71 protein-coding genes, 2 tRNA genes, 1 pseudogene and 1 riboswitch are annotated in these 83,361 nt (G+C 60.9%); of the genes and pseudogenes, 21 read left to right on the forward strand and 53 right to left on the reverse strand.

All coding sequences use genetic code 11. From position 1 onward, the window contains the following. The 3 genes from rpsF to rnr all read right to left on the reverse strand — a co-directional run. The coding region (gene rpsF / locus ACIO0C_RS23940) for a 30S ribosomal protein S6 (protein ID WP_401250169.1) at positions 1-126 on the reverse strand (126 nt) is incomplete at its 3' end. A 307-nt stretch (positions 127-433) separates the two neighbouring features. Next, entirely contained in the window at positions 434-1,201 is a 768-nt protein-coding gene (rlmB, locus tag ACIO0C_RS23945) for a 23S rRNA (guanosine(2251)-2'-O)-methyltransferase RlmB (protein ID WP_401315698.1), read from the reverse strand. Further along, the gene (rnr, locus tag ACIO0C_RS23950) at positions 1,198-3,834 is read right to left on the reverse strand and encodes a ribonuclease R (protein WP_401315700.1); all 2,637 of its coding nucleotides are present in this window, start codon (positions 3,832-3,834) and stop codon (positions 1,198-1,200) included. The genes rlmB and rnr overlap by 4 nt, the downstream gene beginning before the upstream one ends. 225 nt (positions 3,835-4,059) lie before the next feature. Here rnr and ACIO0C_RS23955 point away from each other — a divergent pair. The 4 genes from ACIO0C_RS23955 to ACIO0C_RS23970 all read left to right on the forward strand — a co-directional run bounded on the left by ACIO0C_RS23955 (position 4,060) and on the right by ACIO0C_RS23970 (position 7,175). Further along, positions 4,060-4,146: transfer RNA gene (locus tag ACIO0C_RS23955), tRNA-Leu, on the forward strand. Positions 4,147-4,334: 188 nt separating this feature from the next. Then, positions 4,335-4,421 (forward strand) — tRNA-Leu (locus tag ACIO0C_RS23960). Positions 4,422-4,599: 178 nt separating this feature from the next. Further along, entirely contained in the window at positions 4,600-5,610 is a 1,011-nt protein-coding gene (locus ACIO0C_RS23965; protein ID WP_401315702.1) for an extracellular solute-binding protein, read from the forward strand. After that, positions 5,610-7,175, forward strand: coding sequence for an ABC transporter permease (locus ACIO0C_RS23970; protein ID WP_401315704.1), 1,566 nt, complete (start codon positions 5,610-5,612; stop codon positions 7,173-7,175). The genes ACIO0C_RS23965 and ACIO0C_RS23970 overlap by 1 nt, the downstream gene beginning before the upstream one ends. Positions 7,176-7,292: 117 nt before the next feature. On the opposite strand, the gene ACIO0C_RS23975 is transcribed toward ACIO0C_RS23970, so the two are convergent. From ACIO0C_RS23975 to ACIO0C_RS24030, 12 genes are all read right to left on the reverse strand, one after another. After that, a complete protein-coding gene (locus tag ACIO0C_RS23975) occupies positions 7,293-9,227 on the reverse strand; it encodes a methyl-accepting chemotaxis protein (protein ID WP_401315706.1) in 1,935 nt (644 codons plus the stop codon). 151 nt (positions 9,228-9,378) lie between these two features. Continuing rightward, a complete protein-coding gene (locus tag ACIO0C_RS23980; protein ID WP_401315708.1) occupies positions 9,379-10,671 on the reverse strand; it encodes an adenylosuccinate synthase in 1,293 nt (430 codons plus the stop codon). A gap of 54 nt (positions 10,672-10,725) precedes the next feature. Continuing rightward, positions 10,726-11,913 (reverse strand): ATP phosphoribosyltransferase regulatory subunit, encoded by a 1,188-nt coding sequence (locus tag ACIO0C_RS23985; protein ID WP_008064107.1) that lies wholly within the window; start codon positions 11,911-11,913, stop codon positions 10,726-10,728. A 311-nt stretch (positions 11,914-12,224) separates the two neighbouring features. Next, positions 12,225-13,094, reverse strand: coding sequence for a protease modulator HflC (gene hflC / locus ACIO0C_RS23990; protein ID WP_008064109.1), 870 nt, complete (start codon positions 13,092-13,094; stop codon positions 12,225-12,227). Continuing rightward, positions 13,094-14,266 (reverse strand): FtsH protease activity modulator HflK, encoded by a 1,173-nt coding sequence (gene hflK / locus ACIO0C_RS23995; RefSeq protein ID WP_401315711.1) that lies wholly within the window; start codon positions 14,264-14,266, stop codon positions 13,094-13,096. Before hflK ends, hflC begins: the two co-directional genes overlap by 1 nt. Before the next feature lie 96 nt (positions 14,267-14,362). Next, a complete protein-coding gene (gene hflX / locus ACIO0C_RS24000) occupies positions 14,363-15,664 on the reverse strand; it encodes a ribosome rescue GTPase HflX (protein WP_008064113.1) in 1,302 nt (433 codons plus the stop codon). A 12-nt stretch (positions 15,665-15,676) separates the two neighbouring features. Further along, positions 15,677-15,937 carry an RNA chaperone Hfq gene (gene hfq / locus ACIO0C_RS24005; protein WP_007902656.1) on the reverse strand — a complete coding sequence of 87 codons (261 nt, stop codon included), beginning with the start codon at positions 15,935-15,937 and terminating at the stop codon, positions 15,677-15,679. A gap of 94 nt (positions 15,938-16,031) precedes the next feature. After that, positions 16,032-17,003, reverse strand: coding sequence for a tRNA (adenosine(37)-N6)-dimethylallyltransferase MiaA (gene miaA, locus ACIO0C_RS24010; RefSeq protein ID WP_401315712.1), 972 nt, complete (start codon positions 17,001-17,003; stop codon positions 16,032-16,034). Beyond that, positions 17,003-18,913, reverse strand: a complete 1,911-nt coding sequence (mutL, locus tag ACIO0C_RS24015) for a DNA mismatch repair endonuclease MutL (protein WP_401315714.1) — start codon at positions 18,911-18,913, stop codon at positions 17,003-17,005. The genes miaA and mutL overlap by 1 nt, the downstream gene beginning before the upstream one ends. Further along, on the reverse strand, positions 18,910-20,340 hold the full coding sequence (locus ACIO0C_RS24020) for an N-acetylmuramoyl-L-alanine amidase (RefSeq protein ID WP_401315716.1): 1,431 nt from the start codon (positions 20,338-20,340) through the stop codon (positions 18,910-18,912). Before ACIO0C_RS24020 ends, mutL begins: the two co-directional genes overlap by 4 nt. After that, the gene (gene tsaE / locus ACIO0C_RS24025) at positions 20,341-20,811 is read right to left on the reverse strand and encodes a tRNA (adenosine(37)-N6)-threonylcarbamoyltransferase complex ATPase subunit type 1 TsaE (protein WP_401315718.1); all 471 of its coding nucleotides are present in this window, start codon (positions 20,809-20,811) and stop codon (positions 20,341-20,343) included. After that, on the reverse strand, positions 20,799-22,298 hold the full coding sequence (locus tag ACIO0C_RS24030; RefSeq protein ID WP_401315720.1) for an NAD(P)H-hydrate dehydratase: 1,500 nt from the start codon (positions 22,296-22,298) through the stop codon (positions 20,799-20,801). The genes tsaE and ACIO0C_RS24030 overlap by 13 nt, the downstream gene beginning before the upstream one ends. Before the next feature lie 63 nt (positions 22,299-22,361). On the opposite strand from ACIO0C_RS24030, the gene queG reads away from it, so the two are divergent. After that, entirely contained in the window at positions 22,362-23,441 is a 1,080-nt protein-coding gene (gene queG / locus ACIO0C_RS24035) for a tRNA epoxyqueuosine(34) reductase QueG (RefSeq protein ID WP_401315722.1), read from the forward strand. Here queG and ACIO0C_RS24040 read toward each other — a convergent pair. Beyond that, the gene (locus ACIO0C_RS24040) at positions 23,423-24,034 is read right to left on the reverse strand and encodes a trimeric intracellular cation channel family protein (protein ID WP_008064122.1); all 612 of its coding nucleotides are present in this window, start codon (positions 24,032-24,034) and stop codon (positions 23,423-23,425) included. The genes queG and ACIO0C_RS24040 overlap by 19 nt on opposite strands. Before the next feature lie 89 nt (positions 24,035-24,123). Further along, positions 24,124-24,666 carry an oligoribonuclease gene (gene orn / locus ACIO0C_RS24045; protein ID WP_008064123.1) on the reverse strand — a complete coding sequence of 181 codons (543 nt, stop codon included), beginning with the start codon at positions 24,664-24,666 and terminating at the stop codon, positions 24,124-24,126. Positions 24,667-24,773: 107 nt separating this feature from the next. Here orn and rsgA point away from each other — a divergent pair, with 107 nt between their 5' ends. The 4 genes from rsgA to ACIO0C_RS24065 all read left to right on the forward strand — a co-directional run bounded on the left by rsgA (position 24,774) and on the right by ACIO0C_RS24065 (position 27,865). Beyond that, complete coding sequence (gene rsgA, locus ACIO0C_RS24050; RefSeq protein ID WP_401315724.1) at positions 24,774-25,805, forward strand: small ribosomal subunit biogenesis GTPase RsgA; 1,032 nt, start codon at positions 24,774-24,776, stop codon at positions 25,803-25,805. 199 nt (positions 25,806-26,004) lie between these two features. Next, positions 26,005-26,412: a TIR domain-containing protein gene (locus tag ACIO0C_RS24055; protein WP_401315725.1), complete on the forward strand. Its 408-nt coding sequence runs from the start codon at positions 26,005-26,007 to the stop codon at positions 26,410-26,412. 2 nt (positions 26,413-26,414) lie between these two features. Next, on the forward strand, positions 26,415-27,374 hold the full coding sequence (locus ACIO0C_RS24060) for a caspase domain-containing protein (RefSeq protein WP_401315726.1): 960 nt from the start codon (positions 26,415-26,417) through the stop codon (positions 27,372-27,374). Beyond that, positions 27,374-27,865: a toll/interleukin-1 receptor domain-containing protein gene (locus ACIO0C_RS24065; protein WP_401315728.1), complete on the forward strand. Its 492-nt coding sequence runs from the start codon at positions 27,374-27,376 to the stop codon at positions 27,863-27,865. The genes ACIO0C_RS24060 and ACIO0C_RS24065 overlap by 1 nt, the downstream gene beginning before the upstream one ends. Before the next feature lie 51 nt (positions 27,866-27,916). Here the strand turns inward: ACIO0C_RS24065 and motB are convergent, their stop codons facing one another. Together motB and motA are read right to left on the reverse strand one after the other, a co-directional pair. Then, a complete protein-coding gene (gene motB, locus ACIO0C_RS24070; protein WP_401315730.1) occupies positions 27,917-28,945 on the reverse strand; it encodes a flagellar motor protein MotB in 1,029 nt (342 codons plus the stop codon). Positions 28,946-28,948: 3 nt separating this feature from the next. After that, positions 28,949-29,800 (reverse strand): flagellar motor stator protein MotA, encoded by an 852-nt coding sequence (gene motA, locus ACIO0C_RS24075; protein ID WP_008063575.1) that lies wholly within the window; start codon positions 29,798-29,800, stop codon positions 28,949-28,951. A 166-nt stretch (positions 29,801-29,966) separates the two neighbouring features. On the opposite strand from motA, the gene ACIO0C_RS24080 reads away from it, so the two are divergent. Genes ACIO0C_RS24080 through asd form a run of 3 tightly spaced genes read left to right on the forward strand, consistent with a single transcriptional unit; the run spans position 29,967 to position 33,241 of the window. Continuing rightward, positions 29,967-31,505, forward strand: coding sequence for an HDOD domain-containing protein (locus ACIO0C_RS24080; protein ID WP_401315731.1), 1,539 nt, complete (start codon positions 29,967-29,969; stop codon positions 31,503-31,505). 42 nt (positions 31,506-31,547) lie between these two features. After that, the gene (locus tag ACIO0C_RS24085) at positions 31,548-32,363 is read left to right on the forward strand and encodes a rhodanese-like domain-containing protein (protein WP_401315733.1); all 816 of its coding nucleotides are present in this window, start codon (positions 31,548-31,550) and stop codon (positions 32,361-32,363) included. A 17-nt stretch (positions 32,364-32,380) separates the two neighbouring features. Continuing rightward, complete coding sequence (asd, locus tag ACIO0C_RS24090; protein WP_401315735.1) at positions 32,381-33,241, forward strand: archaetidylserine decarboxylase; 861 nt, start codon at positions 32,381-32,383, stop codon at positions 33,239-33,241. A 98-nt stretch (positions 33,242-33,339) separates the two neighbouring features. Here asd and serB read toward each other — a convergent pair whose 3' ends face one another. Next, a complete protein-coding gene (gene serB / locus ACIO0C_RS24095) occupies positions 33,340-34,554 on the reverse strand; it encodes a phosphoserine phosphatase SerB (RefSeq protein WP_401315737.1) in 1,215 nt (404 codons plus the stop codon). A gap of 135 nt (positions 34,555-34,689) precedes the next feature. On the opposite strand from serB, the gene ACIO0C_RS24100 reads away from it, so the two are divergent. Continuing rightward, positions 34,690-36,210: an AhpA/YtjB family protein gene (locus tag ACIO0C_RS24100; protein WP_401315739.1), complete on the forward strand. Its 1,521-nt coding sequence runs from the start codon at positions 34,690-34,692 to the stop codon at positions 36,208-36,210. A 364-nt stretch (positions 36,211-36,574) separates the two neighbouring features. Here ACIO0C_RS24100 and ACIO0C_RS24105 read toward each other — a convergent pair whose 3' ends face one another. From ACIO0C_RS24105 to ACIO0C_RS24145, 9 genes are all read right to left on the reverse strand, one after another. Next, on the reverse strand, positions 36,575-37,288 hold the full coding sequence (locus ACIO0C_RS24105; protein ID WP_401315741.1) for a membrane integrity-associated transporter subunit PqiC: 714 nt from the start codon (positions 37,286-37,288) through the stop codon (positions 36,575-36,577). A gap of 176 nt (positions 37,289-37,464) precedes the next feature. After that, entirely contained in the window at positions 37,465-39,732 is a 2,268-nt protein-coding gene (gene parC / locus ACIO0C_RS24110) for a DNA topoisomerase IV subunit A (protein WP_401315743.1), read from the reverse strand. 7 nt (positions 39,733-39,739) lie between these two features. Continuing rightward, a complete protein-coding gene (locus tag ACIO0C_RS24115; RefSeq protein WP_401315744.1) occupies positions 39,740-40,264 on the reverse strand; it encodes a TIGR02281 family clan AA aspartic protease in 525 nt (174 codons plus the stop codon). Next, positions 40,261-41,250: an esterase-like activity of phytase family protein gene (locus ACIO0C_RS24120; protein ID WP_401315745.1), complete on the reverse strand. Its 990-nt coding sequence runs from the start codon at positions 41,248-41,250 to the stop codon at positions 40,261-40,263. Before ACIO0C_RS24120 ends, ACIO0C_RS24115 begins: the two co-directional genes overlap by 4 nt. Continuing rightward, positions 41,250-43,157 (reverse strand): DNA topoisomerase IV subunit B, encoded by a 1,908-nt coding sequence (gene parE, locus ACIO0C_RS24125; protein WP_008063544.1) that lies wholly within the window; start codon positions 43,155-43,157, stop codon positions 41,250-41,252. Before parE ends, ACIO0C_RS24120 begins: the two co-directional genes overlap by 1 nt. Before the next feature lie 43 nt (positions 43,158-43,200). Beyond that, positions 43,201-43,809 carry a YqiA/YcfP family alpha/beta fold hydrolase gene (locus ACIO0C_RS24130; protein WP_401315747.1) on the reverse strand — a complete coding sequence of 203 codons (609 nt, stop codon included), beginning with the start codon at positions 43,807-43,809 and terminating at the stop codon, positions 43,201-43,203. A gap of 171 nt (positions 43,810-43,980) precedes the next feature. Further along, positions 43,981-44,796, reverse strand: a complete 816-nt coding sequence (cpdA, locus tag ACIO0C_RS24135; RefSeq protein WP_401315748.1) for a 3',5'-cyclic-AMP phosphodiesterase — start codon at positions 44,794-44,796, stop codon at positions 43,981-43,983. Between the two features lie 98 nt (positions 44,797-44,894). Continuing rightward, positions 44,895-45,347: a DUF1249 domain-containing protein gene (locus ACIO0C_RS24140; RefSeq protein ID WP_008063540.1), complete on the reverse strand. Its 453-nt coding sequence runs from the start codon at positions 45,345-45,347 to the stop codon at positions 44,895-44,897. Beyond that, positions 45,338-45,955 carry an NUDIX domain-containing protein gene (locus tag ACIO0C_RS24145; RefSeq protein ID WP_401315750.1) on the reverse strand — a complete coding sequence of 206 codons (618 nt, stop codon included), beginning with the start codon at positions 45,953-45,955 and terminating at the stop codon, positions 45,338-45,340. The genes ACIO0C_RS24140 and ACIO0C_RS24145 overlap by 10 nt, the downstream gene beginning before the upstream one ends. A gap of 207 nt (positions 45,956-46,162) precedes the next feature. Between ACIO0C_RS24145 and ACIO0C_RS24150 the strand changes: the two genes are divergently transcribed. Then, complete coding sequence (locus tag ACIO0C_RS24150; protein WP_401315751.1) at positions 46,163-46,909, forward strand: RsiV family protein; 747 nt, start codon at positions 46,163-46,165, stop codon at positions 46,907-46,909. Here the strand turns inward: ACIO0C_RS24150 and cytX are convergent. After that, positions 46,878-48,170 (reverse strand): putative hydroxymethylpyrimidine transporter CytX, encoded by a 1,293-nt coding sequence (gene cytX, locus ACIO0C_RS24155; protein ID WP_401315753.1) that lies wholly within the window; start codon positions 48,168-48,170, stop codon positions 46,878-46,880. The two genes, ACIO0C_RS24150 and cytX, sit on opposite strands and share 32 nt — an antisense overlap. 77 nt (positions 48,171-48,247) lie before the next feature. After that, a complete protein-coding gene (gene thiC / locus ACIO0C_RS24160) occupies positions 48,248-50,137 on the reverse strand; it encodes a phosphomethylpyrimidine synthase ThiC (protein WP_401315755.1) in 1,890 nt (629 codons plus the stop codon). A 163-nt stretch (positions 50,138-50,300) separates the two neighbouring features. Continuing rightward, positions 50,301-50,406: riboswitch (TPP riboswitch) on the reverse strand. 205 nt (positions 50,407-50,611) lie between these two features. On the opposite strand from thiC, the gene ACIO0C_RS24165 reads away from it, so the two are divergent. After that, positions 50,612-52,045, forward strand: a complete 1,434-nt coding sequence (locus tag ACIO0C_RS24165; RefSeq protein ID WP_401315756.1) for a TolC family outer membrane protein — start codon at positions 50,612-50,614, stop codon at positions 52,043-52,045. Between the two features lie 133 nt (positions 52,046-52,178). On the opposite strand, the gene waaA is transcribed toward ACIO0C_RS24165, so the two are convergent. Further along, the gene (gene waaA / locus ACIO0C_RS24170; protein ID WP_401315757.1) at positions 52,179-53,456 is read right to left on the reverse strand and encodes a lipid IV(A) 3-deoxy-D-manno-octulosonic acid transferase; all 1,278 of its coding nucleotides are present in this window, start codon (positions 53,454-53,456) and stop codon (positions 52,179-52,181) included. Next, entirely contained in the window at positions 53,449-54,363 is a 915-nt protein-coding gene (locus tag ACIO0C_RS24175) for a LysR family transcriptional regulator (RefSeq protein WP_180203994.1), read from the reverse strand. Before ACIO0C_RS24175 ends, waaA begins: the two co-directional genes overlap by 8 nt. Before the next feature lie 103 nt (positions 54,364-54,466). Here ACIO0C_RS24175 and ACIO0C_RS24180 point away from each other — a divergent pair, with 103 nt between their 5' ends. The 4 genes from ACIO0C_RS24180 (at position 54,467) to ACIO0C_RS24195 (ending at position 57,902) form a co-directional block, all read left to right on the forward strand. Next, positions 54,467-54,799: a multidrug efflux SMR transporter gene (locus tag ACIO0C_RS24180; protein ID WP_008055699.1), complete on the forward strand. Its 333-nt coding sequence runs from the start codon at positions 54,467-54,469 to the stop codon at positions 54,797-54,799. A 116-nt stretch (positions 54,800-54,915) separates the two neighbouring features. Then, positions 54,916-56,091 (forward strand): NAD(P)/FAD-dependent oxidoreductase, encoded by a 1,176-nt coding sequence (locus tag ACIO0C_RS24185; RefSeq protein WP_401315760.1) that lies wholly within the window; start codon positions 54,916-54,918, stop codon positions 56,089-56,091. Next, positions 56,088-56,900 carry an aldo/keto reductase gene (locus tag ACIO0C_RS24190; protein WP_008055695.1) on the forward strand — a complete coding sequence of 271 codons (813 nt, stop codon included), beginning with the start codon at positions 56,088-56,090 and terminating at the stop codon, positions 56,898-56,900. The genes ACIO0C_RS24185 and ACIO0C_RS24190 overlap by 4 nt, the downstream gene beginning before the upstream one ends. A gap of 33 nt (positions 56,901-56,933) precedes the next feature. Then, the gene (locus ACIO0C_RS24195) at positions 56,934-57,902 is read left to right on the forward strand and encodes a metal ABC transporter ATPase (RefSeq protein ID WP_401315762.1); all 969 of its coding nucleotides are present in this window, start codon (positions 56,934-56,936) and stop codon (positions 57,900-57,902) included. 111 nt (positions 57,903-58,013) lie between these two features. Here ACIO0C_RS24195 and hldE read toward each other — a convergent pair whose 3' ends face one another. The 3 genes from hldE to ACIO0C_RS24210 all read right to left on the reverse strand — a co-directional run bounded on the left by hldE (position 58,014) and on the right by ACIO0C_RS24210 (position 62,630). Further along, positions 58,014-59,438: a bifunctional D-glycero-beta-D-manno-heptose-7-phosphate kinase/D-glycero-beta-D-manno-heptose 1-phosphate adenylyltransferase HldE gene (hldE, locus tag ACIO0C_RS24200; RefSeq protein WP_401315763.1), complete on the reverse strand. Its 1,425-nt coding sequence runs from the start codon at positions 59,436-59,438 to the stop codon at positions 58,014-58,016. Between the two features lie 198 nt (positions 59,439-59,636). Next, positions 59,637-61,442 (reverse strand): lipid A export permease/ATP-binding protein MsbA, encoded by a 1,806-nt coding sequence (msbA, locus tag ACIO0C_RS24205; protein ID WP_401315765.1) that lies wholly within the window; start codon positions 61,440-61,442, stop codon positions 59,637-59,639. Between the two features lie 15 nt (positions 61,443-61,457). Continuing rightward, positions 61,458-62,630 (reverse strand): O-antigen ligase family protein, encoded by a 1,173-nt coding sequence (locus tag ACIO0C_RS24210; RefSeq protein WP_401315766.1) that lies wholly within the window; start codon positions 62,628-62,630, stop codon positions 61,458-61,460. 110 nt (positions 62,631-62,740) lie between these two features. On the opposite strand from ACIO0C_RS24210, the gene ACIO0C_RS24215 reads away from it, so the two are divergent. After that, positions 62,741-63,346: a toluene tolerance protein gene (locus tag ACIO0C_RS24215; RefSeq protein WP_401315799.1), complete on the forward strand. Its 606-nt coding sequence runs from the start codon at positions 62,741-62,743 to the stop codon at positions 63,344-63,346. On the opposite strand, the gene ACIO0C_RS24220 is transcribed toward ACIO0C_RS24215, so the two are convergent. The 17 genes from ACIO0C_RS24220 to ACIO0C_RS24300 form a co-directional block, all read right to left on the reverse strand. Beyond that, positions 63,341-64,435 (reverse strand): glycosyltransferase, encoded by a 1,095-nt coding sequence (locus ACIO0C_RS24220; RefSeq protein ID WP_401315768.1) that lies wholly within the window; start codon positions 64,433-64,435, stop codon positions 63,341-63,343. The genes ACIO0C_RS24215 and ACIO0C_RS24220 overlap by 6 nt on opposite strands. Positions 64,436-64,483: 48 nt before the next feature. After that, positions 64,484-65,245, reverse strand: a complete 762-nt coding sequence (locus ACIO0C_RS24225) for a glycosyltransferase family 2 protein (RefSeq protein WP_401315770.1) — start codon at positions 65,243-65,245, stop codon at positions 64,484-64,486. Positions 65,246-65,300: 55 nt separating this feature from the next. Continuing rightward, a complete protein-coding gene (locus ACIO0C_RS24230; protein WP_401315772.1) occupies positions 65,301-66,257 on the reverse strand; it encodes a glycosyltransferase in 957 nt (318 codons plus the stop codon). 85 nt (positions 66,258-66,342) lie between these two features. Further along, positions 66,343-67,743: a PIG-L deacetylase family protein gene (locus ACIO0C_RS24235; RefSeq protein WP_401315774.1), complete on the reverse strand. Its 1,401-nt coding sequence runs from the start codon at positions 67,741-67,743 to the stop codon at positions 66,343-66,345. Positions 67,744-67,751: 8 nt separating this feature from the next. After that, positions 67,752-68,648, reverse strand: coding sequence for an antimicrobial resistance protein Mig-14 (locus ACIO0C_RS24240; RefSeq protein ID WP_401315776.1), 897 nt, complete (start codon positions 68,646-68,648; stop codon positions 67,752-67,754). Beyond that, the gene (locus tag ACIO0C_RS24245; protein ID WP_401315778.1) at positions 68,648-69,778 is read right to left on the reverse strand and encodes a glycosyltransferase; all 1,131 of its coding nucleotides are present in this window, start codon (positions 69,776-69,778) and stop codon (positions 68,648-68,650) included. Before ACIO0C_RS24245 ends, ACIO0C_RS24240 begins: the two co-directional genes overlap by 1 nt. Then, the gene (locus ACIO0C_RS24250; RefSeq protein ID WP_401315780.1) at positions 69,762-71,519 is read right to left on the reverse strand and encodes a carbamoyltransferase; all 1,758 of its coding nucleotides are present in this window, start codon (positions 71,517-71,519) and stop codon (positions 69,762-69,764) included. Before ACIO0C_RS24250 ends, ACIO0C_RS24245 begins: the two co-directional genes overlap by 17 nt. 130 nt (positions 71,520-71,649) lie before the next feature. Then, positions 71,650-71,985: a YceK/YidQ family lipoprotein gene (locus tag ACIO0C_RS24255; RefSeq protein ID WP_401315781.1), complete on the reverse strand. Its 336-nt coding sequence runs from the start codon at positions 71,983-71,985 to the stop codon at positions 71,650-71,652. Between the two features lie 121 nt (positions 71,986-72,106). After that, positions 72,107-73,558 carry a lipopolysaccharide kinase InaA family protein gene (locus tag ACIO0C_RS24260; RefSeq protein ID WP_401315783.1) on the reverse strand — a complete coding sequence of 484 codons (1,452 nt, stop codon included), beginning with the start codon at positions 73,556-73,558 and terminating at the stop codon, positions 72,107-72,109. After that, positions 73,558-74,310: a lipopolysaccharide kinase InaA family protein gene (locus ACIO0C_RS24265; RefSeq protein WP_401315785.1), complete on the reverse strand. Its 753-nt coding sequence runs from the start codon at positions 74,308-74,310 to the stop codon at positions 73,558-73,560. The genes ACIO0C_RS24260 and ACIO0C_RS24265 overlap by 1 nt, the downstream gene beginning before the upstream one ends. Beyond that, positions 74,307-75,041 (reverse strand): lipopolysaccharide kinase InaA family protein, encoded by a 735-nt coding sequence (locus ACIO0C_RS24270; protein ID WP_401315787.1) that lies wholly within the window; start codon positions 75,039-75,041, stop codon positions 74,307-74,309. The genes ACIO0C_RS24265 and ACIO0C_RS24270 overlap by 4 nt, the downstream gene beginning before the upstream one ends. Continuing rightward, positions 75,041-75,847, reverse strand: coding sequence for a lipopolysaccharide core heptose(I) kinase RfaP (gene rfaP / locus ACIO0C_RS24275; RefSeq protein WP_401315789.1), 807 nt, complete (start codon positions 75,845-75,847; stop codon positions 75,041-75,043). Before rfaP ends, ACIO0C_RS24270 begins: the two co-directional genes overlap by 1 nt. Continuing rightward, positions 75,848-76,969, reverse strand: coding sequence for a glycosyltransferase family 4 protein (locus tag ACIO0C_RS24280; protein WP_401315791.1), 1,122 nt, complete (start codon positions 76,967-76,969; stop codon positions 75,848-75,850). Next, positions 76,969-78,030 (reverse strand): lipopolysaccharide heptosyltransferase I, encoded by a 1,062-nt coding sequence (gene waaC, locus ACIO0C_RS24285; RefSeq protein WP_401315793.1) that lies wholly within the window; start codon positions 78,028-78,030, stop codon positions 76,969-76,971. Before waaC ends, ACIO0C_RS24280 begins: the two co-directional genes overlap by 1 nt. Before the next feature lies 1 nt (position 78,031). Continuing rightward, complete coding sequence (gene waaF, locus ACIO0C_RS24290) at positions 78,032-79,066, reverse strand: lipopolysaccharide heptosyltransferase II (protein ID WP_401315795.1); 1,035 nt, start codon at positions 79,064-79,066, stop codon at positions 78,032-78,034. Positions 79,067-79,254: 188 nt separating this feature from the next. Further along, the gene (glnE, locus tag ACIO0C_RS24295; protein WP_401315797.1) at positions 79,255-82,194 is read right to left on the reverse strand and encodes a bifunctional [glutamate--ammonia ligase]-adenylyl-L-tyrosine phosphorylase/[glutamate--ammonia-ligase] adenylyltransferase; all 2,940 of its coding nucleotides are present in this window, start codon (positions 82,192-82,194) and stop codon (positions 79,255-79,257) included. Further along, the gene (locus ACIO0C_RS24300; protein ID WP_157295535.1) at positions 82,191-82,505 is read right to left on the reverse strand and encodes a hypothetical protein; all 315 of its coding nucleotides are present in this window, start codon (positions 82,503-82,505) and stop codon (positions 82,191-82,193) included. Before ACIO0C_RS24300 ends, glnE begins: the two co-directional genes overlap by 4 nt. Before the next feature lie 72 nt (positions 82,506-82,577). Between ACIO0C_RS24300 and ACIO0C_RS24305 the strand changes: the two are divergent. Then, a pseudogene (locus tag ACIO0C_RS24305) lies at positions 82,578-83,361 on the forward strand (pyruvate dehydrogenase (acetyl-transferring), homodimeric type); the annotation flags it as partial.

An 83,361-nucleotide genomic window follows, 5' to 3' on the forward strand; every position in this document is an offset into this window, starting at 1 on the left:
CCAATCTTCCAGACGGTGGATTTTGCCGCCGTCTTCTTCGATCAGCTTGGTGTAACGCTCAACCATGCCGCCGACTTGCTCGCTTTGATCCGGGTGGACCAAAAAGATGATTTCGTAATGACGCATGAATGCTCCTTACGGGTTGTAGCCTGCCGCTCAAAAGCGGTCAGACAAGGAGTGAATGACACTTATGGACTCGCGGACGCTAGACACGTTGGTGCCTGCCATCACAGCAAGGGGCGCAATTGTAGAGAAGGGGCGTGGGAGGCGCAAGGGAATTGGTGATTATTTGAACAACCCTCAATTCATGCCACACCACAGAACACTGTAGGAGCGGGCTTGCCCGCGAAAGCGGCATTCAATCCAGCATCGTTGCTGAATGTTGCTCCGCTTTCGCTGGCAAGCCAGCTCCTACAACGGATGTGCGTTCAGCTCAGGATTTTTTGGCGGCAGCCTTGGCTTTCACACTACGCTGACGCTGGGCCTCGAACAGGCACACACCCGTTGCCACGGACACGTTGAGGCTGCTGACGCTACCGGCCATCGGCAGGTTAACCAAGTAGTCGCAATGTTCACGCGTCAGGCGACGCATGCCTTTGCCTTCGGCACCCATGATCAGGATGGTCGGGCCGGTCAGGTCCTGGTCATAAAGACTGACCTCGGCCTCCCCTGCCGTGCCCACGACCCACAGGCCACGCTGCTGGAGTTTTTCCAGGGTACGCGCCAGGTTGGTCACCGCCACCAGCGGAATCACTTCCGCCGCTCCGCAGGCAACCTTTCGCACTACCGGCGTCAGGGTCGCGGACTTGTCTTTCGGCACGATCACCGCCAGCGCACCCGCCGCATCGGCAGAACGCAGGCAGGCACCGAGGTTGTGCGGATCGGTCACACCGTCGAGCACCAGCAGCAACGGTGCGCCCTCGGTGCGATCGAGCAGCTCATCGAGCATCGCCTCACCCCATACCTGGCTCGGACTGACGTCGGCGACCACACCCTGGTGAACGCCCTCAACCCAGGCGTCCATCTCGCGACGCTCGGCTTGACCGACCTGGACACGGTTTTCGTTGGCCAACTCGATCAACGTCTGCACCCGCGGATCGCCGCGGCCTTCGGCCAGCCAGATCTGCTTCACGCGTTTCGGGTGATGACGCAACAACGCTTCTACAGCGTGTACGCCATAGATCTTTTCCAACTGACTCATGACTTGGCCTTAGGTTTACGCGCCCCGCCAGTCTTGGCTGGAGCCGAGCCCGCTTTTGGCGGGCCTTTGCGATGTTTGCTCGGTTTGGCTGGTTTGCCGCCGACAGCCTTCTCAGGCGCCGACCGACTGGTCTTTCCCCCAGACGCCGCTTTACCGCCGCTTTTCGCACCGGCGAGCAACGCCTGTTTCATTTCACGGCTCTTGCGTACTTCGGCGTTTTTCGCCGCTGCATCGCTTGGGCGATAGGCTTCGACAGCCTTCTCCTTGGCAGGACGACGACCGGTTTTCGCCGGGGCCGGTTCTGCGACTGTTTTTGTAGAGAGGGGCGCAGGTGCTGCCGTTTCCGTGCCACGCTTTTTGCGGCCAATCGGCGCGCTGATGGTTTTTTCGGCCATCTCGAAGTCGATCTTGCGCTCGTCGAGGTCGACGCGCATGACCCGCACTTCAACCGTGTCGCCAAGGCGGAAGCTACGACCGGTACGCTCACCGGCCAGGCGGTGGTGCACAGGATCGAAGTGGTAGTAATCGCCCGGTAGCGCGGTGACGTGCACCAGGCCTTCGACGTAGATGTCGGTCAGCTCGACGAACAGGCCAAAACCGGTCACTGCAGTGATCACACCCGGGAACGACTCGCCCACGCGATCTTTCATGAACTCGCACTTGAGCCAGTTCACCACGTCGCGGGTCGCCTCGTCGGCACGGCGCTCACTCATCGAGCACTGCTCACCGAGTTGCTCCAGGGCCGCCTCGTCGTACGGATAGATGCGCGCCTTCGGAATGGTCATCGCACCGGCACGGCGAACGTGCGGGGTATCTTGCTTGGAATGGATCACGCTGCGGATCGCCCGGTGCGTGAGCAAGTCCGGGTAGCGGCGGATCGGCGAGGTGAAGTGGGTGTAAGCCTCGTAATTCAGGCCGAAGTGGCCGTGGTTATCGGCGCTGTACACGGCCTGGCTCAACGAACGCAGCATCACGGTCTGGATCAGGTGGAAATCCGGACGATCCTTGATGCCGGCCAGCAACGCCTGGTAATCCTTCGGCGACGGGCCGTCCTTGCCTTTGTGCAGGGACAGGCCGAGCTCGCCGAGGAACGCGCGCAGTTTTTCCAGGCGCTCCGGTGGCGGGCCATCGTGAACGCGATACAACGCAGGAATCTCGTGCTTCTTGAGGAATTCGGCGGTGGCCACGTTGGCCGCCAGCATGCATTCCTCGATCAGCTTGTGCGCGTCGTTGCGGATGGTCGGACGGATCTCCGCGATCTTGCGCTCGGAGCCGAAGATGATCCGGGTTTCCTGTGTTTCGAAATCGATCGCGCCGCGCACGTGACGGGCGGCCAGCAACACCTTGTACAGCGAATACAGCTGCTTGAGGTGCGGCACGACGTCGGTATATTCGCCACGCAGCTTGCGCGCTTCGGTGGCTTTCGGCGTTTCCAGCATCGCGCTGACCTTGTTGTAGGTCAGGCGGGCGTGGGAGTGGATCACTGCTTCGTAGAAGCAGTAGTCGGTCATTTCGCCGGATTTGGAGATGGTCATCTCGCAAACCATGGCCAGGCGATCGACCTGCGGGTTCAACGAGCACAAGCCGTTGGACAGCTGCTCAGGCAGCATCGGGATCACGCGCTCGGGGAAGTACACCGAGTTGCCGCGCACCTGGGCCTCGGCGTCCAGCGCCGAACCGAGCTTCACGTAGCTGGAAACGTCGGCAATCGCCACGTACAACTTCCAGCCACCGGAGAACAGGCGCAACTTGCCCGGACGCGCTTCGCAATAGACCGCGTCATCGAAGTCGCGGGCATCTTCGCCGTCGATGGTGACGAACGGCAGATGGCGCAGGTCGATGCGCTTCTCTTTGTCTTTCTCTTCGACTTCCGGCTTGAGCTTGCCGGCTTCCTTGAGCACGGCCTCAGGCCAGACGTGAGGAATGTCGTAGGTACGCAGGGCAACGTCGATCTCCATGCCCGGCGCCATGTAGTTGCCCACGACTTCGACCACATCGCCTTGCGGCTGGAAGCGTGGTGTCGGCCAGTGAGTGATCTTTACTTCGACGAACTGACCGATCTGCGCGTTCGCGTTACGGCCTGGTGTCACCAGCACTTCCTGCTGGATCTTCGGGTTATCGGCGACGACAAAACCGATACCGCCCTCTTCGAAGTAGCGGCCGACGATAGTCTCGTGAGCACGGGACACCACTTCGACGATCATGCCTTCACGGCGACCGCGACGATCCAGTCCGGAAACACGCGCCAGTGCACGGTCGCCGTCAAACACCAGGCGCATTTGCGCCGGGCTCATGAACAGGTCGTCACTGCCGTCGTCCGGCACCAGGAAACCGAAGCCGTCACGGTGACCGCTGATGCGGCCCAGGATCAGGTCGAGCTTGTCCACCGGCGCATAAGTGCCGCGGCGAGTGTAAATCAGCTGTGCATCGCGCTCCATGGCGCGCAGGCGGCGGCGCAGGGCTTCGATCTGGTCCTCTGTGGTCAGACCAAACTCTTCGACCAGTTGCTCGCGGTTAGCAGGCGAACCCCGATCAGCAAGGTGCTGAAGGATCAGTTCGCGGCTAGGAATGGGGTTTTCATATTTTTCCGCTTCACGAGCGGCCTCGGGATCGAGGGACTGCCAATCGGCCATTAGAGAGTTTTCACCTTGTCTATATGCGGGTTAGTTTGGCATAGGCGTAATGAAACGGGAAATTTCAGGCTAAGACGCCTCATCTAAAGCTCTTTATCGACACCAGGAGACTGACTTGAAGACCGCTGGTGAAATTTTTCAGGTTTTTTCGGTGTCGGGGGTTTACAGTTAAAAAGACGCTCCGTATAGTGCGCGCCATCGACGACGGACAACGTTGCCGATACTGCCCAGATGGTGAAATTGGTAGACACGCCAGCTTCAGGTGCTGGTGACCGCAAGGTCGTGGAAGTTCGAGTCTTCTTCTGGGCACCAATTTCGAGCTTGAGATTAGTTCAATTTCAAGACTCACACAAAAACCCGCGAAAGCGGGTTTTTGCATTTCCGGGGTTATGATTTGCATTTCTGAGGTTCTGATTTATTAATTTCAAATCAGGGGTTTACAGATCTAATCGCTCTCCGTATAGTGCGCCACATCAACAGCGGCAACGCTAGCGATGAATGCCCAGATGGTGAAATTGGTAGACACGCCAGCTTCAGGTGCTGGTGACCGCAAGGTCGTGGAAGTTCGAGTCTTCTTCTGGGCACCAATTCAAATTCAAGGTTACGGCCTTGAATTTCACAGAAACCCGCGAAAGCGGGTTTTTGCGTTTCTGGCGTTCGAAAAGCCATCTACAAGTCAATTGCGCCGCGCAGGGCGCATTTGAGAAACAATATCGTTTATCATTGTTGCAAGATTTTGCAATGCGACAGTGAGGAACCCTGCGAATGATGTTTCGAAATACCCTGCGCCGCGGCCTGACCGCCACCCTGCTCGGCCTGGCGCTCGCCACTCCCCCTTCCCAGGCTGCCGATCCAGTCTCCCTGACGCTCTACAACGGCCAACACAAGGAAGTCGGCGACGCAGTCGCCAAAGCCTTCGAAGCCAAGACCGGCATTCACGTCAATGTGCGCAAAGGCAGCAGCAACCAGCTCGCCAGCCAGGTCGTCGAAGAAGGCGATCGCTCTCCCGCCGACGTGATCTACACCGAAGAATCGCCGCCATTGAACAAACTCGGAGAGCAAGGCTTCCTGGCCAAGGCCGATGACACCACGCTGGCAGTCCTGCCCAAGGATTATGTCGCCGCGGACGGCACCTGGATTGGCGTCACCGCTCGGGTGCGCGTCGTCGCGTTTAACCCGAAACTGGTCGACGAAAAAGACCTGCCGAAATCGGTGATGGAATTCTCCGATCCAAAATGGCAGGGCAAGGTCGGCTTCGTTCCCACCAGCGGCGCGTTCCAGGAACAAGCCGTGGCGATCATCAAAGTGCATGGCATGGAGGCTGCGGAAGAATGGCTGACCGGCCTGCGCGCCTTCGGCAAGACCTACAGCAACAACATGGTTGCCCTCAAAGCCGTGGAAAACGGCGAAGTGGCGACGGTGCTGGTGAACAACTACTACTGGTTCGCCTTGCAACGTGAAAAGGGCCAGCTCGACTCGAAACTGCATTACTTCACCGATGGCGATGTCGGCGGCCTGATTACCGTATCGAGTGCGGCCGTGCTCAAGTCCAGCAAACATCCAAAAGAAGCCCAGCAGCTGCTCGCTTACATGGCCAGTGAAGAAGGCCAGCGCGTGATCACCCAGACCACCGCCGAATACCCGCTGCACAAAGGCATGCAATCGGATCGCGGCCTAAAGCCTTTCAGTGAACTGCAAGCGCCGAAAGTCACGCCCGCTGACCTCGGTAATGCCGAAGAAGCCCTGGAGCTGGAACGCGAGGTTGGCCTGAACTGATGAGCGCATCGTTATCAGCCTCCGCCACGCAGGGCCGGTACGTACCAGGGCGCAAGCGGCCTTCCATCTGGCTGGTTCTGCCGGTTCTACTGCTGGTTGTGCTCAGCTTGCTACCCCTGGCTTACGTCGGTCTGAAAGCCTGGCAAGCGGGCTGGGCTCAAGCGCTGCACTTGCTGTGGCGGCCTTATGTGTTTGGCCTGCTGCGCAATACCCTGGCGCTGATGATCGGCGTGACGCTGGCTTGCGGCGTGATTGGCCTGTCGCTGGCATGGCTGCTGGAACGCAGCAATCTGCCGGGGCGGCGCCTGTGGGGCGTGATTCTGTGCTTGCCGTTCGCCGTACCGGCGTTTGTCAGCAGCTTTACCTGGGTGTCGTTGAGCGCACATTTCGAAGGGCTCGGCGGGGCGATCCTGGTGATGAGCCTGTCCAAATACCCACTGATCTTTCTACCGGTGGCCGCCACCCTGCGCAATCTCGACCCCTCACTGGAAGAGTCTGCCCGCACACTGGGGCAGAATCGCTGGGGGGTGTTTTTCCGCGTGACCCTGCCGCTGCTCTGGCCTTCGCTGCTGGCTGGGTCGCTGCTGATTGCCCTGCACATGCTGGTGGAATTCGGCGCGCTGTCAATCATCGGCCTGCAAACCTTCACCACCGCGATCTACCAACAGTTCGAGCTGGAGTTCAGCAACGCCAACGCCGCGATGCTCTCGGCGGTATTGCTGGCGCTGTGCTTGATGTTGCTGTGGCTGGAACTGCGCGTTCGCGGCAAAGGCCGGCACGTACGCACAGGCCAGGGCGCGGCGCGACAGGCAGAACAGGTTCGCCTGGGGCCGTGGGTGTTTGCAGGACAGCTGTATTGCCTGTTGCTGGCGATCATTGGCAGCGGCATTCCGCTGGGGATGCTGGCGTACTGGCTGGCCGTGGGCTCGTCGGCCGCGTTCCCGATCGCCGCGATCAGCGAGGCACTGCTGTCCTCCCTGGCCCTGTCCCTGGGTGGCGCGGCGTTTTGCCTGGTGCTGGCGCTGCCGGTGGGGCTGCTGGTGGTGCGCTATAAAGGGCCGCTGGCAATCTGGGCCGAGCGCTTGCCGTACCTGCTGCACGCGCTGCCAGGGCTGGTGATCGCGCTGACCCTGGTGTATTTCGCCCTGCACTATGTGCCGGTGCTGTACCAAACTTCGACGCTGCTGCTGATTGCTTATGCGCTGCTGTTTCTGCCGTTGGCCCAGGCGCCGATTCGCACAGCGCTGAACAAGGCTGCGCCGCAACTGGAAGAGGCTGCACGCACGCTGGGAGCGTCTTCGTTCAGTGCCTTTTGCCGGATAACGCTGCCAATCATTTTCCCGGCGCTGGGAGCGGCGTTTGCGCTGGTGTTTCTGGATGCGATGAAGGAGCTGACGGCGACCTTGCTGTTGAGTCCTACCGGTCTCAACACCCTGGCCACCGAGGTGTGGGCGCATACTGCGAACGTGGAGTTTGCAGCGGCGGCGCCTTATGCGGCGTTGTTGATAGTGGTGTCGGGGTTGCCGGTTTATTTGCTTACGACCCGGATGTATTTGAGCCGCTGAGATTGCCATCGCGGGCAAGCCCGCTCCCACAGGTTCTGTTGCGAACACATAATCGCAGGCAACCTCAAACACTGTGGGAGCGAGCTTGCTCGCGATAGCGTCAGCCCAGACAATACATCAAGCCCTGAACTGCCCCAGGCTCGCCTTCAACTGCGCCGCCAGGCCATCGAGCACTTTGCCGCTAGCCGTGGTTTCCACCACCGCCTGGGCCGCCTTCTCGGCTTGCACATGAATGGTCTCGACCCGACCGCGCACCGCTTGGGCTCCCCGAGCCTGATGCTCAGCAGCCTGGGTCGCCAGGCCGATCGCCGTGTGCACCTGCTCGACCGAAGCCTGCACCGATTGCTGCAACCGCGCACTGTCACGTAGAACCAACAGACCTTCGCTGGCCTGACGCCCGGCCTGGCCGATTGCCGCCACGGCTTCCCGTGCGCCTTGCTGCAACGCCACGATATGCGCCTGGATATCGCCGGTGGAGCTCTGCGTCTTGCTTGCCAACGCGCGCACTTCATCCGCCACCACCGCAAAGCCGCGCCCGGTTTCGCCGGCGCGTGCCGCCTCAATAGCCGCATTTAGCGCCAGCAGGTTGGTTTGCTCGGCAATCCCATGAATCACCGTCAGTACTACCTCAATCTGCTCACTCTGCTGTGCCAGGCGCTCGATCACTTGCGCCCCGGTTTCAACCTGGCCAGCCAACGCTTCAATCAGGTTGCCGACTTTCGCCGAGGTCCGGGTGTTTTCGTCGGTGGCCTGACGAATATCCACCACCTGCTTCAAGGCCGCTTGCATGGCCTGGCTTTCAGACTGTGCCTCATCCGCCATTCGCGACAAGGCCCGCAGACTTTCAGCCACCTCATCACGCTGCATGCCTGCCGCCGCATCGGCCCCGGCATTGCGCAACGTCATGGCGCCGATTTCCACACCGGTACGCTGAGCAACATCACCCGCCTCGCGTACGATCGGCTGCAACTTGTCGACAAAGCGATTGACCGCCGAAGCCATGTCGCCGATCTCATCCTTGCTGCTGATCTGCACGCGCTTGGTCAGATCGCCCTCACCCGCCGCCAGGTCATCCATGGCGACAATCAACATCCTCAGGCGGTTGACGACTCGGCGCCCGAGCACGACTGCCAGCAACAGCAGGACACCAAAGCCCACCACCGCCAGGCTCACGCCAATACGCCAGCGCAGGGTAGTCGCGGCTTCCTGCACGGTAGCGGTGGTATTGGCTTTCATTTCAGCGGCCGTGGACTGGGCCGATTGCAGACGCGCCCCCATGGCTGCCGCGCTGTCGGCCGCCGCGCCTTTGAGGCTGTCACCCACCAGCTGGTCGCCACTGGCAATCAACGCCGAGAAGCGCTTGTCCAATGCCGCCAGGTCAGCCTCTACCGACGCAGTCGAGACGCCCATCAGGACCTTGCCGATTTCCACGCCATTGGGGTTGATCGAAGCCTCGATGTAGAAGACCGACGAATCGTTCTTCGCCGCATCCAGCACCTTGTCCAACGCGCGCTCGCCCTGGCCTTTTTCCAAAAGGGCCTTGTTGATCGGGTTTTCCCGGTTGAGGTAACGCGTCAGATGCTGGCCCGTGGCGTCGTCATACACCACGAACAGGACGTTGGGGTTGCGCTGGGCCCGACGGGCGAACTCGGACAAGGTCGGAACGTCGTTGTCCCACATGGCGCGAGGCGCCACCGACGCCAGAAGCTGCGCCATGTCGCTGGCGGAGTCCTTCAGGTCTTTTTCCAGGGTCGAACGCAACTGCGCCTGCTCGTCCTTCAGGCGCGCAGACAAGCCAGCCGTAAGGCGCTGACGCGTACTGGTAGACAGGCTGTCCAGGCTCGACGTGACTTCACGTCCCGCCTGCTCGAGCTCTGCGGAGAGTTTTTGACTGTCCGCCCCCAGGCGCTGAGCGAGATCGGCTTCCAGCGCCGTCACGGTGCTTCGGGTCAGCGCGACCGCCACCAGCACCTGCACCAAAAGGGCGATACCAAGGGTAACGAACACGGGCCGCAACAAACGGCTTTGTAACAATGAGAGAACGGCCGACACTTGAAATCCCTCTGCATAAGCGCCATTAAATTGATGGCACGCCCGAAAGTGACACGTTAGGCAAAGCTAATAGCAAAGGTCATGCCGTTCGGCAGGCATAAACGACAAAGGCCCCTATCAAGGGGCCTTTGTGTTTTACATCAACAGCTTATCAAGCGAACGGATGGCGCAGAACGATGGTCTCGTTGCGGTCCGGACCCGTCGAGATAATGTCGATCGGCGCACCGACCAACTCTTCGACGCGCTTGATGTAGTTACGCGCAGCCTGGGGCAGCTCTTCCAGAGTCTTGGCACCGAGGGTGGATTCTTTCCAGCCCGGCATCTCTTCGTACACTGGCTCCAGGCCAATGTAGCTGTCGGCATCGGTCGGTGCGTCGATCACTGCACCATCAGCGTTTTTGTAGCCAACGCAGATGTTGATGGTTTCCAGACCGTCCAGCACGTCCAGCTTGGTCAGGCACAGGCCCGAGATGCTGTTCACGTCGATTGCACGACGCAAGATGACGGCATCGAACCAGCCGCAACGACGGGCACGACCGGTGGTTGCACCGAACTCGTGGCCACGCTTGGCCAGGAACGCGCCTACGTCGTCGAACAGCTCAGTCGGGAACGGACCCGAACCCACGCGAGTGGTGTAGGCCTTGGTGATGCCCAGGATGTAGTCCAGGAACATCGGGCCGACACCCGAACCGGTGGCAATGCCGCCAGCGGTGGTGTTGGAGCTGGTGACGTACGGGTAGGTACCGTGGTCGATGTCCAGCAGGGAGCCCTGGGCGCCTTCGAACATGATGTCCTTGCCGGCACGGCGCAGCTGGTGCAGCTCGGCAGTGACGTCGAGCATCATCGGCTTGAGCAGCTCGGCGTATTCCATGCACTCGTCCAGGGTTTTCTGGAAGTCGATGGCCGGCTCTTTGTAGTAATTGACCAGTACGAAGTTGTGGTAGTCCAGCAACTCGCCCAGCTTGGCGGCGAAACGCTCGCGGTGGAACAGGTCACCGATGCGCAGGCCACGGCGTGCAACCTTATCTTCATAAGCCGGGCCGATGCCGCGACCGGTCGTACCGATCTTCAGCTCGCCACGGGCCTTTTCACGGGCCTGGTCCAGCGCAACGTGGTAGGACAGGATCAGCGGGCACGACGGGCTGATGCGCAGGCGCTCACGCACCGGTACGCCTTTCTCTTCCAGCTTGTTGATTTCCCGCAGCAGGGCGTCGGGTGCAACCACCACGCCGTTGCCGATCAGGCACTGCACGCCTTCGCGCAGTACGCCCGACGGGATCAGGTGCAAGACGGTTTTTTCACCGTCGATCACCAGGGTGTGGCCAGCGTTGTGGCCACCCTGGTAGCGCACTACGGCGGCAGCATGTTCGGTCAGCAGATCAACGATCTTGACTTTGCCCTCATCACCCCACTGGGTGCCCAGGACTACGACATTCTTACCCATAACACTTGTCCTCATTCGCGCAAACTTGGTGCCGGCGGCAGCCGGCAGGAAAACTCAAGAAGCCAGTGGCGATACTTGCCAAAGCCCGTTCTGCTGAATCAATTGCCGGTCGCAGTCCGCTTCACGGGCGGCGGCCAAAGGTTGTCCAGGCAAGGCTTGGACGACACGCTGACCCTCACTGCGCAACTGGCAAACCTGCTGCCAGAGTGCCGCATCCGTACTGTCAGGCATCCAGATACCGCCAGACGGTAGCTCGATCTCAGCACGCCCCAGGGTCACCAGGGTTTTCAAATCGGTAGAGAAGCCGGTTGCCGGACGGGCGCGACCGAAGTCGGCGCCGATGTCGTCGTAACGACCGCCCTGGGCAATGGACTGGCCAACACCCGGCACGAACACGGCGAACACCACGCCGGTGTGGTAGTGGTAACCGCGCAGCTCGCCGAGGTCGAAGTACAGCGGCAGCTCCGGGAAACGCACGGACAAACGCTCGGCGATTGCCAGCAGGTCATCCAATGCAGCCAGTACCGCAGCAGGGGCCTTGGCCAGACGCTCACGCGCAGCCGCCAACACTTCACGGCCGCCACACAGGTCGACCAACGCGCGCAGCATGCCCGACAGGTCAGCCGGCAAGCCTTCGGTCAAGGTAATGACCTCATCGATGGCTTTACGTTGCAATGCATCGAACAACTGTTGTTCGACTTCACCGGACAAACCGGCGGCGCGGGCCAGGCCGCGGTAGATACCGACATGCCCCAGGTCCATGTGCACATCCGGCACATCGGCCAGCTGCAGCATGGCGAGCATCAGGCTGATGACTTCCACGTCGCTGCTCGGGCTGGCATCGCCATACAACTCGGCACCCAACTGGATCGGGCTGCGCGAGGACGACAAGGCACGCGGCTGGGCATGCAGCACACTGCCGGCGTAGCACAGGCGGCTCGGGCCTTCGCGGCGCAGGGTATGCGCATCGATACGCGCCACCTGCGGCGTGATGTCGGCACGGAAACCCATCTGCCGGCCCGATTGCGGGTCGATGACCTTGAAGGTACGCAGATCCAGGTCCTGGCCGGCGCCGGTCAGCAGGGACTCCAGGTACTCGATATGGGGAGTCACGACAAACTCGTAACCCCAGCTCTGGAACAGATCCAACACCTGGCGACGCGCAACTTCAATACGCGCCGCTTCCGGTGGCAGTACTTCTTCGATGCCATCTGGCAGTAGCCAGCGGTCTACCGTTGCCATTACGCCTTCCCCTGTATCCGGGCGGCCAGCCTGCGGCCGAGCCTTGAGTGAAGCAGAAAATGATCAGCCCATGTTCATAAATCAGGCGCAGGAGCAACGAAGCGAAACGCCTATTACCGGCTTCGCCAATCACTTTCCTCGAAAAACCTGTCGAGCATTCAGCTCGGGCGCCTGCACAAAACAGCATTCAAACATGCAGACGCAAAAAAGCCGGGAATTTCCCGGCTGCCGCATCATACACACGTTTTCCCAAAGGATCACCCCGCCAGAGGTTTTAGCCGCCCGGCGGGAAGATTCAGGTCAACGCTGTATCAAGGCTTGGCTTTTTCCAGGTAATGGAAGAAGTCACTGCTTGGGTCCAGGACCATGACGTCGGATTTGTTCGCGAAGCTTTCACGGTAGGCACGCAGGCTACGGTAGAACGCGTAGAACTCCTGATCCTGACCGTAGGCCTTGGAGTAGATCGAAGCGGCCTGGGCGTCACCGTCACCGCGAATCTCTTCGGATTCACGATAGGCTTCAGCCAACAGCACACGACGTTGACGATCGGCGTCAGCACGGATGCCTTCAGCCAGCTCGTTACCCTTGGCGCGGTGCTCGCGAGCTTCACGCTCACGCTCGGTGCTCATACGCTCGAACACGCTGCGGTTCACTTCCTTCGGCAGGTCGATGGTCTTGACCCGAACATCGACAACCTCGATGCCCAGCTCCTTTTCAGCCATCTTGTTCAGCGAAGCGGTGATATCCGCCATCAGCGCATCACGCTCACCGGACACGACTTCGTGCAAGGTGCGCTTACCAAACTGGTCACGCAGGCCCGATTCGAGACGACGGGACAGACGCTCGTCGGCAATCTGCTTCAGACCGGAAGTCGCAGTGTAGAAACGCTCGGCGTCCTTCACCCGCCACTTGGCATAGGCATCGACCATCACGGCTTTCTTTTCCAGCGTCAGGAAGCGTTGCGTCGGTGCATCCAGCGTCATCAGGCGTGCGTCAAATTTACGCACCTGGTTAACGTAAGGCACTTTCACATGCAGACCTGGCTGAACATCGGTCTGGACCACGCGACCGAACTGCAGCAACACCGCACGCTCGGTCTGAGCCACGATGTAGAAGCAGTTCCAGGCTGCGATCGCCACGACGACGCCGACAATAAGGGCGATCAGCGATTTATTGCTCATCAGCGACTCTCCCTGGTACGTGCTTGCTGTTGCTGCAGATCAGCTGCCGCACGTGCATTCGCTTCATTGCTGGTGGCTGCCGCGCCGGTCACCTGAGTGCTGGTGCTGCGACCACTGTCGATCATTTTGTCCAGCGGCAAGTAGAGCAGGTTGTTCTGGCCATTCTTGTTGCCGGTCACGAGAACCTTGCTGGTGTTACTGAAGACTTCCTGCATGGTGTCCAGGTACAGACGCTGGCGGGTGACTTCAGGTGCCTTGCGGTACTCGGCAACCAGCTTGGTGAAGCGATCGGCCTCACCCTTGGCGCGCGAGACGGTTTCGTCACGGTAGCCATTGGCATCTTCAAGGATGCGCTGGGCCTGACCACGGGCTTCCGGCACGACGCCGTTGGCATAGGTTTCAGCCTGGTTGCGCGAACGCTGCTCGTCTTCACGGGCGCGGATCACGTCATCGAAGGCTTCCTGCACTTCACGCGGTGCCGCTGCGCTCTGTACGTTGACCTGGGTGACGGTGATACCGGTGCGATAGGTATCCATGAAGCGTTGCAGGCGCTCCTTGATTTCGCTGGCCATCAATTCACGACCTTCGGTCAACACCTGGTCCATTGCGGTGGAACCCACCACATGGCGCAGGGCGCTGTCGGTCGCGTGCTGCAGGCTGATTTCCGGCTGATCGACGCTCAGCACGAAGTCCTGCAGGTTGCTGATCTTGTACTGCACGGTCAGCGGCACTTCGACGATGTTCTCGTCTTCGGTCAGCATTTGACCCTGCTTGGTGTACGCCCGCTCACGCGTGACGTTTTCCATGTACTTCTTGTCGATCGGCGGGAAGTAGATATTCAGGCCTGGACCGACGGTTTCGTAGTACTTGCCGAAGCGCAGCACCACGGCTTGCTCCTGCTCGTCGACGACATAGACCGCGCTGTACAGCCATACGGCCGCCAACACGACCAGGCCGATGCCCAGCAGGCCGCCGAAGCCGCCGCTCTTGCCCGAACCACCACCATCATCCCCACGTTTCTTGCCACCACCGAACAACCCGTTCAGGCTTTCCTGCAGCTTTCGGAAGGCCTCGTCGAGATCTGGCGGTCCCTTGCGGTCGCCGTTATTGCGACGTTTGCCACCCCAAGGATCCTGATTATTCGAGTTGCCACCCGGCTCATTCCAAGCCATAGCGCTCTCCATCTGATAAAGCAAAGACGCACCCACGGCGCGCCGACCAATGCTACAGAATGCCTGTCACCACGGCACAACCGCTTTCTCAGGCTTTTATTGCAAAGTGTGTTGCTCGATGAATTCCACCGGTTGCAAACCTTCGCGGCTCACCAGCCGATTCAACTCGGCGCGTGGCAAACGAACGGCCAGCAAACTGATGCCTTCATCGTCATGTTCTTCCTTCTGTACCGCACCGAGTTCGAAGAACTGCGCACGCAGTCGAGCAAATCGGTTCGGCAAGCGCAAGGTGCCAACAAACAAATCATCCCCAAGCAGTTCGGCCACGGCCTGCCTGAGCAGGTCCAGACCTGTACCGTCCTTGGCCGACAACCAGACCCGTTGCGGCTTGCCATCGGCATCGCGCTGGATCTGCGGCTCTACCCCCTCGAGCAAATCGAGTTTGTTGTATACCTCCAGGATCGGCAAGTCCTGGGCCCCGATCTCTCCAAGCACGACCATGACCTGTTCAATCTGGGCCATGCGCTCGGGTTCATGGGAGTCGATCACATGCAGCAGCAGGTCGGAATTGCTCGACTCTTCGAGCGTAGCCCGAAATGCCTCGACCAGTTTGTGCGGCAGGTGACGGATGAAGCCCACGGTGTCGGCCAGCACGATCGGCCCGAGGTCATCAAGTTCGAGTCGACGCAGGGTCGGGTCGAGGGTGGCGAAGAGTTGGTCGGCGGCGAAAACTTCAGAATCGGTCACCGAGTTGAACAGTGTCGATTTGCCGGCGTTGGTGTAGCCCACCAGTGAAACCGTCGGTATGTCAGCCCGCTTGCGACCACGACGCGACTGCTCGCGCTGGCTGCGGACCTTTTCCAGGCGCCCCTTGATCTGCCGCAGGCGTACCCGCAACAGTCGCCGGTCGGTTTCCAGCTGGGTTTCACCCGGGCCGCGCAAGCCGATACCGCCCTTCTGCCGTTCAAGGTGAGTCCAGCCGCGAACCAGCCGCGTGCTCATGTACTCAAGCTGGGCCAGTTCAACCTGGAGCTTGCCTTCATGGGTTCGGGCGCGTTGGGCGAAGATATCGAGAATCAGGCCCGTGCGGTCGATCACGCGACACTCGAAAGCGCGTTCGAGGTTACGCTCCTGACTGGGCGTGAGGGTGTGATTGAAAATCACCAGATCTACCTGCTCGGCTTTGACCAGGTCGCGTAATTCTTCGACCTTGCCGCTGCCAATCAGGTATTTGGCGGATGGCCGATGACGCGGCACGTTGAAAAACGCGACGGTCTCGGCGCCAGCCGAAATTGCCAACTCCTGAAACTCCTGCGGATCTTCGCGCGCCTCAGGGTCCTGTCCATCCAAGTGAACGAGAATGGCCCGTTCACCACCACCGTGGCGCTCAAAGAACAAAGGAGACTCCTATCAGGCGTTACCTGGCTCAGCATCACCTGCTTCGGATTCGGTTGCGCTAGGCAGACGAATTGGACGAACCGGCACTACTGTAGAGATAGCGTGTTTGTAGACCATTTGGCTGACGGTGTTTTTCAGCAGGATAACGAATTGGTCAAAAGACTCGATCGTACCTTGCAGTTTGATCCCGTTGACCAGGTAGATAGACACCCCAACTTTCTCTTTACGTAAAGTATTCAAGTAAGGGTCTTGTAGCGAATGCCCTTTTGACATGTGCCGCACTCCTTTAAGGATTCAATATAAAAAAATAGGTAATCAGATGGCTTTGGCCGCCCCACCCCCAAGGATAGACGGCAATTGCAAGGACTCAGCTCAATATGGAGATGGTCCCAAGGTATTTCAAGGCGCGCGGCAGATTGTCGCAATCGAGACTGTCCAGCCAGTGTAAATCATCCCAACTGCGAAGCCAGGTGAACTGGCGCTTCGCCAATTGGCGCGTGGCAATGATTCCACGCTCCTGCATCTCGGCTGACGTCAGCTTGCCATCCAGGTAATCCCAGACTTGGCGGTAGCCCACCGCACGTATAGACGGCAACCCGGTATGCAGGTCACTTCTATTACGCAGGGCTAGGACCTCGTCGATGAATCCCTGTTCCAACATTAAGGTGAATCTTTGTTTAATTCGCTCGTGCAGTACCTGGCGATTCGCCGGAGCAATGGCCAAGTTCGCGACAGTATAGGGCAATTGTTGCCGTCCCGAAGCGGCTGCTTCAGTACTTTGCGCAGATTGTTGCAAGCGCAGCGCAGTCATGCTCTGACCACTGACACGATAAACTTCCAGCGCTCGACTCAAACGCTGCGGATCGTTCGGATGAATACGTGCCGCGGATACCGGGTCGATGACCGCCAATTGCTCGTGCAACGCCTGCCAGCCAAGGCGTGCAGCCTCTTCCTCGATCTGCGCGCGGACAGCCGGGTCGGCGGCCGGCATATCCGCAAGCCCTTCGACCAATGCCTTGTAATAGAGCATTGTGCCACCCACCAGCAGCGGAATTTTGCCCCGCGCGGTGATGTCGGCCATGGCTTGCAGGGCATCGCGACGGAAATCCGCCGCCGAATAAGCCTCCGCCGGGTCGAGAATATCGATCAAGCGGTGTGGAAACTCTGCCAGCAGCTCTTTTGACGGCTTGGCGGTGCCGATGTCCATGCCGCGGTAGACCAACGCCGAATCGACACTGATCAGCTCGCAAGGCAGGACTTTGGTGAGTTCGATGGCCAGGTCGGTCTTGCCGGCGGCGGTCGGGCCCATCAGGAAAATCGCAGGTGGGAACTGGCTCATCAACGACCGCGCAAGAACAGTTTGTCCAGATCGTCCAGGCCCAATTGGGTCCAGGTCGGTCGGCCATGGTTGCATTGACCGCTGCGCTCGGTGTTTTCCATGTCACGCAGCAGACCGTTCATTTCCGGCAGGGCCAGGCGCCGATTGGCCCGGACCGCGCCGTGGCAGGCCATGGTGCCGAGCAGTTCGTTCAGGTGCGCCTGAATCCGGTCGCTGGTGCCATATTCCATCAAGTCGGCCAATACGTCACCCACCAGGCGATTGGCCTCAGCCTGCTTGAGCAGGGCCGGTATCTGCCGAATGGCCAGGGTTTCCGGGCCGAGACGTTGCAGTTCGAAGCCCAGGCGCTGGAACCAGGCGACGTGCTCTTCGGCGCAATCGGCTTCACGCTGGCTGAGCGCCAGGGTTTCCGGTACCAGCAGCGGTTGCCCGCTCAAGCCTTCGCTGGCCATGGCGACTTTCAGGCGTTCGTACATGATCCGCTCGTGAGCGGCATGCATGTCGACCAGCACCAGCCCCTGGGCGTTTTCCGAAAGGATGTAGATGCCTTTGAGCTGCGCCAGCGCATAGCCAAGCGGTGGAATGTCGTCCTGGCCGGCTGGCAGCGCTACCGCATTGGCCTCGGGCAACGGCGCGAAGAACTCGCGATAGGCGGCCTGTGCTTCTGCCGCCGGAACAGCCGACTGTGTACGCGGAGTGTATTGATACTGGTATCCGGCGCCAGCACCCGAACCGGCCGGCGCGCTGAACGAAGGCTGGGCCTGAGGTTGCTCCAGCAGCGCATTGGCGGCCAGGCGCATTTCACCCTGCGGGCCGAATTCACCGGCCTCCAGGCCCGTGGGCCGCACTACGGCTGTCGCAATCGGGGCCGCCAGATGATCGTCCGGTCGCACATCGCCCAAGGCACGGTGCAAGGTGCCATAGAGGAAATCGTGAACCATGCGCCCTTCACGGAAGCGCACTTCGTGCTTGGTGGGGTGCACGTTGACGTCGACGCCCGTCGGATCGACCTCGAAGAACAGCACGAACGTCGGATGCCGACCATTGAACAGCACGTCGCGATAAGCCTGGCGTACGGCGTGCGCCACCAGTTTGTCGCGCACGGCACGGCCATTGACGAAGAAATACTGCAGATCCGCCTGGCTGCGGTTGAAGGTCGGTAACCCTACCCAGCCCCACAGATGCAGGCCATTGCGTTCGATTTCGATCGGCAGCGCCTGCTCCAGGAAACCTGGCCCGCAGATGGCCGCCACGCGCCGGGCGCGAGCCGCATCGTCGCGGGCTTCGTGCAGGCTGAGGATGGTCTTGCCGTTATGACGCAGATGAAAGGCCACGTCGAACCGCGCCAGGGCCAGGCGCCTGATGACTTCCTGCAGGTGATCGAATTCGGTTTTTTCGGTCTTGAGAAACTTGCGACGTGCCGGGGTATTGAAAAACAGGTCGCGCACCTCGACCGATGTACCCACCGGATGGGCCGCAGGCTGCACCCGCGGCGCCATGTCACGGCCTTCGGTTTCGACTTGCCAGGCTTGCTCGGCATCGCGGGTGCGCGAGGTCAGGGTCAGGCGCGCCACCGAACTGATCGACGCCAGGGCCTCACCGCGAAAGCCCAGGCTCATGACCTGTTCAAGATCTTCCAGGTTGCGGATCTTGCTGGTGGCGTGTCGCGCCAGGGCCAGCGGCAGGTCATCGGCGGAAATGCCGCTGCCATCGTCGCGTACCCGCAGCAACTTGACGCCGCCCTGCTCCACATCGACATCGATGCGCCGGGCACCGGAATCGAGGCTGTTTTCCAGCAGCTCCTTGATCACCGAAGCCGGACGCTCAACCACCTCGCCAGCGGCAATCTGGTTCGCCAACCGCGGGCTGAGCAGCTCGATGCGAGCGCTGCTGTTCACGACCTCGTTCATTCCTTGGCCGCCAGTTCAGTGCCCGGGATGGTCAGGTGTTGACCGATCTTGAGTTCATCGCTCGACAGGTTGTTGGCGCTGCGCAGGGTCGCTGGCGACACCTGATAGCGCACCGCGATCATCGCCAGCGTCTCGCCCGGGTTCACCCGATGGTCACGCGGGCCTTGAGCGATTTTTCCGGAATCACGCAGCCAGGCGATGTAAGTGCCCGGTGGCGGATTTTGCTGGAAGAACTGGCGCACGCCGCTGCTGATGGATCGCGCCAGCGCCTGCTGGTGGCTCGATGCAGCCAGCTTCGAGGCTTCGTTGGCGTTGGAGATAAACCCGGTTTCGACCAGGATCGACGGAATGTCCGGCGACTTCAGCACCATGAACCCGGCCTGCTCGACGCGCTGCTTGTGCAGGGGCGTGACCCGGCCGATGTTGCTCAGCACTTTCTGGCCGACGTTCAGGCTGGAGGTCAGGGACGCGGTCATCGACAGGTCGAGCAATACGCCAGCCAGCATGCGGTCCTTGTCGTCGAGGCTGACGTTGCCGGCACCACCGATCAGGTCGGAACGGTTTTCACTGTCGGCCAGCCAGCGCGCGGTCTCCGAAGTGGCGCCACGATCGGACAGGGCGAACACCGAGGCACCGAATGCCGCGGTAGAAGGCGCGGCGTCGGCGTGAATCGAGACGAACAGGTCGGCGCCTTTCTTGCGGGCGATTTCCGTACGGCCACGCAGTGGAATGAAGTAGTCGCCGGTGCGGGTCAGTTCCGCACGGAAGCCTTTCATGCCATTGACCTGGCGTTGTGTCTCGCGGGCGATCTGCAGCACCACGTCTTTCTCGCGCTGACCACGGGAGCCGGAGGCGCCCGGGTCTTCACCGCCGTGACCGGCGTCGATCACCACAACGATGTCGCGTTTGCCCGCCGGTGCCGGAGGCAGCTTGATCGCAGGTTCGGAAGGCGTGACCGGAACGGCCGGCACCGTGGCCACCGAAGGTGTCGGTACTGGCGGCGGTGCGGCATCGGCCGGGTTATCGAACAGATCGACCACCAGGCGATTGCCATACTGGGCGTTGGGCGCCAGGGAGAAGCTTTTTGGCGTCACCGCCTTTTTCAGGTCGATGACCACCCGCAAGTCGGTCGGCGTACGTTGTGCCGAGCGCATCGCGGTGATCGGGGTGTTGGACGAATTGACGTTCAACGGCGCACCGAGGCTCGCGCCATTGATATCGATGACCAGGCGATCCGGTGCCGTCAGCGTGAAGACGCTGTGCTGCACGGGGCCGGTCAGGTCAAACACCAGCCGCGTGTTATCCGGAGCCCGCCACAGGCGAACGCTGTTGACCTTCGTCTCGGCCACAGCGTCGACGGTCACCGCCAGAAACAACACCCCTACGGCAGCAACCAACGCGCGAAAGCGCATACCTAACCCCATCATTTATTTGGATTCCAATGCCAAAGCGGCACACCAGGTCTCGCCACGCGAGCCTCTGGGTAAAATTTTCAGCGAACGCCCGCTGCCTTGCGGGCTAATGGTAATGGTCAGGTCGGGCTTTGGCAAAAAGCCTGCACCTTTATCGGGCCACTCGATCAGGCACAGAGCGTCGTCCTCGAAATAGTCGCGGATGCCGAGAAACTCCAGCTCCTCCGGATCGACCAGGCGATACAGGTCGAAATGGAAGGCGCGAACGTCGCCGACCTCATAGGGCTCGACCAGGGTGAAGGTCGGGCTTTTGACCGCCCCCACATGCCCCAGGCCACGGATGATACCCCGGGACAAGGTGGTTTTCCCCATGCCGAGATTACCTTCAAGGAAGATCAGGCCATGCCCCTCGGTGATACGGGCGATACGTGCGCCAAAGTCGCTCATGGCCTGCTCATCGGCCAGGTACAGGGTTACTTCAGACACGGTGCTTGCTCCTCCAACAACTGACGAATGGCTGGTATCAGATCACTGGCCGCCAGCCCGCGGCCGAATTTACCTTGGTGTTCACCGGCATTGGCGTGCAACCAGACCGCCAGGCACGCCGCGTCGAACGCCGCCATGCCCTGTGCCAGCAGCGCACCGACCAGGCCGGCCAGCACGTCACCCAGCCCGGCGGCAGCCATTGCCGGATGGCCCTGATGACACAGGGCAAGCCGTCCATCAGGACAGGCGATCAAACTGCCAGCGCCCTTGAGCACTACCACTGCTGTGTATTTTTTGCTCAACGCATGGGCCGCCGCAGGGCGATCCGCCTGAACCTGGGCTGTACTGAGCCCCAGCAACCGCGCGGCTTCCCCCGGATGCGGCGTGATCACACACCCTTCGGGCAAGTTCACCCGGCCTTCGGCCAGCAGATTCAACGCATCGGCGTCCCAGACTTGCGGCAGGGGTGCGTTGGCGGCGGCCGACAACAGGCTGCGCCCCCAGGCACCCTGCCCCAGTCCAGGGCCGACCACCAGTACGGACACCTTTTGAAGCAAATCCATCAACTGGTTGGCCGACGCAGCGCCCAACGCCATCGCCTCGGGGATCCGGGCCAGGGCAGCAGGCACATGCTCGGGCCGAGTCGCCAGCGACACCATGCCCGCGCCGCTGCGCAATGCACTTTGCGCGCTCAACAGGATCGCTCCGCCCAGCCCGCGATCGCCACCGATCAGCAATACGTGGCCGAACTGACCCTTATGGGAAGCGCCCTTGCGGGCGGCCAGCCGCGGCAGGTTGCCGGCCGTCAGGCGTCGGGCGGTAATCGGCGCCCCCTCGAGCAAGCGTGGATCGGCGTGCAGGTCATTAAACACCCGCTCACCCACCACATTGGCCGCGTCGCCGGTGAACAATCCCAGCTTCAAGCCGATAAAGGTCACCGTCAGATCGGCTCGCACGGCACAACCGAGGATGCGACCAGTATCGGCGCAGAGCCCGGAGGGGATGTCCACCGCCACCACCGCAAGGCCGCTGGCGTTGATCGCGGCGATGACACTGGCGTACGGTTCGCGCACCTCACCGGTCAGGCCGGTACCGAGCAGGGCGTCCAGGACAATGCCACGGTAGTCCGATTGTGCGTTCCACGCTTCGATCGCAACGTTTTCGGCCACCGCTTCGGCATGGGCCGACGCCGCGTCACCGCGCAGCTGTCGGGAATCGCCCGCCGCCAGTACCCTTACCGTCCACCCGCCGCGCTTGGCCAGCACGGCGACCAGGTAACCGTCACCGGCGTTATTGCCGTGACCTGTGACCACGGTCAATTCATTCGCCGCTGGCCAATGTCGGACCAGCGCTCGCCAAGTGGCCCGTGCGGCACGCTGCATCAATTCGAAGCCCGGCGTACCGGCCGCGATCAGGCTCGCATCGAGCCCTCGGACCTGCGCAGCGCAGTACAGCGCGTCGGGTAAATCATCTTTAGTGTGCGGCATGCGTCTACGGGCTCCGATGTCTGGCAGAATTATACGCACCTCAGCTCCGGTTTCTCTCGCCTCATGCCCGCTATTACCAAAGACCTGCCTGCCCTCGCCCAATCCATCAAGGACTGGGGCCGCGAGCTGGGCTTTCAACAAGTCGGCATCAGCGGCCTGGACCTTGCCGAGCATGAACAGCACCTGGAACGCTGGCTCGCCGCTGGCTACCACGGCGAAATGGACTACATGGGCGCCCACGGCAGCAAACGCTCGCACCCCGAAGAACTGGTGCCGGGCACCTTGCGCGTGGTGTCGCTGCGCATGGACTACCTGTCGGGCGATACCAGAATGGCGCAATTGCTCGCCCAACCTGAAAAAGCCTACGTCTCGCGTTATGCCTTGGGCCGCGACTACCACAAATTGATCCGTAAACGCGTGCAACATCTGGCGGAAAAAATTCAGGCCCAGATTGGCCCGTTTGGCTATCGCGCGTTCGTCGACAGCGCTCCCGTGCTGGAAAAAGCCATCGCCGAAAAAGCGGGCCTGGGCTGGATCGGCAAAAACACCCTGGTCCTGAATCGCAAGGCCGGCAGTTATTTCTTCCTCGCCGAACTGTTCGTCGACCTGCCGCTGCCAGTGGACCCACCCCATGCCACCGAACACTGCGGCCGCTGCAGCGCCTGCCTCGACATCTGCCCGACCAATGCCTTCGTCGGCCCCTATGTGCTGGACGCCCGGCGCTGTATTTCCTATTTGACCATCGAACTCAAGGGCGCCATCCCCGAAGAGCTGCGACCGCTGATTGGCAATCGGGTGTTCGGTTGCGATGACTGCCAGATCGTCTGCCCGTGGAACCGCTTCGCCCGCCCGTCCGGCGAAAGCGACTTCAAGCCACGCCACAACCTGGACAACGCCGAACTGGCCGAGCTGTTCATGTGGGACGAGGATAAATTCCTGAGCAGCACCGAAGGTTCGCCCTTGCGCCGAACCGGTTACGAAAACTGGCTGCGCAACCTGGCGGTGGGCCTGGGAAATGCGCCTTCAACGATTCCGGTACTGGAAGCGCTGAAGGCACGACGCGAACATCCGTCCGAATTGGTGCGCGAGCATGTCGAGTGGGCGTTGCAGCAGCACGCCGAACGTCAGGCCTCGTCGTTGTAGACGAACTTGGGCATTTCCCAATGGAAGCGGATCGCCAGCAGGCGTAGCAGGAAACCGCCGAACAGCGTGATCAGGATCGCCTGCTCCCCCGGCAAATTCAGGTACAGACAGAGCATGTAGCACCACGCCGCCGCGAAGGAAACGCTGGCGTACAACTCGCGCCGGAAGATCAACGGAATATCGTTGCAGAAGATGTCCCGCAGGATGCCACCAAAAACCCCGGTGATCACACCGCTGACCGATGCGACCAACATGCCATGCCCCATTTCCAGGGCGGTCATGCAGCCGATCAGCGTAAATGCCACCAGGCCGACGGCGTCGAGCACAAGAAACAATGAACGCAGATGGCGCATCCAGCGTGCGGTGAACACCGTGATCATTGCGGCAATGGTGGTCAGCACCAGGTATTCCGGGTGTTTCACCCAGGTCAGCGGGTAGTGGCCGAGCAGCACGTCACGCACCGAACCGCCGCCCAGCGCCGTGACGCACGCGATCAGCACCACGCCGAACCAGTCCATGCCGCGACGCCCGGCGGACAGGGCACCGGTCATGGCCTCGGCGGTGATGGCGATCAGGTAAAGCATCAGCAACATGGTGGCGATCCTTGCGAAAAGGCGCGCAGTCTACGCACTTCGCTGAAGCACCAAAAGGGGGCAAAGGTGTCAGCGTTTATGCCACCCGATCAGACCTTGATGAAATGCTGGCGATAGTGCTGCAGCTCGGCGATCGACTCACGGATGTCGTCCAGCGCCAGGTGGGTGCTGCCCTTCTTGAAGCTGTCGCGAACGTCCGGCGCCCAGCGAGCGGCCAGTTCCTTGAGGGTCGAAACGTCAAGGTTGCGGTAGTGGAAATAGCTTTCCAGGGATTTCATGTGCGTATAAAGGAAGCGACGATCCTGGCAAATGCTGTTGCCGCAGATCGGCGACTTGCCCTTGGGCACCCACTTCTCCAGGAAGGCGATGGTTTGTGCTTCAGCTTCGGCCATGCTGATGCGGCTCTCGCGCACGCGCTGGGTCAGGCCCGAACCGCCATGTTGACGGGTGTTCCACTCGTCCATGCCGGCGAGGATTTCGTCGCTGTGGTGAATGGCGATCACCGGACCTTCGGCCAGGGTGTTCAGGTCGCTGTCGGTGACAATGGTGGCCATTTCGATGATGACATCGGTATCCGGGTTCAGACCGGTCATTTCCAGGTCGATCCAGATCAGGTTCTGCGGGTTTTGCATGTGTCGGCTCCTAGGCAATGCTGCGCAGTTTAGCCTAGGCCGGTGGCAGGGCGTGCTAAACTCGCGGCCGTTTTACCTAATCGCTGCATTATTACTACGGAACACCCATGGCCAAACGCCAACTCAATCGTCGTCAAAACTGGCGCATCGAAAAGATTCAGGGCGAACGCGCTGCCCGCGCCGCCAAACGCGAGTCCTCGGCTGTCGAGGCACTTGAGGGCGGCGACCTGGGCCCGGAACAGCACGGCCTGGTGATCGCGCACTTCGGTGTGCAGGTCGAAGTCGAGGCCCGCGATGGCGAACTGGCCGGCCAGGTGTTCCGCTGCCACCTTCGGGCGAACCTGCCTGCGCTGGTGACCGGCGACCAGGTGGTCTGGCGTGCCGGCAACCAGGGTATCGGCGTCATCGTGGCGCAGTTGCCACGCAATACCGAACTCTGCCGCCCGGACAGCCGTGGCCAGCTCAAACCGGTTGCGGCGAACGTCGACATGATTGTCATCGTGTTCGCGCCACTGCCTGAGCCACATGCCAACCTGATCGACCGCTACCTCGTAGCCGCCGAACACGCGGGCATCAAGCCGCTGCTGTTGCTGAACAAGTTCGACCTGATCGACGAGCACAACGCCCCGGCGCTGAATGCCTTGCTCGCGGTCTACCGCACCCTGGGTTATCCCGTGCTCGAAGTGTCGGCCCACCACGGTAACGGCATGGAACAGCTTCAAAAACTCTTGGACGGGCGCATCAGCGTATTCGTCGGCCAATCCGGTGTCGGCAAGTCGTCGCTGGTCAACAGCCTGCTGCCGGAAGTCGAAACCCGCGTCGGCCCGTTGTCCGAGTTGTCCGGCCAGGGCACCCATACCACGACCACCGCGCGCCTGTTCCACTTCCCCGGCGGTGGCGAGCTGATCGACTCCCCAGGTATCCGCGAATTCGGCCTGGGCCACGTCAGCCGTGCCGATGTCGAGGCCGGTTTCATCGAGTTCAACGACCTGCTTGGCACCTGCCGCTTCCGCGACTGCAAGCACGACCGCGAACCTGGTTGCGCCCTGCTCAAGGCCCTGGAAGATGGCCGCGTGCAACAACAACGGATGAATAGCTACCGCTCGATTATCGCCAGCCTACCGGAAAACGGCTACTAAACAGACGTGCCGACCGCCCTGGCTTCAGCGGGGTGGTCGGTGGCTGGATCCCGCCTCCACTTAAACATCAGACCTTTCTGTAAGACTTGCACACCCTCGCTTGTAGGGCATTTCTCTTTCCGCGCCGCCCCCTTGTGGCCGCCCTTCAATCGCCTAACTTCAAGCCCTCTTCGCACTCCTGCGACACCGAGGGACACCCATGCAAACCTACCATCTGTTCATCAGCCACTCGTGGAACTACTCCGACGCCCACGACAGTCTCGTGCGCCTGCTCAACGCCAAGCCGGGTTTCACGTTCAAGAATTTTTCAGTGCCACCGGACAACCCGATTGTCGGCGCGAAAACCGACAAACAACTCGAGGAGGCCATCGAAAACAAGATCCGCCCGTGTTCGGCGGTATTGATCATGGCCGGGATGTATTCCACCTACAGCAAGTGGATCAACAAGGAAATCGAGATCGCCAAGCGCATGGGCAAGGTGATCATTGCGATCAAGCCGTTCGGTGCCGAGCGCATTTCCACGGTAGTCCGTGACGCGGCACATGCCGAATGCGCGTGGGACACCAACAGCATCATCAACGCGATTCGCCAGCATACGGCGGTGTAACCATGCGCAAGGGACTGTTTATCGGCATCAACGACTACACCCATGTGTCGCGCCTGAGCGGTTGCAGCAATGACGCCATGGCCATGGCCTCGGTGCTGAAGACCGACGCCAACGGCGATCCGAACTTCAAGAACATCGTGCTGACCTCCGCCGAGGACTACCTGGGCCGGGGAAAACTCGAAGACCAGATCCGCGAGCTGTTTTCCGGGGACTGCAATGTCGCCCTGCTGTATTTCGCCGGCCATGGCAGCTTCGACACCGACACCGACGAAGGCATGTTGATCCCACAGGATTACAAGAGCGCCAAGGACGGGATTCGCCTCAGCGACATTCTGAACTGGGCCAGCAAGGCCACGAAGATCAAAAACAAAGTGATCATTCTCGATTGCTGCCAGAGCGGCTCGGCCGGCAAACTGCGTGCATTGCGCAGCGAGGGCAGCGTGGTCGGCGAAGGCATGACCATTCTGACCGCCTGCAAAAAGGAAGAACCGGCGATGGAGGGCGCACAGCACGGTGTGTTCACCGGATTGTTGCTCCAGGCCCTGCACGGCGGAGCGGCGAACATCCTGGGCAAAATCACACCCGGCAGCCTGTATGCGTTTGTCGACAACGCCCTCGATGCCTGGGAGCAGCGTCCGGTGTTCAAGACCAACGTCTCGCAGTTCATTTCCCTGCGCGAAGTGTCACCACTGATACCCAAGGAAATCCTGCGCAAACTCCCCGAATGGTTTGCCGAAGCGGAGTCAACGTACCCCCTCGCCCCCAGCTTTGAGCCCACCGAACCGGAGTTCAACCCGGAACAGGGCGAGGTCTTCGCCCAGCTGCAAAAGTGCAACCGCCACAGCCTGGTCGAACCGGTGGACGCCGAGCACATGTACTACGCCGCCATCCACTCCACGGGCTGTCGCCTCACCGCCCTCGGCGCCTATTACCGCGAACTCGCGATCAAGGGACATTTCTGATGCCAGTGTTTATCAGCTACCGCCACATGGACCGCGCCTACGCGATCCACATCAACACGCGCCTGATACAGGCCAATATCAAGACCTACCTCGACGTACTGGATGCCGAATCCCAGACCACCGACGACATCACCGGAGTGATCACCCGCAACATCAGCGAATGCACGCACCTGCTGGCCGTGGTGTCGGAGAAAACCGCGCTGTCCTGGTGGGTGCCGTTCGAAATCGGCGAGGCGACCATCACCAATCGGCGTATCTGCTCGTTCAAGACCGGCCCGACAGAGCTGCCGCTGTACCTGGACAAATGGCCGAAGCTGACCAGCGAAAGGGATATCGAGTTCTTCATTGATGCTTATCGCAACGAATTGACGGTCAAGCGTTCGATGTCACTGGAATCGGTTACGGGCAGCGAGTCGGTGCGCAGCGTCAACAAATCCAATGCTGAACGCTTCCACGCCGATCTCAAGACCCGAATAACCCGCGGCTTTTAATGCAAAAAACACCCACAAAAAAGCCGACATCACCGTCGGCTTTTTCGCAGGTCACTGCTTGGCCGGCTCACCCGGCTTCGGTGCCGGGTCATCGAACAGGTTCAAGCGCTCACGCAGTTCGTGGGCCGGCAGCGGCTGCTTGTCCGCCGGTAACGCGTTCGGGTCGACCGGTGCAGTCGGTGTTGCTCCCGGAGTGGCGGAACCTTGCGGTGCATCCGGAGCAGGCTCTGCGCCTTGCGATCCTTCGATGGCACGCTGGGCCTTCTTGGTCAGCACCACGATGTCGATACGACGGTTGACCGGGTTGAACGGATGCTCGCGATCGAACAGGGCCGACGAGGCATAACCGACAACGCGCGCCACCTGCGAATCGGGATAGCTGCCCGCCACCAACGCACGGCGCGCGGCGTTGGCACGGTTGGCCGAAAGCTCCCAGTTCCCGAATTCACCGGTGCCGCTGTAAGGCTTGGCATCGGTATGGCCGCTGATGCTGATCTTGTTCGGCACGGCCTTGATGGTGTCGGCCATGGCCAGCAGGATGTCTTCAAAATAGGGTTTCAGGCGCGCCGAGCCCGAGTCGAACATCGGCCGGTTCTCGGCGTCCACGATCTGGATACGCAAACCGTCCGGGGTGATCTCGAACAAGATCTGGTCTTTGAATTTCTGCAGTTGCGGGTTCTCTTCGACCTTGTTCTGCAGCTCTTGCAGCAGCAGTTCCAGGCGCTCCTTCTCCACCATCTCGGCCATGCCTTCGACCTGTTCGACGTCGACCGTCACCTTGTCCGGCTGCGGCTGGGTCTTCATCTCGGGGTTGAGGGTGTTTTCCGGCGCCATGGTCGGCGTGCCGCCCAGATCGATGATGTACGGCGTGCCACTTTCGGAGAAGCCGATCGGGTCCTTGAAGTAGCCGGCGATGGCGATCTTCTGTTCCGGGGTGGCGGTGGACAGCAGCCACAATACCAGGAAGAACGCCATCATCGCCGTGGCGAAGTCGGCGAAGGCGATTTTCCAGGCGCCCCCGTGATGCCCGCCGGCGATGCGCTTGACGCGCTTGATGATTATCGGCTGATTGTTCTCCATGGCTTAACGACCGCGAACCGCTTGTTCCAGCTCGGCGAAGCTAGGACGGTGTGCCGGGTACAGGACCTTGCGCCCGAACTCCACGGCCAGCGATGGCGGCATGCCGGAAGCGGAAGCCACCAGCGAGGCCTTGATGGCTTCGTAGACGTTCAGTTCTTCCTTGGCATCGTGGGCCAGGGAATGCGCCAGCGGGCCGAAGAAGCCATAGGCCGCGAGAATACCGAAGAAGGTACCCACCAGTGCCGCACCGACGTGCAGGCCGATGGACTTCTGGTCGCCTTCACCCAGCGAGGCCATGGTCACCACGATACCCAGGACCGCCGCGACGATACCGAAACCGGGCATGGCGTCGGCGATACCGTTCACCGCGTGGGACGGGTGCTCCAGGTCTTCCTTGAGGCTGTAGAGCTCCATGTCGAACAGGCCCTCCAGCTCATGGGGCGCCATGTTGCCGGAGGACATGATGCGCAGGTAATCACAGATGAACGCGGTCATGCGCTCATCCTTGAGGACCGTCGGGTACTTGGCGAAGATCGGGCTCGCCGCGGCATCTTCGATATCCGCTTCGATGGCCATCATGCCTTCGCGGCGGCTCTTGTTGAGAATCTCGTAGATCAGGCCCAGCACTTCAAGATAGAAGGCATGGCTGAAACGCGAACCGAACATGCTCAGGGACTTCTTGAGCACGTGCATGGTCATGTAGCCGGGGTTGGCCTGCAGGAATGCACCGAGGGCCGCACCACCGATGATCATGACCTCGAAAGGCTGGATCAGGGCGGCAATCTTGCCATGGGAGAGCACGTATCCGCCGAGCACGCTCGCGAATACGACGATGATGCCGATAATTTTAGCCATAGGTAGGAGAGCACTTACTGAGTCGGGTTCAAGGTCATATTCGGAAGTTAAAAAATCTCTTCTTCTACTTATCGGCAAAACTGCGCCAGACTATAGCCAGTTCAGGCGAAAAGCTAATTTGACCCCCTCGGGGCACAGGTATTGTTGACGATGATCGCCTACAGACATGGCTAAACAAACAAACGCCCCGACACCCGCACCGACCACCCTCGAAGGCTGGACCAAGCTTCTCGACGGCGTGCGCCTGCCGGTTCCACAGGCCAGTCATGACCGTGTCTGCCGGGCCATGCGCGATAGCCGCAGCTCTGTGCGCAAGATCGCCGACTTGATGCAGGACAGTCCGGCCCTGGCCTTGAGCGTGATTCGCGAGGCCAACCGGTACAGCCATGGCGGCATGACCGAGCCGGCGGAAAATCTTGAGGTCGCCATCAACCGTCTCGGCTTGAAGCGCACCGAGGAGTTGCTCGCGCGACTGCCCGCCGTGCCCCAGGGTGAGATTCCGAAAGCCCTGCGCCAGTTGCAGCTGATCAGCCAACACGCCAGCCAACAGGCCAACGGTTTTTTTGCCAGCCGCCTGGCCCGCCTGTGGCAGGACATCCACTGGGGCAGCCTGCTGTTTCTATCGCCGCTGTGGCCCCTGGCCCTGACCCATCCGCACCTGCTCGAAGACTGGGAGCTGCGGGTCATTCATAAAGGCGAATCGGCGCGCACCGTCGAAAAGCAACTGTTTGGCGCTCGCCTGCTGGAAATCGGCCTGGCCCTGGTAAATCTGTGGCACCTGCCAATCTGGGTGCAACAGGGGTATCGACTGCTGCTCACCGAGCAACGGGAACTGGTCAAAGTCCTGCGCATTGCCCGTGACAGCGAGCATCCGCTACGCCAGCAGAACCGTCTGGATGACGACCCGACCCTGCGCCGCTGGCTCAATCAACCGGCCAACACGGTGCTGTTGGCCAACGGCCTGGCGCTCTCGGCGCACCAGGCCTGGGACAGTCCGCACAGTGAGCGCTGGCAGTACCTGACCAGCCTCTATTTGCAAATACCGATGGACCAGGTGCAACAACAACTGCACCAGCAAGCCGCCAACAGCGCGCGTAACCACGCCATGCCCGACCTCTGGCATCCCGCTGTGGCGCTGATCTGGCCATGGGGCACGAACCCTGTGAATGCCGGTTTGCTGCCAGCCCCGGCCCCCACCGCCGAAGACCTGGCGAAGTGGCGCAAGCAATGCGCCGAGTTGTTGGTCGAGCCGAGTCGCTTCACCAATGCCATCCACCTGACTACCACTGCCCGCGACGCACTGGTTGCCTGTGGCATGCGCAGGGTGATGATCCTGATGGCCGATCGCACCCACTCACAGCTGCGCGTGCACCAGACAGCCGGCTTGCCAGACGAAGTGGCTGGCCTGAACTTTGCCGTCAGTCAAAGCCCGGTACTGCAACGCCTGCTCTCGCAACAGGCCCAGGTCCGCCTCACGCCCCTGAACAACGCGCAATTTTCCGCGTTGCTGCCCAACAACCTGCGCAGCCAGTTCAGCGGCGAACACCTGTTGCTGCGTTCGCTGCTCAACAATGGGCGGGTGATCATGATCGTCGTGGCAGACCAGGGTGGCCGGCCGTTCTCGGACATCACCGTGCAAGCCTTCGGCAAAACCGCACAATGCATCGAAAAAGCGCTACACAGCTTTAGCCAGCGCGGCCAATAAGGCTGCGCTACAATCCCCCCTTTTGTGCTCTGGAGACCTCACATGTCTGACTTCTCTGGCTTGCCGCTGGTGATCGAGCCGAGCGACTTGCTCCCTCGCCTCGACGCCCGCGAACTGATTCTGGTGGACTTGACCAGTCCCGCCCGCTACGCCGAAGGACACATTCCCGGCGCGCGCTTTGTCGATCCTAAACGCACGCAGCTGGGTCAGGCGCCCGCCCCGGGACTGATGCCGCCGCAGGCAGCACTCGAAACCTTGTTTGGAGAGCTGGGGCACAACCCCGATGCCGTCTATGTCGTCTATGACGACGAAGGCGGCGGTTGGGCCGGGCGCTTCATCTGGCTGCTGGATGTCATTGGGCACAGCAAGTATCACTACGTCGACGGTGGTCTGACGGCCTGGCTGGCAGAGGGCATGCCCATGTCGATCCAGATCCCGCCATCCGCTGGCGGCCCGGTTGCGCTGACCCTGCACGACGAACCCACCGCTACCCGCGAATACCTGCAAAGTCGTCTCGGCGCTGCCGACCTGGCAATCTGGGACGCACGCGGTCCGCTGGAGTACTCCGGCGAGAAAGTCCTGGCGGCCAAGGGCGGCCACATCCCTGGCGCGGTGAATTTCGAATGGACTGCGGGCATGGACAAGGCGCGCAACCTGCGCATCCGTACCGACATGCCGCAGATCCTCGAACAGCTCGGCATCAGCAAAGACAAAGAAGTGATTACCCACTGCCAGACTCACCATCGATCTGGCTTCACCTATCTGGTGGCCAAGGCTCTCGGTTATCCGCGGGTCAAGGGCTACGCCGGCTCCTGGGGCGAATGGGGTAACCATCCCGACACGCCCGTAGAGATTTAAGGTTTTAAGGACAGTTAATGAACAAGCGTCTGTTTATCGTCAGCCAATACCTGCTGCCCCACAACCTGCTCTCGCGACTGGCCGGCTGCATCGCCGAATGCCGCGTGCGCTGGTTCAAGAATGCGTTCACCGCCTGGTTCGCCAAGCGTTACCAGGTGAACATGTCCGAGGCAGTGGTCGAAGACCTGACCGCCTACGAGCACTTCAACGCTTTCTTCACCCGTGCCTTGAAAGACGGCGCTCGCCCGCTGGACGAAACGCCTGGCTCAATCCTCAGCCCGGCGGACGGCGCAGTCAGCCAGCTCGGTCCGATCGAGCACGGTCGTGTCTTCCAGGCCAAGGGCCACAGCTTCAGCGTGCTGGAACTGCTGGGTGGCGATGCGGCGAATGCCGCGCCGTTCATGGGCGGTGATTTTGCGACTATTTATCTGTCGCCGAAAGATTACCACCGCGTGCACATGCCACTGGCCGGCACCCTGCGCGAGATGGTCTACATCCCGGGCCGCCTGTTCTCGGTCAACCAGACCACCGCTGAAAACGTTCCGGAACTGTTTGCCCGCAACGAGCGCGTGGCGTGCATTTTCGACACCGAACGCGGGCCGATGGCCGTGGTGCTGGTGGGCGCGATGATCGTAGCTTCGATCGAAACCGTGTGGGCCGGGCTGGTGACGCCACCCAAACGCGAGCTGAAAACCTTCCGCTACGACGAAGCCGCACGCGCGCCGATCCATCTGGAAAAAGGTGCGGAACTGGGCCGCTTCAAACTGGGTTCGACCGCTGTCGTGCTGTTCGGGCCGGATCAGGTGAAGTGGGCTGAAGAACTGGTGGCGGGTTCGCCGGTGCGGATGGGTCAGGGGATGGGTCTGCCGAAGGCCTGATCGCGCTCCCCAAACCTGTAGGAGCTGGCTTGCCAGCGATGGAGTCCTTGAGGGCCCCTTCGCTGGCAAGCCAGCTCCTACATGGTTTTGTGGTGCTGTTAGAGCTGGCCGTCGCGATCGCGGAAGCCCAGCAGATACAGCACACCATCCAGCCCCAGGGTGGAAATTGCCTGCTTGGCCGACTGTTTGACCAGCGGCTTGGCGCGGAATGCCACGCCCAACCCGGCAATCGCCAGCATCGGCAAGTCATTGGCTCCGTCGCCGACTGCAATGGTCTGCTCCAGACGCAAGCCTTCCTTGTGTGCCAGTTCCTTGAGCAAATCAGCCTTGCGCTGCGCATCGACAATTGGCTCGATCGCCACGCCGGTCACCTTGCCGTCGACCACTTGCAGCTCGTTGGCGAACACGTAGTCAATGCCTAGCTTGGCCTGCAACTGCTTGGCGAAGTAGGTGAAGCCACCCGACAGAATGGCGGTCTTGTAACCCAGGCGCTTGAGTTCGGCGAACAGGGTTTCAGCGCCTTCGGTCAAGCGCAGCGAGGCTCCGATCGAGTCCAGCACGCCCACGTCCAGGCCTTTGAGCAACGCCAGGCGCTCTTTGAAGCTGGCGCGGAAGTCCAGTTCACCGGCCATCGCCCGCTCGGTGATTTCCGAAACCTTGTCACCCACGCCTGCCGCCTTGGCCAGCTCATCGATGACTTCGGCTTCGATCAGGGTCGAGTCCATGTCGAACACCGCCAGGCGGCGGTTACGACGGAACAGCGAATCTTCCTGGAAGGCGATGTCGACGTTCAGTTCCTGCGCCACACTGAGGAATTCGGCCCGCAGTGCCTGCGGATCAGCCGCCTCGCCACGTACGGAGAACTCAATGCAACCCTTGCCTTTATCGGCCGGGGTATCCAAAGGCATGCGCCCGGACAGGCGATCGATGTGGTCGATGTTCAGGCCATATTTGGCGGTGATCGAGCTCACGGCCTGCAATTGGCCGGCGGTGACCTTGCGAGTCAGCAGGGTCACGATGTGGCGTTTTTTGCCCTGGTTGCCAACCCACTGCTGGTAATCCCCTTCGGACACCGGTGTGAACCGCACCTGTTGATCAAGCTCATAGCCCTTGAACAGGATGTCCTTGAGCACCGACTTGCCTTGTTCGGTATCAGGAATTTCAACCAGGATGCCGAACGACAGGGTGTCGTGGATCACCGCCTGACCGATGTCGAGAATGTTCACACCACCCTGGGCCAGAACGCCGGTAATGGCCGCAGTCAGACCCGGACGGTCGACTCCCGTGATGTTTATCAGGACGATTTCGCGCAAGGCGCACCCCCGCAGGTGGAAAAAAACCGCATTCTACCCACATTCAGTGACCATCGGGCACCGTGAGCGCTTTGACGGTCTAGGGCCTGTCGCTATACTGCGCGTCAACTTCACGGACAAAAGAGCCGAGCTCAAGTGAACCGGCCCACGCCAGTAAAAACCGATAACTTCTTTCTGCTGATCTTCCGTGCACTGCGCCACCGCCGTGTACCGATTGCATTGCGCATTGCCAGCCATAACGTGATCCTGGTCGCCCTGGCCCTGGTGATCTACGCCTGCGTGATGGGTTTGCAGTTCAAGCAGGCCATGCACGAGCAAGCGGATGCGCTGGGTGAAAGCCTGACCATGCAGACGGCCTCCTCCGCCACCGAGCTGTTGGTGTCCAACGACATCCTCAGCCTCAACGTCCTGCTCAACAACCTGACCAAGAACAAGCTGGTGGCCCACGCCGCCATCTACAGCATGGATAACCGGATCCTTGCCGAGGCCGGCCAGCGTCCCAAGCACGGCCTGCTGGGCGAGGCGGAAGGCATCTACCAGAGCAAGATCACCTTCCAGGACGTGACCGCCGGTCAGCTGCGTATCAGCCTGGACATGGATCAGTTCCAGCAGCCGATGACCATCAGCCTGCAAAGCATGGGGATTTTGAGCGCGATCCTGCTGGCCCTGTCCCTGGCCTTGAGCCTGCGCATGGGTCGATACCTCTCCACGCCGCTGCTGCAATTGCGGTTGTGGCTGCGCAACATCGACGAATACACCCCGGCCACCGAGCGTAACGACGAGATCGGCGACCTGGCGCGCCAGCTGCACGCCGACTTCGCGCCGGAACCGGCCGAACCGGAACCCGTCCCGGAACCCGAATTCGACGACATCGATGACGACGATGCCGAACCGGACTTCGAAGTGCGTAACCTGCGCGATCCGAGTTTCGATGAAAGCCGCCCGATGGCCGCGATGAAAGCCGCGCCACGACGCGTCGTCAGCACCGTTGAAGATGATGACGATGAGGCGTTCGCCGATTTGCTCGATGATGTGCCAGCCAGCACGGCAAAACCGTTGGGCAAACCCGTGGCCTCCAGCATGCCGCAGCACAGCGCCGTGCTGGCCGTACAGTTGGGTTCACAGGAACAACTGCGACGCCTGCCCCGCACGCGCCTGGAAGAATTGCTCAAACGCTATCGCGACTGCCTCGACCAGGCGGCCTCGCTCTACCAGAGCGAACTGCACACCCTGAACGATGGCAGCACCCTGATGCTGTTCCACAACGAAGACAGCGGCGACGATTACCTGACCAACGCCATCTGCTGCGGCGAGCTGCTGCGGGCGCTGGGCCATCAATTGCAGATCGAAGTCGCCGACAGCGGTATCACCTTGCAATTGCAGCTTGGCCTGACCTTGGGCGACGAGCTGTTCGGCCTGAGCCAGATCGACCTGTTGCTCACCGACGCCGCACAGGACGCCCTGGCCCTGTCGCAACACAGCCGCAACCTGCTGCTGGTGGAGCGCAAGATCAGTGATGATGCCCTGATCCGCCAGCGCGCACGGATCCGCCCGATTGCCAGCCCTGAGGGCGCCTGCTGCGTGGAGCGGCTGATGGAGCCTTATCCGTCGATGCTGGAGCGACAACTGGCGCGGATGCACGAACGCCGGGCCTAAAAGCCTCGTTATGAAGAAGCCCGCACACGAGTAATCGTCTGCGGGCTGATCGTTCCCATGCTCTGCGTGGGAATGCCTCAAGGGACGCTCCGCGTTCCAGCCTCACACCTCACACCCCAACCCTGGCACCGTTGTGACGCAGAGCGTCACGGGCTGCATTCCCACGCAGAGCGTGGGAACGATCAGTATCGCTGGCAAGCCAGCTCCCACAGTGATTGATGTCGTGCACAAAATCAGCGCTCAACAGATAACCTGTGGGAGCTGGCTTGCCAGCGATGAGACCATCAGCAGCACTGGAAATCTCCAACCTGCAGAAACAACAAGGCCCGCGTCACTGCGGGCCTTGTTTTGAATCCATTCGGACTTAGAAACGAAACACTTCCATATCCGTGCGGATTGGCGCAGCCATCGGGATCTTCGGCTGTTTTTCCTGCTCCGCTGCAGGTGCCACAGGCTTGGCTGCCGGCTTTTTCGGGGCTTCGGCAATCGGCGGCTGGTTGGCCAGCGGCTTGAGCGCCACCGACAGCTGTTCAGCGAGCTTTTGCAGCAACGCACCCTGTGCCTGAACCTGAGCCGCGGTGCTGCCGGTGTGCTGCTCCTGCAGGTGGATGATGCGGTTATCGCGCACCTGGCCCCGACGGTCGATCAAACGCCATTGCGCATCGAGGATCGCCGGTTGCGAGGCACCCGAATCCAGGCGCGTGATGGTCAACAGCACCTGGACATCCGGAGTGAACCCGGTTGTCGCAGGCGCCAGCACCACACGCTGGCTGTCCAGGTGACCGGCCACCTGACGCAGCAACAGCTGATCGATGTCGGAAGACAGGCTGCCAGCCCAACGGCCATCGGCCGAGGCTTGCAGGCTGCCGTCAGGCTGACGTTGCAGCAGGGTTTCGCGCTGCAGGTAGTCCGCCACGGTTACCGGGCCCAACAAAACCGCCATACCGGCGCTTTGCGCAGGCTGAACCGGACTTCCACTGTCCAGTTGATACAGCGACACCGGCTGGTGAACGCTGCAACCCGCCAGGCCAAGAACGCCGGCGAGCATCAGAATAAAAGGAAGGCGCAGAGCAGTCATCGTCCCATCCAGGTGATTGCCACAAGGCTAATCACAGTGAAAATACTCAATAAATATAAAGAACGCTCGGCCACGCCGGCGCTTGAAAGGCCATATCATCCGTGAATATGCGTTCCGACTCCAGCGCCAAAGCGTCGATCTACGCGTTAAATCGTAGATCGAGCGCTCTAGGACGCTTAATTGAGGTTTTCGACGAGCAGCGCATCCACCCTCTGGAAGCCACGTGGCAGTTTGTTACCACGACGCCCACGCTCACCTTTGTAGTGTTCGAGGTCGTCTGCTTTCAGTGACAAGGTACGTTTTCCGGCCTGTAGCACCAAAGTGGCACCCTCCGGCACAACGGCGATGTCCGTTACATACTCTTCGCGACTGGCCACGCGCTCACCGGAAATCCCGATGATCTTGTTGCCTTTGCCCTTACCTAATTGTGGCAGATCGCTGATCTTGAAGATCAGCAGGCGACCTTCGGTGGTCACCGAAGCCAGCCAGTTCTGCTCACGATCGGCCACCGGGCGCGGCAGGATCACCTTGGCGTTGTTCGGCAGGCTCAGCAGGGCCTTGCCCGCCTTGTTCTTGGCCTGCAGGTCTTCACCCTTGACCACGAAACCGTAACCGGCGTCCGAGGCGATGACGTACAGCGCATCGTCTTCGGGCATCAGCACGCATTCGAAGCTCGCCCCTGGCGGCGGCGTCAGACGGCCGGTCAGCGGTTCGCCCTGGCCACGGGCCGATGGCAAGGTGTGCGCGGCGACCGAGTAGCTGCGACCGGTGGAATCGATAAACACCGCGAACTGGTTGGAACGCCCTGCCGCCAAGGCCTTGAAACCATCCCCGGCCTTGTACGAAAGCCCGGTGGCGTCGATGTCATGACCCTTGGCGGAGCGAACCCAGCCTTTTTCCGAGAGCACGACGGTAACTTTTTCGTTCGGCAGCAGATCGTGCTCGGTCAGCGCTTTCGCTTCAGCACGCTCGACGATTGGCGAGCGACGGTCGTCGCCATAGGTCTCGGCGTCCTTGATCAGCTCGCTGCGTACCAGTTTTTTCAACTTGGCTTCGCTGCTCAGCAGCGCTTGCAGCTTGGCTTGTTCCTTGAGCAGTTCATCCTGCTCGGAACGCAGCTTCATCTCTTCCAAGCGCGCCAATTGACGCAAACGCGTATCGAGAATGTAGTCGGCCTGGATTTCACTCAGGGCGAAACGCTCGATCAGCGCGGCCTTGGGCTGCTCCTCGGTGCGGATGATGTGAATCACTTCATCCAGGTTGAGGTAGGCGATCAACAAACCGTCCAACAGGTGCAGGCGACGCTCGACCTTGTCCAGGCGGAATTGCAGGCGACGACGCACGGTCTGCACCCGGAACTCCAGCCACTCGACCAGCAGCGCCCGCAGGTTTTTCAGCTGCGGCTTGCCGTCCAGCCCGATGATGTTGATGTTGACCCGGTAGCTCGACTCCAGTTCGGTGCTGGCGAACAGGTGCTGCATCAAGGCATCGTGGTCAAAGTTTTTCCGGGCGCCCGGAATAATCACGATTCGGCACGGGTTCTCGTGGTCCGACTCGTCGCGCAAGTCTGCGATTTGCGGAGCTTTCGACGGCTTGGCCTGCATCATCGCCGCGATCTGTTCCAGCACCTTGGCACCCGAAACCTGATGCGGCAGCGCGGTGACGATGATGTCGCCGTCTTCGATGTGATAAACGGCGCGCATACGCACCGAACCGCGACCTGTTTCGTAGATTTTCAGCAGGTCGGCGCGCGGCGTGATGATTTCCGCTTCGGTCGGATAATCCGGGCCTTGAATGTGCTCGCAGAGCTGTTCGACCGTGGCCTTGGGCTCATCGAGCAAACGCACGCAGGCGCTGGCGACTTCGCGCAGGTTGTGCGGCGGCACATCGGTGGCCATGCCGACGGCGATACCGGTGGTGCCGTTCAGCAGAATATTCGGCAAACGTGCCGGCAACACCAGCGGCTCGTCGAGTGTGCCGTCGAAGTTCGGGCCCCAATCCGCCGTGCCCTGGCCCAATTCGCTGAGCAGCACTTCGGAATAACGCGACAGCCGTGCTTCGGTGTAACGCATGGCGGCGAAGGACTTGGGATCGTCCGGCGCACCCCAGTTACCCTGGCCATCGACCAGCGTGTAGCGGTAGCTGAACGGCTGGGCCATCAGCACCATGGCCTCGTAGCAGGCCGAGTCGCCATGGGGATGGAACTTGCCGAGCACGTCACCGACGGTACGCGCCGATTTCTTATGCTTGGAATCGGCGTCTAGCCCCAGCTCGCTCATGGCGTATACGATACGCCGCTGTACCGGTTTCAGGCCGTCGCCGATATGCGGCAAGGCACGGTCCATGATCACGTACATGGAGTAGTTGAGGTAGGCATTTTCGGTGAAGTCAGCCAGTGATCGGCGTTCTACACCGTCCAGGCTGAGATCAAGGGAGTCGCTCATGCGGGCCTCATCGGTTCGTTGTCTGGCGCAGCAGCATGGTGCCACCGCGCTGGGTAAATTCAAGTTTGTTCAGCGCGCTCATACCGAGCAGCACTTGATCGCCATCCAGGCCAGGCACGACGAGGGCGCGCACATCACGCAGCACAATGTCGCCCAGTTGCAGGCGGTCGACGCGGGTTCGATAACCCTCGGTGCGACCGTTGGCGGTGCTCAGGGTCACCCCGAAGCCTTGTTCCAGTTTCAGCCGCTGCGCCAATTGCGCCGGGATCGCCACATCGGTCGCCCCGGTATCGAGCATGAAATTCACCGGCTGGCCATTGATATGGCCGCTGGCAACGAAATGCCCCTGGCCGTTGCTGACCAGTTTCACTTCGACATAACCCTCTGCGCGCTCCGAGCTCACGACCACATTCGGGTTTTGCTGGCGCTCTTCCCACTGGCCGAAGAACCGCGTCGCCAGGAACAACGCGGCGCACCAGGCCAGGACCATCAAGAGCCGACCGGCGCGCTTGCCCGGCGCTTGCTGGCTCATGGCTTGGCACTCCAGCCACCTTCAGGTGCTGCAAAGCGCCAGACGATCGGACGTACCTCGCCATCGGCACGGGCACCGGTGTTGTTGTCGACACCGATCCAGGCCCCCTCGGCGTCCACGACCAATGCTTCGGTCAGGGCAAAGTCCTGGGGATAACGACGATTTTCCTGCAGCGCCTCATCGGCAAAAGACCAGCAGCGTTCGACCTTGGCCGTCACCGCATCCCGGCGACAAATCTCGAACGCGTTGCGCTCAAGGGTAAACAGCTTGCCGTTGAACCATGACAGATCGGCAAAATCCCGGGGCATCGCTCTGGCGCTTGGAAATTGTGCAGGTTGCATTTCCATTCCCCCTTCGCTCAGCAGCACACAGCCGCCATCGCAGTCCCACACGGTCTGCTTGCGCTTGACCCGTAGCAACCCGCGACTCTCACGCTCGGCAGACAACCACAACTGGTCACCCTGCGGATTGATCGCCAGGCCTTCGAACAATGCATTGAAGCGCAGCAACATACCGCTGGCCCGCGCTTCGCGAACCATGATCGGCGAAATTTTCAGCCAGGAGGCCGGTCCGGTTGACGGAATTTGCAACACCGCCGCATGGGATTCGCTGACCACGTAGCGATTTCCGGCGCTATCGCAGGTAATCCCTTCGAAATCCAGGTCACCGCCGCGCACGAACGACGACACCCAGGCCCGCGAACGCAAACCCCAGGGCAGGCCATTGTCCGGCACGGGCGGAACGCCGATGCCGACTGTTTCCGCGTGCCAGACACCGTCACCCATCTTGAGGCGGTAGATCTGCTCGTCGTCTCGGTCGGAGATCGTCCACAGCTCATTGCCGCACTGGGCCAGCCCGGACAGGTTGCCACCGCGCATGCCGTCCACGGCATGTTCGGACAACAGACGCAGCTGCGGTGTCGGCTTGGCAGACACCGTCATCGAGGTCAGCAGCAACGCACACGCCAGGGCAAAGCCCAGCCGCATCAGCCCAGCACCTCCGCCAGGTTGCCCTTGGACTCCAGCCAGTTCTTGCGGTCACCGGCGCGTTTTTTCGCCAGCAACATGTCCATCATTTCCGAGGTCGCGGCGAAATCCTCACCGAGGGTCAACTGCACCAGGCGCCGGGTGTTGGGGTCCATGGTGGTTTCGCGCAGCTGCGGCGGGTTCATCTCACCCAGGCCTTTGAATCGGGTGACCTGCGGCTTACCGCGCTTCTTCTCGGCCACCAGGCGATCGAGAATGCCGTCGCGCTCAGCCTCATCCAGGGCGTAGTAGATCTCTTTGCCCAGGTCGATGCGGTACAGCGGCGGCATCGCGACGTAGACGTGACCGGCATCCACCAACGGGCGGAAATGCTGGACGAACAACGCACAGAGCAGGGTTGCGATGTGCAGGCCGTCGGAGTCGGCGTCGGCGAGGATGCAGATCTTGCCGTAGCGCAGCTGGCTCATGTCCGCGGCGCCCGGATCGACACCGATGGCCACGGCAATGTTGTGCACTTCCTGGCTGGCCAGCACTTCGCTGCCGTCGACTTCCCAGGTGTTGAGGATCTTGCCGCGCAACGGCAGGATCGCCTGGAACTCTTTGTCCCGTGCCTGCTTGGCCGAACCGCCGGCAGAATCACCTTCCACCAGGAACAGCTCGGAACGCATCGGGTCCTGCCCGGCGCAATCGGCGAGCTTGCCCGGCAACGCCGGCCCCTGGGTGATGCGTTTGCGCTCGACCTTCTTGCTGGCCTTCAGGCGACGGCCGGCGTTGTTGATCGCCAGCTCGGCCAGCGCCAGGCCGGTTTCCGGATTGGCATTGAGCCACAGGCTGAACGCATCCTTGACCACACCGGAGACGAACGCCGCCGCTTCCCGGGACGACAGACGCTCCTTGGTCTGGCCAGAGAATTGCGGCTCCTGCATCTTCATCGACAGCACGAAAGCGATGCGCTCCCAGACGTCTTCCGGCGCCAGCTTCACCCCACGCGGCAGCAGGCTGCGAAATTCGCAGAACTCGCGCATGGCGTCGAGCAGGCCCTGGCGCAGGCCGTTGACGTGGGTGCCACCCTGGGCCGTCGGGATCAGGTTGACGTAGCTTTCCTGCACCGCGTCGCCACCTTCCGGCAGCCACAGCAGCGCCCAGTCGACCGCTTCCTTGTTACCGGCAAAAGCGCCGCAGAACGGCTCGTCCGGCAGACGCTCGAATTCGCTGACGGCATCGACCAGGTAAGAACGCAGGCCATCTTCATAATGCCATTCGACTTTCTCGCCGGTGGCCTTGTCTTCAAAACTGACCAGCAGCCCAGGGCACAGTACAGCCTTGGCCTTGAGCACATGCTTGAGGCGGCTGATGGAGAACTTCGGCGAATCGAAATATTTCGGATCCGGGGCGAAGAACACGCTGGTCCCGGTGTTGCGCTTGCCAACCGTACCGACGATTTCCAGCTCGGTTTTCTTGTAACCGTCGGCAAAAGTCATCTGGTATTCGTTGCCGTCACGCTTTACACGCACCCGGACTTCGGTCGACAAGGCGTTGACCACCGAAATACCCACCCCGTGCAAGCCGCCGGAGAATTGGTAGTTCTTATTGGAAAACTTGCCGCCCGCGTGAAGCTTGGTGAGGATCAGTTCGACGCCCGAAACGCCTTCTTCGGGGTGAATGTCTACCGGCATGCCACGGCCGTCATCGCTGACTTCCAGCGAGTGGTCGGCGTGGAGGATGACCTGCACCGATTTGGCATGCCCGGCCAAGGCTTCGTCGACGCTGTTGTCGATGACTTCCTGGGCGAGGTGGTTCGGCCGACTGGTGTCGGTGTACATGCCGGGGCGTTTGCGCACCGGGTCGAGGCCCGAGAGGACTTCGATGGCGTCGGCGTTATAAGAGCTAGCGCTGGGAGTGGCCATGGGGTCTCGTCGTCAGTCTTTCATTGAAAATAGGGGCAAGGTTTCACAGCGCGGTGAAATCAATCGCCTGATACAAATCTGCGCCAATGCCGGCAAAACTAAGCATCGCCGGTAGCTGCTCGGCAAAACCCTGGTACCCATGGTCGCCACCCGGCTGGATACGCAAGGCACAGGCCCGGTAATACTGCTGGGCAAGACGATAGTCCAGCGTTTCGTCACCGGTCTGCAACCATACCTGATAGCGCTGCGGATCCTGGGGTGCCGGCACTTCCAGCTCGGCGAGGGCCGTCACGTGGTCGAGGGTCATTTCCCAGGTCTGTTCGGTATACAGGTTTTTCTGTGTCCCCAGAAACCCGTCGAACATCCGGTGCGGGCTGACGGCAGGGTTGATCAACAGGGCTTTCAAGCCTTGGCGCTCGGCCAAGTGAGTCGCATAGTAGCCGCCGAGCGAGCTTCCGACCAGCAGCGGCCGTCCGAGCGCTTCAATCGCCTGCTCCAGTTGAGCGATGGCCTCGCGGGGATGGTGATGCAGGGCCGGCACAAGCAGATGATCGCTCAAACCCAGGCGCTCCATCACTTCGCTCAACTGGGTGGCCTTTTTCGACGCAGGCGCGCTGTTGAAGCCGTGGATATAAAGGATCGAGCCGGACATTTGAACTCCCTGTGCATCGGGTAAAGAGGCGGAGTTTACAGGGACTTTGGGTGCCGATGAAATGCGATCCCTGTAGGAGCTGGCTTGCCAGCGAAGGCGGTGTTTCAGCTAACATCAATGTTGAATGTGATGACCCCTTCGCTGGCAAGCCAGCTCCTACAGAGGGACGTGTCAGTAGCCGTTGGAGCCGTAATCGATCTGAAAATCAAAGCCAGTGACGCGCTCCACAGCGGTTTCCAGCCGCCCATCCGGCAACAGCCGCAACCAGCGATACCCCGGCGCCTGCTCCCCGACCTTGAAATCCTCGCTGCCCGGTTCGAACTGAATGCAGGTCGAAGGCGAGGCGATCAGACGCACGCCGTTACGTAATTGATCGATTTCCTGATGCACATGCCCCCACAGCACGGCGCGTACCTGTGGAAAACGATCCAGAACCTCAAAAAACGCTTCGGGATTACGCAACCCGATTGGTTCCATCCACGCACAGCCAATCGACACCGGATGATGGTGCAGGCACACCAGATGATGCCGCTCTGGCGCTTCGCTCAAAGAACGGGCCAACAGTTGCAGCTGTTCGTCCTGCAAATACCCCGGTACCGAGCCGGGCACTGCCGAATCGAGCAGTGTGACCCGCCAGTTGCCGATATCCACCACCGGCTCCAGCAAGGCACTTTGCACCGCGGCCTCGGCCATGATCTGCGGTTCGTCGTGGTTGCCGGGAAGCCAGCGGGCGGGCGTGTCGAGCTGCCGGGTCAACTCACGAAACTGCTGGTAGGACTCCAGCGTACCGTCCTGGGACAGGTCGCCAGTCGCCAGGAGCAAATCGATCCGCGGCTGCTGCACACGCACCCACTCAATGACTTTTTGCAGGCTGTCGCGGGTATTCATGCCCAGCAGCGTCCCGCCTGCCTCGGCAAACAGATGACTGTCGGAGAGTTGCACCAGCAATGCCGGATCGGCGCTGGTCAGTGTGGATACGCTCGGCAAGGTGTTCTCCCAGGGCGTGAACACGGATTGGGTGAGAGTCGCAATTATGCTGGGAGACGATCGAAAGGGGAAACCTGTGAACCTGACGCAGTTCACAACTAACGGACGACTTCGTACTCATGCCCCAGCGCCAGGCAATGGCTCAGCCATTCACCCAGGAACATGTTCAGCTGGGCCTTTTCGTCGGGCTGGTGCATCGAGGCATTCGGGTAAGGATAGATGCCGCGAAAGCGTCGCGCATGTTCGGCGCTGACCACTTCAGCCATGCACGCGTCGTGATAGACCTGCACTTCCAGTTGCGGCACCGGCAGCCACGGCAGGCTGTGTTCCTGGCGCACCTGCAGGGTGGTGGTGTAGGGACACACCTGCAGCACCTCCAGCGCCAGCACGCCCAGCATCTGGTCGCCGTGGGTCACGGCAATGCGCCGCGCTGCCGGCTCGCTGCGCATGTCCGGCAACAGTCGCATCAGGCGCGCGTAGTTCGCCTCACAGGACGCCTGCAGCCCCACGAGGTCCACCCGATAGCGATCGCGCAGTTTGTTTACGACCATAGCCCCCTCACTTCAACGCGGTTCAGTGCCAGCCATTGCAAGGCAATGATGCTGGGCGCGTTGGCAATACGTCCGTCGCGTACGGCTTGCAGGGCATCTTCGAAAGCCCACACCGTGACGCGGATATCTTCAGCCTCTTCCTCCAGCCCATGCAGGCCGCCTACCCCACTACTATCGCAACGTCCCAGGTACAAATGCACGAATTCGTCGCTGCCGCCCGGCGATGGAAAATATCGGGTCATCGGCCACAGCGCCCCGATCACAAGCCCAGCTTCCTCCTGCGCTTCGCGGTGAGCAACTTCTTCCGGTTGTTCATCCTTGTCGATCAGACCAGCGACCAGTTCGATCAGCCACGGATTGTCGATCTTGCCCAGGGCGCCGACGCGAAACTGTTCGATCAGCACCACTTCATCGCGCTGCGGGTCGTAGGGCAGCACGCACACTGCATCGTGGCGCACGAACAGTTCACGGCTGATTTCGCGGCTCATGCCACCGGCGAACAATTCGTGACGCAAGTGCACGCGATCGAGCTTGTAGAAACCCTCGAAGCACTTTTCGCGCCGAACGATATCCACGGCGGTCGGAATGGCTTTGGCAAAATCAGTCATGACTATCCTCGTATCTAACACCGAGGCTCCAACCTCGACTTCGCGCCATCCTAACGCGCCCGTGAGGTTTGATGCAGCCCCTTTACCTTCATCGAGATAGACGGTGAGGGCGAAACCCACTCTAATTAGCTTAGTGGCGAACTGACTGCTCCGTTGATAGTCGAAGCGGGTAACTTTTTGCCTTTCCCTGTTTTATGAAGGACACCCATGTCACTTTTTAAAATTGCCTCCGTGGCCGCTCTCGCCCTGACCCTGGGCGCTTGCCAGAGCCTGTTCCAGCCCAACTATCGCGCGCCGCTGGAAACCACCCGCGACGCCACCGAGCAGCTCAAGCCAGGCTGCAGCGACCAGGATTGCCCGCTGGTGAACATCGACACCCTGCACTTCCCCGCCGAGCCTGCGCTTGACGACATCATCGAAAAACGCCTGCTGCAAATGACCCGCACCTCGCCCGACGCCCCGGTAGCGCCGACCCTGGCGGCCTATCGCGAACAGTTTTTGCGCACCGCCGGCCCGCGCAATAGCAGCTACCTGCAAGCCAAGGTACGCGAGCAGCATGACGGCCTGGTGATCATCGAGTTATCAAGTTACCTGGACACCGGCGGCGCCCATGGCACGCCGGGTCGAGGTTTCATCAACTATTCGCGTCAACAGCAGAAAGTGCTGACGCTGTCGGACATGCTGGTGCCGGGGCAGGAAGAGGCGTTCTGGAAAGCGGCGCAGGTGGCGCACAACAGCTGGCTGATCAGCACCAAGCTCGATCAGGAACCGGAGTTCGTCAAGAGCTGGCCGTTCCAGAAAACCCAGAACGTGGCGCTGACCTACGGCGGGGTGATCCTCAAGTACGAAACCAGCAGCATCGCGCCTTACGCGCTGGGCCATGTCGAACTGAAGATCCCCTACCCCCGCCTCAACGGCATCATCAAGCCCGAGCTGTTTCCCGGCCGTAACTGAAGGCCCGGCCCAGCACCAGCTGCAGCAGCCCTGCGAGGATCAGCGCCGGCAGGGTTGCGCCAATATCCGGGTACAGATTGGCCAGCAGATGATAGGTGCTGACCCCGCCCAACCAGGCGAGCAGCGCCGGCCAGCGCAGTGCAGCTGCGGCGACCTGGCCACTGCGCTTGCGCAGGATGAAGTGGTCCACCAGCACCACGCCGAACAGCGGCGCGAACACCGAACCGATCAGCAGCAGGAAGTTCTGGTATTGGGCCAGGGGCGCCAACAAGGCGATCAGGGTGCAGACCACGCCGATGGCCAAGGCCAAGTGTTCGACTTTCAGGCGCAACAGAATCCCGCTGGAAACCGCTGCCGAGTGAATGTCGGCAAAGGCGTTTTCCGACTCATCCAGAAGAATCAAAAGTAGCGGAATCCCCAGGCCGGCACCGGCCAGCGCCAACAGCAAGGCATTGACTTCACCGCTCGGCGCGAACGCCAGGGTGTATGCCACGCCCAGGCTCATCAGCCAGAAGTTACCGATAAAGAAGCCCACGGCGGTACCGCCAAACACATTCTTCGCACGCTTGCCGAACCGTGAGTAGTCGGCGATCAGCGGCAGCCACGACAGCGGCATGGCGATGGCAATGTCAAAACCTACGGCAAACGGCATCGAGCCGTCGCCGGCCTGGGCCCACAAGGCAGCCAGGTCGGCCTTGGCGAACAGGTTCCAGGTCAGCCAGATGCATGCGGCCAGCAGCAGCCAGATGCCCCATTTGCGCAGGATCTGGCGCACGAAGGTCAACGGACCGCTCACGGCCAACAGGGTCGCCAGCGCGCCGAAGAACAGCGTCCACAGCACCGGGTTGGATAGCGCGCTGCCATCGCTGAAGGCCTTTGCGCCCAACAGACTGGCGGCATCGCGCATGACGATGATCTCGAACGAACCCCACCCGATCAATTGCAGCAGGTTCAGCACGGCCGGCAGGCTCGCGCCACGGTTGCCGAGGCTGAGCTTGAGTGCGGCCATCGACGACAGGCCGGTGTCGCTGCCGATCACGCCGACGGCCGCCAGCAGCAGAACGCCGACCAGGGTGCCGAGGAAAATCGCCAGTAACGAGCCGGACAGGCCCAGGCCGGGCGCGAGCAGAGCACCGGTCTGCAAGACCATCAGGCCTATGCCGAGAGAAAACCACAGGGAAAACAGGTCGCGACCGCCAAAGACTCGTTTGTCGATCGGCACCGCGATGTCGGGAGAGTAAGTACTGGGTTGAATGCTCAAGGGTGTTATCTCAGAGGGACATTTGTTGTGATCGCTCCCACGCTCTGCGTGGGAACGATCAGTACGAGATGGTCAGATCAAACTTTCTGGTAAAGCTGACTGCCTTCCTGCTTGAAGCGCTCGGCCTGTTCGGCCATGCCTTGGGCGATGTCCACGTCCACCGCTTCGATCCGTTGGTTGGCCGCATACTCACGGACTTCCTGGGTGATTTTCATCGAGCAGAATTTCGGCCCGCACATGGAGCAGAAGTGCGCGACCTTGGCCGAATCCTTCGGCAACGTCTCATCGTGATACGAACGAGCGGTGTCCGGATCAAGGCCCAGGTTGAACTGGTCTTCCCAACGGAATTCGAAGCGCGCCTTGCTCAGGGCATTGTCGCGGATCTGCGCGCCTGGATGCCCCTTGGCCAGATCGGCGGCGTGCGCAGCGATCTTGTAGGTGATGATGCCGGTCTTCACGTCATCCTTGTTCGGCAGACCCAAGTGCTCTTTCGGCGTCACGTAGCAGAGCATGGCGCAACCGAACCAACCGATCATCGCCGCACCGATACCGGAGGTGATGTGGTCGTAGCCCGGCGCGATGTCGGTGGTCAGTGGGCCGAGGGTGTAGAACGGCGCCTCGTCGCAGCACTCGAGCTGCTTGTCCATGTTCTCCTTGATCAACTGCATCGGTACGTGGCCCGGCCCTTCGATCATGCACTGCACGTCGTGCTTCCAGGCGATCTTGGTCAGCTCGCCGAGGGTTTCCAGCTCGCCGAACTGCGCTTCGTCGTTGGCGTCGGCAATCGAACCAGGACGCAAGCCATCACCCAGCGAGAAGCTGACGTCGTAGGCCTTCATGATTTCGCAGATATCTTCGAAATGGGTGTAGAGGAAGTTCTCTTTGTGGTGCGCCAGGCACCACTTGGCCATGATCGAACCGCCACGGGAAACGATGCCGGTCACGCGCTTGGCGGTCATCGGCACGTAGCGCAACAGCACGCCAGCGTGGATGGTGAAGTAGTCGACGCCCTGCTCGGCCTGCTCGATCAGCGTGTCGCGGAACAGCTCCCAGGTCAGGTCCTCGGCCACGCCGCCGACTTTTTCCAGGGCCTGGTAGATCGGCACGGTGCCGATCGGCACCGGCGAATTGCGGATGATCCACTCGCGGGTTTCGTGGATGTGCTTGCCGGTGGACAGGTCCATGACCGTGTCCGAACCCCAGCGAATGCCCCAGGTCAGTTTCGCCACTTCTTCTTCGATGGACGAACCCAGGGCGCTGTTGCCGATGTTGCCGTTGATCTTCACCAGGAAGTTACGGCCGATGATCATCGGTTCCAGTTCGGTGTGGTTGATGTTGGCCGGAATGATCGCGCGACCGCGGGCAATCTCGTCCCGGACAAACTCTGGGGTGATGATTTTCGGCACGCTGGCACCAAAGCTGTGGCCGGCGTGTTGCTGATCCAGCAGGCCGGCGGCGCGGGCCACTTCCAGCTTCATGTTTTCGCGGATGGCGACGTATTCCATCTCGGCAGTGATGATGCCCTGGCGCGCGTAGTGCATCTGGCTGACGTTGGCGCCCGGCTTGGCGCGGCGCGGATTGTTCACGTGGGCGAAACGCAGCTTGGTCAGTTCCGGATCTGCCAGGCGTTCCTGGCCGAAGTTGGAGCTCAGGCCGCTCAGGCGTTCGGTGTCACCGCGGGATTCGATCCACGGCGAGCGCACGTCGGCCAGGCCTTTGCGCACGTCGATGATCACGTTGGGGTCGGTGTATGGGCCCGAGGTGTCGTACACCACCACCGGCGCATTGACTTCGCCGCCGAAGTCGGTCGGCGTCACGTCCAGACTGATTTCGCGCATCGGCACGAGGATGTCCGGGCGAGTGCCCTGGACATAAATTTTTTGCGAGCGGGTAAACGGCTGCACCGATTGTTGATCGACCTTGGCCGAGTCACTCAGGTTGGTGGCGATTTTTGCTTTTGTAGTCATCACGGGCTCTCCAGACAGCATCCAGGCAGTGGAATTTTGTCGGAGCGAACCTGTAAACGAATGGACGCACGGGCGCTGGAAAACCAGCTGTGCTGTGCTCAGTGCTCGAGGGGTGTTCGATTGTCGAACAACATCCCGGACGAAGCACAAGAGGACTCGCCGGGTGACGAGAAATCTTGTTCCCTACGCAGGCGCTAACCTGATCAGGTTCAACGGGATCCGAAATTATTCGATCTCAGCCTCATAGCAAGGCACCCCGACAAGAACCCGGCCAGTCTAGACACAACTGACACAGAACGCCAACACCGCTGCAAACACCATGATGAATGGCGCAATTAGCGCGATCGCCAGGATTGTTGCCGCTCGAATGCACAACTACACTCGCTACGCCAAGCTGCGCATTGACGTTGCACAGGCAGCGCCTTAGCCTTGGTGCTCAAATTACTTGTGTAATATTTTTACTAGGGATCGCCTATGCTGCGCAAACTCTCACTGGCCGTTGCCGTGTCTTGTGCGTCCAATGGAATGGCCTGGGCAGCAGAAGCGCCCTTATCGACCAGGACCGATCTGGTCAGCGTCTATCAGGAGGCGGTCAACAACAACGCCGACCTCGCTGCCGCCATCGCCCAATATGGCGCCCAGAAGGAAGTCGTGCCCCAGGCCCGCGCCGGGTTGCTGCCCAACCTGTCGGGCGGCGCCAATGTTTCCAGCGTGCGCACCGCGATCGACCAGCCTTCGGCCACGACCAACCGCAATGCCCATTCGTACCAGGCGACCTTGGCGCAGCCACTGTTTCGTGCCGATCGCTGGTTCCAGTTCCAGGCCGCCAAGGACGTCAACGAACAGGCCGCCCTGCAACTCTCCGCAACCCAGCAAAACTTGATCCTGCAAACCGCCGACAGTTACTTCAACGTACTGCGCAGCCAGGACAACCTGGCCTCGACCAAGGCCGAGGAAGCCGCCTTCAAGCGACAACTCGACCAGTCCAACGAACGCTTCGATGTCGGCCTCTCAGACAAGACCGACGTGCTGAACTCGCAAGCCAGCTACGACACGGCACGCGCCAACCGCATCGTTGCCCAGCGCCAGGTGGACGATGCCTTCGAAGCCCTGATCACCCTGACCAACCGTCAGTACAAGTCGATCCAGGGCATCAGCCACAACCTGCCGATCCTGCCGCCCGCGCCGAACGACGCCAAGGCCTGGGTCGAAACGGCGGCCAGGCAGAACCTCAACCTGTTGGCCAGCAACTACGCCGTCAGCGCCGCCGAGCAAACCCTCAAGCAGCGCAAGGCCGGCCATGCACCGACCCTCGACGCCGTGGCGCAATACGAAAAAGGCGACAACGATGCGCTGGGCTTCAGCAACCCGAACGGCTTTCCCCAGGCGTACGGCGGTAACGTCGAGCAAACGACTGTGGGCCTGCAACTGAACATCCCGATCTACAGCGGCGGCCTGATCAACTCCCAGGTGCGCCAGTCTTATGCGCAACTGGACCAGACCGAGCAACAACGTGAATCCCTGCGTCGCTCTATCGTGGAAAACACCCGGGACCTGCACCGCGCGGTGAATACTGACGTCGAGCAGGTCCAGGCGCGCAAGCAGTCGATCATCTCCAACCAGAGCGCGGTGGAAGCAACCGAAATCGGCTATCAGGTGGGTACGCGCAACATCGTCGACGTGCTGGATGCGCAGCGCTCGCTCTACACCTCGGTACGCGACTACAACAACACCCGCTACGACTACATCCTCGACAACCTGCGTTTGAAGCAGCAGGCCGGCACGCTGAACCCGGGGGATCTGCAGGAACTGGCACGCTGGCTCAACCCCAACTACAACCCGGACAAGGACTTCCTGCCACCGGACCTGGCGAAGGCTGCGGCTGAACAGCTCAAGGCCCGACCCTGAGTACCTGTAGGAGCCAGCGGTGCGGCGGTCCGACTTGCCGGCGAAGAACGATGACTCGGTACCATAGACAATTGCGTCATCGTTCTTCGCGGGCAAGCCTCGCTCCTACGGGACCTTTGTACGCTGCATGTTCTTACCGATCGATCAACCGACCTAGCCCATCGAGCAACCGCTGCAACGCTCCCTGATTGGTGCGCATCACCTTCAAGCCCGCCTCGGCCATGCGCTGCGCATCGCGCGGCAACTCGAACAGCCGCTGCACCGCCACCGCCAGCCCTTGTGCATCCTCAACCTCCTGCAACGCCCCGGCGCTGCGCAACTGCGCGGCGATTTCAAGGAAGTTGAACAGGTGCGGGCCACTGAGCACCGGCTTGGCCAAGGCCGCCGGCTCAAGCAGGTTATGCCCGCCATTGGGCACCAGGCTGCCGCCGACGAACGCGCTGTCAGCCAAGGCATAGAGAAACAACAGTTCGCCCATGGTGTCGCCCAACAGCACCGATGTGCCGGCGGTGACCGCCTCTGCGCTGGAGCGCCGCACCGTCGCAAAACCCTGCTGGCGGCACAATTCGAACACCGGATTGAACCGCTCGGGATGGCGCGGCACCAGAATCAGCAAGGCATCGGGATGGCTCGCCAGCAACTGACGATGGGCCGCCAGTACCACCTCGTCTTCGCCATCATGGGTACTGGCGGCGATCCACACCGGGCGCTCCTGTGCCTGCCACTGCCCGCGTAACTCCGCGGCACGCTGCAACAGTTGCGGGTCGATGGTCAGATCGAACTTGATCGAGCCGGTGACTTCGACGGTTTGCGCCCGCGCACCCAACTCACGAAAACGCCGGGCCTCGGATTCGGTCTGCACCGCGAACAGGCTCATCTCGGCGAGCATCGGCCCGGTCAGCTTGCCGAAGCGGCCATAGCCCCTGGCCGAACGTTCGGACAGTCGTGCATTGGCCAAGGCCACGGGAATCCCGCGCCTGGCGCATTGATGGATATGGTTGGGCCACAGCTCGGTTTCCATGATCACCGCCAGTTTCGGCTGGACCCGATCAAGAAAACGCCTGGCGGCGCACGGCAAGTCGTAGGGCAAATAGCAGTGCTGGATGCGCGGCTCGTTGGCGAACAACGCCTGGATGCGCTCCGAGCCGGTCGGCGTCATGCACGTCACTGTGATCGCAAGTGTCGGATAACGCTGCAGCAAAGCCCGAATCATCGGCGCGGCGGCAATGCTTTCGCCCACAGACACCGCGTGTACCCAGATGCCACCGGGCTTCATCGTCGGCATCCCGTAGGAGAAACGCTCGCCGATGCGCTTGGCATAGGCCGGTGCCTTGCGCGAGCGTAGCCATAGCCGAATCGCCACCAATGGCAGCCCCAGGTAAAACAGCGCGGTATAGAGAGTTCTATTCATGGCGGCGGAGTTTATCGGTTTTTTCACCGATCGCCTGCAAATGCACGGCAAAACGCTCCGCCAACCAGCGAGCGGCCGGCCCGAGTGGCTCATCGCGACGCCACACCAGCTCAACCACCAGGGCCGGCGGGGTCCATTCGCTGGCCAATTCGACCATCAAGCCCTGATACGCCGAGTACTGCACCACGTGACGCGGCAGCCAGGCCCAGCCGAGGCCGCGCACCAGCCATTCAGCCATCACGTAAAAACTGTCGGCCCGCCAGACCTGCGGGCTGGCCGGTTCGCTACCGGGGTAGATGCTGGACTGCGTGGACATCAGCAGCTGGCGATGCTGCGCCAGTTCCTGGTAGTTCACTTCAGCCTTTGCCGCCAATGGATGCCCGACGCCACACACGGTAACCATCTCAACGCTGCCCAGCACCCTGCGCTCAAGGGCTTCAGGAATTTGATCGTGATAAAACAACAAACCCAGATCGGCCCGACGCTCCACCAGTTTGCGCGCCACATCGCCTTGCGCGGCGCTGGTCAGTTGCACTTCGAGGCTGGGAAACTTTTCCGCCAAAGCTTCAAAGCTTTCGATGACCGGCTGGTACGGCATGGCCTCGTCCTGCGCCAGGCGCAAGCGAGCTTCCTGGCCGCGCATCATCGCCAGCGCCCGGCCATTGAGGCGCTCGCATTGGCGCAGCACTTCGCGCGCTTCTTCGAGCAAGGCATTGCCAGCCTCGGTGAGCTTGGGCTGGCGGCCACTGCTGCGGTCGAACAGGCTCACGCCCAGATCTTCCTCCAGCAGCGCAATCGCACTGCTGATCGCCGACTGGGCTTTGCGCTGGTCCCGTGCCACGGCAGAAAACGAACGTTGCTCCGCCACACCGACGAATAAACGCAGTTGCTCAAGATTCCATTGCATAGACCAACCCATCTTCAGAACAGATAGGTAATGACTTTACCGCATCTGGAGAATCTCTAGAATGCCGAACTCAGCAAGCAACACTTCATACGAGGATTGACCCATGACCGCTTACTACTACCTGGCCATTGCCATCTGCGCCGAAGTGATTGCCACTGTTTCGATGAAAGCGGTCAAAGGCTTCAGTACCCCGCTGCCGCTGCTGCTGGTCATCGTCGGCTACGGCATCGCCTTCTGGATGCTGACCCTGGTGGTGCGCAGCGTACCGGTGGGCGTGGCTTACGCGGTATGGGCCGGCATGGGCATCGTGATGGTCAGCGTCGCGGCACTGTTCATCTATGGGCAGAAGCTGGATGTGCCGGCGATGCTGGGGATGGCGATGATTGTGCTGGGGGTTGTGGTGATCCAGCTGTTCTCGAAAACTGCCGGGCACTAAAAGCAGTTGTAAGCTGCAAGCCATAAGCTGCAAGAGGGATATTCTCTGGCTCTTGCTTGCAGCTTGAAGCTTGAAGCTTGAAACTTGCAGCTTCGCTCAAACACTGAGGTCGCTGCATGCCATCCGTTATTTCCACCGACGTTCTCATTGTCGGCGCTGGTGTCGCCGGCCTCTGGCTGAATGCGCGCCTGCGACGCCAGGGTTTTTCGACCGTGCTGGTGGAAAACGCCAGCCTCGGCGGCGGACAAAGCGTGAAGTCCCAAGGCATCATCCATGGCGGGGCCAAGTACGCACTGCACGGCGCCCTGACCGGCGCCTCGGAAGCCATCGCCGACATGCCGCGACGCTGGCGTGAAGCCCTGGCCGGGGATGGCGAACTGGACCTGTCGGGCGTGCGCCTGCTGTCCGAAGCCCACTACCTCTGGTCCCCAGGCACGATTGCCGGCAACCTCACCAGCTTCTTCGCCAGCAAAGCCGTGCGCGGTCGCGTCGATCAGGTCAAGGGCGACCAACTGCCACCGGCCCTGCAAGACAAACGCTTCAAGGGCAAGGTCTATCGCCTGGCGGAACTGGTGATCGACGTACCAAGCCTGATCCAGCGCCTGGCTGACCTCGCGGGCGACGGCCTGCTTGCTGGCCAGAAGATCGAGCCGCTGCTGGAGGGTGGCGTGCTGGTCGGCCTGAAGGTGGACGAACGCGAAATCCGCGCCCAGCGCATCGTCTTGAGCGCCGGAGGCGGAACGGCGGCGTTGCTTGAAGCGCTGGGGCTGACCCAGCCCGCCATGCAACGCCGCCCGTTGCACATGATCATCGCCAAAGGCCCAGGCCTCAAACCGCTGTACGCCCATTGCCTGGGCGGTGGAACCAAACCACGCATTACCGTGACCACGCACCCGGCGGCCGATGGTCAGTGGGTCTGGTACCTGGGCGGCGATATCGCTGAAACCGAAGGCGTGACTCGTGAGCCCGCCGAACAAATCGCCACCGCACAGAAAGAACTTGGCCAGTTGCTGCCATGGATCGATCTCGGCACGGCGCGCTGGGCAACCTTGCGCGTGGACCGCGCGGAGCCGCTGCAATCGGGGCTGACCCGTCCCGACAACGCCTTTGTTGCCGAAGAAGGTCGCTTGCTGGTGGGCTGGCCAACCAAACTGGCACTGGCACCGGACTTCGCCGACCGGGTGATCGCCAGCCTTGCCCGCGATGGCATTCAACCGGGTCCGGTCACCGAATTGCCGCCGCTGCCAAAACCGCCGATGGCCGTCCCGGCCTGGGAGCAACTGCTGCCATGAGCCAACCGACTCTGCACGACCTGCATCGTCCCCTGGGCAGCACCGGCCTGCTGGTGTCGCCCCTGGGCCTGGGCACCGTAAAACTCGGCCGTGACCAAGGCGTGAAGTACCCCAATGGCTTCCAGATCCCCGACGACAATGAAGCGCGGATGCTGCTCAAGCTCACACGTGACCTGGGTATTAACCTGATCGACACAGCTCCGGCCTATGGGCGTAGCGAAGAGCGCCTTGGCCCGCTGCTGCGTGGTCAACGTCAGGATTGGGTGATCGTCAGCAAGGTCGGCGAGGAGTTTGCCGACGGCCAGTCCCGCCACGACTTCAGCGCCGCGCACACCCGCTTCTCTGTAGAGCGCAGTCTGCAACGCCTCGAGACCGATTTCATCGACCTGGTATTGGTGCACTCCGACGGCAACGACCTGACGATCCTCGAAGACAGCGAAGTCTATGCCACCCTTGCCGCGCTCAAGGCCGAAGGCAAGATTCGTGGCTTCGGTTTTTCCGGTAAAACCGTCGAAGGCGGCTTGAAAGCGCTGGAGCAAGGTGATTGCGCAATGGTCACCTACAATCTGAACGAGCAAAGCGAAAAGGCGGTCATTGACTATGCTGCTGCTCATGGCAAAGCCATTCTGGTCAAAAAAGCCCTCGCCAGCGGTCATGTGTGCCTGAGTCCAGGCGTAGACCCGGTGCGCGCCAGTTTCCAATTGTTGTTCGAACATCCAGGTGTGGCCAGCGCTATTGTCGGAACGATCAATCCGCTGCACCTCGCCCATAACGTGGCGACCGTTGCCCAGGTCCTACGTAGCAACTGATGCCGCCCCACGCGGCCTTAAGCAGGAGCCGACATGCCGCGTACGCTCATTAGAAAGAATCCGAGCAACTTCAAGACCCTGCCGTTATTCGTCGAAGCGACTCCCGAAGGCCTGAGTTATCAGAGCGTCGGGAGGCCGTTGAATTTCGCCCAGATCCTGCAACGTCGACGCCCCGTGACTGTCGCTGATACGGAAAGGTTTTCCCTTGAATTAGCCAACCTCGGGGTTTCCGTACGCCTGACACTGCATTGGCAGAATCGCGATTACTGGGTGCTGGTCCGTCAACGGCGGCAGGATCGCGGCGACGTGGTGCTCAAGCTGATTTCCGGCTACGTGCCCGCCCATGAGCTGAACCTGCCGCTGCACACGGCAATCCAGGAAGTCGCCGAAGAGTGCCTGCTGGAAACCCCGGAAGGCTGGCTCGGCGGGCGCTTCAACGACACCTGGCTACCCGCCCCCTACTCCAGCGCACTGCATTACCGCGAAGCCCTGCCGTTTCGCCTGTCGCCGCTGTCCGGCTCGGCGCGGCCGGTGCGCTGCGCCAACCTACCACTGATCGAACGGCCACGGGCCTACGTGCACTTGCCGACCGCATCGCTGCAATTGATTTACGACTTGCGCCTGGAGGTCCCCAAGGAAGCAAAGTCCCTGAGCCTGTTTCACGTAGACGAACGACTGGAAGGTGATCAGCTGGTGGCCCGCCTGGATCGAAAACGCCCCGACCTGTACCTGATGCCTTTGCGGGACGGACACCCCACGGCCGAGCTCTACACCTTGAAAAAGGATCAATTGCACTCGGCGAGCACCCGCGGACTGTACCTGGCCGAAAGTTTTGCCCGGCAAGAAGGCTGGTTGGTGAAGGATGAGCGGATTCGCTGGAAGGACTGGGTGCGACAGCAGGGTTTGACGCCGCCGGGGAAGGATTCGGGATTGGCGCGGTTGCGTGGCAAGGCCAGGCAACTGCTGAAGAAGATCGTGCCGCGTAAGGCTGCACGCCCCTGATCGTTCCCACGAGCAGCAAAGGAATGCAGCCCGGGACGCTTCGCGTCCCAACAGCGGACGCAGAGCGTCCATAGAGGCATTCCCACGCAGAGCGTGGGAATGATCAGAGCGTCATTCGGACTTGCGGATTTTCTCGACAATTGCGGTCGTTGAGCTGTTTTCCACCAGCCCCAGCACTTTCACGGTCCCGCCGTAAGCGGTCACGATGTCCGCGCCGACCACCTGGTCAATCCCGTAGTCCCCACCCTTGACCAACACGTCCGGCTTGACCTCGCGCAGCAGGTTTTCCGGTGTGCCTTCAGGGAAGCTGATCACCCAGTCCACCGCGCCCAACCCTGCCAGCACGGCCATGCGCCGGTCGACACTGTTGATTGGACGGCCGGGCCCTTTCAGGCGACTGACCGACGCATCGTCGTTGACCGCAACGATCAGGCGATCGCCTTGCGCCCGCGCCTGCTCCAGGTACGTCACGTGCCCGGCATGCAGGATGTCGAAGCAGCCGTTGGTGAAAACGATTTTCTCGTTGTGCGCACGGGCGTCGTCGACTGCCAGCAGCAACTGCTCAAGGCCCAGCACGCCGCGCTCTGAACCCTGATCGCGCTGGATGGCACGACGCAGCTCCGGCGCGCTGATGGCCGCCGTACCGAGCTTGCCGACCACGATGCCTGCCGCCAAATTGGCCAGGCCCACCGCATGCGGCAGTTCTTCACCGGCGGCAATCGCCGCGGCCAGGGTAGAAATTACCGTATCCCCAGCACCGGTCACGTCGAACACTTCACGGGCGCGTGCCGGCAGGTGCAATGCTGGATGATCCGGGCGCAGCAAGGTCATGCCGTGTTCACCACGGGTTACCAACAGGGCGCCAAGGTCCAGGTCGCGCATCAGCTGCGCGCCCTTGTTCACCAAATCATGCTCATCGGCGCAACCACCGACGATGGTTTCGAATTCGCTAAGGTTCGGCGTGATCAGGCTCGCGCCACGGTAGATCGAAAAATCCTTGCCCTTGGGATCGGCCAGCACCGGAATGCCACGGGCACGGGCGGCCTGGATCAGCACTTGATGGTTTTTCAGCGCGCCTTTGCCGTAGTCGGACAGCACCAGCACCTTGATGCCTTCGAGCAATTCGTCGACTTGCACGGACAACGCCAGGGCGTCGGTGGCGAACGGTTCTTCGAAGTCGATGCGCAGCAGTTGCTGGTGACGGCTCATGACCCGCAGCTTGACGATGGTCGGCTGGTGGGCAATGCGCTGGAACAATGCGCGCACACCGGCACCCTTGAGGCTATTGACCAGGCTGTCGGCGGCTTCATCGTCGCCGGTCACGCCGACCAGCGAGGCCGGCGCGCCGAGGGCGGCAATGTTCAACGCAACGTTGGCGGCACCGCCCGGGCGGTCCTCGATGTGATCGACCTTGACTACCGGTACTGGCGCCTCAGGGGAAATCCGTGAGGTACCACCATGCCAGTAACGGTCGAGCATGACATCGCCGACCACCAAGACAGGGGCTTGATCGAATCGCGGCATGGACAACTTCATGGAGCAACCCACATACAAAATGAACAGGGGCGCGATATTAACACAGGGTGGGCACCGGCTTGTGTGACGGCTGCAACGGGATCTTGCGACAAGGCTTTTTGATCATTTATTGAGCAAATCGGAGCATGGACTCACTCGTTGGGCGCATTGCACGCCGCTAGAGCATCAGGGTGAGCCAGGCTCACCCTGATGTCGGAGTCAGGCGATGTCTTCGGCCGGCGTATCGAGCCCCATCGCATGCAGGCGCGAATAGTAGCCATTGTGCGCCAGCAATTGAGTGTGGGTGCCACGCTCGACGATTTCGCCGTGGTCCATCACCAGAATCAGGTCGGCCTTTTCGATCGTCGACAACCGGTGGGCGATGACCAGCGTGGTACGCCCCTTCATGACTTGATCCAGCGCAGCCTGGATATGGCGCTCGGACTCGGTATCGAGTGCCGAGGTTGCTTCGTCGAGAATCAGCAACGGAGCATTTTTCAGCAAGGCCCTGGCAATCGCCAGGCGCTGGCGCTGACCACCGGACAGCAGTACGCCGTTTTCCCCGACCTGAGTATCCAGGCCTTGCGGCATCTGAGCGATGAAGTCCATTGCATAGGCGTCCGCTGCAGCCTTTTCAATGTCGGCGCGAGGTGCGCCAGCCAGATCACCATAGGCGATATTGTTGGCGATGGTGTCGTTGAACAGGGTCACATGTTGCGTGACTTGCGCGACGTGCCGACGCAGATTGCGCAAGCGATAGTCTTCGATTTCGACATCGTCGAGCAGAATCTCACCGACTTCATGATGGTAGAAGCGCGGTATCAGGCTGGCGAGTGTCGATTTGCCGCTGCCAGAGCGACCCACCAGTGCGATCATCTGCCCCGGCGCTGCGGTGAAGCTGATGTTCTTCAGCACCTCACGATCTGTCTCGGGATAGGTAAAGCTCAGGTTGCGCACCTCAAGGTAGCCATTGACGCGATCACGCTCGACGGTACCGCGGTCGACTTCCGGCTCGACGTCCAGTTGCTCGAAAATGCTTTCGGCACCGGCGACACCTTTCTGAATGGTCGAACTGACTTCCGACAGCTGCCGGATCGGCTTGGGCAGCAGACCCGCCGCAGTGATATAGGCCACCAGGTCACCGGCGGTTGCATCACCGCGCAGGAACAGCACCAGGAACATCAGCACGGCCATGGCGGTGTAGATCACCAGTTGCAACATCGGCGTATAGACCGCGCCGGTCTTGGTCATGCGCAGTTGCTTGTCGGTATTGCCCTGGCTGGCGGCGGCAAATCGTTGCTTTTCGTAGCTCTCGCCACCGAAGCTGCGCACTACGCGATAACCCTGGATGGTCTCGGACGCTACATGGGTCACATCGCCCATGGCCACCTGGATCTTCTTGCTCTGCTTGCGGAATTTCTTGCTGGTATTACCCACCATGAGTGCTATCAGCGGCAGGATAGCCAGCATCACGATGGTCAGCTTCCAGTTCATCCACAGCAGGTAGGCAAACAGGAAGACCACGGTAAGGCCTTCGCGGATCACCACCTTGATGGCATCGGTGGCGGCACCGGTCACCATAGTCACGTTGAACGTGATGCGCGAGATCAGATGCCCGGAATTGTGGGTATCGAAGTAGCGGTTCGGCAGGACCAGCAATTTATTGAACAACTCGACGCGAAGGTCATGCACCAGCCCCAATGAAACCTTCGCCAGGTAATAGTTGCCGAGGAACGAGCCCAGGCCTTGCCACGCCGCGATCAGGATGATCAACAATGGCACCGCCATCAGCAGCTGCAAGTCCTTCAGATAGGGGACGTTGGGGAAGAGCACCGCTTCAGGATTGCTCAGGCCATCGACGAAATACTTGAGAATCCCCGCCAGCATCGGCTGGGTGGAGGCAAAGATCACGAAGCCCACGATACTCAGCAAGAAAAGGCCGAGATAAGGTTTTACATACCCCAACAGCCGAAAATAAATTTTCAGGCTGGAGTCCTGTCCCGCTTTGGGCGGTGCGTCACTCATCGTAGAGCTCACTGGTTAGGAAGAACGCGAAATTTTATCACAAGCGTCGGGATTGGCCCGCGCCCATACCAAAACACTGGCCAGGCCGATGGGCAACCAGCTGATAAACCATTCAGCCCTCGGCGTCCCGTTCAGGCTGGCAGCGTCGAATTGCATCGCCAGGGTAGAGAACAACCATATGCCGATGATTCCCTTGGCATAGAGTGTTTCCCGAACCTTCCAGGCCTCGCGCAGCACAGCGATCCATGTCGCAACCCACAACAATAACCCTGGCACACCCAGCTCGATGGCCACATGGGTGAACAGGTTATGGGCATGGTCAAAATACTGCCCATCGGCAAACACCCTGTAGTTACTGCCAAGGCCCAGGCCACGCCATGGGTGTTCAGCGATCATTTGCAAACTGGCCATCAGGATCTGCGGGCGATAGGAAGCGCCGCGCGCCAGGACCAGAGATTCGAAAAACCAGAACGCCAGCATGGCGATGATCAGTGCGAGCGCCGCGATGATGCGACTGCGCCGGTCACGGCACCAGATCGGCATCGCAAGTATCGTGAGAAACAGTGCCAAGGCAGCGCCGCGACTCTGGCTGAGCAGGACAAATACGCCCAGAAAGCCCAACGCAACAGCACAGACCACCTGCATCACGCCATTACGCGGAGCCCAAAGCACCAGCCACACCGCTGCCAGCCCGATGACGTAGCCGCCGAGAATCGGATGGGCCAATTCGCCCAGCCCTTCCACACGTGAACTCCAGTCGTTGCCATGCATTCCATAAAACTTGATGATCGCCACCAGCGCAGTGACAGCAAGCCCTATACCCCCCCATTGCATGATGCGGATCACACGCTCGGGTCGGGCATTGGCGAGAACCGGAAAAAACAACAGGAACACCACGATGTACAGCAGGCGTTTGGCTGCGCGTTCCAGATCAGGCGTGTTTGACCATGAAAGACTGAGCAGTGACCAGATCACCAGCCCGAGCATCGGCAGGTAGATCCAGCGCTGGCCATGGAACAATTCCCGAAGCCGGGCCCGTGCGGGCCAGCAGAGCATGATTGCAGGCAACCAGAGAAACACCACCAAGCCTTGCTGATACAGCTTGTTGGTAGGCGCAATGGCGATGGCCAACAAAAACCATAAAAGACCTACTGCCATCCATGCTTGCGCCCAACGTGTTTCTTGCATCAAATTGCTCCTGTAAGCGTTCGCCTACCCAACCCGACATGGTTAAAGCTGAATTTTTTCGGCATCATTGCCCGCCATGGCGCCCCGTTCTTCCAACAAGGCTTTCTACGATGCAATGTTCCCGGCTCCCTCAAGCCGCCCTGAATCAAATGATTGACGGTGCCAAAGTATTGGAAGCCGACAGTTACGGGCCAAAAGTCTACCTGTTGCCAGATGGGAATATCCTCAAACTGTTTCGCCGCAAGCGTATTTTTTCATCCGCCTTGTTTCGGCCTTACTCGAAACGCTTCATCGACAATGCCGCCGAACTGCAAAGACGCGGCGTACCGACCTTGCAGGTCCTGCAGTATTACCGACTGCAGGCGCCGGGCATGACAGCCGTGCTGTACCAGCCACTGCCAGGCCAGACCCTGCGCCAGGTCGCCAGCAAGGACGGTTTCAACTGGCCGCAAGCCTTGCCGGAACTGGCCGGACTGATTCGCAGCCTTCATCAGTCGGGGATCTACTTCCGGTCACTGCATCTGGGCAACATCGTGATCACGCCCGACAATCGCATGGGCCTGATTGATGTGGCTGACATGCGCTTCCTGCGAGCCCCATTGCCTCGCCACTTGATCAAACGCAACCTGCAACACTTCGCGCGCTATATTGCGCGCGAGAACCTGAACGACAGCTTTCCGATGCAAGCATTGGAGCAGGCAGTGCTGCCCTCATGAGAGTAGTGCACGGGCGGTCTGGCTGAAGCTCAGCCAGGCTTGATCCGGCCCTAACACCTGGAACTGATCGGCGGCGACCGCTTCGGCAGAGACGCTGAACGCTCGCAAGATCGCTTCGCGCCAGGCATTCACATCATCAACCGGGGCGTACCAGCCGGCATCGGCCAACTGTTCGCGAAATACCGGCAACTCACTGCACAGTACCGGAACGCCCGCCATGACCGCCTCCTGCATGATCAGCCCCAGGCCCTCCTCCCGCGAAGGGATCGCGACCCAGTCGAATGCACGGTAAAGACGCGCCGCATCATCGAGATGGCCCGGCAGCAAGACTCGCTCACGCAGGCCCAACTCATCGATACGCGCTTGCAGCGTGGCACGGGTGCTGCCCTCCCCGACAATGACCAATCTCAGGTCGGCGCGTTCCTGCAATGCCGCCGCGAAAGCATCGAGCAGGCAACTGAAGCCCTTTTCCGAAACCAGGCGCCCCACCGCTCCCAATACCGGCCCACCGTCCGCAGGCAGGCCCAAGCGAGTCAGCGCCTCTTCCCTGGGAAGTAGATCGCGGTGGAAAGCGGCAGGCTCAAAGGCACTGCGCAATGTCACGACCGGTACCTGCAAGTCACGGCTCAATGAGGTTGCGAGGGTGTTCGACACTGCAGCCAATGCCAGCTGGGAAGACGGGAGCTGTTGGAAGAGCGCTCGATCACCCGCATGCAGTCGCGTCGATCCATGAAAAATGACCACGACGCGGATATGCGGCAATGCCTTGAGTACCGGCAACAGCGCGCGCGCTACCCCCAACCCGTCAAGCAACAGCAGACGCGCATCGCTGTCCTTGAGGGCGCGGTGAAACCGGGCTCGCATCCAGGGTTTGGTCAATCGCCAGAAATGCCGCCCTTTCAATCGGGCAGAAGACAGCCCCCATTCCCGTATTTCACCAACGTTCACCCCACATTCGGCGGCGCCCCCCTGAAGCAACCAGGTTTTCACCGGGGCCGAGGGCAAGGCCTGAGACAGTATCTGCTGATGCACCTTGTGGATGGAGGCAAATGGAGCACCGCCGGCCCACATCACGTTGAGAATACTCATAGGGCAAGCAGCCAATACAAAAGGTTATGGGGATACGCTGCGGTGTCGCTACTTGATGGACCAGCCAATGCAGACTCCCAACAACAAAAACAAAACGAACTTGACCTGTTCGCGCCGACTGCGACGCGCCTTGCGCTGTCGCTCGATAGGCGTTTGCACGTGCAGGCCAAACCCGGTGTGCATGACTGCGTCTGCTTCAAGCGTCAGGGCAGTCAGATTCAACTGTGCGTATCGCTGTGACAGCGCTTTCTCGCCACCGTGCCCGGAAAATGGCGCGCACAATCGATATTCCTTTATCCGGCGCAGGCCCGGGTTCAGCGAGAACCCCTGCCACTCCGGCTTGTCGGAAATCAATGGATGGCAAGCCACTCCACCGACGACCTCACGCGGCCCCAGATGAATGTAGGGGCTGTGAACCCGCAGATCATGAGTATAGCTACGCAGCCACACTTGCAGGATTTCCGGGCGGGATTGGAGAACGGTCATGGAGTCTTCCACAAACCCTGGGCGATAGAATTCCCAGTCATCCTCGCAATGGAAGATGTAGCTCGTGCTGACGTGTTCGTAGGCCAGATCGATCGACGCCAACTGACCCAGCTTGGGCCGATTGACGAACACCGTGCAGTGATCCTTCCAGTTGACTGGAATGACCGCGTGAACCCCTTCGTCACCGGCATCTTCGGTGATGAACACTTCACGGATGGGGGCCGTATTGAATCGATCGAAGCTCTCGAGCGTAGTCTTGAGCAGATCCAGGCGACCACAGCTTGTGACCACAAGCGTGATGTCACTTTCGTGGGAAAAATGCACGGCTGTCTCAACAGAGTAAAAGTGGCCAGCAATATCAATGGCCGGCCAACGCTTGTCAAATACCCAAATTGAGTCGAATTCTTTCCAACAGACTTAACGGCGCGCGAGCACGCAGGGCAGGTTCAAGCTCTTCGACGATTCGCTGGCCGATGCGTGCAAAGCTGAACTGGCTGACCGCCAGCTCCCGTCCATTGCGAGCGATACGCTGCGCCAGTTGTGGGTCGCTGCGCAATCTGGCCAGCTTTTCCTGCAGCTGTGCAATGTCCTGATACAACACCACGTTGTGCATATCCTGCAAACCCAGCGCCTGGCATTCCGCTGCGCCCTGATCATAGGCGAGCAATACGCAACCACAGGCCATGGCCTCGAAATTCTTGATCATGAACTCGCCCATACCGACATCGGCACTGACGAAAAAGCGAATGCGGTTGAGCGTATCGCGGTACTCCTCGCCCGACTTGGTACGAGTCACGACCAGGGGCTCGACGCGCCCCAGCTCATCGAGCAGGGCCTTGCGACCGCTGTAGGCAACGCTGTTGGTACTGCCGACGAACGCCAGCTCGATATCCCGCTCGCGGCCCTGATCCTCAAGCTGCGTCTGGTCATAGCCCTTGGGAACGAACACCGCATCGAATCCCTCTTCCCGCAGGCGTTCGGTGACGACGAAACCGGAACTGATGACCCGCGCCCACGGCAGGCGACGGTAGTGCGCGCTGAACTTGCCGGTGTACTTGCAAGGAATGTAGTTCTGGTAGGCGTCGTGTTCGAGGATGACCAGATTGGGAATCGTGCGGATAAATCCGACCTGGCGGATCTCCTGCTTGAAACGCAGGAAAAACACGATCCGGTCGTACCGCGACACATCGACTTCACGCCGGAAATAACTGCGCAGGTTGCGCTGTTCCTTGCTGCTCAACCACCGCAAGTCGCACTCGCAATGAGCGGCCACCCCGTCGTACAGACGGTCCAGAATGGCACGCTGATCTTTTTGCACCAGAAATAGAACTTTCATCGTCTTCCTTGCCACAACAGGCAAATGGAGCAACACCTGAAACCGAAGCTGCCCACGGACAGCCGAACTTCAGGCCCATGACACCTTACAAACGCCAAAACAGCTCCTGGCGCCGCACAGCCTTGCGAAAAAATTCATTTTCGCCGTAATGCGAACCGGCCCGCCCCGCCAGCAACCGCTGCAACCCACGCCGCATGCGACGCTTGAAGGGAGCCGGTGGTTGCAGGTCGTGCATCATTGCCAATGCCATGGCCTTGTCCCGCTGCTGAGCCAGGGAAAGCTGCAGGCAGTAGGGATGCATCTGCTGGCCAAGATCGAACACAGGAGGCAGGGCAATACCGGTTCCGGTATCACCCATGGGCCAGCGATCGTTGTCATGCAGGTGATTGGCATACCCCAACAGCGTCGGTTGCCAGTCAAGCCCCTTGAGCGCTTCGAGCACCGCGGCCTGTGCACAGATATGATCGGGATGGGGATCTAGGGTCGGGTGCGGCAACACGATCACCTCAGGCCGGGCCCGCAGCAGCAGGGCTTGCAGATCCGCCTGCAGGTTGTTCCAGGTTGGCGCGCCATCGACATCGCCCGGCAGGCCAAACGGATTCAACTGGCGAAACAACCGTGTGTCGTGCAAATCCGCTTCCCGCGAACCTATCGGCTTGGCGGGCGATGCCTGCATGGTCGCCAGTTGCAAGCAGAAATAGCCCAACTGCACGCAATGGGCTTGCGGGACGCCGGCCCAGCGCGGCACGGCAATGCTGTCCCAGGCGCGCAAACGGCCTTTCAGGCGCGCCGCCTCGACCTTGTTCATGCCCATGCGCTGATAATGTTCGGCTTCGATTTCACCGGCGGTGAGCGTGACGATCCAGGCCTCGTCCGCCTGGCTGTACAAACCGTAGGCCGCCAGCTCGGCATCATCGGCATGCGGGGCGATGACCATCACCCGTTGACGGCGAAAGTCCGGATGCTCGAACGCCCACAACACAGGCTCGCCCTGTAGCCGGCAGAATCGCCCGCGCAGACGCAACTCACCGCGCGACAGCACCTGGGCCTGGCCACTGAGGTTGAGGTAACGCAGGCCATTCACACCCCGCTCGAAGGTCTGCCGGTCAGGGTTGTCGCCACCCGCCAACTCGACCACAGGATCGAAGAAGCGTCCCAGCCACGTACTTTTTACCTTCAGGGCCAGTACCAGCGTCGCGTCGTCGACCAGCATGACCCCCTCATCCAGGCGCAGATGCTCCCCGCTCAGGTGCACTTTGGGCTGCGGGGTGTAGGGGGCAAAGGTGTACTGATAATCATCCTTCGCCGAATAGAACAGGTGATCGGCAAACCAGGCTTCGTGGGCCACCCAACCCACCACCGCCAGCACCAGCGGCAACCACCACACCACCAAAATGCCGGACAGGATCAACAGCCCCAGCGCGACCAGCAGACCGATGCGTTTGTTGCGCCGATGGCGCTTGAGCAATTGCTGTTTGCGACTCATGGTTTGACTCATACGGTGTAGACCGGCACAGGGTTGCACCAGCGATCCTTATATTCCCGGTCGGCACGGCCAAAGGAAAAGCGCAGGGGCTTGTCCAGTGCCCTGGCGTGCTCCCAGGCGCTTTGGGTGTTGAGAAAACTCAGCACGCTACCGGGGCTGAACTCGCGGGTTTCGGGATCGACTCCACCATTGATGTATTCGACGCTGATCCACTGCGGCGTCTCGACGCGGTACACCAGTTGAATGGCAATGGGAGCATCATTGAGGAAAATCACCGAACCGATCAGCAACTCGCGCAACAACTCGATGACCTCGGCCATGCGCTCGGCACCGGTCGCCGGGAAACCCCAGCGGCGCAGGAACAAATCGCAATAGATTGCCCCCAGTTCCTGGCTGGAAAACTCGGAAACCGGTCGTACGACGCCTCCCGCCTCTTCCAGCAACCTGAGTTCGCGGCGCTGGTTGTAGCGAAACTTCTTCGACAGCTCTTCGGGCGTGCGGGCCATGGCCAGTTGTTCGGCCTGCAGCCTGATGCCGGTGAAACGGTTTTCGTTGAGCGCCGACAAGTAGCGACCACGATGGCGCAAAGGTGCCTGGGCATCGGCGGCAGCCGGCAGGATGATCTCGGCATTGCCAAGGTCGAACAAGCCCTTCTTGCCGTTACGCTTGAGCACGTCCTTGGACAAGGCGAGGTCGCGACCCCAGGTCGGAATCGCGGCCTTGATTTCGCCGCCTTGCTCCCAGGCCAGGTATCGCACGGGGATGCCGGCAAGCTGCGCCAGGCGCTCGACCACCAGCGGGTGAGTGGCGACGCTGCCACCATAACGCTGCCAGGTATCGGCATAGGTCGAGGCATCGGATAGCGACCAGCCGCGTTCGCGCCAGCCTTGAAATCGGTTGAGCATCAGCCCCTCTGTGCCAGTTCGGTAACGTGCGGCAAGTGCCAGAAAGCATCGCGCACCGCGCGGTCGGAGAAGCGTTCACGCAGGCGATCGAGCATCAGCTCGGCGCACTGGCGACGTTGCTGCTCGTCCATAGCAGCCAGATGTTGCAGGCCTTGAGCCAGGTGCTCGGCATCGCCCAGCGGGAACAGGATGCCCACGCCTTCGACCACTTCCTTCGCTCCGCCACAGGCCGTTGCGAGCAACGGTACGCCTGCCGCCATGGCTTCGAGCAGCACCATGCCGAATGGTTCATGATCGGAACTCAGGACAAACACATCGAAAGCGCTGAAATACCGCCGGGCCTCGGGGACCTGACCGAGGAACAGCACCCGGTTGCCAATGCCCAGCTCGCGAGCCTGGGCCTTGAGATCCTGTTCCAGACGACCGCTTCCGAGAATCACCAGCTGGCTGTTGGCCGGCAAACCGGGCAGCGCCGCGGCAAAACCGTCCAACAACGTGGCCTGGTCCTTGTCCGGATGCAGGCGGCCGACGTTGCCGACAATCCAGGCATCCACGGACAGGCCGAGGGTCTCCCGCGCCTCACGGACCGACACCTGGCTAGCCTGCAAAGCCGGCACATCGATCCGGTTATACAGTGTCTGGATCCTTGCCGCCGGCCACTTCGGCAGGCATTGGCGCATGTCATCGCGCACCGCATCGGACACCCCGAGCAGGCTCAGGCGCTTGCGGAAAACATGCGCGAAGAGCTTGCGTGTGCCGCGTTTGTAATCGTCAAACGCATGGTGCACGCCAATCACCGGCAACGAGGTGCCGAGCAAGGCGATGTAGATCGGCTTGAAGCGATGGGCGATGCAGAAACTGAAATTGCGCGAAGCGGCGATCTTGCGCAGATCGCCGATGGCGCCCAGCTTCAGGCCACGAATGGCCTTGGAGCTGTACTCCATGAACAACACTTCATCCGAGGCGCAACCCGCGGCCACCTCGGCGTCGGCGACCCCGGTCAGAAAGACCGTGGTCACGCGATAGCCGGTGCCCGCGAACAGGCTGGCGTACTGCCGGGCGCAGTCCAGGAACGGCCCGTCATAGCCGTGACAGAACTGCAGCACATGGCGTTCAGCCGAGCGTGTCATATGCGTTCGCGCCCTCTTTGACCACCAGGATGTCTTCCATGATCAGATACTGTAGATCCGAACCGAAGAACATGTTCAAGGCGTCCGTCGGCGAGCAGATCATCGGTTCGCCACGACGGTTGAGCGAGGTGTTCAGCGACACGCCGTTACCGGTCAGGTTTTCCAGCGCCTTCATCATGTCGTAGTAGCGCGGGTTGTATTCGCGCTTGAGCACCTGGGCCCGGGAAGTGCCGTCTTCGTGAACGACTTCCGGCACGCGTGTTTTCCACTCTTCGGCCACTTCGAAAGTGAAGGTCATGAACGGAGCCGGGTGATCGATCTTGATCATCTGTGGCGCCACGGTGTCGAGCATCGACGGGCAGAAAGGCCTCCAGCGCTCGCGGAACTTGATCTGGTGGTTGATGCGATCGGCCACGCCGGCCACGCTCGGGCAACCGATGATCGAGCGACCACCCAGTGCACGCGGACCGAACTCCATGCGGCCCTGGAACCAGGCCACCGGGTTGCCGTCGACCATGATCTTGGCGATCTGCTCCGGCATGTTGTCGAGCTTGCGCCACGTTGGCTTGTTCTCGTGACGAGCACAGGCAGCGATCACGTCTTCGTTGCTGTACGAAGGGCCGAGATAGACGTGCTCCATTTTCTCGACCGGCACGCCGCGGGCGTGGGACACATAGGCGGCAGCACCGACTGCGGTACCGGCATCGCCGGACGCCGGCTGTACGAACAGCTCCTTGACGTCGTCGCGAGCGATGATTTTCTGGTTGAGCTTGACGTTCAACGCACAGCCACCGGCGTAGGCCAGCTTGCCGGTTTCCTTGAGCACGTCGCCCAGGTAGTGGTCGATCATCTGCAACGCAATTTTTTCGAACAGCGCTTGAATGCTGGCGGCGTAGTGAATGTAGGGCTCGTCGGCGATGTCGCCCTCGCGCTTGGGACCCAGCCACTCGATCAGCTTCGGCGAGAAGTAGTAACCCTTGCCCTTCTCTTTGTAACGACGCAGGCCGATGACGTTGGCGTAGTCGGTGTTGATTACCAGCTCGCCGTTTTCGAAGGAAGCCAGGCGCGAGAAATCGTATTTGCTGGCGTCGCCGTACGGCGCCATGCCCATGACCTTGAACTCACCGTCGAGCATGTCGAAACCGAGGAACTCGGTGATCGCGCCGTACAGGCCGCCGAGGGAATCTGGATCGAAGAATTCCTTGATCTTGTGGATCTTGCCGTTTTCGCCGTAACCGAAGAACGTCGTGGCGTACTCGCCCTTGCCGTCGATCCCGAGGATCGCGGTTTTCTCTTTGAAACCGGAGCAGTGGTAAGCGCTGGAGGCGTGGGCCAGGTGGTGCTCAACAGGCTCGATCTTGATCTTCTTCGGATCAAAGCCCAGTTGCTCCAGACACCAGACGATCTTGTTGCGATAGCGCTTGTAGCGACGGTTGCCCATCAGGATCGCATCAAGTGCACGGTCCGGGGCGTACCAGTAACGCTTGGCGTACTGCCAGCGTGCCTTGCCGAACAGGCTGATCGGTGCGAACGGAATCGCAACCACGTCAACGTCGGAAGGCTTGATGCCGGCCTGCTCCAGGCAGAACTTCGCCGATTCGTAGGGCATGCGGTTCTTTGCATGTTTATCGCGTACGAAGCGCTCTTCTTCCGCTGCCGCGACCAGCTTGCCGTCGATGTACAAGGCTGCGGAAGGATCATGGCTAAGGGCGCCGGACAGGCCAAGAATCGTCAATGCCACAGGGGTCTAGCCTCTTTAGTCTGCGTGCAGGCGCAATGCGCCTCAAAAATTAATGTGCCCTCGCAACGGGCGAGAGACAGCTAAAGGGCGGGATTATAGCTTAAACATGCCGGGAATGACCCTTCGGTTATCAGCGTGGCGCAGGCCGCCAGTAAATACGGATATTGCCATCCGTGCCCTGCCGGTAAATCGTATACGGCAAGACAACGGTATCCAGCGCCCCAGACAGCAGCAGGTCCATCAAAACGAGCGAAACGAACATACCCGCTGGCTCAGGGGGCGCATTCAACATGCAAAAATCGTAGGCCAGGCCGCTATAGACCCGAGGAATGGACTGACAATAGGTTTTTTGCCGTCGAAGCCCATGGGCCGCGTCGGCATCGTCCTGAAACACCGTTGCGACAGTCCCGCACCCTGTCAAAGCCAATGAGATGAAACCTGATACGACTAGCGTTTTGATCGTCAAAGCTTGCCCTCCATTAGCGTCAGGCAAACTAGCATCGCGGTCATTCAGGCCACAGTTCATGGCTTCTCAAAATCATGTAGGACCGTTCGCAGGAACTTGCCCGCTAATCTTTCGAAGGGACTCAGGCGGCGCCAGGGATGCCCTTGGGAAGACGCTGATCGATGACCTGAAAGAGGGCACTGTTCTCGGGCCAGTTACGCATGAACCGCGCCCGATCCCGCGCATATGCCAGTGCGAAGCTGGCGAGCGAGCCGTGCTGGCACATCGAATCCAGATCGATCAACGCCCAGCGGTCCTGCTGCCAGAACAGGTTGTGGCCCTTGAAGTCGCCGTGGCTGATACGCTCGCGAATCAATTCGGCGAACAGGTGATCCAGCGCCAGCAATTCGGCTTCAGGCGCATCACCGCTATCGATGTACGGCGCGAAACGCTCGATGATGTCCGGCCCCGGCAGATGCTCGGTGATCAGGTAGGCGCGGTTGCGCAGCCAGAGAAAACGTTTCTCCAGCACCGCCAGCGGCTTGGGCGTGGCGATGCCGAGAAAGGCCAGGCGATTGCCTTCGCGCCAGGAGTGCCAGGCACGGCTCGGGCGCCAGAAGCGCTTGAGCCAGTGGGCGAACCCCTTGATGTTGTAGCGCTTGATCACCAGAGTGCGGCCGTCCACCTCGACCTTGCCGACGCTCGCCGCGCCACCGGTCTTGTACAGATGCCCCTGATCCAGCAATGCGTCAGCCTGAGCCAATACCGGCAGCATCGCCGCTTCTTCCTCGCGACGGATCGCCCGCAAGCCAAACGCACCGCGCTGTACGCTGAACAACGTGCATTCGCGACCGATCTTGATCAGGAAGTCCTTGAGGCGCCAGCTGCGAACCTTGTCGACCTGTTTCTGCAGGGCCTCCATGGGCAGGGCATGCTCGCCGTTGCTCAGCAGGTAGTACACCAGCAATTCTTCGGTGAACGGCTCCAGCGACTTGGGCAACTGGGCGAAAAACACCCCGAGGTTTTCCAGGACTTTCTGCCGCGAGAGTGGCTGGCCCGCCGTTTCGCTGCAGATCCCGGCGCCATCGATCAAGTACAGCCGATTACCCTGGCGCAACAGGTTGTCCAGGTGCAGGTCTTCCTGCCACAAGCCCTTGCGGTGCATTTGACCGATCGCGCCCAAGGCTTGCGCCAGCACGGCTGACTGCTCATCGGCCAGCGCCGGCAAGCCTTCCACCTGCTGCCAGGCATCACCCAGGCTCTGGGCACCTTCAAGGAATTCAAACAGCAGCCAGCCACCCTCGCCGTCCTTCAGACCGTCAGCCAACAGCAGCGGCGTGGTCAGACCTTGGGCGGCGAGCAATCGCACGCCGTCCAGCTCGCGCTGGAAATGCCGCGGCGCTTTGCTACCAACCAACAACTTGGCCAGCACTGGCCGACCGCGCCAGACACCGGCACCGACATAACGCTGCCCGGGCAATACCCGCAACAGGGTCAGCAACTGCAAATCCGCCGGCCCGGCAGCATCGGCCAGTGAAAGACTTAATGGCAGGTTCGGATGACGACCTAGGTTTTTCAGTTCGGACAAACGCATCAGCGCTTCTCCTTATGACTGCGTCGCGCGGTCAGGCGTGTCAGCCAGCTATCGATCAGCGTGCTGTCCTGTGGCTGATCCAGATAGGCAGCCAGCAAAATGCGCAGCTGAGCCTCGCTCCATTCCGGCGCCCGACGCAACAGCGGCTCAAGATCCTTGACCCGATCGCGCTGACCAAACAGTAGCGGCCGGGTCTTTTCCAGATCGATCAGTTGCGCCTGATAGCCACCAGCGGTGGCGCAAAGAAAAATATGCTTGGGGTAAAAACAGCCATGTACCTGACGCTTGCCATGCAGGCGCCGCGCCAGTTTTCCGCAGGCTTGCAGTATCGCGACATGTTGCGCCTCGCCGAGATCCGACCAGCGCTGCAGCAGCGAGTCCAGATCATCCCAGCCGTCCAGGGCGCGAGTCAGGAGAATCGCCCGCACTTCGCCGTCGACCTTGCGCTCACCGAAGAACGCCGCTTTGAGCGCCGGAATGCCGAGCTTTTCGTAGCGGCTGATGTTTCGAAACTCCCGAGCAAAACTCGGCTCGCCAAAAGGCGCGTGCAAGGTGTGCATCTGGTAGTTGCTCTGACGCTTGAGGTAGAAACCCTGACCCTCCAGATCCAGCCGAAACACGCTGCTCCAGCCACCACGCAGGGTGTTGGGTTCGTCCACGGCATCGAGCTGCCGGACCCAGAGTGCATCGAAAGTGCCGAGGCCGTGACGCTCAAGCAGCGCACGGTCTTCAGCGGCCAGAAAATCAGTCATTCGCGTCCCTCGAAAAATCTCACCACGTGCCGGATGCGCTTTTTATCGGCGGCATTGAGCCGGCTGCATTGGCGGTATTGCAGGTAAAAGCGCAGGCGCTGGGTAGCCGACAGTTGATACTTGGCCACCTTGTCCAGGCAGGCCAAGTCCTTGGTGATTCGGTATTTGAGCCAGAAACCGCTCCAGAAATCACCGTTGGGGCAGTCGATCAGGAACAGTCGGGCCTGATCGTCGACCAGCAGGTTGCGCCACTTCAAATCGTTATGGGTAAAGCGATGCTCGTGCATCGTGCGGGTGTAACTGGCCAGTTGTCGACTGATGGTGTCGACCCAGGCGCGGTCCGCCAGTTTCGCATCGTGCCGCTCGGCCAGTGCAGACAAATCTTCTGTGCTTGGCAGTTCGCGAGTGATCATCGCCCCGCGATCATAGGCCGCACCGCGACGCTCCAGCCCCCAGGCCACCACTTCGGCGGTGGGAATACCCCATTTGGCGAAACGCTTGAGGTTCTGCCACTCCATTTTCACCCGTGGCTTGCCCAGGTAGCGGCGCAAGCCTTTGCCGGCCCCCACGTAGCGCTTGACGTAATAGTTGACGCCATTGCGCTGGACGCGAATGACCTCCGACAACGGATCGCGGGTCAGGCGCTCACCTTGCAGCGCAAACACGGCATCGAGGCTGCCGAAGTCTTCTGCCAGATCGTTGTAAGCAGGCTCCAGCCTCCAACCCGCCATCAGAGCGCGTCCCCGTATCGTTGCTTACGCTCGTAAAGCTTGTTGGCCTTGCCTTCGAGCCAACTCAACAGCCCGGCTTCTTCACTCAGGATCTGTCGCAGCGGCTGCTGGAAATAGCCTTTGAGGAAGCGCAGCTTGTCGCGCCGGGTCAGGCCGATATCCAGGGCAGAAAAATACAGCGCCGCCAGATCCTTGTTGCGCCAGCGCGCAGTGATCGTCGGACGGGTCTGGGCGCGGTGCAGGTCGATCACCGAGAGTTTGAAATCGTCCGCGGTCACCGGCTTGTCGGTGTGCAGCAGGAAGTGGCAGATATAACAGTCACGATGGTTGACCCCGGCACGGTGCATCATGCCGGTCATGCGCGCCACTTCGGCGATCAGCGCACGCTTGAGCCTGGGCTCGGGCGGCTGCTTGATCCAGTTGATGCTGTAATCTTCGAGGCTGACCGTCGGTGCCAGCTCTTCAGTGACGATGAACGAATGCTGGTCCGCCGGATTGCTGCCCTTCTGGCCATAAGCAACGGCGGTCATGGTCGGCACGCCGACTTCCTGCAGGCGTTGTATGGCCTTCCACTCCTGGCCGGCCCCCAGGACCGGCAGCTTGGCAGTAAGCAGGTTCTTGAAGATTTCGCCCCAGCCGATGCCACGGTGGATCTTCACGAAAAACCCGTTGCCGTTCACTTCGGTACGCAGGGTTCGGCGAGCTTCGAGCTCACGGTACACTTCACCCTGCAAGTCCTCGACTTCGGCGAACGGGTCGCGTCCGGCCCAGAGGCTCTTGAACGGTTCAGCCAGCATCAACTTCATTTAAGCGTGCTCCGCCAGAATCACATCGGCCGCGTGCTGCGGCATGCTGTAGAGGTCGGCCGTCTCGGCGAAGGCCAAACCGTTGCGACTCCAGGCCGCCCTTGCTTGAGCGTCATTCAACATACCGGTCAGGTACTGGGTCAGCTGGGCTTGATCGAACGGCTCGTCCAGCACCAGGCCGGCGTCGGCCTCGGCGATGTAATGGGCGTACCCGCATACCGCAGTCACCAGCACCGGCAACCCGGCCACCAGCGCTTCGAGCAGCACGGTACCGGTGTTTTCGTTGTAGGCCGGATGGATCAATAGATCGGCGCCCAACAGGAAGCGCGGAATATCGCTGCGACCCTTGAGGAACGTCACGTTGTCACCGAGCCCCAGCGTGGCGCTCTGCATCTGGAATAACTTGGGGTCGTCCTGGCCAATTACAAACAGCCGGGTGCGCTTCTTCAGATCAGCGGGCAACGCGGCCAAGGCCTTGAGGCTGCGATCCACGCCCTTGGTCTTGAACCCGGAGCCAATCTGCACCAGCAGCAAGTCATCGTCCTTCAGATTGAATTCGGCGCGAAACCCCGCGCGAATCTCGTCCGCATCCGCCGGCCGACGACGATCCTGGGCAATGCCTGGCGGCAGCAGGTGGAAGCGCTCCAGCGGTGTGCCGTAATGCTTGATGAACAGCGGTTGCTGGACCTCGGAAATCATCAGCACTTCAGTCTTGGCATCCTTGGCAAACACCGCGCGCTCGTACTCGGCGAAATGGCGGTAGCGACCCCAGCGCCGGTACAGCGAGTTGCGCAGGTTCTGCGCCTTGTCTTCGAAACAGCCATCCGCGGCGTAGTAGACATCCAGGCCCGGCATCTTGTTGAAGCCGATCAAGCGGTCCACCGGACGCTTGGCCAGGTCGGCTTCCATCCACTCGCTGAGCTTTTCATTGCGCCGATGGTTAAAAAACGCCTTGACCGGCGCCACCAGCACCTCGAAACCCGGGGGCACCTCGCCTTCCCAGATCAGCGTGTAGACGCGGATCTGGTGGCCGCGCTTCTGGCACTCCAGGGCGATGCGCATGAAATCGCGCTGCAGGCCACCAAAGGGAAAGTATTTGTACAGGACGAATGCCAATTGCATCAGCGCAGCTCCTCAGCCAGTAATAACGTGCTCAGTCGGCTCGCGACACGCTCGGGATTCAGACGCGTGAAGCACAATGGCCACTCGCGTTTCAGGTCAAACCGACTGGCATCTTCGGCCGTCGGTTGATAAGTGCATTTCTTTTGCAGGCACGGCGCGCAGGGGAAGTCGCTGGCCAGGTGAATCTGCGACTTGCCGTAGGCCCCGGTCAGGCCCGGATTGGTCGGGCCGAACAGTGACAGCGTCGGCACATCAAGGGCTGCGGCCAGATGACCAAGGCCGGTGTCCACCGCCACGCAGGCTTGCGCGCCGGCCAGCACCTTGCCGACACCGGCCAGATTCAGCTTGGGCAATACCTCGGCGTGCTTGAAGCCGGCAGCGATGCGCTCGGCGCGGGCCTTCTCCGCCGCATTGCCCCATGGCAGTTTCACGCCCACGCCGAGATAACCGACCCGCTCCGTCAGCTCGCGCCAGTAGGTTTCAGGCCAATGCTTGGTGTCCCAGGTGGTGCCATGCAGGAACACCACATACGGGTTCTTGCGCGGCAGTTCCACCAGGCGTTCGACGCTCAGGCCGTAGTCGCCCAGCCCCTTGGGCAAGTCGTAACCCAGGGCGATGGCGAACAGCTGACGCACTCGCTCTACCGCATGCTGGCCGCGGGCAACCGCCAGGCGCCGGTTATAGAAACGCGCAGCGATGGGCTCGCGCGCCGAACTTTTATCGAGTCCGGCCACCGGGGCTTTCACATACCGGGTCAGCAGAGCGCTTTTGAGCAGGCCCTGGGCATCGATGACCAGATCGTATTTCGTGGCACGAAGGCTTTGCTTGAAGCGCTTCCACTCGCCACTCTTGATGGTCTGCCAGAGGTTCTTGCGCCAGCGACGAATCGCCACCGGAATCACCTTGCCCACCGCCGGGTGCCAGGTCGGAATTTCGGCGAAGCCTTCTTCCACCACCCAGTCGAACGTGATGCCGGGGATAGCCCGCGAGGCGTCGGTCAGCGCCGGCAGCGCATGAATCACGTCGCCCAGCGATGAAGTCTTGATCAGCAGTACGCGCAAACTATTTGACCTCGACCACAGTGCCCTGCAAACGCTGCAAGGCATCGTTCACCGCCTGCGGCATGAGCTGGCGCAGGCAGTTGTAATGGCCGAAACGGCATGTGCGGTCGAAGCATGGGCTGCATTCGATGCCCAGGCGCACGATCTCGACATGTTCGGCCAAGGGTGGCGTGAAGCCCGGCGACGTCGAGCCGTAGACTGCCACCAGCGGACGGTTCAGCGCGGCGGCGACGTGCATCAGGCCGGAGTCGTTGGACACCACCGAATCGGCGCAGGACAGCAAATCGATGGCCTCGGCCAACGAGGTGCCGCCACTGAGGTTCACCGACTCTTCACGCAAGCCGGGAATCAGCCGCGAACGGATGTCTTCACCCACGGCGTGATCGTTTTTCGAACCGAACAGCCAGACCTGCCAGCCCTCGCGAATCTTCGTTTCGGCCACCTTGGCGTAATGCTCGGACGGCCAGCGCTTGGACTCGCCGAACTCGGCGCCGGGGCACAGGGCCAACACCGGGCGGTCGAGGGCCAGGCCAAACTTGGCCAAGGCTGCCTCGCGAGTCACCGGGTCGATACGCAGGCTCGGGCGCGGGTAAGGCTTGGGCAGTTCAAAGCCAGGCTCGTAGGCCAGGGCCATGAAGCGCTCGATCATCAGCGGGTAACGCTCTTTATCCAGCGTGCGCACGTCGTTGAGCAGACCGTAGCGGAACTCACCACGCCAGCCGGTGCGCTTGGGAATGCCGGCAAAGAACGGCACCAGGGCCGACTTCAGGGAATTGGGCAACAGGATCGCCTGGTCGTACTGGCCGCCCAGGGATTTGCCGATACGCCGACGCGTCGCCAACTCCAGCGCGCCGTGGCCGAGCGGGAAGCTCAAGGCCTGGCGAACTTCGGGCATGCGCTCAAGAATCGGCCGGCTCCACTCGGGGGCCAGCACGTCGATTTCGCATTGCGGGTGGCGTTGCTTGAGACACTGAAACAGTGTCTGCGCCATCACCATGTCACCGACCCAACTGGGCCCAACGATCAGAATTTTCATGTGGTTTCCATAAACGAACCGGGGAGGCCTACGCCTCCCCGCCTCGAAAATTCTACAGAACAACGCAAATCTACTGTAGGAGCGAGCCTGCTCGCTAGGGCGGCAAGTCTGGCACCCCGCGGCGCTCTCAAGTTCATCGCGAGCAAGCTCGCTCCTACAGGGGATATTGGCGTATCAAATATCCCGCTTCAGCTTAGCCCCAGCTCACGCCAGATCCGCATGACCTGTCGCCGTTCGTCCGCGAACTGGTCGCCCGGTATCACTCCGGCATCCTTCTGCAAGGCCTGCCGGTGGGCGGCGGAGCGGTAAGCTTTATAGGCTTCACGCAACAGGCTGGCGTCCTCAACGGGCATCAACCCCGCTTTCTCCAGCTCTTCCAGAATGCGGATGTTGTCCGTCCAGCGCAGCAGTGGCGGATGTGTTTCGGACCAGGCCAGAGCCGCGTATTGCACCATAAATTCAATATCGACGATACCTCCGGCGTCCTGCTTGAGGTCGAAGGGCGCCGTGGCTTCGAAGGCATTTGCCCCGGTGCCGGCCGCCGTACTCTTACTGCCCAGGTTGTCGCGCATCTTGGCGCGCATCTCGCTGACCTCCTGGCGCAGGGTCGGCAGATCGCGCGCCTTGCCCAGGATCGCCGCGCGAACCTGCTCGAACGCCCGGCCGACATCCTCGCTGCCGACCAACACCCGCGCCCTGACCAGCGCCTGATGTTCCCAGGTCCAGGCTTCATTTTCCTGATAGCGGGCAAAGGCCCCCAGCGAACTCACCAGCAACCCGGAGGCACCGGACGGGCGCAGGCGCATGTCGACTTCATAGAGCTGACCGGAGTTGGTCTGCGCCGTGAGCAAGTGAATGATCCGCTGCCCCAGCCGGGTGAAAAACTGCGCGCCGTCGATCGACTTCGGCCCGTCGGTTTCCGCCTGTGGATCGCCATCATGGATGAACACCAGGTCCAGATCCGAACCATGCCCCAATTCCAGGCCACCGACTTTTCCATAACCGACAATGATGAAGCCGGGGTCGCACAAGGTGCCGTCGGTGCGCAGCGGCGTGCCGTACTTGGCGACCGTTTGCCGCCAGGCCAAGGCGAGCACTTGTTCCAGAATCGCTTCTGCGAGCCAGGTCAGGTAATCGCTGACTTTCATCAGCGGCAGGCTGCCGGCGATTTCCGAAGCGGCGACCCGCAAGCGGTGCGCCAGTTTGAAATGACGCAAGGCTTCCATTTGCTGCTCGAGGTCGTCCTCGGGAATCCGGGTCAGGCGTTCGCGCAACTCGGCGGCCAGCTCCGGTGCCAACGGCGGCTTGAACAGCCGGCCCTCGTTGAGCAACTCATCGAGCAACAACGGAAAGCGGGTGATCTGTTCGGCAATCCAGGGACTGGCCGCGCACAAGGTCAGCAAGCGTCGCAAGGCACCGGGGTTTTCGGTCAGTAGCACCAGATAGGCAGATCGCCGCGCCACGGCTTCAACCAGTGGCAATACCCGCTCCAGCACCAGATCCGGATTCGCATGCTCTACGGCCTGAGCCAGCAAGCGCGGAATAAAGGCATCAAGACGTTCGCGACCCAAGCGCTGCATGGCGCGCAACTGCGGGCTACCGCGCAGGCTGGCCAAGGCTTTCAGTGCCTTGGTGGCATCGGCGAAACCGCCGTCCTGCAACTGTCGGCAGGCCGCTTCTTCATCCTGAGCCTCTTCCCACAGCGGCAGCCATTCACCACCGACCACCACTTCGCTTTCGGCGCCCTGGTCCTCGTCAGGATCAGCGATCACCTGAGCGAAGTGCCAGGCCACGCGGCCGCGCCAGTACATCAGGCGCTCATGAAACGCTGGCCAATCGGCAAAGCCCAGCATGAAGGCAATGCGCATCTGATCCTGAGCGCCGTCGGGCAGCATTTGTGTCTGGCGATCGGCAATAGCCTGGATCGCGTGCTCGGTGTAGCGCAGGAATTCGTAGCCTTCGCGCAGTTCATTGATCACCGCTGGAGGCAGGTAACCCTGACCTTCGAGCGTGCCCAGTACTTTTAATAATGGACGCTGTTGCAGGCTCAGGTCGCGACCGCCATGAATCAGCTGGAAGGCCTGGGCGATAAACTCCACCTCACGGATACCGCCGGAGCCGAGCTTGATATTGTCGGCCATGCCCTTGCGCCGCACTTCCTGCTGGATCAGCTGCTTCATGGTACGCAGCGCTTCGATGGCGGAAAAATCCAGATAGCGCCGGTAAACGAACGGTCGCAGCATTTCTTGCAGTTGCGCACCGGCCACTTGATCGCCGGCCACCACGCGCGACTTGATCATCGCGTAGCGCTCCCAGTCGCGCCCCTGGTCCTGGTAGTACTGCTCCAGCGCATTGAAACTCAACACCAGCGCACCCGATGAACCGTAAGGGCGCAGGCGCATGTCGACGCGAAACACGAAACCGTCGACGGTCATCGGGTCCAGGGCCTTGATCAGGCGCTGGCCGAGACGAATGAAAAATTCCTGGTTGTCCAGCGGGCGCTTGACCCCGACGGTTTCGCCGCCTTCGGGGTAGGCAAAGATCAGGTCGATGTCCGATGACAGATTGAGTTCCACAGCACCCAGCTTGCCCATGCCGAGGACGACCATCTGCTGCGGCTCGCCGCTGCGCCGGCCGGTGGGCACACCGAACTGCTGGCAATGCCGGGTGTACAGCCACTGGTAGGCCAGGTCGATGCTGGCATCGGCCATGTCCGAGAGGTCGCGACAGGTCTGCACCAGATCGGCCTGGCGCGTCAGGTCGCGCCAGATGATCCGCACCTGGTGGCGCGCGCGCTGACGGCGCAAGGCACGAGCGAGTTGATCGTCTGTTTCCGCGGCGTCCACGGTGGCGGCGATTTGCGCGCGCATCTCCCCGGGGGCGAGGCTGCGGTCGAGTTCGCCGGACTGTACCAGCGCCAGCAACAGCAGGGGGTCACGCACACTTTGCTCGATGACAAAGTCGCTGGCCGCGGTGACGCGGGCAAATTGCGCCCAGCGTTCAGCGGTCCAGGTGGACAGCCCGTGGTCATCGCCCAGCGTGCTGACGGCAGCACGGAACGACTGCTCGGCGCGGGTGACCAACGGCAACAGGATGGCAGGCAGGTCGGCAAGCGTAGGCAGGCTCATGGTCTATCCTTGATCGGCGTGTAACGGGCTGCATGTAGTGAATCTCGCAAACCCACTACCTGAAGGAGTGTCGAACAAAAGTTAGAAATAGCTGAAAATTCTTTTTTATTGGCAGCCAACATCAAGCTTTCACCTTTTTCGGTTGGCAAAAGACCAACCTTAACGATTATTCTCACAACGCAGCCGGGGGCCACAAGCCGCTCATCTGTAGTTTTACTACTCGTATATACATTAGCAAGGCTGAAATGCCGGATGATTTGTAGTAAAACTACACACCGCCGGAACAACCTATCGGCAATCCAAGAATTCATAACGTCTGCCCACAAGGCCAGTCGCTAACTCAGGCAACCGATTCTGGTAGCCTTTCCGCCCTGGAGCAAGCCATGCAAGACCTCGATCCCGTCGAAACCCAGGAATGGCTGGACGCCCTGGAATCGGTTCTCGACAAAGAAGGCGAAGACCGTGCTCACTATCTGATGACCCGTATGGGCGAACTCGCGACCCGCAGCGGCTCGCAGTTGCCTTACGCCATCACCACGCCTTACCGCAACACCATCCCGGTAACCCACGAAGCACGCATGCCTGGCGACCTGTTCATGGAACGCCGCATTCGCTCGCTGGTGCGCTGGAACGCGATGGCCATGGTAATGCGTACGAACCTGAAAGATTCTGACCTCGGCGGTCACATCTCCAGCTTCGCTTCCAGTGCGACCCTGTATGACATCGGCTTCAACTACTTCTTCCAGGCCCCGACCGACGAACACGGCGGCGACCTGATCTACTTCCAGGGCCACACCTCGCCAGGCGTTTACGCCCGTGCTTTCATGGAAGGCCGCATCACCGAAGACCAGATGAACAACTTCCGCCAGGAAGTCGACGGTCAGGGCCTGTCGTCCTACCCGCACCCTTGGCTGATGCCGGACTTCTGGCAGTTCCCGACCGTATCCATGGGTCTGGGCCCGATCCAGGCGATCTACCAGGCACGCTTCATGAAGTACCTGGAACACCGCGGCTTCATCCAGCCAGGCAAACAGAAAGTCTGGTGCTTCCTGGGCGACGGCGAGTGCGACGAGCCGGAATCCCTGGGCGCCATCTCCCTGGCCGGCCGCGAGAAGCTCGACAACCTGATCTTCGTCATCAACTGCAACCAGCAGCGCCTCGACGGCC

The organism is Pseudomonas sp. NPDC087336 (assembly GCF_044744285.1).
In the GTDB taxonomy this organism is placed as follows: domain Bacteria; phylum Pseudomonadota; class Gammaproteobacteria; order Pseudomonadales; family Pseudomonadaceae; genus Aquipseudomonas.

Bases quoted from the DNA above. Each gene is read 5' to 3' on its own strand.
- rlmB (WP_401315698.1), bottom strand. From the start codon at position 1,201: ATGAGTCAGTTGGAAAAGATCTATGGCGTACACGCTGTAGAAGCGTTG.
- rnr (WP_401315700.1), bottom strand. From the start codon at position 3,834: ATGGCCGATTGGCAGTCCCTCGATCCCGAGGCCGCTCGTGAAGCGGAA.
- ACIO0C_RS23965 (WP_401315702.1), top strand. From the start codon at position 4,600: ATGATGTTTCGAAATACCCTGCGCCGCGGCCTGACCGCCACCCTGCTC.
- ACIO0C_RS23970 (WP_401315704.1), top strand. From the start codon at position 5,610: ATGAGCGCATCGTTATCAGCCTCCGCCACGCAGGGCCGGTACGTACCA.
- ACIO0C_RS23980 (WP_401315708.1), bottom strand. From the start codon at position 10,671: ATGGGTAAGAATGTCGTAGTCCTGGGCACCCAGTGGGGTGATGAGGGC.
- ACIO0C_RS23985 (WP_008064107.1), bottom strand. From the start codon at position 11,913: ATGGCAACGGTAGACCGCTGGCTACTGCCAGATGGCATCGAAGAAGTA.
- hflC (WP_008064109.1), bottom strand. From the start codon at position 13,094: ATGAGCAATAAATCGCTGATCGCCCTTATTGTCGGCGTCGTCGTGGCG.
- hflK (WP_401315711.1), bottom strand. From the start codon at position 14,266: ATGGCTTGGAATGAGCCGGGTGGCAACTCGAATAATCAGGATCCTTGG.
- hfq (WP_007902656.1), bottom strand. From the start codon at position 15,937: ATGTCAAAAGGGCATTCGCTACAAGACCCTTACTTGAATACTTTACGT.
- miaA (WP_401315712.1), bottom strand. From the start codon at position 17,003: ATGAGCCAGTTCCCACCTGCGATTTTCCTGATGGGCCCGACCGCCGCC.
- mutL (WP_401315714.1), bottom strand. From the start codon at position 18,913: ATGAACGAGGTCGTGAACAGCAGCGCTCGCATCGAGCTGCTCAGCCCG.
- ACIO0C_RS24020 (WP_401315716.1), bottom strand. From the start codon at position 20,340: ATGATGGGGTTAGGTATGCGCTTTCGCGCGTTGGTTGCTGCCGTAGGG.
- ACIO0C_RS24030 (WP_401315720.1), bottom strand. From the start codon at position 22,298: ATGCCGCACACTAAAGATGATTTACCCGACGCGCTGTACTGCGCTGCG.
- queG (WP_401315722.1), top strand. From the start codon at position 22,362: ATGCCCGCTATTACCAAAGACCTGCCTGCCCTCGCCCAATCCATCAAG.
- ACIO0C_RS24040 (WP_008064122.1), bottom strand. From the start codon at position 24,034: ATGTTGCTGATGCTTTACCTGATCGCCATCACCGCCGAGGCCATGACC.
- orn (WP_008064123.1), bottom strand. From the start codon at position 24,666: ATGCAAAACCCGCAGAACCTGATCTGGATCGACCTGGAAATGACCGGT.
- rsgA (WP_401315724.1), top strand. From the start codon at position 24,774: ATGGCCAAACGCCAACTCAATCGTCGTCAAAACTGGCGCATCGAAAAG.
- ACIO0C_RS24055 (WP_401315725.1), top strand. From the start codon at position 26,005: ATGCAAACCTACCATCTGTTCATCAGCCACTCGTGGAACTACTCCGAC.
- ACIO0C_RS24060 (WP_401315726.1), top strand. From the start codon at position 26,415: ATGCGCAAGGGACTGTTTATCGGCATCAACGACTACACCCATGTGTCG.
- ACIO0C_RS24065 (WP_401315728.1), top strand. From the start codon at position 27,374: ATGCCAGTGTTTATCAGCTACCGCCACATGGACCGCGCCTACGCGATC.
- motB (WP_401315730.1), bottom strand. From the start codon at position 28,945: ATGGAGAACAATCAGCCGATAATCATCAAGCGCGTCAAGCGCATCGCC.
- motA (WP_008063575.1), bottom strand. From the start codon at position 29,800: ATGGCTAAAATTATCGGCATCATCGTCGTATTCGCGAGCGTGCTCGGC.
- ACIO0C_RS24080 (WP_401315731.1), top strand. From the start codon at position 29,967: ATGGCTAAACAAACAAACGCCCCGACACCCGCACCGACCACCCTCGAA.
- ACIO0C_RS24085 (WP_401315733.1), top strand. From the start codon at position 31,548: ATGTCTGACTTCTCTGGCTTGCCGCTGGTGATCGAGCCGAGCGACTTG.
- asd (WP_401315735.1), top strand. From the start codon at position 32,381: ATGAACAAGCGTCTGTTTATCGTCAGCCAATACCTGCTGCCCCACAAC.
- ACIO0C_RS24105 (WP_401315741.1), bottom strand. From the start codon at position 37,288: ATGACTGCTCTGCGCCTTCCTTTTATTCTGATGCTCGCCGGCGTTCTT.
- parC (WP_401315743.1), bottom strand. From the start codon at position 39,732: ATGAGCGACTCCCTTGATCTCAGCCTGGACGGTGTAGAACGCCGATCA.
- ACIO0C_RS24115 (WP_401315744.1), bottom strand. From the start codon at position 40,264: ATGAGCCAGCAAGCGCCGGGCAAGCGCGCCGGTCGGCTCTTGATGGTC.
- ACIO0C_RS24120 (WP_401315745.1), bottom strand. From the start codon at position 41,250: ATGCGGCTGGGCTTTGCCCTGGCGTGTGCGTTGCTGCTGACCTCGATG.
- parE (WP_008063544.1), bottom strand. From the start codon at position 43,157: ATGGCCACTCCCAGCGCTAGCTCTTATAACGCCGACGCCATCGAAGTC.
- ACIO0C_RS24130 (WP_401315747.1), bottom strand. From the start codon at position 43,809: ATGTCCGGCTCGATCCTTTATATCCACGGCTTCAACAGCGCGCCTGCG.
- ACIO0C_RS24140 (WP_008063540.1), bottom strand. From the start codon at position 45,347: ATGGTCGTAAACAAACTGCGCGATCGCTATCGGGTGGACCTCGTGGGG.
- ACIO0C_RS24145 (WP_401315750.1), bottom strand. From the start codon at position 45,955: ATGACTGATTTTGCCAAAGCCATTCCGACCGCCGTGGATATCGTTCGG.
- ACIO0C_RS24150 (WP_401315751.1), top strand. From the start codon at position 46,163: ATGTCACTTTTTAAAATTGCCTCCGTGGCCGCTCTCGCCCTGACCCTG.
- thiC (WP_401315755.1), bottom strand. From the start codon at position 50,137: ATGACTACAAAAGCAAAAATCGCCACCAACCTGAGTGACTCGGCCAAG.
- ACIO0C_RS24165 (WP_401315756.1), top strand. From the start codon at position 50,612: ATGCTGCGCAAACTCTCACTGGCCGTTGCCGTGTCTTGTGCGTCCAAT.
- waaA (WP_401315757.1), bottom strand. From the start codon at position 53,456: ATGAATAGAACTCTCTATACCGCGCTGTTTTACCTGGGGCTGCCATTG.
- ACIO0C_RS24175 (WP_180203994.1), bottom strand. From the start codon at position 54,363: ATGCAATGGAATCTTGAGCAACTGCGTTTATTCGTCGGTGTGGCGGAG.
- ACIO0C_RS24180 (WP_008055699.1), top strand. From the start codon at position 54,467: ATGACCGCTTACTACTACCTGGCCATTGCCATCTGCGCCGAAGTGATT.
- ACIO0C_RS24185 (WP_401315760.1), top strand. From the start codon at position 54,916: ATGCCATCCGTTATTTCCACCGACGTTCTCATTGTCGGCGCTGGTGTC.
- ACIO0C_RS24190 (WP_008055695.1), top strand. From the start codon at position 56,088: ATGAGCCAACCGACTCTGCACGACCTGCATCGTCCCCTGGGCAGCACC.
- ACIO0C_RS24195 (WP_401315762.1), top strand. From the start codon at position 56,934: ATGCCGCGTACGCTCATTAGAAAGAATCCGAGCAACTTCAAGACCCTG.
- hldE (WP_401315763.1), bottom strand. From the start codon at position 59,438: ATGAAGTTGTCCATGCCGCGATTCGATCAAGCCCCTGTCTTGGTGGTC.
- msbA (WP_401315765.1), bottom strand. From the start codon at position 61,442: ATGAGTGACGCACCGCCCAAAGCGGGACAGGACTCCAGCCTGAAAATT.
- ACIO0C_RS24210 (WP_401315766.1), bottom strand. From the start codon at position 62,630: ATGCAAGAAACACGTTGGGCGCAAGCATGGATGGCAGTAGGTCTTTTA.
- ACIO0C_RS24215 (WP_401315799.1), top strand. From the start codon at position 62,741: ATGCAATGTTCCCGGCTCCCTCAAGCCGCCCTGAATCAAATGATTGAC.
- ACIO0C_RS24220 (WP_401315768.1), bottom strand. From the start codon at position 64,435: ATGAGTATTCTCAACGTGATGTGGGCCGGCGGTGCTCCATTTGCCTCC.
- ACIO0C_RS24230 (WP_401315772.1), bottom strand. From the start codon at position 66,257: ATGAAAGTTCTATTTCTGGTGCAAAAAGATCAGCGTGCCATTCTGGAC.
- ACIO0C_RS24235 (WP_401315774.1), bottom strand. From the start codon at position 67,743: ATGAGTCGCAAACAGCAATTGCTCAAGCGCCATCGGCGCAACAAACGC.
- ACIO0C_RS24240 (WP_401315776.1), bottom strand. From the start codon at position 68,648: ATGCTCAACCGATTTCAAGGCTGGCGCGAACGCGGCTGGTCGCTATCC.
- ACIO0C_RS24245 (WP_401315778.1), bottom strand. From the start codon at position 69,778: ATGACACGCTCGGCTGAACGCCATGTGCTGCAGTTCTGTCACGGCTAT.
- ACIO0C_RS24260 (WP_401315783.1), bottom strand. From the start codon at position 73,558: ATGCGTTTGTCCGAACTGAAAAACCTAGGTCGTCATCCGAACCTGCCA.
- ACIO0C_RS24265 (WP_401315785.1), bottom strand. From the start codon at position 74,310: ATGACTGATTTTCTGGCCGCTGAAGACCGTGCGCTGCTTGAGCGTCAC.
- ACIO0C_RS24270 (WP_401315787.1), bottom strand. From the start codon at position 75,041: ATGGCGGGTTGGAGGCTGGAGCCTGCTTACAACGATCTGGCAGAAGAC.
- rfaP (WP_401315789.1), bottom strand. From the start codon at position 75,847: ATGAAGTTGATGCTGGCTGAACCGTTCAAGAGCCTCTGGGCCGGACGC.
- ACIO0C_RS24280 (WP_401315791.1), bottom strand. From the start codon at position 76,969: ATGCAATTGGCATTCGTCCTGTACAAATACTTTCCCTTTGGTGGCCTG.
- waaF (WP_401315795.1), bottom strand. From the start codon at position 79,066: ATGAAAATTCTGATCGTTGGGCCCAGTTGGGTCGGTGACATGGTGATG.
- glnE (WP_401315797.1), bottom strand. From the start codon at position 82,194: ATGAGCCTGCCTACGCTTGCCGACCTGCCTGCCATCCTGTTGCCGTTG.
- ACIO0C_RS24300 (WP_157295535.1), bottom strand. From the start codon at position 82,505: ATGAATTCTTGGATTGCCGATAGGTTGTTCCGGCGGTGTGTAGTTTTA.